Origin of the sequence: Pseudocolwellia sp. AS88 (assembly GCF_030551755.1) — a bacterium.
In the GTDB taxonomy this organism is placed as follows: Bacteria; Pseudomonadota; Gammaproteobacteria; order Enterobacterales; family Alteromonadaceae; genus Pseudocolwellia.
Genome location: NZ_JAUPEC010000016.1, coordinates 1 through 106,757, shown reverse-complemented (window position 1 = coordinate 106,757; position 106,757 = coordinate 1). Strand labels below are relative to the sequence as shown.

The following is a 106,757-nucleotide window of genomic DNA, read 5'->3' as shown; positions in this document are numbered from 1 at the left end:
AAAATATAAAACGCCCAATGAAGTACATCAGGCGTTTTAATTAAATGACTGTCAACCTATATTAGGACGGGTCATTTGTGTCAGTATTTTAGGCTCTATGTTCCAAGGAAGGTAAGTGTGAATCCGAATTTTGAAGAGTATTCTTTAGAAGAATTAGAAGAAGTTAAATCACATATAGATAATGAGATGTACCCTGAAAGGTATAAAAAAGTTTGTATTCTGATAGATAATATTAATTCAGGGAAACACACTCCATTACCTAAAGAGCAAATTCCTAATCCATTCCTCCTTAATGAACCTTTAAGAAAGGTTGACTCTACTGGCATTTATATTCCGAACTCTTTAACAAAATGTGAGATTATTGAGAACCTCATAATAATAATATTATTAATATCTTATGGGGTATATGGTTATTATAGTGGAGAACTACTTATCCCTATAAGTAAACACGAAAGTGCTTTTATTTATGGTAATTCTATATTAATTGCAAATCTCGCGTTTCTTTGTGGTTGTTTTTATACGCTATCTCATATTGTTGACCATTATGATAAGCGAGATAATGAAATTTATTATCATGAGTTTAGGATGTGGGTAAAATATTTGGGGATATTCTTATTAATTTTAGCCTGTATTATATCTTAGCCATTTAGATCTCTGTAAAAAGCGTTTTAAAGGTAATCTATCATATGATTGAATATATAAGTGATATGTGGAACCTTGCTGTTGATGGTGGTAAGCAAGGCGTTCTTTTTTTTGCTGCTTTGTATACATTTTTGGTATGTCTATATTCTTTTATTAGACAAATATTAATCAGACGTTGGCCTGTCACTAAAGGCGTATTAAAGAATGCTTCTTTAAGTAAGCAGGGCGCTCAAAGACTAGTATTATCAGATCAAGAATATAAAGTAGATTCATTATATTCATATAAAGTAGCTGATATTCATTACCATGGAACACGAGTATCACCATGGATAATTATTGCTTCTCACAATGCTAAGTTCTTACTTGAAAAGCAGTTGTCAGGTATCACAAATAATGAAGACGGTACGGTAAATGTGTTGTATAACCCGAATAATCCTCATAAAAGTTATTTGATTCAACCTGGAGTTATTGGTATGGCTGTTACCTTAGCTATTGCAATATTACCTGTGGTTTTATATTTAATTGAGTATTAATTGAAGTAAAACTTAAGCCTTTCATCGTTACTCGTTGCTTAAACCTGATGAATTTAATTAACAACAAAATGCTTATTTTATGAAAAACACCAATCTTGTGATGATACTTTGTTAGGTATTTTCCTTATAAAGGTTTTACAATGGCCATAATATGAGGATATTCATCAAATACTTAAATTATCAACAATAAATATTTAGAGACTTATGAGAACAATCTAAAACTGTTGGTATTTGAATCTTCAGTAACATAATACCTATTTAGCAAAGCATTATAATTTAGAAATTAATAAAGGAAAATACATGAGAGTTTTATCTGTAAAAGCATTTGCGCTTGCCGCTTTTGTGGCTACATCTGGTTGTTCTGTTAATACAAACTTAACGGACCTGCCAATTAAGAAAGAAGAAATTGTTTCATTTAATACCGTGGTAAAAGACGTAAATAACTTGAATGCCAAATATGGAAATTCGAATGTATTAATTGTTGTAGATATTGATAATACATTGCTTACAAATTCAGTCGATATTGGTGGCGATGTTTGGTACCAATGGCAGCGAGGCGCATTAGAAATTAAACCAAGTGAAGAGCAAAAGGTTGCTTGTTTATTTGAAGACTCAATTGGTCTACTTTATGAACTATCGCCAATGAATCTTACAGAAAACACTTTACCAAGTACTATTAAACAATGGCAATCAGACAATAATACAATTTTGGCTCTTACTTCTAGAGCACCTAAATACAGAGCAGCTACAGAAAGAGAGTTAATTAGAAATGGAATAAATTTAGAGGTTTCTGCGTTAACGCCTTTAGGACAAGAAGTTCCAGTTTACAGAGAAATGCTCCAAAGGGAGTTAAGTTACATGAAAGGTGTAATGATGACTTCAGGTATGAATAAAGGAGAAATGTTAAATTTTATTCTTGAGAAAACTGACCGCAAATTTGATGCAATTGTTTTTGTTGATGATTCAGAGAAAAATATAGTTAATGTTTATGAAGAATTTAAAGAACGAAACGACATCGATACTAATATCTATCATTACGTAAACATTGAAAAACAAAGAGAGACTGAATTTGGCTCTGTATTAACAGAATCGCAAGCAGCTAAAATGACTAATGATTGGGTGGAAATTAATAAGACTTTAAATACAATATTCCCACAAAGAGATCTTTCAAAAGGGTGTTTAAGTTCTAACTAATAAACTGAATGGCCAGAAAAATAGCATAAGCTAAGTCTCTAATATTACTTAGCTTATTATATGAAATTAATTCTTTAGCCATTACCTTAACCTATTGTATAATATAGCTATTTTCATTTCATGTTTTAACTCGTTATATCTTCCACACAGGTAAACCCAATGCGTATCAACAAAACAATATCTTCATTAGTTTTTATTATTTTACTTACTTCTTGCAGTGATACAGATATCGAAGAGTTGGTATTTAGAAAAACCTTAGAATACAGTTTAATTGATTCTTGCGAAGATGATGAAGAATGCAAAGAAGCCGTTAAAAGCCAAATTCAAGAGTGTATGGTTTCTAGTAATTGGCTCAAATTTTTGAAAAATCAAGATGATGAAAATGAGTTAGATACTTTTACCGAAAAGTTCTATGCTTGTATTGTTGATGGTGACGGCAATCCCTATTTTTATACCCCCTAAAATACCTATTGTTTGCCATAAAGTATTGCCAAAACTCATATCGACTTAAGTAATCGATAATGTAAAGGTATAAAAGAAATTAAAATGTACTGAGTTCTGGGGAATGAATTAGTTAGCAATGGAATACTATGAATAGTTCAGAAGTAGCAATTTTAGGATTTATTTTACTCTTTCCTGTAGTTGATTTTATTAACGAGAAATATAAATCAAACAATAAAATCTTTGAATATTTGAAGATTGCTTCCTTTATATGGCTTCCTACCATATTTTTAGTCTATCTTTATTCTGATAATAAACTTTCGGTTGTTGATTTTGGTTTTCATATTGAAAATAACTGGCAAAACATTTTATTTATCTCCTTACTTTTTATAGCAATAATTTATTTGTTCCTGTTAATCAGGTCAATTATTTCAAGTGAAGAATTAAGAGCTGCTATAAAGACTAAGACTGAATCTTTTAAAGATCTTTTACCAGAAACTAAAAATGAAATGTTGGTATTTACATTAATAGTTTCTGTAACAGCAGGCATATGTGAAGAACTCATTTTTCGAGCATATCTTTTTACCCTTATAGATAATCATATGGGAATTGTAGCTGCGATAGTATTAAGTAGTATTATTTTTGGTCTTTGGCACATATATTTAGGGTGGCAGGAAGTTATAAGAACCAGTGTTATGGGCGCTATCTTTTGCTGTATTTATATTATTACAGGCAATATTATCATTCCTATACTCATTCATATTTTTGTAGATGTTTACAGCGGTCTTATGTTTTATTTTGCAGTGCGTAAATCAGACAAAATCATTAACTAGAGTCAGACAGAATATTCTATTTATAGTCTGTTCATTACTTTTTTTACTTTTGGAGCGTAAAGGAAAACGTGTACTTTCGAGTTAAACTAAGTAGTTTTTAATAATCATATTCAAGCTTTCAAGTCTGGGAGACTTTAATGTTAATCAAAGATAATACAGGACTTATTGTTATTGATATTCAGGGTAAACTTGCTCACTTGGTTGATGACAGTACAAAGCTAATCTCTAATTGTGTAAAACTCATCAAAGGATCTAACGAACTTGGATTACCTATTATTTTACTGGAACAAAATCCTGAAAAACTAAGCTCAACAGTTGATGAATTAACGACTATTCTTACTGATATTACTCCCATAACCAAATATACTTTTGATGCTTGTGCGTCGCTAGATTTCTTAAACTCTATTAAAAATAATAATGTAGATACTTGGCTTGTTTGTGGCATTGAGGCGCATATTTGTGTTTACCAAACGGCTAGAGGTTTGGCAGAGCAAGGCTACAAGGTTGAACTTGTTAGTGATTGTGTTTCATCTAGAACTTTATTAAATAAACAACTTGCCGTTAATCGTTTACAAGATTGTGGTGTAGAGATTACAGGCTTAGAAATGTGTTTATATGAACTGGTTAGGGATTGTAGAACACCTGAATTTAAACAGATTTTAGATTTAGTGCGATAGGAATCGTTTATTTTATTTTTGTCAGAGACATTCTTACCTAATTTATTAATCTCTCCATATCGTATTTTACTCAGTATTTATAAGCCTAAGCTATAATGATTTCATTAATATTCGAAATTAATACTTTTTTTTTGAAATATTATTTTACAAGTATAGGTCTCTTAAGTTGATAACACAGGGATATTGCATATCCTTAATATAATTGTTTTGAGCATGTTATTAATAACGCCCATAAAACAATAAAGAATTTTTTAATCAGGAGAATAACAAATGAACAAAGCAAATTTAACTAAAGCATTATTAGTTGGCGCGTCGGTAGCAGTATTAAGTGCAGGTGCAACAGCTGGGGCAAATAGCCAATTATCAATTGCTGAAGATGCAGCACCTCAAGTACAAGAAAAGCTTACTAAATGGTTAGCTGGTGATAAAGCTCGTGGTCGTAAAGATAAGTGTTACGGTATTGCTTTAGCTGGTGAGAATGATTGTAAAGCAGGTGCTGGTACAAGTTGTGAAGGTACTTCAACTGTAGATTTTCAAGCAAATGCTTGGACTTATTCTCCTAAAGGCACATGTGAGTCAATTGTAACACCTAACGGAAAAGGTTCTCTTGAAGGTTAATAACTTACATTTTCCCCAGCGCATTCATGCTGGGGAGCATTTAGGTGCAGGTTTAAGTTTAAAACCTGAACACCTTGATGAAATTTTAGCTTTGCCTTTACAACAGCAATCTAAAAATAATTTATGGTTTGAGGTACATACCGAAAACTTCTTCGTTGAAGGCGGACCACGATTAAATTACTTGAGCGCTATTCGTGAAAATTATCATGTGAGCTTTCACGGTGTTGGTGGATCTTTAGGATCTGACCATAAATCTATGACAGCGCATACTAAACAAGTAAAAGCTTTAATAGATAAGTTTCAACCAAGCTTAGTTTCAGAGCACGCAGTATGGTCTAAATCTCAAGGTAAATACTTTGCAGATTTACTGCCATTGCCTCGAACCCAAGATGCACTGCAATCTTTAATTGATGGAATTGATTGTTACCAAACAGGTATTGGTCGATCTATTTTAATTGAAAACCCAAGTAACTATTTAGACTTTATAAGTGATATGGATGAACCTCAATTTTTAGTTGAGGCAGCTAAGCGCAGCGGTTGTGGCTTACTTATCGATATTAATAATATATATATTAGTAGTAAAAATACAGGAATTGACGCCCTGAACTATTTGAAGCAAATACCAAGCGACCTTGTTGGAGAAATTCATATAGCAGGTCATGATGAAGATCCTACTCTTGGTCAGTCTTTATTAATTGATAGTCATGCTGCAGCAGTAGCAACACCCGTATGGAAATTATTGGAACAAGCCTTAGAATTATTTGGTCATGTTCCTGTTCTTGTTGAGCGAGATGCAAATATTCCTTCGTTTGATGAGCTTATGAGTGAACGTAAAACTGCACAAAATTATTTAGATCAATGTGAGATAAAATCTAGCTCCGATTTATCTTTTACAGAAGTGATGCGTTAATGAGTACAGAACAATACATTGATGCTTTTGCTCAGTATTTACGTAACGGTGATTCGACTGGAATAGAAATTTTCTGCGAAAACTCATCACATATTAATCGATTAGCAGTGTATCGCAATGGCTTTTATAAAGGCTGTATTGATGCTCTATCTGCCAATTTCCCTATGTGTGAAAAAAAGTTAGGTGCTGAGCGCTTTCGAGAAATGGCTCGACTATATGTTGACCACTTCCCACCAGAGCAAGGAACTTTAGTTGGATACGGAATTAATTTTCCTCAATTTTTAGAAAACTTGTTTAGTGATATCGAGCTTAACGATAAAGAGAGTGTTGAATTAGCTGAATATCAGCAAATTACATCTGATTCATATACAAACTTAGTGAATATCGCTCAGCTAGATTATGCCTGGTTAAAGAGTTTAATGAGTGCCGACTCGAACGGAACATTAACTATAGAGAATGTGACTGAACTTTTAGAACAAGGAATTGAACTTACAGATTTAAATGTAAGGCTAAATCCTAGTGTGTTTTTAGTGCAAGTCTATGAAAACGCTTTTTCTGAATGGATTTCACTAAAAACTAATAATGACGATGATCTATATGAAACCGCTAATGTTAGTTTTGTTATGTTATGGCGTATACAAGGTGCTGTGCAAGCACGTTTACTGACGCTTGCAGAAGTCGCTTTAATGCAGACATTGCTAGGTAAAAGTAAACCTTTGAGTGAAGCCTTTGAAGCAGCTCTAACAATAGATGAAAACTTTGATGTAAGTGATGCCTTTACCGCATGCTTGCAAAATGAACTATTAGAAATAAAAATTAATTAAAAACATAATAATATTAAGGAACAAACATGGGTATGGTAAAAAAATTACAATTGTTGTACGTACAGATGGGCGAGCAATTATCAAAGTTTTTAGAGCCTTTAGCACTATTATTTATGCGCTTTATGGTAGCGAAAGTTTTCTTAGATTCAGGTTTAAGTAAATGGGATGGTTTTTTACAATTTAATGTAGATAAATACGACCTATTTAAATATGAATTCTTCTGCCCAGACCCAATAAGGGAAGGGGCTTTACTACTATGTGATCCACAAACATTAGATTATGTAGATGGTTCTCTTGTTGTAACAATTATCGAGTCATTAGCTGTGGTAGCTGGTGTTGTAGAAGTATTACTTCCAATATTACTAATAATTGGTTTGTTTTCTCGTTTTGCTGCGTTAGGCCTTATCGGTATGACGATGTTTATTCAGTTAGCTGTTTTCCCAACTTTAGATCACTGGATTAACCCAGCTTCTTGGTGGGCAGCGACGTTATTAGTACTTTTCGCACGTGGACCAGGCTTTTTATCTGTTGACAGATTTATAGGTCTAGATGCCAAACGCTCATCGTCTAATTAATCTTTAAACAGATTTTAATGTAATCAATGTTAATGATAACCGGCCAAGCGCCGGTTATTTTTTATGTGGGGTTCAGTACAATAACGTTAAATAAAACCTATTTATGCGTTCCAGTAACTAACAACTCTAAAAGTTCACAATCAATTATTATAGGGATCACTAATGGAAATAGGATTACTCATTATTCTTTTTTCAGTTATTACTTACGCTATGTTAGCTAAAAGACTGTCTACAACTATTCTAACAGCCCCTATGGTGTTCTTAGGCATGGGTTATCTTATGTCACAATCTGGAATGATTCATATTGGTGATGCACATGAGACAGTTTATCTTATTGCAGAAATATCCCTTGTTGTATTACTGTTTTTAGACGCTTCTCAAATCAATTTACGAAGATTAAAAAAGCAAAGATCTTGGCCTTTAAGAATGTTGTTAATTGGTATTCCATTAAGTATTTTAATTGGTACTGGCTTTGCTTATTTGTTTTTCCCTCATTGGTCTTGGGCAATGTTAGCTTTAATCGCTGCGATATTGGCACCTACAGATGCAGCCCTTGGACAAGCTGTTGTCAGTAATGAAAGTGTACCTATAAACGAGCGTCAAAGTTTATCGGTAGAGAGCGGGTTAAATGATGGTCTTGCGCTTCCTGTTATTTTATTTTTTGCCAGCCTTGTTGCAATGGAAACAGGATCTCAAGTAAGTGATATATCTTGGTTGATGTTTGGTTTTACACAAATATTTGTAGGTATATTAGTGGGTGTTGGAATAGGGTGGATGAGTGGACGGTTATTTCTCTTTTCAGAATCTAAAGAAACATCATCATCTATATATGAAGGTATTGGTGTTTTAGCCCTTACAGGTATTTCCTATATTATGGCTAGTTTACTTGGGGGGAATGGCTTTATTTCAGCGTTTGTTGCAGGTTTAGCTTTTGGTAATATTGTAAAAGGGCATTGCCGATTTATTTATCAATTTACAGAAAGTGAAGGGCAAATATTAATATGGAGCTCGTTTGTTATTATTGGTCTTGGTCTTTTACCTACTGCCATTGAGCACTTATCTTTACCTGTAGTTGGTTATATTATTGTTAGTATCTTTATTGTACGTCCGCTAGCTATTTATTTATCTTTACTTGGTACAAAATCTAAAACTCTTACTCGTTTATTTATGGGATTCTTTGGACCGAGAGGTCTTGCCACTGCACTTTTTGCACTAATTATTTCTAAAGATATTTTAGGTGAATATGGACATTCAATTATAATAGTAGCGATTAATGCTGTATGGATAAGTACCTTAATTCACGGTATTGCAGCGGCACCAATGGCTGAATGGTATGGAACTAAAATTAAGAAGTTGAAAATCAAAGCAAGAGAGTCAGCAAAGCTTAGAAAATAATATATACACTTTTACAAATAGCATAGAAACTTAAACATTATAAAAGAACGAAAGTATTCTATGCTATTGTTAATAATAAATTTGCGGATCAAATATCTGATTCATCTCTATATCCTTCTATAAAAAAACGTTATTCTTCTAGTTCGTTATTTTTATCTGTATTTTGAATCCTATGCCAGACTTTTTACTCTCCCAGTTGCTAGTTAGTTTTACTCTGGCTATTGAATGTTTTGCTATGCAACTTAAGAATAAAAACCGTATTCTTGCGCTTTTATCTTTAAGTTGTTTATTCAACGGATTTCATTATTTATTACTTGATCAACCAACAGCAGGTTACATATTTTTATTCTCAAGTATCAGATTTTTAATTTCTATTAAATGGAAGTTTCAATGGATGGCCGTGGCTTCTCTTTGTGTAAGTTTGTTCATTTGTATTTATACCTACGTTGGTTATTTAAGTATATTAGGTTTTATTGCCACTATTTTTATTACCACAGGTTCATTTAGTAATAATGATAAATTTTTACGTATAATGATGATATTAGGTGGTACGTTATGGCTAATTCATAATGTTATGTTGTGGACTCCAGTAGGTATTTTGGTTGAAGTTGTGTTTGTTGGTAGTAGTGCTGTGGGTTTTTATCGTTATTACATCGCAAAACAAGTTGGTAAAGCAACGCCATAGTAGGTTATAAATAATGACAACAATAGCTGAAAACAGCTCTCATAAATAATATAGTTATTTAAATGATATTTTTTCCATGAGCATTTCTTAGAATTAAGGTTTTAAATTGAAATTACATATTAGACATTTTGAACAATCAGATCTTAAAGACTTAGCTGAGATATATAGTTATCCTTCGGTAACAGAAAACACGTCTCAAGTACCTTTTCTTAGTTCAAGTGACGTAGAAAAATTCTTTCAAAGCCCAACAGATTATATATTGGTTGCAGAATTAGATAATAAAGTGATAGGACATATAAGCCTTATTATGTCGAATAAACCGAGAGAAAAACATTCAGCATCTTTAGCTATAGCAGTGCATCCTGATAGTCATGGCAAAGGAGTAGGACGACAACTACTTACAGAAGCAATTAACCAAGCGGACAAATGGTTAAATATCTTACGTTTAGAGTTAGAAGTTTACCCTGAAAATAAAGCTGCATTATCTCTTTACCAGAAGTTTGGTTTTGAAATTGAAGGTGAGAAAAAGTGTTGCAGTTTTAAGGATGGAAAATTTTCCAACTTACTTCTTTTATCTCGTTTGAATATGTCAGTGTAATAAATGATTTAATATGAAAATTAACCTTGTACCGCTTTCTCGATCTAACGATAACTATTTAGACGTTATTGATCTTTATAAAGAAGCCTTTACTACGGTTAGAAATATTCCTACGTGGTTACTTAAATTTAAACTCAGAAATGGTAAAGATGGATTTAATGTTATTTATGCGGGTGATATTTGGGTAGGCCTTATTTATACCACAGAGTATAAAGATATTGTATTTGTGCATTTTTTTGCTATATCAGAATCTTGTCGATCGAGTGGATATGGCAGTAAAGTGATAGATTTATTAAAAACTATTCATACAAATAAAAAAATTGTACTTAACATTGAAAAGCTTGATGAGCGAGAGAATAACTATAAGCAAAGATCTAAACGTAAAGCTTTCTATCAAAAAAACGGATTCACATCATCTGGTTATATTGTAAAGGAACCAAGAGAAGAACTTGAAATGCTTATTTTTGGTGGCTGTATCCATAAAGAAGAAATTGAAGCGATGTATAAGTATCTTTTTGGTAGTATTATTAGCTGTTTTCTTAAACCTAAAGTTATAAAACTCTTTTAGCTTTAATATTAGATTCAGAGCATGGTAAACCCCTGAAAAAAGATCAAAATATTAAAGTTTACCTACAATTTATTAAAACATTATTAGCTGTAGAACATAAGTAATTTAGGACGTTAGACAATGGAATGTATTATTTTTTTTAAAAAACAAACAGAGTTTTATCATTGGTTAGAACAAAACCCAGAAGCTACTGAACTCTGGGTTGGGTATTATAAAAAAAATGCTGATCGTGAAAGTATAACTTGGTCTGACTCTGTAGATGTAGCTCTTTGTTTTGGTTGGATTGACGGCATTAGAAAATCTATTAACGAAGACAGTTATAAAATACGTTTTACTCCTCGTAAAGTAAATAGTGTGTGGAGTGCGGTAAACGTTAAAAAAGTAGAAACTTTGATCCCTCTTGGAAAAATGAAGCCGGCTGGATTATATGTTTTTAACAAAAGATCGGATAAAAAGGGTTATTCTTCGCAAGACCGAAATGTGCCTCTTGCTACTGAATACGAAGAAATACTACAAGCTAATAACAAAGCATGGAATTTTTTTAACAACTTAGCGCCTTCATATAAAAGAGATTCTATTTGGTGGGTAATGAGTGCTAAAAAAAAAGAAACTCAATTAACAAGATTAAGTATACTGATCACTTCCTTAGAAGAAGGCCAGAAAATCCCTTCATTACGTAAAAAGTAAAATAAATCTATTTATAAGCTTTCAAATTCTTTATAGTTATTAATTATCAAATGGCTAATATTTATTAGCCTTACAAGGAAAGTATATGTTTTATCAAAAGATTTTATTGTTATGTTGTTTATCTTTTTGCTCATTATATTCAGCAGCAAAAGACCCAAGCAAAGTTGGGATCACTTGGGATGTTACCGCTAGTGGTTTCTTTTCTCCTGAAATTACAGAGTTAACCGTTAAAAAGGTAGTCGCTGATTCTCCAGCTGAAAAAGCAGGTTTCAAAATTGGAGATAAAGTAATATCTATTGAAAATTGTGAAATTCCTGGTTGTTCCGCATCTAAAGCCAAATCGTATCTTAAGTCGGAATCTGGAACAAAATTACACTTTGTTATAGAAGGCTCTGAAGGTAAAAATGAAAATATTATTCTTACTGTAGGCTAGTTATAGTAGAGTCAAAAATGTCGTTACTTAATCAAAATAACGACATTCTTTTATATGGTTGCAGCTAAAATTAAGAAGATTTTTATTTAATAAACATATGCTATTTATGGAGATGTACGCACAAACTTTAGAATATGTCCTTTAAATTCTTTAACTAAAAAATCTGTATGTTCTGGTTTCTGTTGCGTTGCAGTAAAGCCTAGAGCCATCATCTTAGCACTCAAACTATTTTTCCTACCACGACCAGGATCTACAATAATAACTTCACATGTAGGATTTGCATGATCCGCCAAAAAGCTCACTAATAGTTCTGTGTGTTCATCTTCATAAAGTAAATCGCTACCAATAATTAAATCGAATAATCCAAGGTCGTCGTCTTTATTGGTCCAATCAACTTGCTCAAATGCAATTGCATCATCACCATTAAGTAATGCGTTTCTTTTTAAAAAGTTATTAACCTCAGGATGGTAATCTGTTGCTGTAATATCAGCTGATTGTTTATTAAGAAGTAAGCTGGATAACGCCATGCCGCAACCAACTTCTAAAATTCTTTTACTGCCCGTTTCATAATCTTTTATGTAGTGAGCGAGAACTAAACCTGAAGGCCAAACAACTCCAAAAATAGGCCATGTTGCAGAAGAAATACCTAATTTTTCAGCAATTTGGTTAGGATCTGAGAATTCTTGATTATCACGAAGTGTACAAAGATGGATATCTATTTTATCAAATTCTATTGTTTGATAACTTAATCGTAGATCTGTCATTGGCTGTCTCTAAGTAGAGCGCTGAGCCAGGTACCGAAGTAAAATGACAAAACGAAGGAACAAACAGAATATAGTAATCGACTGAATTAGCAACAGTTTTTACGGTATTCTTTAGGTTGATTTGGACCTTCATATTACCTTTAATTAAAGACAAATCTGCTAGTTAACTTTACGCTCTTTACCACTTTTAGCGCGTAATTTACTTTCACTATGCACATAAACAGTATCGGTAGTCGCCATACTTGCATGACCCAAGTCTTCAGAAACATCTTTAAGAGGGCGACCACGCTCAATTTCCATACTTGCACCTGTATGTCTTAGCCAATGGGTTGATGCTTCTTTTAGTTTTAGTGCTTTATCTTCACCAACATCTTGTTTCATATTTAAGTAAGCTTTATCGAAAACTGTTTGCACTAAGCGTCTTAAATGTCGTGAAGTCATGCCACCTTGGCCACGAATTTTCTCAACTAATACTGTATTTTCGTTACTTGTTGGCAAACTTGATAATCCTCTTGAAGCTCTATAGCGCTTCAAAAATGGAATGTAGTCTTCTGGTACTGTGGTGTCGCGTAATTTACGACCTTTACCAAAAACTTTTAACCACCAGTTATCATCTTCGTCTTGCCAGAAATGTCCCATAATTGGTGACCAAGCAGGGCGTTCTGATAATTCAGAAATACGTAAAAATAAAGTTTTTAGAGATGCTATTACAAACAAACTTCGCTCAAATGTTTCATCTTCATTAGCCATACTAATGGCTGTTTCCAACACATATTCCCACTGAGGTGTACTCAAGCGTTTTACTTCTTTTACCTGAGCGTCAGTTATAAAATGGCGACAATCTTTTTTAGCTATTTGTGCAGGATTACCTAAACAATGTTCTTCACCCATTAAATAACTATAAAACACAATTAAAGCGGTAAATGTTGATGTTAATGTTTGCTGAGAAGGACGGTATTTTTTCTTATCAATATCTGCAACATCTTGTATATTTTTAAGACTTTTAGGTATTTGAATTTTATATGGCGACCAAAACTCGTTCGCTGTTGAGTAGCCATTCGATAACTTGAAACGTTCTTGGTTTGATGTACCTATCCAGCTAACAGGGGGTAACCAGCAAAAGTCAGCATATTCAAGAATGTCATTTTTACGAAGTTGATCTATCGGCGTTTTCTTTATAATGAATGCCCATAATAAGAAACGTTCTATTTCATTCCTAAAACGGTCGTAAGTATGAATCGATTTGTTTCGACCCGTATATTCAAGAAAAGCTTGTCCCCATTTAAAATGCTCAATCCACCATTTATCTTCAGATTTGAACAAATCATCGAGCTCAGGATAATCCTCAAAATCGAATTCAAGTAGATCAATATAAGCAGGGTATAAAGGTACAGGTTTAGTTAATGACATTTTAAATCTTATCTTTCATGGCTGTTAATAAGCTTAACTCAATGATGATAAGTGTAATTTCTTAATCTTACTATGTCCAATACTAAAAAGGCTAGGGCATTGATATTTTAGAAAAATGATTTTCATTATATTGTTAAAGTTAAACTTTCGGTTGGTATGTAATTGGAACATCATGGTTGTAAGACAAATCAATAAAGCCAGCATGAAACACTGGCTTTGAGGATAAAATATTGCTTAGGTAAGAATAAATAAAATTTTATTTTTTAATACTGAGTGCTTTACCTAGTAACCAAACAGAAGCAGCTAATAAAACTAAATCTTTAACTAAAAACTGACCTGGTACTACATTTAGTGCTGGAAACCCACCTAAAGAAGCTTCCCAAACTGGCGCTGTTAACAGCAGACTTGAGATGATAATCAGATATTGGTGATCGAGTATAAATACCAATGTTTAAATTAATCAGTTTATATATTGATGTATTTATAGAAGCTTGGTGAATCTAGATGTAAGACTTAATAACTTGTAGAGATGTTAATAAGCTTGTTGCACATAATCCAAGTATATGGATTTTAAGAATTCAGAATTCATTTGTTTATCTATATTTAATCATTTGTATATAACAGCTTAGTAAATTTAAATGTTAGGTTAAAAAGCTTAAGTTAAATTAAAATGATTTTGTGTTTTAAAAAATTAAACATTTGTATGTATATAACAGTGATAATTCACAAATAGATAACTCATCAATTTAAAGCTTTTAATTTTTTGCTTTTAAATAAACAAAGCTCAGATTGTTTTATAAATTTAATATATCAGTAATTTTTCCACTAAAAATTAAAAGTCTATACATAGTGTTTGCGTAAACTTAAGACCAAATTCATCAAATTACATTAAACTCAACTCGGTTAACTATTTGAGCTAAAACATAGATAATCTATAAGCTTGAATTAAAACCCATATGATAAACGTTAAAATTCGATATATATCAATGCTTTATATAGCAGATATACAAACAGATATAATGTGAGAATGAAATTTACATAATGTGGGTAAATTCAGGCTAAACATCTATTTAAAGCGCCAAACACACTAAGTCCAATACTGAACAGTATTGGACTTAGTGGGGTTTGATGAGTATAACCGTGTATGCTTGTCTGTGTATCTATGTAATGTTTGTTTTTATTCGTTGTAAAGAAATCAGACTTACTTAATTAACTGCCAATAATAAACACTGTTTAGTTTCTCTGTGTTTGTCTTTTATATAATTACTCTAGATTATTGTTCAGTTATTCAAGTAAGACATTATTGAAATACTTTCATCAATTTAGATTTGTGTTTTTAAAACTGTCTCTCACAAGGAATTCCATCACGGTCACCATCCATTTTAGTATTGGGACAGTGTTGAATAAAATACTCAGCTTCAGCACGCGATCTCATTTGGCTACAATGTTGACGTCCATCACAAGTAAAACTTTGTGTTGGTGTTTTTGTTAATGGCTTTGATATAGACGATTCTTCTATAAGCTGCGTTTGTGGTATTTGATTTGTTTTACCTAAATCTAGGCGTTGAACTATGAATGCTGTAAATCCAACAAAAATAAGTCCGTAAATAAGTTTATTGCTAGATTTTGGTTTGCTATGTTTAGATACTTGTAAAGTGCTTATCGATTTTGCCCCCTCAATACGTGCATTTATCGCTCGTGTTTTACCTTGATGCTGCTCAATATTAAAGTGGATATAGTCGCCCTGTTTAGGTTTTCTACTCATGTGACTAAGTTCAGAAATATGGATAAAGGTATCATTACTTAAATCAGGGGATTTGATAAAGCCAAAACCTTTTGCATTATCCCACTTTGTTAACTGACCTCGGTACATAACATTCCTTGTATATATATTTGTATTATTAACAAGGGATTATACTGCTAATCCAAATAAGATCTAAGGCTTCTTTTAAAAATAGTTATTTAAAATGAATAGTCTCTTTTATTCTTAAGCTACTGAGCAGTCTATCCGCCATCAACTTTTTGGCTACTTGCTGTAACAAGTCGGCTTGCATCTGACGCAACTGCGCCCATAATATATTCAACAACTCCAACATTGCCTAATGGTATTTTTGTTAGGGTTTCTTGTTGGAATTCTTCAGAATTAAAAAAGTTTTCTATCATTGGGAGGTTGATAAATGTTGGGTAGATGCTATCAACTCTTATAGGATTTGGTGCTAATTCTACAGCCATAGCTTTTAAACCTTCGATTGCATGCTTAATAATACAGTAAACAGTTCTATTTGAAGCACCTATATGTCACATCTGTAAAGGCATATTGATGATACTTCCGCCCTGCTTATTTGCCAGCTTTTTAGCCAGAATTTGTTGTGCAAAAAAGAAACACCTTTCTACGTTTCACGAAGATGCGGTTATTTTAATTCTTAGAAAATTCTTGATAACCGCTTTAACTAATTCAATAAAATAAAAAAGATTAATGTAACTTTAAGTTAGGTCTAAGTCGTTTGTTAAGTTTATTAACTAGCATGATTAATAAGGTTTTAGCTTTGCCAAATATCACCATTTGGTGCATTCGATATAAACTAATATATACAATTCTTGCTAGTCGCCCTTCTATAAACATACTTCCTTTGGTCATATTCCCCATTAAACTACCAATAGTTGAATAAGTAGAAAGAGAAACTAGAGAGCCATAATCTACGTATAAATAAGGTTTAAGTTCTTTACCTTGTTCTGCATTTTTAATATTTGTGAAAACATTAGATGCCATTTGATGAGCGGACTGTGCTCTTGGAGGAACCTTTGAGCCATCAGGCATTATGCAATGTGCACAATCACCAATTGCATAAATACTATCATCTAGAGTTGTTATTAAATCCTGGTTCACTACTAACTGATTTATTTTGTTAGTTTCTAGCCCAGCAAGACCTTGAAGGAATTCAGGAGCTTTAATACCTGCGGCCCAAACAGAAATGTTACTTTTAATAAAATTTCCATCCTTAGTATGCAAACCTGTAGCTTCAACTTTAGTAACAAAGGTATTTAGAATAATTTCAACGCCTAGTTTTTCAAGCTCAATCTGTGTGCTATTTGCTATTCTTTCAGGTAAAGCGGGTAATAATCGTGGTCCTGATTCAATTATTCGTACTTTTAAGCGGTAGTTATGAAGATGAGTATAACCATAAGTTTTTAATAACTCGGTGGTTTTATAAAGCTCTGCAGAGAGTTCGACACCTGTAGCCCCTGCTCCAACAATAGAAATTTCTAAAGTATCTTTTGATGTGTCGTCTTGTAACTTTAAAAATTCGTTAAGTAAAAGGGTATGAAAGTTTTGTGCGCTTTTAGGAGAGTCTAAGAAGATACAGTTTTGGGCAGCTCCTTCAGTACCAAAGTCATTTGTAATAGAGCCAAGAGCAAAAATTAGTTTACTGTAATTGAGTTCTCGCTTTTCTAAAACAAGTTGTTGTGCATCATCGATTAATGGCGCTAAATAAGCAGTTTTACTTTCTCTGTTTAGATCTATCATTGTGCCTAATTGAAAAGTAAAACCATTTTTATGAGCAATAGCTAAATAATCGACGCCATCTATTTCTGAATCTAATGCACCGGCAGCGACTTCGTGTAATAAAGGTTTCCAAATATGAGTTCTATTTTGATCAACGAGAACAACACGTTGTTGTCTTTTTTTATAATATCTTCCGAGCTTAGTTGCTAATTCTAAACCGCCTGCACCACCACCAATAATTACAATGGGAGCGTTGATGTGATCATTATTAGTATTGTCTGCCACTATCATTCCTTAGCTGAAACTATTACTTATCATTAACTATTAGACCAAGTTTCTTACTTAAAATTTCATCAGTAGATAACATCAAAATTTTAAATTATAACGCTTATATAATATAAACTTATTTTGTATAAACTACACATTTAGATAGCAATAGTTAGACTAAGTAAGAAACTTAATAGACGATCTTATAATTTTTTAAACTTTCTGGTTCCATGGCATTTTTGCCATTAATATTGCTAAACCACAAGTTCCAGATAAGCCAGCAAACAATAATCCAGCTCCTAAAAATGCGGGTAGTAACATGAACGCTGGATCATGAAAGTACCCTGTTAAACTACTTGCCAAAGCTAAACTGCCAATGGTTATTTGTACTTGTCTATCTAGTGGAAGTACTTTACTTTTACCTTCTTTTACTGCGTTACCAGCTTCTTGCCAAGCTTCAATACCACCAACTAAATTGTATATAACGACTGAGCTATTTTGATCTGTGATTTTTACACAAGCTGAATTGCCTCTCGAACCTTTTTGACAATAGATCACTATTTTTTTGTTGGTTTCAGGTAAATCTTCCGAAGTTATTTTTCCTAAAGGTAATAAGGTTGCACCTTGTATATGCTTGGTTGCAAACTCTGCTGGCTCTCTAACATCAATAAGAATAGCTTCGCCGTTTTCTAACCATTGTTTGGCTTTTGTTGGTGTTACATTTTCAAATTTCATTTTTGTTCCTAATTAATTCGTTATATTAGATAAATCTTATTTGTTGCAGTAAATTAAATACAGTGTAGACAATATGGCGTTCACTTCAATACTCGCTAACTTGTAGTACACCATTTGCCCACGTTTTTGAGCTATTACTACATCAGATTCACGTAATTTGGCCAGGTGTTGTGAGATCGCAGATTGTGATAAGTCGCTCTGTTCCTCAAGTTCACCAGCATTTTTTTCACCTGATGCTAATGAGCATAAAATTTGTAATCTGTACTTATTAGCTAAAAGTTTTAATAGCTTTTCAGCTTTCTCTGCACTTTCAGCCATGTTAGATTTTTGTTTATCATCGAGCATTAAATTAAACCCTGTATATTAGATTTTACTAATATACATCAAGCATCGTATCAATACAATATTTCATAAGACTTGAGGGTTAAAATTAGATACATGGCTTGTAGCCAATTATTAGTAATGAATGAATGGTGATTTTATAAATGGATTATTAGTAATAGGTACAAGGCTATTGTCTTTAAGCTTGATGAAATTTTGTTTTTACATAAGTAACTTCTTATGTGTTTTTGTTTCATTAATCTTAACTAGAGGTATAGTTATTAAGTGTTTGTGAAGTGTAAATATGAGCGTTGACTACAAGATGTGTATTTCATAAAGGTTGTTAGGTTAGAGCTCAAAAGTTCAAGGTTTCTGTTAATGAGCTCAATGTTTGCTTATTAGTTTTTCAACCACTCTGCAGCTTCAGTTAAGTTGGTAAAGTATTTTATTTCGCCTGATATAAACCAAGAACCTATCTTAGCTGTTTTGGCTTGCCAGTCTTTGTTTCCGTAAATAGCAATTTTATTAAATTCGTTATTATGTTTTAGTCCTAGCTTCAAGTCATCCCACGCCGCCCTTAACTCCCAGCCATCAAGTTCAGTTCCATCGATTAATACATCAACTTTAGGCTCTGTAACTTGAGCTAGTGCTGAATCGATCAAAGGTGTAATTATTTCATAATCTGCGTGAGTTAATTTACCTACAGCTTTTAGAGACAGATAAAATTTATTGTCTATTCTTTCTATACCAATTGATAAGCCATGTTTAGTGGTTTTCATTGCCATCTTTCCTTCTCAATAAAGATTAATAATTATAAAGCTGATAATTTGTATGGCTATAAGGAATAAGTTCATACTTAGTTTCTAAATACGTAACTAGATTGATCAGTTCATTAATGGTCATCTCTTCATTAAAGTTTTTCATTTTTGATTTGCCATCAGTGCTATAACTATCTTTTGGATATGATTTTACAATTTTATGTGAGGGATTAATGACGCTGGTAACGAGTTCGGCGTAGGTTTTAACTTTTGTTGATTTTCCACCTAATTGAATATTTAACTCAGGGTTATCTATTACATTTCCTTTATCTTAATCTTTAATTTGATGGCACGATAAACATTGGTATTTAGCTATAACCATCTTACCTTGATTACTATCGCCTTTAGGGAAACTAAAACCTCTAGGAGATTCAGGTCCTAAGTCACAACTTATAAGCCCTAAACTTATTAGCGAAACACTACATACGGCTATTAAATATTTCATATCATCACCTACATTTAATGTTAATGATTAGCTCTTAAGTACTAAGTTAACCTAGCCTTGCTTTAGGTTTAATAAATTTAAAACGATTTGCACCAAATTAAAGTTAAGTTAAGTTAAGAGCATTATTTATCTAAGCTACTTTAACACTAGCCTATTAATGGTTTGGTTTCTTCGCTATTAGGCATTTTTATGAGTGAGATCAACTATTGGTTAAAAATAATACAATACTGGATGTTTTAAAGTGGTTGGGTTTGTAATGTGACTATGTGGGCAGTATTTGCTGGGTAACTATCTGGTAAGTATTAATTTTTTGAATAGAAAAACTCACTTCAGAAGTTATTTACCTGTCTGAAGTGAGAATTTAAGCTAGTTTTTATTAATCTTCTTCAACTAGTGTCATTAATGAGGTGTTACCACCTGATGCGGTAGTATCGATACTGACGGTTTTTTCTGTAACTAAACGCTGTATTAAGTTATCGAAATACTCAGAGGTAATTATCGGTAGTATTGCGCCTTTTCTTTCAGCAAGTTTTTCACTGATATAGTGTTTACGATCACAACTACTATCAACTACTACACCAGCCAATGCCGGGTGTTTTAACATAGGAGATAAGTGACATAATCTTGCTACCTGAAATACATGTTCACCAGCACCAGTGGCAATAAACTTATCTCTAAATACGATAGCTTCATCATAATATAAATCAGAAACTACACTAACTACTGTATTACCTGTAGCTAATGCCGTTACTATTGAAAGTACCCAGAAATGGAAACTCACTGTATGATCGGCAAAACAAATAATATTACCTCTGTTTTCCAAATACAGGATATTAGACTCGCCCGTTGGACCTGGTAAAACTTGAGGCTTTTTAAGATGCTTTTCAATATTGATAAGCTGTTCGCGCGATAATCTTAATGTGTAATTTAAATCATCAGCTAAATCCTCAACAATATGCACATGAGCAATCTTAGCTAATAATTGACGAACACAAGAAATGCGTGTGTTTAAGTCTGTTAATCTCCAAGTTTTTTCAGCTTCTTCGGCTCTATCTAAAAATAGCGATGCTACTTCGTTTGACTCAGTATCACCAATTAACGCTTTAGTTTTTTCAGGTGGTAAATTGAATTTGTCAGCATCTGGTGTGGCTTTTTCAACAACTAAACGCGTTAAGTAATTTGGCCCACCTGCTTTAGGTCCTGTGCCTGATAAACCACGCCCACCAAACGGTTGTACACCAACAATAGCACCAATCATGTTACGGTTAATATAAACGTTACCTGCACGTGATAACTTAGCAAGTTCATAGGCACGATGTTCAATACGCGTATGAATACCCATTGTTAAACCAAATCCTGTACCGTTAATTTTATCTACAACAGACTCAATTTCATTACCTTTAAATCGTACTATGTGTACGCAAGGCCCAAATACTTCTTTTGTTAGTACGTTAATATCTTTGATTTCATATAAACGCGGAGCAAAGAAAAAGTGCCCGTTGTTTGATACTTCATCTGCTATTTCACATTGATATAATAAAGTACCGTTTTGTTCCATGTATTCACTATGAGCATTAAGTGCGTCTAAGGCTTTTTTATCGATAACTGGCCCAATATCGGTACTTAATTGTGAAGGATTGCCTACATGTAACTCTGCTAATGCGCCCTTAAGCATGGTAATAACAGTATCAGCAATATCATCTTGTAAAAACAAAACTCTTAAAGCTGAACAGCGTTGACCTGCAGATTGGAAGCCCGAGGAAATAACATCATCAACTACTTGCTCAGGTAAAGCAGTAGAATCAACTATCATACAGTTTTGACCGCCTGTTTCTGCAATCAATGGTACTTGATCACCACCTCGGTCTGCTAAAGTTTGTGATATTAGAGTGCCGGTCTCAGTTGATCCTGTAAACATAACCGTTTGTACTCGATTATCAGGAACAATAACACTACCAACATCACTACCACCGGCAATAACCGCTTGTACAACACCTTCAGGTAAACCAACAGATTTCATTAATTCAATGGTTCGCAGTGCAATTAAACTTGTTTGCTCTGCTGGCTTTGCTAATACGGTATTACCTGTTGAAATGGCAGCAGCAACTTGTCCTAGGAATATAGCTAACGGGAAGTTCCACGGGCTAATACATAACACAACCCCACGAGCTTCAAGACGTTCATCTTTCTCTAACTCTATGGCTTTATCTGCGTAATAACGACAAAAGTCGACAGCTTCACGTACTTCGTCAATACCATCTTGTGCAATTTTACCGGCTTCTTTTATACATAAACCAATAAGTTCATTCATATGTCGTTCTAAAATATCGGCAATACGACACAGTAAGTCAGCACGCTCTTTAACCGGAGTTTGAGACCAGGATGCGAAAGCCGTTTCGGCGGTTTCGATCATCGCTAACATATCGTCTTTATCATGATAATTATGATAACCAATAATTTCACTATGATTTGCAGGGTTTAGAACAGCACTTGCACCTGTAGGTACTTCATCTTGGTTTATAATTTGTTCTGTAAACCATTTATCTAAAGAAGCTTTTAATAATGTGACTTCATTAATATCTGATAAATCTAAGCCTTTAGAATTGTCACGTCCATCACCAGATTTTCCGTGATATAAGGCAATAGGTTTAAGTATTTGATTGTTGTATTTTTCTTTCAAACGTTGGGTTTTTTCAACAGGATCTTCTAATAAAGATTCAACAGGCTTAGATTCATCAACAATCGCATTAACAAATGATGAGTTAGCCCCGTTTTCTAGTAATCGACGAACTAAATACGCTAACAAGTCTTCATGATGTCCTACTGGTGCATAAATACGACACTGAATAGCTTCGTCACTTACAATTTGATCGTACAATGAATCGCCCATTCCGTGTAAACACTGGAATTCAAAGCCTTCTTTATCGTTTCCTGCAAGCTCAACAATTGTTGCTGCTGTATAGGCATTATGAGTAGCAAATTGCGGGTATATTGTGTCTCTGTAGTCTAATAGCTTGTTAGCACAAGCATGATAAGAAACATCGGTAGATGATTTACGTGTAAACACTGGAAAGTGATCATGACCATCTTTCTGGGTATTTTTAATTTCAGTATCCCAATAAGCACCTTTAACTAAACGTACCATCATTTTACGATTTACGCGTAAAGTCAGCTCACGTAACCATTCAACAACAAAAATAGCGCGTTTTTGGTAAGCTTGTAGTGCAATACCAAAACCATTCCAATCGCCTAAGTCTTCATCGCTGAATACAGCTTCTATAATATCTAATGAGATATCTAAACGTTCTGATTCTTCTGCATCAACAGTTAGGCCGATGTTATAACTTTTAGCTTGTAAGCAAAGCGCTTTAAGTTTTGGCACAATTTCAGCCATCACTCGATCTTTATGAGTAAGTTCATAACGAGGATGGATAGCTGAAAGTTTAACGGAAATACCAGGAACTCTTCTCGGATCATTTTTACCTGATGACTTTGCAACTTTACCAATAGTTTCAATCGCATCTTGGTAAGATTTTAAATAACGGTCTGCATCTTTCATGGTACGAGCGCCTTCGCCTAGCATATCGTAAGAATATACATAGCCTTGCTGCTCTTTTGTTGCTGCACGTTCAGTCGCATCAGCAATAGTTTCACCCATAACGAACTGCTTACCCATGATTTTCATAGCGTAGTTCATTGATTTACGGATAACAGGCTCACCCAAACGACCAATGATTTTCTTCAACAAACCGTAGCTTTCGCGCTTTTGTCTATTGTTATAATTAACCATAGAACCAGTAATTAATAATCCCCAAGAAGAAGCATTAACAAAGATAGAATCACTGTTACCTAAATGAGCACTCCATTTACCTTGCGATATTTTGTCGCGGATAAGTTCGTCTTGGGTATGTTTATCTGGTACACGAAGCAGAGCTTCAGCCAAACACATAAGTACAACGCCTTCTTCACTAGAAAGTGAATATTCGTTTAAAAGTGCATCTATAGCACCCTCACCAGATTGATCTTCACGGATTTTCATTACCATTTTTCGAGCACGATCCCATGCACGACTTCTGGCGCTTACATTAACCTCGGCTAATGGAAGGATATAATCAACAGCTGTATTTTCATCAATACGATAAAACTGACGAATTTGCTGACGTATAGGACAGTCAGTGATAAACGAACTATTAAAAAGCATTTATTTGCCTCAAGTTTATTGAATGTATTAGCCCATAATTAAATGCGCTATTTATAATTTTTTACCGTAATTTATCTATAAATTAGTTAAATAAACTACAGTGATAATGTCGAACATTATTCATTTCTAATCGTTTATTGTATGTGTGCATTCTGTTAACCTTGTATGACTCACAAGGCTTATACAAATTCACAAGTACTATCCCAGCAAACCAAGTAGAATTTAATATTCGCTTAAAAGGCTTTTTTACCAAATAATATTCGAACGCCAAATAGTGATAAAATATATGAGTTCTGTTAACGCCGCTCATTAGCCTGGTAAATTATGCCTAGGAGAAATAGCTTCTAATAATATCCCCTTCACCATTAAATAATGGCACTTGCAAAGTATTGTATTACTTAAAAAGCAACGCAAACATTGTAAGTTTAGCAACCTATTAAATATTTACCCAATTCCTTTGTATACACATATTTCAAACGAACAAAAATGAACTATATTCCGATTTTTCGCCATTAAACAAAATTATCAGTGCTAAATCAATCAAAAACATAGTTAATTAACATCAGTTATATCAACCAACTGATATAACTGATGTTTTTAATTAAACTTGGCTTTATAAATTTAACGGTATGAGGTTGAAAAAGCTTATCCATGATAATTAGCTAAAAGGTTAATAATGCCTTCGAAAAACCCTGAATGCAGGTATTTATTTTATATGGTAGTTAAATCTGCTGTTTTACATAAATAACATCTAAGTTTAAAACCACAGAAAGTAGTAATCTATAATCATATTGAATAAGAATTATTCTTATCTTTATTGTTTTTAATAAAAATTAATTTTATTATACAAATGCAAATGTAAATGACTCGCATTTATATAGAGTGTTTAAATAAATTAACGAAAATTATGATAAATAAACATAAGAGACTTACCAAGGGAAAAACGACAGCTTTAAACGTAGGAATAATGGGGCTGGTTCTATTATTCAGTAAGTCTGTTATTGCACAAGCCGTTGATGAAAGTATAAAAACCGACACTGATATAGAAAAAATAACCGTTGTTAGCCGCATTTTAAGCGGTGAATTTAGAGATGATTTTGCTGATTCGGCAACCAAAACTTATACTTATAACCTAGATATCCCACAACCTGTAGACGTGATTAATCAGGCGTTAATAGAAAGCCAAGGCTCATTAGAGTTGTCTGATGTTTATCGTAACTCTGCTTCAGTGAATGTTTCAGATCCTTTAGGACACACTAACATCCGTGGCTTTCGTTTAAATGAAAATAGCGGCGGAATTTTAAAAAATGGTTTACGTGATGTGAGTCAAGGATTTGCTTTTCAACCTCTTGCCAATATTGAAAAGATCGAAGTGCTTAAAGGTGTTAGCTCAGCTCTATATGGTAGAGGCGAACCCGGTGGGATTGTTAACTTAATTACTAAAAAACCGTTAGCTAAAAACTTTACTGAAATATCGGTAACGGCAGATTCTGACAGTATGTACCAACTGAACTTAGATACTAATGCTAAGTTATCCGATAAACTTTTATTCCGTCTTAATGTCCAATTTGATGAAGGTGATAGTTTTCGTGATGTTGCTAATCGCAATCGATTATTTATTGCACCTGCTTTAAGTTATCAAATTAACGACTCTCAAAAGTTAACAGTTGAAGCTGAGTTTAATGATTTTAAGCAAACACGTGATCAAGGTATTGCCGCTATAGATGGTGATATTTACGCTTTGCCTAAAGAAACATTTTTAGGTGGTAATACCGATGTCGAAACTCAAATTACAACTTTTCAAGCAACACACGCATGGTTTATTAATAACGATTGGGCTTTAAACACTAAATTTCGTATAGGTAAAGACGATACTGAAGACGCATTGTTTAACCCTTTAGAAGAAACTCTTCAAGGTGCATTAAACAGCCCTACTCTATTTTTAGATGATGAAGCGCGTATATATCGCACATTTACTTCTGCAGACGACGTTAAAGATGAAATCAATTTAGATATAAATTTAACTGGCGCAATAAAAGCATTTGGAGCTGAACATCAGCTGTTATTTGGGTTAAATACTAATACTCGTAAAATTGATAGACAGTCACAATTTAATTACAACGCTCAACTATATTCTGTATTAAGTTCAGTAAATCCTGCTTTAGCGCCTTATGGACTAACAAGTTTTGTTGACCCGTATGATCCACAAGATGCTGAAATTATTACATTGCCTACAGCATTAGGCTTTATCGACCCATTCTTTAATCAGCAATTTGAGTTTAGTGATCAAGTAAGTTTCGAATCAGTTAAGTCTGAAATAACAACCACAGGTATTTACTTTCAAGACCAGATAAAGTTTAACGATCATTGGCAGCTTGTTCTTGGTGCTCGCTATGATGAAAATACTTATGAACTTGATAGTACACGTTTAAACCTTGTTCAGTTTTTTGGTGGTCAGATAGCAACAGATCCAACAGTTACTACTGATCAAACTGAAGGTGAGTTAGTCCCCAAGGCAGCATTACTTTATTCACCAAAAGATAATATGTCTCTTTATGCGAGTTATGGTCGTCAATACGACTTAGCTTTAGTGGCAAGTGAAGTAAGACCTACTGAATCAGAAGCTATCGAACTTGGATATAAATGGGATGTAACTGAAGATTTATCGGCTTCTTTCGCTTACTTTAATATAGAAAAAACTAATATTGTAGATACAGGAAATTTACTTGAGCCTGATGTAGTTGATGAAGTGGTGAGTGAAGGTTTTGAAGTAAGTTTATTAGGTCGCATTAATCCTAATTGGGTGATCAGCGCAAACTATTCAGACTTCGATGCTGAAATTACAGAAGATCTTAATAACAGAGATAATGAAGGTAATCGCTCTAGAGGCACACCAACTAACAGTGGTTCGGTTTGGGTTCAATATCAAGCTAATGAAGATTCTGACAGAGGTTTAAGTTTAGCTCTTGGCGTAAATTATGTCGGTGCACGTCCTGTAGATAACGCGAATACTTTTGAATTACCAAGTTATACACTACTGGATTCAACAATCAGTTATCGTATGTCTGAACAATTAAGTGTGCGTGTATTATTAGAAAACTTAACGGATAGAGAATGGTTTAGAGGTTCTTTTAACTCTCAATCTATTTTTACAGGTAATGGACGTAGAGCTCGTTTTACTGTTGATTATTTATTTTAAATATTTAAAAGCCGTCATACATAACAGGTGTGGCGGTTTATTTATTTGTTTGTTTGTTTAATCATTTAATAAGTAAAAGATTTCAGATTTGGTTCTGGTTTAACAAACAGAGTTATACTTTTAATTTAATGTTCTAGTAAATGTTTCTTGTATAATTTGTGCATCATTAGAGGCTCTGTGTCGATCAAGTTTTAACTCTCGGATCACCACATTTTTCATATCATCCCAACGGCGCATTTGTTGTTCTTTGAGGATCATTTCAATTGCAGAAAGGCTAAATGTCATTTCTAACTGAGCCGCTTCAAATAAACGAATCAGCCAAGTAGAATCAACTACCCAACCATCTGAGTATACTATTTTACCCTTTAATAGTTTGTTCAAATGATTAGCAACATCATATGGAGATTTACCGTTGTTTATTAATGAATCGCGCTTAATATGATGTATTTTTTCAGCTTCTTCACTCCAATGAACCCAGTTAGATTCAGGTTTGATCAAAGAACAATACTTCGTTTTATCTTCTAAAATAACGCCAACTTCAATTGGATAACTATGAGAGCCAAAACCTGAAGATTCTATATCAAGAATAATGGGTGAATATATTGTCATATAAATAAAGTCTCTCTGTCCTTGGAAGTATATATAAAAACTATAACTTATATTTTGAATAATACGAGGAAATGAATGAAAATTATAAGGTTTTATCTAAGTGCTTTGTTTGATTTTTGTCATTTAATCAAATATATAAGTTTACTTAAAGCCTACTGATAGACATTTATTGAGTATTGTAAATTAAACTATGGGACAAAACAGAGTGCACTTTTCCCCCATAGTTTAGTCTATAACAATATTTAAACTCTAGTTTAAGGTTTAGCTATTTTTTAGCTTTACCTTTGAGAATAAGAGTTAAAGGTTATTAATTATTTCATTGGTGTTAAGTTCAACACGTAGGCAGGATCTAAACGTACATCAAACCAGTTAATACGCCAATCTAGATGTGGCCCTGTTGCTCTGCCACTAGCGCCAACACTAGCAACTAAATCACCTTGTTTGACAAAGTCACCGGTTTTAACTTTTGAAGCACTTAAGTGTAAAAACGTTGATGTTACGCCATGCCCGTGATCAATAATCATGGTGCCGCCAGAATAGAACATATCTGGTACCCATAATAATATTTCACCGTCTGCTGGCGCTTTTACTGGATCACCTGTTTTACCTGCGTAATCTAAACCAAAATGTGGACGTTTCTTTTCGCCATTAAAAACACGTTGGCTACCGTAAACACCCGTAACAGTGCCATCTATAGGAGCGATAAAGCCATTGGCGAAAGCAGTATTACTGCTTAAGGTTTTTCTAGCTTCTTTAATTTGAGCATTGTCTTGTCTAGAACGTTTAACAGCAACGGGATTTGGCTTCATGATACTTTGTTTAATACCGTTAATACGCTGAATATTATATTCACGTAATTCTGGCGTTAAAACTTTTGTTTCTAAAAGTCCCGATTTATGCGTTACCGTCACTGTATGTGGTTTAACTTCATCTCTACCAAAGCCAAAAGCAAAATCACCACTCGCAGATACCGCTAAAACTTTGTCATTAACTTTAACAATACTATCAGGTTCTGTTTTACCAACAATCAAAGCACCCTGCTTTAAATTATTCGATAGACTGAATGTTTCATCAGCCATAGCATTTGTGCAAGCGAAAGTTAGCGATGTATATAAACATGCTACTGCAATACGATTAATCATAAGCAATGGCTCCTTTTTGTACTCCTTCATAAGCGATAACTTTAATTGCATCATCAGGATTTGTCTTTTTAAGTTGTCGACAAATAAAGTCAGCTAATAGCTCTACTGTTGAATCACAATCAACAACATCTAAAACATCCGCCGGTACGGCTATATCAAATCGCCCTTGAGGAGCAAAATATGAAAAGTATTCATGCTTATCAGTTAACTGGCGCAGTGCTGAGTTTGATAATTGAATATCTGACTTTTCAATGCGATCACCTTCAGATGCGATATAAATATCTTGCCAACGATCACACCATTGTTTTTCTAAAGTAGAATCACGTTGGTCGTTTTTAAATAACTGTATTTTAGAGCGATGACCGTGAGCAATACGTTGACAGTTGCCATCATGCAGTTTTAAACCATGAGTATAATGGTAGTAATCTGTATCGATAACTTCTTCACGTAAGACAATCGTTAAACCGCTAACGTTTTCAGGTAATTCTGCTTTAATGATTTTAAGAAGAAAATCAGTGACTGAAGCTATGTCGATTTTTTTAGTTGGCAGCTTAGCAAAGGCTTGAGTTGGTGATTGTAAAAAGTACGAACCACGTTCACTCACAACATCAACATACTCACTATCTTCTTGAGTGGTCGATTGTTCAACTGAGATCATGCTGCTTTTCATAGGCAAGAGTAATTTATGATCTACTGCCTCATCTATAATGGCTTTGATCTGCTTTTTCACAACGCCAAAATCAAGCACCATGCTCATTTCGTTGAGTTCACCTTCAAGCAGAACATCTACAATCCAGCTTTCACCAACAATTCCGCGTTGTTCACAACAGTAAGAAAAGTCTATAACGGTAAGATCGTTTACAAATAATTGCATTCAGTAATCCTTATTCGCTTACTTGCCAGTTAATGGTTTCATTGGCCTTAACAGGTACAACAACATCATCACCAAAAGCCATAGTTGCTGGAACATTCCATTCTTTTTTAGTTAATGTGATTTTGTCTTCGTTAACAGGCAAGTTGTAAAAAGCTGGACCATTTAAGCTGGCAAAACCTTCTAACTTATCTAAAGCATTTTCTTGTTCAAATACTTCAGCATATAACTCTATAGCAGCATGAGCGGTGTAAGAGCCTGCACAACCACATGAAGATTCTTTAGCATGTTGAGGGTGTGGCGCAGAGTCGGTTCCTAAGAAGAATTTATTGCTTCCACTTGTAGCGGCTTTAATTAAAGCGTTTTGGTGAATATTACGTTTTAAAATAGGTAAACAATAAAAATGCGGTTTTATACCACCAACTAACATATCGTTACGGTTGTACATTAAATGATGAGCTGTAATGGTAGCAGCAACATTTGGCCCTGCTTGTTGCACAAACTCAGCGGCCTGCTTTGTTGTAATATGTTCAAGTACAACATTTAAGTCAGGGTATTTAGCAACAAGTGGTTTTAAAATAGTGTCTATAAACATTTCTTCACGATCAAAAATATCAATATCGTGTGTTGTTACTTCGCCATGAATAAGTAATGGCATTTTATGCTTTTGCATAGCAGCAATTACATCGGCTATGTTATCTACATTTGTAACACCTGAAGACGAATTAGTTGTAGCTCCGGCTGGGTATAATTTTGCCGCATAAACAATACCTGAGTTTTTCGCATCTTCTATATCTTGTGCTGTTGTTTGATCTGTAAGATATAAAACCATTAATGGTTTAAAGGTTGAAGAAGGATTAACAGCCATAATACGTTGATAATAATCATCAGCTAACTTTGCATCAGTTACTGGTGGTACTAAATTTGGCATAACGATTGCGCGACCAAAATAACGACTAATATCTGCTACTGTAGTTTTTAGCGCTGCTCCATCTCTAAGGTGAACATGCCAATCATCTGGTCGAGTTATTGTTAATGTATTCATTTTTAATCCTAAAATTTGGTAATAAAATGAGAGTTTTGAGAGCTCCCATAAAAAATTAGTTTTCTACAATGCAGTAAAGTCTTTTTACTCTATTAAGTTTTTTATTAAACTTTAATAACAACTTAATGGTAACGCGTTATTTTACTTATTCATTCTCATCGTTAAATGGATTGTTCTTTTGAGCTTCATTTTCTAACAAAGCCAATAATTGTGCTTTTAAGTTTGGCGGCACTTTATAAATGGTTAAACTATCGTTAGCTGCATTGTAAACAACATCTTGACCTAAATGACCACGCTCAAAACTTACACTGATTCCGCTGCCATAGCCTGAATATTTTGTAACTTTATTTACAATAGCTTGGTCGTGTGGAAACGTTTCTTCAATTGGATAAGCTTGCTCCTGACAGAAAGAATAAAAATCTTTTCCTTCTTCTTCATTCTTTAATACTTTACCAATTTCTTTGATAGAAACATCTTGGTCGGTGGCTTTTTGTTCTTTACAGTAACTGAGTAATTCTTTTCGTGCTTCTTGTTTTTCTTGTGGGTCTAGTTGGTTAATAGAAACATAGTCTTCTACCGCTTGAACAAGAGTTTGTGTTTGCTCTTTTGAGTTAATACCTTCCTCACAACCTAAAAAGTCTAAAAAGAAGTCAGATACTTTACGACCAGCACGGCCTTTAATAAATGAGATGTAGCGATTACCATCTGCATTTTGCTGATAATCAAACAAATCAATACGTGCAGCTAGTTGTAACTTGTTAGTATCAAGATGTTGATCTGCTGATATATTCAATTCGCCATCTACCGAGTAATGCTCAGAAATTGGAATAATTGCAGCTAATAAATAACGGCCGCCCATGTATTCATAATGGCACACAATTAAATAGCCAGTTTCAGCAAGATCATATTTCTCAATTTCGTTTTTAAGCAAATTAGCCGCTTGTGTACTAAAAGTATAAAAAGATTGAGCTTCACCTAAGTAGCTTTCCATAATATCAACAAAGCGTGCAGCATCACCTTCAGCTGGCATTGACGAGAAATTACCATAGGCCTTACTGCCTTTGCTGTTATAAATTTTATGAAGTGAATCAACAAAATTTTCTATTTTTAAACCAGGTTCAATGTTTTCTGGTCCAAAACGTAGTGTTACTTCACCCGTTTCTTCAATTTTTGATAAAAAATGCAGTGCAATGTTAGAAATTATTAAACTCATAGGTAATGGTCAGTTTTATATTGTTTGGGCATTTGATAAACTAGCGTTAGTTAATCATTTGCAAAATTAAGTATTTAAATGCCTATTGTATCCAAGTATTCAAACGAACGTGTAGAAAAAATCATTCAAAATCTATTTGATGTTCTTATTAATGAAGAAGCAACGCCTGATCTAGCACTTATGTGCATAGGAAACGTTATTACTGAAGTCATTAATAAACAAGTCCCTGAAAGTAAGCGTGAAGCAGTTGTAGCGAACTTTACTAAAGCGCTAAAACAAACTGTTGAACAACAAAATAAACAGTCGAACTAATTTTAACAATAAAATCAGAGAATAAATATAACCAATGGTTTCATTTGAGTCTAAATCTTATAGTAAACGGCTATTACATTTAATTAGTTGGAGCCATTGGTTTACTTTTTTCAACGTTTTAATTGCAATTTTATTATCGTCTTTTTATGTATTTGGTGAGAAAACACCCGATACTCTTATCGGGCATTTCTATTTATATATAACATGGGCCAGTCATATGGGGTTTTTAACCTTCATTGGCTTTTTGTTAATTATATTCCCGATCATATTAATTTATCCTAGAACGCAATTTATTCGGATTACATCTTCTTTAGTATTTACAGCCAGTTTAGTTCTGCTGTTATTAGATGCTTTCGTTTATAAACGTTTGGGATATCACTTGAATGCCTCTTCGAGTGACCAAATAATTTTACTGATCAGTAATCTTATTTCTCATAACACCCTTAAATTCTGGTTAATTACCACATCAACAGCCTTTGTTCTGCTTATTATTGAGCTGACGTTAAGTAATTATGCTTGGAAACATCTAAAAGATTTACAACGTATGCCATATGCAAAATATGTTGTGCGCGTATTAGTTGCATCGTTTTTTGTTAGTCATTTCACTCATATTTGGGCAGATGCTAGATGGAACTATGATGTATTAAAACAAGACACTGTTTTACCTTTATCGTATCCAACTACGGCTAAAACATTGTTAACTAAGTATGAGTTATTTGATGCGAATGACTACACTGAAAACAAAGAAAGTGCGCTTTCTATCAAACACAAAGTCAGCTCATATCCTGTTTTAACAGAACAATGTAACGTTTTAGAACCAGCAGAACAGTCTGTTTATATGGTACTAACTGAAACCGCATTAACAGAAAACAAAATCGAAGCTTTCGCTTTAAAATCAAGTGGTTCGACTATCGATTTGGCACGCCACATTAATAACGCGTTACCAAGTGATTCATGGTTCAACCTACTATATAGCTTACCTTCTATATATAAAGACAAGATAGCTGAACAAAATGTTAAACCACTTTTGCTTCAAGAAATGGAGCTAAGAAATATTGCAGCAAACTTAACAGTGATTACTAAAGATGGTGTTATTCCAGATTCAATTTGGTTCTCACAATGGTTAAATACTTCTTCTGTAACTGAAGTATCCTCACTTATTTTTAGTGAGCGAGAAGCTTTAGAGAAAACTGACTTTACCGATAACTTAAACAAACCTAAAGCTGGTCTACATATTCTATATTTTGATGCTGACAATAGCGCACAAGCAGAATTGTATATAGATGCCCTACTCGTTGCTCAACGCGAGAAAGACACAAAAGATATCATTTGGGTAAGCTCAATGGGTAATAAGAATATTCAAGACAGTTTAGCTATCAAGCCTTCATTACTTATTGTTCCTGGGCAAGCAAGTAACAAGCTAAAACGCTTAACAAGTCACATGGATATTCAACCTACTTTACTGAGCCGATGGCTTAAATGTGACGGTTTAGCGTCAACTATTGTAAATGGAAAAGACATACTAACGGTTAAATCAAATCGTGTAATCGCTAATACAATTGATACAGGCATTATCGTATTCAAGAAAGATAAGTCTGTATTCATTGATAACAACGGTGAGTTCCAAAGTTATTCTAGACAATTAAAAATGCCTATTTCAGTAAATGCGGACTTTCCGTTGATGATTGATGGAGTTAACTTTATTAAGCGATTTAATGAATCTACAGTAACAGAAACCACCAACTAAGAACTCCAAACATGTGGCCAAAGGAGCAGTTATAACTGACTGTTTCCTTTGGTTAAATCAAGCAACACCCTCCAATAGAAATTCTTTGTTCATATAATAATCAGAAAAAATATCTATATTTAATTTACATTGCAATCAGCTTATAAATCATTAATATACTCCTCTCAAACAGTTAGCCCTCTGTGTTTAGATAAGTGTTTGTGGTTGAGTACAGTATTTTACTAAATGCTGGAATATCGGGGTGTAGCGCAGCTTGGTAGCGCGTGCGTCTGGGGGACGTGAGGTCACAAGTTCGAATCTTGTCACTCCGACCATATTAAAGAAAAAGCCCGTTTAATTAATATTAAACGGGCTTTTTTGTGAGAATTTTTTAAAACCAATGTCTTCAGCTTTATATTCCTAAACAATATCTATTAATTTAAACGTATATTTAAGCTTAATCTCTTTAATTTATCTTGTGCTAATACTCATGGCACTAATGATAATAAACATAATAGATAAGGTAATAATTCCCCACAGTTTAAATAACGATTACTTTATAACTAAATATACGGTGTCAGTTAACTTTAACTGCTTCGTAAACTTATTGTCTTCTGCTCGTGAATCTTGAAGGCTTTCCCACGTCATATCACTTACACCAAAATCTTTAGCGTACTGCTCAGCAAATGCTATTAGTTTGTTGGTATGCATAGATTCAAATAAGATTTCTGATTCTGACTCAGTACGAGAATCATTTGTATAAGTTAACTTGTGTAACTTCATTGAGAGTAGCTCCTTGGAAACGTAATAATTTAATATAGCTTGCAGATCAATCTTTTGGGAGCGATGAAACAAACCTATCTTCTTTGATTAAATATAGCTAACTTCATCATGACACTCAATAATTTATAGATCTTAATTGAGAACTATTGTTACTCGTTGTAACAGGTAAAACACATTTCTTTGTGTTTGTTATAAATATAAACATTTCACTAATGATCTTGTAATGGCTAAATGATAATTTTATAAACTTTCATTCTGAATATTTAGAAAAGATTTTCTCAATTAAATAAACAGCAATTCAACTGTAACAACATAATCCTTTTATAAAGAAACAAAGTAAATAGACACAAAACAGCCTCGTAATATCCTGTATTAAATCGATTTAAAATCCACACAGCTTGTCACTTTTTACTAATGAAATTTTAAAATATTTACTACAACTGATTTATTTTAAAATTCAGCCTCACAATAATCACAACTCTAGCAACTCTAAACTAAAGGCTGATCACCATAATATCTAGTGTCACTTATTGTAAGTGAGTATTCACACCAAGCCATACAGAGTTACCAGACACCCATAAAATAAAACACGAAGAGTTATCGGGGTTGTTATTTATATACATACTAGGGTTGTCGGAGTTATAAATATATGTACTTTAAGGGTTGTCGGGGTTATCATTAGTGGGGTTATTGAAAAGGAATAAATATGAAGTATCCGGTCTTAATTCGTAAAGAAAATATAATATCTAATTACTCCCTTAGCGTAGTCGATTTACCTGGTTGTAACGTTGAAGCTGAGAGTGTTGATGAAGGTTTGAATAAACTTAAAAAAGCAGTTGATGAACATTTAGAGATTTTGGCGGAATATGGTGAAGTGATCCCTAGTGCTAAATTAATTGATGATCATATGAAGCAACATGAAAATGTTATTTGGGCAATTCTTGATATAGATATCATTCCCTATTTAGGTAGGAGTCAAAAGATTAATGTAACGCTACCTGAATTGCTTATAAAAAAAATAGATGCGCGTGTGAATAAGTCAGCTGATCATAAAACGCGATCTGGTTTTATCGCTTCAGTTTGTTTAAATGAATTATCTAAAGATTAAGTGGTATTATTTTATAAACCTTAAAAAGTTTATGAAAAACATTTTTTGAAATAATAAGAGTTAAATAAAATGAAAAGGATCAATAAAATTTAAATTAAGATTAAAATTTGAAACTTACAGATTAAATTTTGTTGAATGTAACAGCCCTACTTTTAATTTTAATTTACACAGCGCTAATTCATTTTAAGAAAATAATTAAAACCACAAATTCATTTAACAAAATTTAATTAAAAGAATATGAGGGATATTAAATTATAATAAAACTTAGGGGGATAACTTTGCGGTTTTTATTTTTAATAAGTTAAATTCTGAAGCTAAAAACTTTCTCTTCGTATTTATAATGATTTATTAAAATATTTAGCTTGTAGTTAAATATTGAAATTGAGTTAGAAATAAATCCTAAATTAGATTTAAGGTTCAAAGGTTTTTATCGTATGAATTTTATTTACTAAATAAATAAAAATAGGAGCGCTTAGTTTAAATTTTAATATTAGCCATTGCTGTTCGTACTAAAGTAAAAGACTTAAATTAATTAAGCGCAAATATTATATGTGAGATGAAATAATTAAAACGAGGTTTAGTTTACTTAAGTTTTTCTAATAAACCATCACTAGCATCTTCAACTAAATCGATAACAAATTGAAAACCTTTAGCCCCACCATAATACGGATCAGGAACTTCAGTCTCTTCATGGTTCGCAGCATAATCTAAAAATAATTGAATTTTGTAATGAAGATGTGGAGGAGCGACTTTCTTTAAGCCGTTTACATTGTCGTTGTCCATAGCCAGAACAAGATCGAAGTTATCAAAATCTTTCTCTGTTACTTTACGTGCTTTAATCTTATCAAAAGAATAACCACGTGCCATACCTGCTTTTTGTGCGCGATGATCAGGTTTTTCTCTTGCATGTGCACCAACAGTTCCTGCTGAATCAATGACAAAAGATAAACCTGCTTGTTTCGCTTTATGTCGAAAAACAGCTTCCGCACTTGGGGAGCGGCAAATATTTCCCATACATACAAATAGTATTGAGTTAATATTTTTTAATTCGCTGTTTTCTGACATATTTTCACCTATTTTGTAATGTTTGACTCGCCTAAGATCTTAGGCGATTTATTACATACTATAGTCATTGTTCTTTATTAATTAAACAATAATTTAATACTTTATTAACAAATAAGTGAGTTAAGCTGCTTTAAAACGAGAAAAGTGAACTATGTAATTTCTCTACAACTTTATTAGCTTCATCTTCAGGTACTAAGAAACATAAGTTATGAGCACTTGCTCCCTGACACATCATTCTAATGTTTACACCTTCAGCCGCATGCAATATTTTATTACCGATGCCACTGGTTGAATGCATTTTGTTGCCAATAACAGCCACTAAAGATAATCCATCTTCAACTTTAACGTCACATAGCTTTTCTAATTCTTGAACAACAGCTTTTGTGATAACCGCCTGAGTAGAACCTACAGGGTTATCGAAAGTTAAGGCTACACTAATTTCACTGGTGGTAATTAAATCAACACTTAGTTCGTGTTTCGCTAAAATAGCAAAAACTTTAGCTAAAAAGCCGCTTGCGTGTAACATTTCAGGGCTTTTAACAGTCACTAAGGTTTGTTCACGTCTTAATGCAATTGATCTAAATGTTGGGCAAGATTCAACAACTTTCTGAATTCGTGTACCACCTTGCTCTGGCGCTTTACTGCTTCCAACAAATACTGGAATGTTTTGACGCATTGCTGGAATAAGTGTCGCTGGATGAAGAATTTTGGCACCAAATGTTGCCATTTCAGCAGCTTCGCCAAAACTGATCTCTTTAATAGCACGAGCTTTATCTGTTATGCGAGGGTCTGTTGTAAATATTCCAACTACATCTGTCCAAATTGCTAAGTCGTCCGCATCTAATGCTTCGGCTAAAAGTGCAGCACTATAATCAGAACCGCCTCGGCCTAAAGTTGTTGTTTGACCTGCTTCGTTTTGACCAATAAAACCTTGAGTAACAATAATATTGTCTTCAAGTTCTGGTTTTAATATTGATAAGGCATTTTCTTTAAGTAATTGTAAATCTACAACAGCTTTTCCGAATAAGCTGTTGGTTTTCATAATTTGGCGGATATCAAATGCTTTAGCGTTAACACCAATAGTTTGTAAAACTTCAGCAAAAATAATTGAGCTAAATTGTTCGCCGTAAGAAAGAATTGCATCAGCAGTGCGTAAACTATGGTTTAGTGATTGCTCTTTAGCATATTGTGTTAATTCTGCTAATAACTGCTCTACTGTTTCATTCAATTCAGCTTCTTTACTCAAATGTTGAGTAATATTTAATTGAATGGCTTTAATGCTATTTATAATTTCTACTTGTTCATCTTCGCTAATTTGCGGTTGCCCTAAACGAACCAGATGATTTGTTACACCTGAACTTGCAGATACAACAGCAACTTTATTTGATGGATCGTTTTGAATGATCTTTGCGCATCTAACCATTGCTTCGTAATCGGCAACGCTAGTTCCACCAAATTTGGATATAGTTAAATTTTTGGGTGTAGACATTATAAACTCGCTCTTATTAATTGAGGTAATTGAACGGCATTAGTGTGTGTGATCTTTAACATTATACTTCCCATTTAAATTCGTTTGATAACGATTAATACTAAGGAAGAGCATGACTGATTGGATTAGTGTGCAGATGAAACTTAAAACTAAACATTCAGCCAGAAGCTCTCCACCATCATGGTGACAGCCCTAGGGATTCAACCCTAGCGACCGAATATTATGTGCCAGTAACTATAATATTCTCGGCGGTAGTCCCCCTCAATAATAGTCATCGGAATATTGGCTTCCTCGTATTATCTACCTGGCTATCGCACCTCTTCTGGTATTGAAAATAAGTAAAAACTATAAGCTATTTAAGATGTAATCATCTATTGATTTTCACTTAAAGAAAAATAAACCATTTTCAATGGCGCGTATTAAACACTAGTTAAATTCAAATTGCAATAGACTTTTAGACGGCTATTTACAAAAATGCCAATGAATAATACCTTTGGAATCGTTATACTGGAAAAAGACTCGTATTACTTAATATTAAACTGATAAATCATGCTTTTATTTTCTCTGAAAAAACTCATAGGTATACTAATCACACCAGTAAATATAACTTTATTATTAATACTTACTACTCTTATCCTTTTTAAATATCGCCCTAAGATTGCACAACGTTTTTTAGTGTTTAGTTTTTTAATTTTATTATTCAGCTCTACTCCCATCGTTTCTAATCTATTAGTTCAATCGATTGATGAAGAAATCCCAATGTTCGAACAGCAACAAGATAATATCGATTATATTGTTGTACTCGGTTGTAGCCATACCACCAATAATAAGTTGCCCGTTATTGCTGAGCTAAAAACTTGTTCTTTAGAGAGGTTAATGGAAGCACATCGTGTTTCTTTACTTCACCCTGAAGCATTATTGATAACTTCAGGTTATGCGTTTACAGATGAAGTATCTAACGCCCAAAAAGTTAAAGAAGCGGCAATAAGCATTGGTATTCCCGCGGGTAAGGTAATTATAGAAGATCGCCCTAAAGACACTAAAGAAGAAGCGGCGCTTTTATATCCGTTATTAAAAAACAAACGTTTTGTTTTAGTCACCAATGCTATGCATATGCCAAGAGCTTATCGCTATTTTCAAAAGGAGAATTTATCTCCATTATTAGCGCCTACCAATTTATTATATAAAGGAGAAAGCAGCGAAATACTTTCAAACCTACCTAATGTGTCAACTCTGGAAAAATCAACACGTGCTTTATATGAGTTACTCGGGCGAATTGCACAGAGGCTTACAAGCTAGTTTGTAATGTAGTGTTAAACTGGATTATCGATATCTATAAATATTACTTCCACACCTAATTCAGCTTGTATATGTTCACCTAAAGCCTTTGCTCCATAGCGCTCTGTTGCATGATGACCTGCTGCAAAAAAGTGGATATCCATTTCGTTAACAACATGTGTTGTTTGCTCTGATGCTTCACCTGAAATAAAGGCATCAATTCCTAGCTCTGCAGCTAAATCAATATATCCTTGTCCGCCACCGGTACACCAAGCAATTGTTTTTATAGGTTTGTTTGATGGTGGTTGAAGATGTAAGCATTCTCTATTTAAACGCGTTGATATAATTGATTTTAGTTCATCACCTGTTTTTTCTTGTTCAAATTCACCTTGAATAGAAACACTAAACTCATTACCCAACTCTAATGGACCAGTAACTTTAATATCAAGTAACTTGGCGAGTTGCGCGTTGTTACCTAAAACAGGATGTACATCTAAAGGTAAGTGATAAGCAAATAGATTAATGTCGTTGACTAACAAAGATTTAATTCGTTGGTGTTTCATACCTTTTATTAGATAAGATTCATTTTTCCAAAAGTAGCCATGATGAACTAAAAGTGCATCGGCTTGTAAATTAATGGCTTGATCGATTAACGCTTGAGATGCCGTTACACCCGTAACAATTTTCTTAATGTGCTCAGCACCTTGAACTTGCAGCCCATTAGGACAGAAATCTCTGACTTTAGAAGGCTTTAAAAGTGTTGTTAAGTAATTTTCTAATTCTAAATTGGTTATAGTTTTTAATGTCATAATTTTGATTACGTCTGTCTTAGTGAATTTGTTATAAGATGAAAACTTAAATGTTATTTTCTCATGTCGTTAAGTACATTTCTCTTAGGTGATTTATGGCGAGAACTCATTCCTGTAACTTTAACTGGAGAAAACCTAGGACTTAATTTCCATTTAGGTTTTATTGGCGTTAACGGTAAAACTCGCTTTTTCGCGACTATAACGTAAACAGAACCTAATTGAGGTAAAAATGTTTTAGCAAATTTATTCCAATAAGTCGTTATTTTGCCCTCACCTATTACTCCTGCGAGAGATGAATGTAACAAATGCTCATCTGCCAAAATTTCATACCCCATTAACTGCAGCCAATCTTTAACACGCATCGATGAAAAGAATCGTTCTTGCCAAGGAAAATTTTGCCGTCTATAAGGTATAAAACGATTAAGGCCAGCTAAACTGAAAGGATTAAAACCTGTTATAACAAGATACCCATTAGGGATAAGCACCCTATTTGCTTCTCTAACCACGTGATGTGGATCACCATTAAACTCAAGAACATGACTAAGAACGCAAACATCAATGCTGTGTTCTAAAAACGGTAAGTCGTCTATATCCGCAACAACCGAAACATTATCCACATCTTCTGAAACTGTAATTTGATGATTAATTGGAGAGTCGTCACAATTAACTTCGCCACTTAAGGCTCCAATTTTAAGTAAATGATAACCGAAAAATTTTGAACACCATTTAGCTACAACCTCATTAATTTCTTTGAGAATAATCTCGCCGTTAGGTATTTGTAGCCAACTTTTAGGATGTCGTTGTTTTCTGAAAGCTAAAGCGGGTTTCATATAATTTATTTTCCCTAAGAAAAATCCAGAAACAAAAGGTTTATACCGTATTGTACACAGACAGTTTATAATAACTGTATCACACTAATTATATATTAAATTTATAGATATTATGCATTCAATTCAATCTGATAACCCTCTTGTGGTAAAAGCGATTAAAGCCTTTAACGATAACTATATTTGGTGTATTCATTCAAATACAAGTCAACACGTTGGATTAGTCGACCCTGGTGATGCCGATGTGTGTATCCAGTATTTAGAAGAAAACAACCTGCAACTGTCTACTATTTATATTACCCACAGACATAGTGACCATGTAGGTGGCGTTGAAAAACTGGTTGCATTTTGCAATGAGAAATCTTGGGCCATTACAACCTATGGTCCAACTAAAGAGGCACAAAAGTACAGTAACATTAAAGTCAAAAATGATGATGTAATTAACGATGAATCATTAAACATTACCTGTAAAGTTATTGATATACCAGGTCACACATTAGGTCATGTTGCTTATTTAATGGAAGATAATTTATTTTGTGGCGACACTTTGTTTTCAGCTGGCTGTGGTAGAGTATTTGATGGTACTGCGGAAGATCTTTTTAATTCTTTAAATACTTTAGCCACCTTACCTGAAAAGACACGTGTGTATTGTGCTCACGAATATACTATGGCTAATTTGGCTTTTGCATTAACTGTTGACCCAACAAATGAAGAACTTGTTAACTACTATAATTACGTGAGTAAATTACGAGAGAAAGATCAGAGCAGTATCCCAACTTCTATTTGTACAGAAAAGAAAATAAATCCTTTTTTACGATGTTTTGATAACAATATAAAACAGAGTGTTGAGGTTTTTAGTGATAAAAGTATCACTTCAGATTTAGACACCTTTGTACAATTAAGACTCTGGAAGAATGAATTTTAAACACAATAGCTTTAACTGCAAAAGAGTTTACAGTAAGTTACAGTCTCTTTATTGAATATATATTCTAAATAAGTGACACTGTCGCCACATTTAACGAATAGAAATTTTCATGAAGTATATTTCTTTATCAATAGCGTTATCTATTGCCTTAGCTGGATGTCAAAGCACTGCTTTATATCAGCAAGATGAACAAGAAGATAATCAACAAATTAAGTCCGAAAATACTGCTAAACCATCTGAAATTCATCGTATGTTGGTTCAAGGTATTCAGCAAAAAACCATTGAAACTTCTGCACCGATAGATGTTGCCGAACTAGTTGAGTATTCCAATGTATGGGATCGTATAAAAAATAATTTAGTGTTAGACATTCCAATTAACGAAAATGTTATAAAACACAGGAACAATTATTTAAAACATCCTGATGCATTAAATAACCTTTTAAAACGTTCAGAACCTTTTCTTTTCTATATTATAGAACGACTTGAAGCAAACAATATTCCTATTGAGATTGCCCTATTACCTTTAGTTGAAAGTGCTTTTAACCCTTATGCTAAATCAAGTGTAGATGCATCTGGTTTATGGCAGTTCATACCTGGTACAGGTACACACTTTGGTTTGAAACAAAACTGGTGGTACGACGGTAGACGTGATGTTGTTGCTTCGACAGAAGGTGCTATTCAATATTTAAACTATTTACATAAGTTTTTTGACGGCGATTGGATGTTGGCTCTAGCGGCTTATAATTCTGGCGAAGGTCGTGTTCAACGAGCTATGCGTAAAAATGCTCGTAAAAACAGACCAACACATTATTGGGAATTAGAACTTCCAAAAGAAACCAGAGACTATGTACCTAAGTTACTCGCTATTATAGATATTATAGAACGCTCACATGAATTTGATATTGAACTGTATCCTATTGCCAATAAGAGTGTTGTGGGAACTGTGCCTGTAAATTCACAAATAGATTTGAATGTTGCGGCTTCGTTAGCTGAAATGTCACTTGATGAATTTCAAAACTTAAACCCTGGATTTAATCAATGGGCAACAGATCCAAACAATGCAACAAGCTTTCTTTTACCTCATGAGAATATAACAAGCTTTAACGAAAAGGTTGCTTTGTTATCTGAAAAAGAGCGCATGGTCTGGCAACGTTATCAAATTAAACAAGGTGATAGTTTAGGTAAAATTGCTCAGAAGTTTCATATAGACATCGATTCAATCAAAACTATTAATAAGATCTCAGGTACAAATATACGTGCAGGTAAACATCTTCTTATTCCTGTTGCATCTAAAGATGGTAGTTATGTTTTACCAGAACATTTAGCAGTTGCGTCAAAAACTATATCAAAACCAAGTAAAACTAAGAAAACGCACATTGTTAAATCTGGCGACACTCTATGGGATATAAGTAAAGCTCATAAAGTATCAACCAAGAGCTTAGCCAAGTGGAATAATATTTCTACTAAATCAACGTTAAAGCTGGGTCAAGAGTTGGTTATTTGGAATGAATCTTCATCAAATACAATAACTTACAGTGTTAAGCGTGGTGACTCATTTGCACGTATCGCTAATAAATTTAAAGTTAAAATAAAAGATTTAGAAATGTGGAATAACTTAACTAGGAAAGAATATTTACAGCCGGGACAAAAACTTAAGATAGCTGTTATGTAATTTATATTACTCACTTTTGTAAATTAAAGTCTTACAAAAGTGAGTTTCTTATTTGAATAAATTAAAAGTAAATAAAGATATTAAAGAGTTTTAGCCGCTTGCGTTAACATAGCCTTTAATTGAGATAAAATTAACTTTATCTTTTCTTCATCATAACCTCTAATACTTGGGGTATGAATATGACCAACAGGTAAAACAGGATTGAATAAATCTCGTAATAATAGACTTCTGTAAGCTATTTCATTTGATAAATATCCACCACCTGAACCTTCAACAGAAATTTCATTAATTAACTCACTTAACGCAGTAACTCTTAATGTTTCATTCTTTGTTGTAACTATTCGGTTATCTTTAATTGGGAAAAAACCACTTGCTGTTTTAATTTCTTCAACAGGTAAAGTAAATTCCAAAAATTCAGGTCCTTTTAAAAGACTCTCGCCTAACATAGGAACTAATGGATTATCTTTATTAGCACCCGTAATAATATTTGAATTATCTGGCACTAAAGCACTTCGTCTTAAACCAGAAAAACGTTCTAATTCAAAACTGTTTCTTCCCATGCTCACTGTGATGATCATATCAACAGCATTATTTCTGAAGTATGGCGTTAAGAGCTCTTCTACCATGCCTTGATCGAAGTCTTCAAATCTAACAGGTAAAATAAGCGTTTCTATTTCTGCACTCTTACCTTCAGAGCTAACAACTAAATCATCTAAAACAATTGCGCTAATACCCGATGGATTACTTTGTTTAATGTTTCTATCTAACAAGAAAGGGTCAAAACCTGTTATTAAGATTTTTTTAGAGGTGTCCTTGTCAAATTTAACATCTGTTTGACCGCGTGAATATAATTCAAACTGCCAAAGTAACTTCTTTTGTTGATCTGGCAAAGACTCTTTAAAGGCTTTAGTTTGCTTTAAAGCTTTCGACATTTTAAGTCTTGCCCAATATAGAGGTCGATCATCAAAATTATTGGTATTTTTAAAATACAATTTGGCATCGGTCCATATGCCCTTTCCATGCCTAATCGATAATTGACTAAGCACAGTTAAGTTTCGTGCTTTGTTAATTTGCTCAACAAACAAATTTACACGATCAGATAATGCAGACGAAATTTCTGGCATAATCTTACTAGCTTTATCTATTCGTAGTTCTTCTATGGTTATCGATTGAGCGTTAATACTTAATGTAGAAAATGCTAAGGCGATGCAACACGCCAACTTCTTCGTTATTAACATGAATAAAACGTACCTGTTTTAGTTGTTATCTTAATTAAGGATAGTATACACAAAAGAAAATAAGATCATTAGCCATATTTATATTGATTTTTTCTGTAAAAATGGCAAAGTGACAACCCTGACTACTTGTTCCATGTTTCTTTTCTTTTTTACCTGAAAAATACACCTCAAGACACTGTCAAAAAAATTGTGCAAACAATAAACGATTGTATAATCTAGCAATTATAATTTAACTTTAAAGGAGTAGCGCTTCAATGTGTTCGATCTTTGGTATATTAGATATAAAAAACGGGGCTGATGAATTACGCCCAAAAGCAATAGAACTTTCTCGCCTTTTACGTCATCGCGGACCAGATTGGTCTGGTGTTTACAGCAATGACAAAGCCATTCTAGTTCATGAACGTCTTTCAATTGTAGATACTGAAAATGGCGCTCAACCACTATACAATCAAGATAAAACAAACGTTTTAGCGGTTAATGGTGAAATTTATAACCACAAAGAATTAGCTAAAAACTTAAACGTTGATTACACCTTCAAAACAGGTTCAGACTGTGAAGTTATTCTTCCTTTATACGAAGAGTTTGGTGTTGAGTTTGTTGATAAGCTACAAGGTATGTTTGCATTTTGTTTATATAACGAAACAGACAATTCTTACCTGATTGCGCGTGATCATATTGGTATTATTCCTCTTTACACTGGCTACGATGCAGACGGTAACTTTTATGTTGCTTCAGAAATGAAAGCATTAATGCCGATTTGTAAAACAGTTAGCGAATTTCCTCCAGGACATATTTTAGATAGCCGCGTTGGTGAAGTACAAAAATACTATAACCGTAACTGGCACAAATATGATGCGATTAAAGACAATACAACAAGCACAACTAAGATTCGTGAAGCACTAGAAGAATCTGTTAAAAGTCATCTAATGACTGATGTGCCTTATGGTGTATTACTTTCAGGTGGTTTAGATTCTTCACTAATTTCTGCTATTACGCAAAAATTTGCGGCTCGTCGTATTGAAGAAAACGATCTATCTGAAGCTTGGTGGCCTAAAGTTCACTCGTTTGCGTGTGGTTTAGAAGGTTCTCCTGATTTAGTTGCAGCACAAACTGTTGCTGACAGTATTGGTACTATTCATCACTCAGTTATCTTTACTGAGCAAGAAGGAATCGATGCACTTAAAGAAGTTATCTACCATTTAGAAACTTATGATGTAACGACTATCCGCGCATCTACTCCTATGTATTTAATGGCTCGTAAAATTAAAGCTATGGGAATAAAAATGGTTCTTTCTGGTGAGGGTGCTGATGAAATCTTTGGTGGATACTTATATTTCCATAAAGCACCAAATGCGAAAGAATTTCATGAAGAACTTAACCGTAAGCTAGACCGTTTACATAAGTTTGATTGTCTTCGTGCAAACAAATCTATGTCAGCTTGGGGTATTGAAGCACGTGTACCATTCTTAGATAAAAACTTTATGGATGTTGCAATGCGCATCAATCCAGAAGATAAGCTATGTGGTAACGGTAAAATGGAAAAAGCTATTTTACGTGAATCTTTTGAAGGTTATTTACCAAAAGAAATTTTGTGGCGTCAAAAAGAACAATTTTCTGATGGCGTAGGTTACTCTTGGATCGATAGCTTGAAAGAGTTTATCGAAACGCAAGTAACTGACCATGAACTAGAAAGCGCAGAATACAGATTCCCAGTAAATACACCAGATAGTAAAGAAGCTTATTACTACCGTTGTATTTTTGAAGACAAATACCCATTACCTTCTGCTGCAGATTGTGTAATTGGTGGTAAGTCTGTTGCTTGTAGTACTCAAGAAGCACTTGCTTGGGATGAAAGCTTTACTAATAACGCTGATCCATCTGGCCGTGCTGTTATGAGTGTTCATAACGATAGCTACAAAAACTAATATTTGAAGCCTGCTTCAAACTAAAAAACCAGTCAATAGACTGGTTTTTTTATATCTAACTATAAATACTTTCTAAAGCGCTAAACGAATAACAAAGTTCATAAAGTTAATAGCAATACTTAATCTAGTCAGAGCTATCTTCTTTTGTGTTTTCTTCAACAACAGTTTCTTGTGATCCTGCTTCAACATTGAGATTTTGTTGTGCCGCTTCTTCTAAAGCAATTCTTTCTCGTTCGGCCTTTGAAACATACTTAGGCTTATTACTTTTTTGAAGTTTAGCATTCATCTTTTTAACTTTGCTTTTTAGTACTTGATTGATTTTCTTTTTACGATTCATTGAATAATATCTTATTTATTGGTTCAAAGGATGATCTGCAGGTAACTGCTTAGCAATCCACAACGCTAATTTATGCTTCATATGAGGTTGATCTTCATCACTAACAGCTAATGGTTGAACTAACTTGTCATTAACTAATAAACGGTAAAGTGCTTCTACTTTATCTTTTGCGGCATTTGTTGCTGCAAAGCCTTTGTAACCACGATTTTTAGCATACTTTTCACCTACATCAATGGCTTTTTTTAATAATTCTGCTTCATTCTTAAGTTTTTTCATTTTTACTCTTCCGTGTATTACCACTCAAACTCATTAACAGTTTAGCGATATTCAATAAGTAAAACACGACGAAATTCGTGTGCGGTTACATCAATATTAAGCTCTTGCATTCTTGCTTCTAAACTAGCTAAGTCTTGCTTAACCGTTGAAATGGTGAGTGTATTATTATCAAGCATATAAACTTGTATTAAACTTTTGTAATAAAAATTTAATACAACAAAAGCATTAACGTCTGGTTCATTTTCATAATTATTTGCAGCTGCTTTAATATTTTTTAAGCGTCTATAAATTATATTTTGGATTTGTTTTAGTACCCAAACATAATGAATTTCTTTACAAAAAGGATGATTTTTTAATTGTTGTAAAATACTGATACAGACTAATAGCGCTAAGATAACACCAACAAAGTTGTATCTAAAGTTGCTAAGGGCTTCGCCTGTTTCTGGGTCAACAGCAGGTAACGCGTCACCAAAAAGTTGAATGAGAATAGCGCCAAAGCCAATAGATATAAGGGTTAAACAGGCGACAAATATTGCGATAACTATATTTAATCGTTTACGGTAAATGGATTTATTGATGTCTACTAATTGCATTAAAAAACTACTTAAATTTTCAGGTTGTTATATAAATTTTATGATTTAACTATTTTTATTTTACGCATTTGTCTTATGCGTTGTTATTTGAATAACTCGAATAACGTTTAATTTGGGTCTCTACACCTTGCCTCCATACTCTGGCATTTGAAGCGATACTAATATGATTTTTTGCTCTGGTGATACCAGTATATAACAATTCACGCGATAATAGTCGATTGTCTTTTTGATTGGGCAAAATCATAGCAACATGAGCAAACTCACTTCCTTGAGTTTTATGAATGGTCATGGCGTAAACTGTTTCAAAATGAGGTAATTTACTTGTCATTATCCAACGATAATCGTGTTCATTACTGTTATCTTCGAAAACAGCCATTAAATGCCCTGATTCATTCTTCCAAAGAAAACCTATATCACCATTATATAAACCTTGATGGTAGTTGTTCTCTGAAATAAGAATCGGTCGACCGGCATAAAGGGCTTGGTTAGATCGAATCACTCCTTTTTTGACTAATAAAGAGGTGATCAGTTCATTAATATAATCTACGCCTTGCTCACCCACTCTTGTTGCACACAACACACGAAAGTTAGTAAATAGTTGAAACGCTTCCGCCACACTAGCACATGAAAAAATAGGTAAATAATACTTTTCAATAAGCGGTAAAAGCCAAGAAATAAGATCACCTTTAAGGTGAGTAATTTGTTCAGAATTACCCGTTAATAATGCCCAACTTTGATCGTAATTACCGGCTATAACAGCTTGAGCAATTAATCCTATGCCGCCTTCCCCATCAAAACGTCGGCTTTTAGTTAAGAAAGTCACGCTGTCATGAGTGCTGTTCGTTAATTGTTGAGACTGAGATGATTTATTACTAGGTATTTCAAAACCGGTTAACGCTTTTAAATAAGCAGCATTATCTGAGCTATAACCTAAAAATGGTCTTGGAGCTAAGTCATTCAATACGCTTCCAGCTGAAACAGAAGGAAGTTGATCGGCATCACCTAATAAAATAACTTTGCAGTGTTCAGGTAATGCTCTAAATACACGAGTCATTAACGCGAGGTCTACCATAGACACTTCATCTATCAGTAAGACATCAATATTTAATTTGTTATTCTCATTAAATCTAAAATTTGGCGTATTAGGGATCACTCTGAGTAATCTATGAATAGTATGAGTTTCACTTGGTATTTGATTTAAAATATCATCATCAATAACACCTCTAAAACCATTAACTGCATTAATAATAGATTCAGATAATCGTTGTGCAGCTTTCCCTGTAGGAGCTACAAGTGCCATTTTTAGTTGTGGCTGTATGTTATTAGTATTTTGTTGATGTAAATAGACTAAGGCTGCAAGTAGCTTAGTTACTGTATAGGTTTTACCTGTGCCTGGTCCGCCCGCAATTACACTAAAGTTCTTATTTAATGCATTTGCGATAGCTACTTTCTGCCAATCTATGTCGTTAGTATTAGTTTCATTACTATTTGGATTATCAGGGAAAAGCACCTGTATACACGTTTTATAAAGCGCATGTTGCGTATCAACCGTATGAGAAATATGAACTTTCTGTGTTATGTCGTTAAACAAGTCTTGTTCAAACTTATAATAACGGCGTAAATACAACCTACCGCCATCAAAAACGATAGGATGTCCCGCTTCAACTGAAATATTTATAAAGGTTAATAAATCATTAAGTGTATTTAAATCAGAAAATACAAACCCATGATTTACAACAACACCTGTATCATCACTTAAAAATCCATATTGGGTTTTGGCAATAACATTAATAGGTAAACATGTATGCCCTTCTCGTAAACTTTGGTTAAGCGCCATTAATAGATGGAAGAACTCAACACGCTGGCTCTTATTCAAGTTAAAAACATTAATAAGATCTTGTGCGAAAAAATAATCAATAGGTTCTATGTTAGCTATCTCTTTACGCGCTAACGAAAAGTTGGGATAAACTTTATCTTTTGTAAAATAACCTTGTGAATTAGATACCATTAAATTTTGATCACTCATCACTTTCTCCTGTAAAAATAGCATCAAGTGATTGAAGTTCACTAACGGTTATAGAACGATAATATACACCTGCACCTAAATGATTAGGATCATTAGTTACACCACGTAAATATAAATAGTAAATACCACCAAAATGTTCTTGTGGATCGTAATCAGGTAATGCAAATGACAAATAACGATGCAGAGCTAACGAGTAAATTAAATACTGTAAGTCATAATGATTATGTTCAATATCAGCTCTCATGGCTTCTTGGGTATAAAAACTAAAGTCTTCTCCTAAGAACGTAGATTTATAATCACACACATAAAACTTCCCGTCTTGTTCGAATATCAAATCAATAAAGCCATGCATCATACCTTTCAACTTGTGATAGTGAGGTAATTGTACTTCTTGGATCTGTGCAATGAGATGCGCATTCAATAAACTGTTATCAGATACGATTATTTGTTCTTTACGATGCTGTGCAAGTAGAGATGTTAGATCGCTTGTATTCGTTGCATTCATCGGAAAATAAAATTCACTTTCTACAATACAACGGTCTTTAGATAAATCTTGTAAACAAAACTCACTGGTATTGCTCCCTAATATTTCTGCCCCTTCAACGTGAGTTTGTTGTAGAGATGAAAGCGAAACTAAAGATGCAGTTAATATTTGCTCAAGCCAATGTTGTAAATCAGACTCGCTGTAACCAACGGGTAATTCTCCGTACTTACTTAATGGCCACTCAAAAGCCTCAGCCCAATTAGGTTGATCAAATTCAAGTTTCTCAAAAATGTTATGTAATAAATTACCTGTATGAGCGCCCTTCTCAATAACAAATCGTAACTGACTAGCTTGGTTAAAGTCCGTAGTCAGATTACTTTCATTGTTAACCATATTTGAAAGAACAGATGACAGAAGTAGATTATCTTGTTCGTCTAACTCATTGTCTCTATCGGGTCTTGAAATACCTTTATGTTTAAGATTTTTACTTAGTGCTGTAAAAGAACTTAACCACCAGTCTCGCTCAATCTTACCGGTAAATTTTTCGGCTGATAACGTAGCAGCATCATCAGCGTTAAATGTATGAGTAAAATAACCATCTTCAACAGTTTCATTATCATCTACAGCGACAAAACCAATATCGTTAGGATTGTCTTGCACTAATTGTTGAATGCTTTGTTGAACATCAGTCTCTTTATTCCATAATAAGGTTTGACCTAACGGAGAATTTTCACATTTATCAAACTCTACCGTTAATAAATAACAGCGTTGCTCTGCTCTTGTTACTGCAACATATAAAAGTCGCACAGCTTCTGCGTAAGCTTCATCTGCCATAGCTTGTTTAGCTTTTTCTGTACCGTCTAAACTTAGAGCTAGGTTACCTTGTTCATCATGGTATTCAATAAAAGTGACAGCTGATGCACCAAATTTTAGAGGATCTTTAAAGCGTGTCGCAAAAGGAACAAATACAATAGGATATTCTAAGCCTTTAGCGCCATGCTGAGTAACAATACGGATAAGGTCGTCGTCACTTTCTAAACGTAGTTCAGCCTCAATATCAGGATTGTCTTGTTGAGCTTGTTGCTCAAACCAGTATAGTAACTCTTGAGGTTGTTTATGGCGCTGGCTTGCTGACTGCAACAGTTCAAATAAATGCAGTAAATTCGTTAAAATACGATCTTTATCTTGGCTGAAACCAGTAAAGTGTTCGTGCATTAATTTCAACGCCATACCGATAAAACCTTTCGATTCCCACTCTTGCTTTAACGTTAAGAACGACAGTTTCAAATTCTGCCAGGCTAATTCATCGTGTTGTATTGAATACATTTTATTAGGAGTAAAGCCGAGTAAATCTGATGCTAATGCTGCTGAAAAATAACGATCGTTTTCAACAAACAATATACCTTTTAGCACTTGCACTAGCTGTTTCGTTTGCTCACTTTTCAGTAAATTAGAACGATTACTCATAAATACCGATGCTAAACCCGCATTATCTAGTGCTTCTTTAATGACTTTAGCTTCGCTACCATCACGTACCAGAATTGCAATATTCTGAGGTTGAATAGATAAATCAGAATTAAGTAAACGAATAATCTCGTTAGCACACCATTTTGACATTGTAGGTCTAAAGGATTGAGGAACAACGCCTCTCGATTTTTCAGGACTAAAATGAATAAACTGTAAAGCTTTATAGCTAGCATCATCTAACTGCTTTTCTTTTGCTTTAGGTGAAGCATTAACAGGAGAATATTCAATAGAATATTTAAATACGTCTCGTGGTAGTTCGGATAAGTTATTACCATAAAACAGACGATTATAACCTTGAATCATGGCCTCGCTTGATCGCCAGTTTGTATCCATAACCCATTGATAATCACAACCCGAACGTGCCGCTAAATAAGCAAATACATCACCACCTCTGAAACCATAAATAGCCTGTTTAGGATCACCTATCATGTAAAGTGCTGCGCTAGATTGATGGTAATAAATAGCCTGTAAAATAGTAAATTGCTGTGGATCTGTATCCTGAAATTCGTCTACTAATGCCACAGGGTATTGTTTAAATAACAACTCGGCTAATAGATTGTTTTCACCTAAAACCTGAGTTTGTATCGAGTTACCACTTAAGTCTCCATCTAAATCTCTTGATAAATTTAAACCTTCTAAATCAAAACCTTCACCACAACGCGTTACGCAAAACTGATTAGCTAAACGTGTAATTAAGTCGTCAAAACTTACTAAATCTCTCGTGTGCTTTTTATTATTCACATCGGCTCTAATGGAATAAATACCTTCACGAACAATCGTTAAAGCACGTGCTCTATTAATACTCTTACTCAGTTTTTTAGCTAAAGCTTTTACTTGTTTTACAGGTTCAAAAATCTCAAGTAATTCAGCTTTATGTTGAGAACGTGAATAGCGTTTGCCATCAATAAAAGCATCTGCCATTTTACCATTGGCTAACTCAAGTGCCGAAGGTAAATCTGTTACTAATAGATTTTCTAATAACAATAACCAGTCTATTAATTGTTGCAGTTCTAATTCGCGTAATTCTCTGTCTTTGCCCTTTTTAACATCCACTAAATAAGCCACTAATTCGGCGTTATTATTTTCTAAAGATTTACAGGCTTGTTTAACCAGATCTACAAAATTATTAATAACAGACACTTCATCAATTAAATCTAGCGTGTTATTTCTGCCAATAGCTTTTGCGAACTGATTAACAAAGGCATGAGGCGTTGCCCAAAACTCAGATATAAGTAAAAACTCTGATGGCGATTTTTGCCCTAATACTCGATACCAATCTTGTGTGCTTTCCAAAAGTACATCGTTGCAATCAGATTCCATGGCCAAGTTAAATGCTTGCCCACTGGTAAATGCATGTTGGGTAAGCACTCTTTTACAAAATCCATGTATAGTAAAAATAGATGCTTCATCTAAATACAGTAAAGCTTGTTTTAGGCGTACTTTGGCATCATCAGCAGCAACATGTTTGGCAATTGCAATAAAGTATTCGTCTTCTACCGATAACGTATCCCAATTGTTTAGTGCATCTCGAATAAATGCATCAATACGTCCTCGTAACTCTTCGGTAGCATCCTTAGTAAATGTCATTACCAATATTTGTTCAACTGTTAGGTTTTTCTCTAATAATAAACGTAAATAAATACGTGTAATGTTAAAGGTTTTGCCTGTACCCGCACTGGCTTCTATTAAATGCTTGCCTTGCAAAGGAATAGTATGTGCCACCAGATTGTGTACTGTATTTGGGTTAACCTGGTTTAACTCATCAATGTTTGAGGTGTTAATAGAGTCGATCATTTTATTTGCTCCCTTGCGTTAAACATATCAAGGTACAAATACTCAAGCTCTGGGCGAACCTCTTCAATGAGCGGACAATTAGGCCAAAAATAATGAATATAAGGATCATGACCAATCGACATCAAAGCGTTAGGATCATCCCAAAACAGTTCAAATTGCTCTTGTTCAAACACTTTAGCGCTAAAGGCTTTTTCGGCTAACTCACCATTTACTAACACCGCCTGCTGTGAACCTTTTACAAAATAACGGATAAATTTAACTAATTGAGCTTCAGCATCTATAACTTCGACATACTTATATTGAATGACTTTCTGACTTTTAGTATCAAAATAAAAACCATGAGTTGCACTAATGTTATCCAGCGATATTGCTTCTGCCGATTGCTGTAATTTAGCTATCGCTAAAATACATTGATGAAAGTATAACGTAATAAAATCTTTAAACTTAGGCGTACTACTGCGATAAAAAACCAGTTTGTTATCACTAATAGGTAATTGGGTAGAAAGCTTTATATTAATATTTTCAGTCTTTGTAGGCTCAAAATATGAGCCTAAGCCTAAATCATCAGCAGATATACTCAATGAAACAGTACAATTTGCCTGGGTTTGAACTACTGCACTGTGCTCGTGAATGATTTGGCTAAATTGTTCGGTATCTTGTTTCCAGTTTTCAAAAGTTTTATCACGAATAATGCTTTCAGGAAATTTCCCCGATAAAGCAGCTGATTTTAAGGTGCGTTCTACAAGTTGCTCTCTTTCTTCATTTGATAACGTATTTTCTTCATTGCACAAGTCAGGTAGATAGCTTTTTATCAATTGCTCACGAAATAAATAACTTTGTAGACGATCAAATTCAAAAGGTTCAACGTCTTCTAACTCTAGAGAACGAATATTCAGATCTAAGTTAAGCTGACTTTGTGCGAAACTTCTTGATGGATGCTGAAAAAATGAAATCAGTTGAGCAAGTTCTAAATTTAAAACATAACTGCCATCTGGTTCTTGCTCGAGCATTTCCTTCACTGAAATATTCAAATCGTTTGCGGATATTTCAGTAGATGAACTACCTGAAAGGTTCAGGTTTAGCCAATGGTTATCAAAGCTTTTTAACTGACCTTTATAATTTTTCTCACTAAAAGGCTGCATCGGCAAATGTCTCAATTTACCATGTATATTTGGGCTTGCCTCATCAGCGTTCAGGCTGTCATCTTCATTTAATAGTGACCAGCCATAACCAAGCTGTAAGTATTCCATTAACTCTTTTAAAACCAACGAAGCCTGTTTCGGAGAGTTATTTTTAATGTTTTTCCCTTGGTAGCTTAGGTATAAAGATTTTCGAGCTGAAATTATCGCTTCTAAAAACAAATACCTGTCATCACCACGACGCGATCTATCACCCAACATAGCAGGTGTAACTGACATTAAATCAAAGCTAAGCGGTTGGCGTTGACGAGGGAATAAACCATCATTCAGCCCTAATATGGCTATCACTTTAAAAGGAATACTACGCATAGGTAACATGGAACAAAAAGTTACTTGCCCAACAATAAATTGCCTACCTGGATCGGGTTCACTAAAATGCTGATTTAAGAAATCTCTAACAATCAGTAAATCAATTTTTTCTTCAAACTTTGCATGAGTACAATATTCAATTAACGACTCAATAGCCTGTTCTACAATGATAAAGCCATCATCGTTAGTGGTATCAAACAACTCAGCAATTAACTCATTTAAGAATTTTTTCCATTGCTCGGCAGTACGTGCTTTAGCCAAACTTAATGAGAACAATTGTAACTGTTCTAAAATAAGCATTAGTTGACCAAGCAGTTCTCCATCATTGCCTTCAATGGTTGGAAGCAAAAGCTGTTCTTCATAAATAGTTTCAAAGTCACCATAAGCGAAACCACGTAGTAGACGTGACAAGCCTTGTTGCCATGTAAAACTATTGGTTACCGCTGTTGATTTTAGAGTTTGCTGTTTGTGTTGTTGATCAAGGCCCCAATGGATAGATGCGTGATCTAACCATACCGATATTTTATCAATATCTTCCACACTTAAATCAAACTTGGTTTGCATTGCTGGGATTCTAAGGAAAGATAAAAGCTGAGATACTTGAAAACGGCTATCTGGTAAGGTTAACAGATCAGAAAACGCAGCAACTACGGGTTCAGAATCTTTACTTACACGATCTGCAATAGAACAAGGTAATGGCGGTACTTTATCGTCAAACTCTTGCCAACCTCTTGCAAATACTGCATTTACGTACGGTGCGTATTCTTCTACTTGCGGACACATAACCAAAACGTCTTTAGGTGTTAATTCACTATCATTATTAAATTGATGAAGTAACCAATCGTGTAAACCTTGAACTTCTCTTAAAGCACTATGGCAACTTGTAAAAACAATAGAGTCATCCAACTTCTTTATCGGCTCAATACGAGCATCAGATAAAGTTAAAATATCGTGCTGTACTTGTTGTAAAACGCTGATGTTAGGTACTGAATTTAAAGCGTCAGTATTAGTTGGATTACTTTCATCAAAGCTTGCAAGTTCACTGTCGTGAATATCTTCAAAGGCATCGATATTTATTGTACTGTAACCATGTAGTAATGCCATAAACTCACGGCCTTGCTGGCCTAAATTAGCTAACAACGGATTACCTACAGATGCAGTAATATCATCATATCCGTCAACCCATTTTTGTATCGACTTAATGGCTTGCTTCTCGGTAATAACATCACCCCAATAGGAATAACATGGATTGAGATGGAAAAAATGCACATCAACATACTCACTCAACTCATTAACAAACGATAACCACATGGGCGCCATAATATTAATCCCAAAAAATGAAATACGTTTTGGCAAAGCATTGTTAAGATGTTTTTGATCGAAACGGCCTTCTTTTAATTGAGTTATCGCTTGCTCGATTAAGTTAATTGGATTGTAAGATTGTTCACGTGTAAGCAAGTACCATAACTTGCCTTGCCACTTGGAAATATCTGCAGCGTCTGATTGTTGTGCTTGCACAAAACCCGCAGTAAAGTTGCCGTTTTCCCAATTATCTATCCATGTTGGTCTAAATATTAAATATTGTTCAAATAAATCGGCCATTTGACAAGCTAACTGATAACGTTTTAGCTCTTCTTCGCTAGCAAATTCAGTACTAGCTTTTAGGTATAATGATTGATCAGACTGGCTATTATTTTGAGGAGAATTTTGACCATTCCAATAACGAGTCGCGGTAGTGAAATCGACATCTTTAATCACCTCATTTTTAGCTAATAAGGTAAATATTCGCCATGCGAGCACTTCTCTTGAGAAAGGAGATTGATCGGGAACGTCTTCTTCGCTAGCTATTGTTCTAACAAGCTTCCATAGAAACTGAGAAGGTAACGCGTAATCAATATTCATACTGATACCGCGTTGTTTGGCCAAAGACATGTTAAGCCAATGCTGCATTCCAGCATTCTGCACAATAACAACATCTTTTGAGAAAATAGGAAGAGGTGAAACCTGTTGGATTTTATCTAACAGAACTAATAAGTTTTCCATTTTATTAGCGGGATAAAGGTAGATCACACATAGCCTTTTTTATCGATTTAAATTAGCTAAATTTAAACATAAGCATTTGTATAATACGAGTTAAATAACGTATTTTTATCGATTAAATTAACTGAATAAATTATGCTAAAAAGTGTGTGATTAAATGTTCAAAATATGATTGTATTTCACTCAATAAAAGACGTTACCGTTTATACTCAAACATATAATTTAGAAAGAATGACAAAGACTCAATAATGCAAACACCAAACAATTTAGATTCAGATAACTCTAATCAGTTTGAAGCTTCAAAACAAACTATAGAAAATAAGTTAAAAGCAATTGAAGCTAAACATGGATGTTTTTCTGATGAATAAAGAAAAAACGATGATTTATAGATAATTAGATAACTTTGAACGTTAAGCTTGGTCCTGAATTACCAGTAAATCCAACTCCCATTACCATTATCTAAAACATAGAACAAACATCAATCACTCGTAACTTTTGATTTGTTACATAAGCAACTTTACAACCATCGGGAGATACTTCTGTGTGTCGTACAGTTCCTCTAGTGATTTGAGACGCTGTTCCATCATGAATAAGCCGAAGTCCATCAATACTTCCTTTATTATTGACTGCACCAATAATACCTACTTTTGTTGGTTTCGCATGTTGAAGTGCTGGACTAATATCAATTAACTCAAACTTTCCATTTACATGTAAAACCCTCACTGTTGCTGTAGTTTCTATGGAAGGGAATCTATTTTCTATCACATAAGCCTTTAACCAACTAATCCATTTGAAATCTGGAGTGAATGCACTTGACGAAGTCATCAGTTCAAGGGATTGACCATTAGCTTGATAATATATCCACCTTTTATCTTTTCCATATTTTTTTGGAATTCGTACACATCCATGTTCTGAGTTTAACTTCCATGCGTCATAGGCCTCACCGCTGGTGTTATCAAGAGGGCATTTATCTATAGGAGGTAAGTATTGGAAAGGCTTACTTTTAGCTTGATCATATTCTTCTTGAGTTTCCGAGTCTAGGTTACCATATAACATCTTAGGTTTAGACGTATGTTGGTTGTTTTTAGGGTTGTATCCACCCATAGCTAAACGGATAAGTATTTTTCCATTTTTATACCCTATCAACTGACCTTTTTTATAAAGCACAGTATTTTTAGTTATAATATCCAGAATATTTACTTGTTTTGACGATTCAAGATCAGAATATTCTACACCAGAAAAGCTATTTTTTCTTTTCGTGGAATTAACACCATAAATAACTTTATCAGCAGACAGCCAGCTAACTACAGAGCCACGTCCCATGCTGTCGACATAACCACTCCCTTCAATATATGCATATGGCTCAGATTCCGCAATAGAGAGTCTAAGCGCATCAGCGTATGCACGTTGCTCACTCTCTGGAAGATCTTCTATTCGATTATTTTTATCAGGAGAGCATCCTTGAACTATTAACATAATTATTAGAAAAAAATAATTTAGCCAGTTTTTTAGATGTAGTTGAGCAATGTCATTCATTTGTAATTATCCATTTACTAGTTATCCATTTAGTGATTTCTGATTATGTAGATGTAGCAGCAACAAAATCATTTTTCTATTTAATAATTTGCCAAGTATCAGGTAAACGCAGTTTGTTGCATTATATGTTCAAAATATTATGTAATATTTTAGAACCTATGAACTAAATCTCGAAAAATTTATGTCGCTTGTTCATCTTTGATAAATGAACCTACAGGCGGTAACAACATAAGTTAAATGCTATTACTCTGATTTATAAAGAAACCAACAGCTAACACGCCATCGTAAGTTCACGAACCTTTGCAATACCTTTACCATCAAAAACAAATTCAAAGTGTTGAGTTTGAACCGCTGACTGAACATGTACAGGAGACATGAGTCCCCAACAAACAGCGTCTTTATTTCTGACTGAGCGATATTGAATACCCGCTTCTTCTAATTTTTTTACTTTAGCACCAAAAATTCTAGAGGCGGTGTAATCATTAGGTGTATGAATATCATCAAGTGAAACAGCATCAATAAGTTCTGCTGAGAACATTACTTTAAGGCACCGCATATCAACGGTGTCGTAGTGAAGTCCTTCAACATTTTGAAAATACTTTTCTTGATGGTATCTAGTCTCCGCTATAGCGGTTTCAGTGGTATCTGCAAGGTAAAGCATACCGAAGGAGCCATCACTGAAACGAGAGCCGTCGGGAGTAACATGGGTAAATGGCGCCGTAACATAGTTTACCCCTGTTATACCAAAAGGTATTTCATTGGTTGGAATAAGATTTAGGTCGCCAAGCTCATCAAGATGTCTGGGATTGGTTAAAGCTTGCAGAGCGTATGCAGTCTCAAAGTCTGTTTCGTCTATTACGTCATCGAATAAGGTAATTGGCGGAAACTTTGAATTAACCATGCGATAAGAGGCTTGTTTAGAGAAAGATACGCGCTTCAGCTCTACCATTGTCCGCTTCTCATGCTGTCGATTCGCTTAAATACTTCATATAAAGCGCCAAAGTTTCCCGTGCTAATAATAGATAGCGGACTTTTACCATTAAAGTATGGATTGTTATTAGGCATACCCATAAAGCCATATACGTTATCAGGGTTAGAGTATATTATTCTTAGCGCCTGATGAATATTAGCAAGATAACTCAGGCGTTCAAGCTGGTCGCTGCTTAAAGAGGCAGAGCTAGGATCTTTTTGATAACGGTGAAAAGAGCTTTTCGGGATCCCTAAAATCGCTTGTTTTTGAGCAGCGGTGCATCCCCACTTTTCAAGGATATTGTTGCCCATGGTAAAAGCTGCACTATGGTTGATGCGTGGTGCATATTGAGCTTCTGCGATCGTTGCCATTGCTTTACTCCCTAATTGAACAATGAAAACATTTTAGTCTCAATTGGAGTATATGTCAATAAATAGTCTCATTTAAGACAGTAGGTGATATAGAGGCGATGTATTCAAATGGGTAAATTATAATGTCGAGTCTGGAGCTTACTTTACCTAAACTGGTTTTAAAAAACATGGATGGGGCTGATATTAACCATACAAGAAAATCAACAATCATAACCTAGTTCATCTGCTTTAGTGGACACCTCCCCGACACTGTCGTAGAGGCGTTCCAATAGGTCTAAATACCCAAATATACCCAATTTAAAAAGACATTATTTAGTCCTGTCAATTTCCAAATTAAACCAACATAGTCAAACTTACGATACGATGTTTTATTAAAGGGAGTCAGAGTTAATCTTTTTGTTTACCAAGGAAAAAAGCAATAAGTAAACCACAAGCTAACGAGGCTGGTATTCCAATAAAAAAACCACCAATAGTACCATAAAGGCTAATAAATAAAGCAATAGCTATACAATAAAGTGCCAAAGCAACCCATCTATAGCCTTTGCTTTTAGAACGAAGTCTAAATAGACTTATGCTAATAACGAAAGATAAAAGCGCAGCCAAATGTATAATTAAATTCATGCCATTTGCCCTTCTAATCTTAATGTGTTTTTAGCTTTCAATCTTTTATTGATGCCTTTCGTTCCCCACACGAAACTTGTGATACCTAGCACTAAGAAAGTCAAATCTACCAGAGTTATAAAGTGATTATTTTGCATAAACGCATGACTATTACTCAACATAATATTGAGTGGTAACACAGAAATACAAGCAACTGAAAAAACAAGAACCGTTAGTTGTAGATATCGATGATAATTAATAGGAAATACAGCTAGAACGAACCAAGCCAACCATGTGTAGAAGAACAATGGACCAAAGTAGTTATTATGCAGTGATCCTGCTACCGCATAATTTAATATCAGTTGTGCTGGAAATAAAACAGCGCAAGCTAGAACCAATCCTCCACAACTACCAATAATAACGCGATTCCAGCGTTGATAAGCCACAATGGAAAGACTAGGATTACTTCCGCGAGTACGTTTACTTAGCCACATCATCATGCCTGAAAGTGGCAATAAAGCTGTTGCTAAACCTAAGAATGTCCAAAGTAATTTTACAAATATGCCGCCAAAGTTACCAAAATGTAAAGGAAAAAGCAGGTTAAGTACTTGTATAGAAACACCTGGAATATCACCTAATGTACTCATAGATTTAACAAACTCACCGTCACCTTTAAATTGAATTAGCTGTGTTTGAACGGCTTCACCACCTAATATGCTTAAATAGACTTCTGCGTTAGCGTCATTATGGGCCATAACAGTTATGTTTCTTATCGACGCTTTAGGGTAACGTTGTTCTGTCTCTATTATCATTGAATCTAATTGAGTAGGAAGGTATTTATGGCTGATCTCTGGTGTAGGAATTACAGTAAAGGTTTCAACCAACTTATCTTGGTCTCCACCAAAACTAACAAAAGCAGCGGCAGGTAATAAAATGACATTAGCTAAACCTAAAAATGCTCCTGTAAAACCGATAACGCCATAAAACAAACTCCCCCAAATCCCCATCACTTTATGAGCATCACTTACAAGAACATCAAGACCTTTCTTTCGTCTAAAAGTAAACAACTCCTTGAGGTATTGTCGATGAATAAACAAACCTGTAATTGTAGACACTAATAAAGTGAGCCCTAAAAATCCGGTTAATATAAGCCCTATCGGACGACCAAGATGCAAATCAGCATGAAAATGACCAATAAATGAAGGTGCATCCGTTTTTCTATTGTCATAATACGCTTGTGCTAGACCATAATATTCATTAACTAATTCAAATGTAATTGGATCAAACTCATAGGCATATGCAGTTTCTTCTTCATAGTTTTCGTCACCTTCGTGAGACTCAAACAGTATTGTAAGTAAGTGAGTTTGGTAACCGTTTGGCATATAAATATGAATATTCTTAGCAAAATCTTCAGGGACCTTTTTATGATATTCATTAACCAGTTCTGTAATTTTAACCGCTGGCACACTTTCAAATTGATGTATTTCTGGATTCGCCCAAATCTTTAATTCTGGACGTGAAAGCACAGCTATGGCACCCGTAAATGCAACAATAAAGAGCAAAATAGCGGTTATAACACCTACCCAGCTATGGATCATAAATAACTTTTTAAGATTTATAGGTTTCATGTTGAGCTCCCTGTTAACGCTAAATAACTAAAGAGCGCATGCGTTATAATCACTAACATCATTAACACAAAGGGATGCCATGCTTTTTCAGCCATGTAAGAATAAATGAATAATACTGGCCAAATAATTGGAAATAACATAATAGGTAAAACTATTTGTTCGCTTTCTTGAAAAGGAATATAAGTTGTCATTCCTGGGATCATCACAACAGCTGCTATTAAAGTTAAAACACAGGCATTGAAATGACGCCACCGTGTTGCTGTAAACGTTTTCTTACTGTTCATGGTTGAGGTCTTTTAATTATTATCTATTAAAGGTTAAAGTATTGTTGTTAGGGCTTATTATTAATGGTGAGCTAAGATTCCCAGACTTGTAGTAGATGGAACATCTCTAATATTTCAAAGCATAATGATTTACATAAATACTGTTAAATCGTACAAAACTTTAATACAAGCACACCAATATTAATGATAACTATTCGTATTATAGTTAGTTTGTATGCGTTATATCAATCACTAATGTATTAAATATTTAAATGCATTCTTTAATAGGAGTGAGTCATTTACTCCGAAGACTAAAATCAAAAGTAAAAGTAGTCAAAATCGAGGATTTTAAGTAAGAGGATATTGAAAGGACAACACAAATAAAATGAATGTAATCGAAGAGCCTATATAGATTAACAGGTGTAATAAGGCTATATTTTACAACCTTTAAGATTTTTTAAATAAACTTACACATACCATGACCTAGATAATCACTTGGTCTTAATAAGTAATGATATTTACTATAAAAATCTTCTTTACCTTTGGCTGAGAAAAGACCAATGGTAGAACCTTCATATGCTGCCGATGTTAAATAGCTTTCGATATGTTCCATTATCAGTGAACCTATTCCCTGCTTTTGGTATTGCGGCTCGACGACAACGTCCTGAATATAGAAGTACATTGCACCATCTCCAACAACACGTCCCATGCCAATCAGTTGTGAATTTTCATATACGGTAATATGAAATAAAGAATTAGCTAAACTTTTGCTGGCAAGTTTTGAATCAAGATCACCCCAACCGACTTTGCTTCGTAAGTTTACAAAGTCAGTAGCTGTAGGTTTCTCAAGTTTAACTATATATTTATCTTGCGTCACAGAAGTCTCATTTCTAGAAAATCATAAAATTCAAACTCGCTACAACTTAGCTTGAATACGTTTATAACTTAGTTTAAATGCCTTACTTGTCACTTGTTTTTGCTTATCGTCTAACGCTTGATATTCTAACGAGCTATAAAGCTGGCTAAACTTTGCAAATTCAAAAGCGATTTCAGGTAGTTGTTGTTTGATCACTAAAACAAAATCTTTAGGCGTCATATCTAATGGTTTATGGACGCCCTGCTTGCTAAGTTTTTCTATGATAAGTTGATAAAAGTAATTATTTGAATGAGGTTGCCTTGCTGCATTAATTTGTCTTATAACCCACCATAAAATTAAAGCACTTAATAACAACAGACCACTTTTAATAACGCTAATAAATTCGATGTCTTTTAAAGATTTAAACGCCAATGCGAGTTGCGCTAAAAACTGATTTTGTTTATCCGCTGTATAACCAATAACCCAACGTGTCCAATTATAGTCTAGGGCTTCAAGTTGTAACCTAATCGCGTTAATTAAAGGGTTATTGTTGCTGTAACGTAATAACGAAAAAGCATCATTTGAAGATGCTGCTTGCTCTCGTAATAACTCATCAGAAAAACCGCGTTCAACACGTTCAGGGTTTATCGCCGCTGTTGGATCTACTCTTATCCAACCTTTATCTTTAAGCCAAACTTCACTCCAAGCATGCGCATCACGTTGATAAACACTAAAGTAACTACCTTGCGCATTATATTCACCGCCCATGTAACCTGTTACTAAACGCGAAGGAATACCAGCAGCACGCATCAAAAATGTAAAGCTACTAGCAAAATGTTCACAAAACCCTGCCTTAGTTTCAAAATAGAATTGGTCGAGGCTATTGTTATCTAATCTCGGTGGATTAAGAGTGTATCGATAAACGTCTTGATTGAATGTGGTTAATACTTCTTGGATCAGATCTGCATTACCTTGTTTATCGTTAGTATATTTAGCGCGTAAACCTTGGGCTTTTTCAACTAATCTCGGGTTACTGCTTTCTGGAATGTCTAAATTACGCTGATAAGAATAATCATTTATATCAATAGCTAATGGCATTTCAACGTAACTCGTTACGTAGTAGCTTGTATTTTGTGTAATTGGTTTCTTGCTATAAAGAGAATAGTCTTGACGATGATAGATTTCATTACCTTGAGTTCTATTTGTATCAACTCTTGCTAGGTCTAAAGCGTATAACCAGTTTTGATATGTAGGTGAAGTGATCACTTGATAATCAAACGTCTTACCCGAAGCATTAGCCGGATCAAAAAAGTATTGGTAAACAATATTACGGCCTGATTTATTATCAAGTCGATCTTCTAGTAGACCACCCAAACCTGTTTTCCATGATTGGCCATCAAACCTTTCCATGACAATTGTTCGCCAATACATTTGCGAATATGCAGGTACTTGATTGTCAAACTTAACTCTAAAAGCCAATTCATCAGACAAAGCAAGATTTGCAATATCACCAACTTTAACTGAATCAGATAAGCCAGTTTTAGCGCTTTTTGCTGTTGGAACTGCCCATAAAGGTGCTAGTTTAGGAAATACAAAAAACAAGCAGATAGCTAATGGTGCACTTTGTAGGAATATTTTTGCAGCTATATTTAAGTTAGCAGAATATTTTTTAGATGGAGCAAAATAACCGATAATTAATGTAAAGTTAAAGATGATGATAAGAGAAAGGATAATGGCAAAATACAAAGATTGTTGGAAAATTAACGAGGCAATTAATACAAATAAACCAAGTAGGATCATTTGATAAAAATCACCTCTTTTATTTAACTCAAAACTTTTTAAAACATACGACAAACACAGTAAATGTAACATGGTTGACAGCAAACCTAATGCTTGAGATGTTAAAGCCAGCAGAATACAGCCAGTTACAGACAATATGCCAATTAGCACTTTATTAGGCTTTTGAGTAAGCTTTTTAAAAATAGATAACTGCCAGCCTAAACATATTGCGATAATAGATAACATCCACCACGACAGTTCAAACGATAACGTTAACAAATTCACAAACTGACAAATAATAAGCAACAAAACACTTTGCTGACTTAAGTTAAAGTCTTGTTGATATGCACTTGCACTGTTATTTTTGTTTAAGCGTTTTTTAAATAACATTAGTGTTTCGCCTCAACATTGAAGGAGGAATAAGACTGTCCTTTTCCGTATAAAGCTAAGGCTTGTAGGCAATTTTTTAAATGTAAACTGCCTGTAGATGGTGAAATTTGAAGATTATCGAGTTCTAAACCAAAAGGAATATTACTCTTATGATGATCGAGTATTAAAAAGCACAACATCTCTAATTTAGTTTCAATTGGCGCTGCCGGTAATTGTTGTAATGTTAACCAAATTGTACTTCCAAGTTCTTGTTGCGTTGTTTTAGTTAACCAACCTTGTCCGCGAGCAAGTTGTTTCCAAGCAATTTGAGCATTCGATTCACCCTGCTTGTATTGCCTAAGTTCGCCAAAATCATCACCACCTTCAGAAATAGTATTACCATTTAATTCTTCATGAAGATCTGAAACATCTTGTTTAATATGATTAAACACCTTCTTTTCTGGGTAAGTTAATACTTCACAAGCAAAATCGAGATGTGTCCAACAAACAAATAAACCAAAAGCATATTCACTTGAGATTTTTAATCGACCAGGATTATTAACTCCGCGAGTTAATGCTTGAAAAGGAATGTTAATTTCAGACTCACCCGAGTTAATCATGTCTGCATATGCTTTTTCGTTGTCTTCAAATACAAAGCTGATATTGAAACGTGGTTTTTTACTAATAATTGATAAAGGTATCGTTACAGTTTGAGTCGCATAAGCGGTAACCTTACTATTAAAAATGAACTGCAAACGCGATAAATTGAAAAAGCTGTACATCATTGAAGTTAAAAACACGCTAGCAAATAAATAACTCATTAAGATGATGAGATTATTTTGGTAGTTAGTACCTAAAAGAAAAAGGATCAATACAGAAAAAACATACGCATAGCCAAACTTAGTGGGCACAATAAATATGTTTTTATTACCTAAGCTTTGTTTATGTGATGCAGGTATCCTTTGATTCAGCCACTTATTAAAGCGTTTTCTAAACCATTGTTTAATGTTTGAAGATTCGGGCTTAGCTGTCATAGAGGATTTGTTGGATCGACTTGTTGTAAAATATTTTTGGCTGCGCTCATTTCATTACCCATTGAAATAGAACCTGTAGTATCTAATCTGTGTTCACATACAGCTTCGAATACGGCTTGAATGTCTTGTGGTAACACATGGTCTCTATTGTCCATAAACGCCCAAGCTTTTGCTGATGCTAATAAAGCCTTACCAGCTCTGGGCGATAACGGATTAACGTTACCTATATTTTTACGAGATACCTGACACAGGGCGATCACATATTCCAAAATAGACTCAGAAACATGAACATCTTCAATTAACTTTTGAATATCAAGTAACTGCTCAGCAGTAATACAAGCCTTTAGGTTATTAATATCTTCTCGATTATTACTATTTGCTAATATTTTCTTCTCAGCCTCTAAACTCGGAAAACCTAAAGTAATACGCATAGTAAAACGATCTAATTGCGACTCAGGTAACGGATAAGTGCCAGAATGAAACAGCGGGTTTTGTGTGGCTATAACAAAGAAAGGTTCAGGTAACGCATACGTTTTCCCATCAATACTTACATGGGCACTTTCCATTGCTTCAAGCAAAGCACTTTGTGTTTTGGGGCTAGCTCTATTAATTTCATCAGCTAATACGACTTGATTGAAAATAGGCCCTTTATGTAAAGTAAAAGCATTTTTGTCTGTATCGAAGATAGAAATCCCCACAACATCAGACGGTAGCATATCACTAGTAAATTGAGTACGCTGATAAGATAAACCAAGTGTTTTTGAAAGTACTTGGGCTAATGTTGTTTTACCCATTCCAGGTAAATCTTCAATAAGAATATGACCTTTAGCAAATAAGCACGCTAAAGAAAGTCGAATTTCAGGTTCCTTGCCGATGACGATAGAACCTACTTGCTGAACAACATTAGCGATTAAGTGATGCATAATTCCTACTACAGGCTTATAAGCCAAATATTAACAAACAGCCTAATTGGTTGATCTGTTTGAAATTTGATTATTGAATTACCTTAAACTTACCGTATAAAAGTTTATAGCTCAATTGAAATAAAGATAAACTTGACTGAAATTCACAGAGTTGGGTTAAAACAAACGACAGCAAGTAATTTCAAAACTGTTTAGGATGCAGGCAGATAAACTGATGTTAGGTGATAACTATAGAAAGTGAAGGAGTAACAATACAAATAATGTAATGCAGTAGTTAGATGGTGTAATTTAAAGAGTTAATCAACATAAACAACAGGAATTGCTCGTTCATTTTCACACTCATACGAACCCATTTCAAATTCACGACAAGTCCAAGGTCTATTCTCATAAATAGTACACATAGACGTTTCACGATCTAAAGCTGAACAATAACCATCATCTAAGCGGAGCATCGTTTCACCGCCCCACTCATCATGTGCAATGTGTTCTTCGGGAACACCGGTGTCTGAAATTATCATCACTTCTAATCTGCAACAACAAGCTTGGCAAGTTGCACAGGTAATATCAGGATTCAAATCGTCACTGCTGCTAAGCTCTGAGTGTGTTATTTCAATGATTTTTTCAGACATAGGTTACATAAATCGTGGTTAATGGCGCATGGTAACTTACCTGAATTAGATAACATAATAATATTCGTAATAACGAGTATTAAATCTAATAAGTTAAGTACAAATAAAAAAGGCTGATCAAATTGATCAGCCTTCCATAAAACAATTCGAAAATGATTTATTTCATTTTTCTTCTAGCAGCTACTAAACCAAATACACTCAAGCCAAATAAAGCTAAAGTTCCAGGTTCAGGTACTGCAAAAGCTGCTGGACCATTTGAAACAGCAACAACACTAATATCATCTAAAAAGTTACCGTAGGTATTTCTTTGTTGGCTAATAGAAGTAAATGTTAAAGTAGCAAATTCATCATCAGCAACAAAACTATTAGTGAATATACTCCACTCACCAACAATATGGTCATCTAAAACTGAAGTTAGATTGTCTACACTAACGCTGAAACTTTCGTTACTAGCAGTACCTGAACCTAATCGTGCGCTATAAGCAAAAAATAGTTCGTATGTTTGACCTATTTCAGTAGCAAATGTTTGAGATATAGACCAAGCTCCGTTATTTCTACCGGCAGCTGCAAGTTCAGCATGATAATCACCTTGGTAAGAATCGATTCCTAACGTGCCCCATAATTCGATATTACTTCCGTCCCAGCCATTAACATCATCAGAGCTATAGAAACTCCAACCGTTACCACCGCCTAAAGCAGAACCAGTAGACTCTTCAAAACTTCCATTGACTATCAGGTTAGCATTGACAGTAGCGGCACAAAACACAGACACAATAGAACCTAAAACAATATTTCTTAAAACTTTAATACTCATAAAACTCTCCCTTATAGGATGATACAACAATATGATTTATACATTGGACTCAATAAAGCATTTTTGATGCCAACTTTATTAAGTTATTGGTTTTAAGTTATTAGAATTCCAAAAAGATAAAACCAGAAAATTAAGTGTAAATTTTATCGACGTAAAACGGTTAACAAAAACTCAAACATGGCAGTTAAGAGTAGTATAGATTAAATAAATTGCTCGATTCTTATTCTAAAAATAGTTAAATAGTTCACTTAAAGAAGCAAAAGCTTTAAATTTGATTGATAAATAGAATGAGCCACAAACCTAAAACAAACATTAACCCAGCCCAAAATGACAGCATACGATGAATTATATAGTTATAAGTAAGATGAATATAAGAATGTACCATTCGCGATATAACAAATAACCAAGAAAAAACGACAGCTACATCACTCTCAATACCTAAACTAATATATAAGCAGCACACAACATAAAATAAAACAGGCACTTCAAATTGATTGTTAAAATTACGAGAGGTTTTTGTTACTATTTCAGGAACATTCCCACCATCCATTAGCTTAAAATACTTAGCACTTACCTCTCCACTTTTTACACTAGCAAATCTAACTTTAACGGTAATAAAACCTACAACAAAAGTTAACAACACCATTAAAAACATCGGATATAACAAAGACCTCTCCTTAACAAACAAATCGTGATACATAATATGTAATTCAATTTACAGAAATAAGTTAGAAATAACTATTAACTTATTTAATAAGGAATAGACATGCGAAGATAAAGGTAATCCTTGATTAATATAAGTTCAAAAACTAAATATGGTCTCTGTTATTTTTCATCATTAACTATTTCAACAGGATCATCCCTGTTAGATTATCAGTGGCTGTTTAGTAAAGTATTTAGTTTTTTATTTTTATATCTCAGCAGTAAAGTCATTCGCCTTGTTTAAAATGTATGACTTTTTATCTTTACCTAATCGATGAACAAATAGCTTTGTTGTGTGTCTGTATATATCATTAACTGCCCCATTAATTAACTGAACAGCTTTGGCTGTATTCGGTATTTGAATTTTTTTAAAAGCGATAGAAGTTTCATGGCCTAAAGTGACCTTGCCATCACCTAAACTAATACTTTCCCCCTTAACCTTAATTTGCAAAGTACTACCTATATGTTTAAGTAATTGTTCATTAAACTCCTCAGGCGTAGTGTACGGGGTGTCAGCAAAGTGTATTTTTACTTCTTTTCTAAAAGCATCAAGTGATGAAGTAAGGTGTAAATTCCACGTATTATTTTCTTTTTCTGTTAACACAATCACTGAATAGTCAAAACCGTGAGCATTAACGCCTGACGAAAACCATAATAAAACAAACAGCAAAAAAGCATTTTTCATAAAATTAGTTCCAATAAATTTAAGATAAATAAAAAGCCAGTATTCATAAATACTGGCTCCAGCTATAAATTACTGTGGAGGACCACCGCCACCTGGGCCGCCCTGCTCATCACTATCATCTTCAGCCCAAGCACCGTAAAAACAATCTAAGAACTCGTTACTCTCTAAAGACAACACGTGATAATGATAACCTCGGGTTTCATCTTCATGTCCTCTACACGTATCAAGATCAGTAGCTTCATTACCATCAGCATCTAATTTAGCAAAAAGACCATGTCCATCTAATGCATAACCAATCATGGCTGAATGCCCATCAGTTTGCTCAATGCGATTAACCATTCCAGTATCACCATGGTAGTGATAACCCAAACTGTTATTTACATGTCCTCCAGCATCATCTACCGGTGCAATTTGATATCCAGCTAAAATAATATCGATATCTGCTGGGTGATCAAACCTAACACCATTAAACGCTAAGCCACGAACAGATGGACCATATTCAACACCTTGAACTTCTAACGTAGGTCCATCACTTAATTCAACAGGTTCAGCTTGTTTAACAGGAGTAATAGGGATCAAATATGACACTTCAGTACTCACCCACTCAGGTAAACATTGTGCACACATATTGGTAAATTCATCTTCAATATTTGGATCAGCACCAAGTTCGCATTGTTCAGCAGTTTCCATTCGACGAACACTACCGTCGTCCTCATACATCTTAAAACCAGGATCATCATAAAATACCGCTAAATTTTGGATAAATGGCCCATCTAAATCATGTATTTCGCCTTTATCAAACCAAAGGCCGCCCTTTTCTGCTGTATCGTAAATAGTTTCAGGACACCAAGGTCCCATATCATGTTCAGTAGCTATATGATTTGACGTAATTTGATAACACAAAGTTTCGCTGCCGTCGGTTAATGTACAAGAAACGGTATCAACACTTACGTTATCACTATTTAAAAACAGCGTAGCATCAACATCTAACACAACAGGTGTTGTATCGTTGCCCGTTTCTTCTGTTGTAGTATCTTCGGTAATCGTTTCATCAGCTGCAGTCGCATCATCACTCGTACTAGAACCACAAGCACCTAAAATTAAACTAAACGAAATAGCCGCTATTTTTATGATTGTGTTATTCACACAACTCTCCTCAATCAAATGGGTTATGTATAAATGAACAAACAACAGACTCAATTACACTTTGCTAAAACGACTAGGCATTTGTTAGTTTTATTAACGCCTAGTAACCACAGCAATATACCGTAACGAATTGAAAAGAATGTGCAGGAAATAAGGAAACAATGAGGAAGTTAAAGAGTTCAGAGATATAGGTATGAAGTAATTAAATTTAAATGAATAGAAGTCTTTATAAGTTTGCCCATTGTTGTCTCAAACCAATCAAATGAATAATGCCAAATATCAAACAAATAATTGAACTCCAAACCCAAAATTCAGGTGTGCGTCCCATAGGTGATTTTATTAAAAACAAACCAAGGACTCCACGTGCTAGGTAAATGAAGGTAATTAAAGAAAGTGCTACACGAATGAATGGAAGTTTCGCGATAACACCAGCAGCAGAAAAAGCATAAAGTGACCACAAAGAAAGAACCACAATAATGAAACTCGTGATTATTGTTGGTTGAATGCTACCTTTTTCAGCCAATATAGCCATCCCTTCACCTGCACCAAAAAAACGATACCAATGAGCGCCAAAATATATACAACCTAAGTGCAACACGGCAACAATTGCACTTAATGTACCAGCAATAATTAAATAAATATTCATACAACAACTTTTGAGTGGAATAACAATAAAGGATTACTCTAACTAACCTGAGCTCGGCTTAATATATTATTCTCTAACAGCTACTTTTACTTTCTTCATCGTTAAATTTACTTGCAATAGGCTAGCTATTGACGCGAAATTTGCCTTGAAGAAAGAAAAACTATCAAGTTAGAATATGAGTTGAATTTTATTAGTAATTATTTCAATGGTTTAAAAACATCTTAAACCGAGTTCAGGTTAACTAATTATTATGTAAATCTTATGTGGTTAAACACATTCATTATCATGAAACGTAGTAAACTTTCGTTCTACTTTAGGTGTAACGATAAGATCTATGGGTAATAAAACGGTATCTAATAAGAATGAAAATGGCATATCAAGCACAACAAATGGAAAATTCATCATTGCATAATTCATTGAATTAACGGTACGGCATGGAAAGTTTTTAACTGCATCCTCAGTACCACTATATGGGTGACCAAATGTAATGTGATGAGTTGTTACAGTGGAGCAAGAAAACGTGAATAAACACATTATTATACTAATTGATTTTTGATATTTCATTGGACTCCTGTAAGAATTAAACCCGCCTTTCCAATTGCGTGAGGTATCTTCCTGATAAATTTAATAAATCAAGATTACTCGATTAATTATTAAATTACAAAGCGTTGTTCTAACATTTTTAGAACACTTCCTATCCAACCTCAGCAAAAATCACAAATATAGTAATCCTTTATCTCGCCAGCTACGTATAATTAGGTAACTAAAAAAATATCTAAGTGAGATCTCATGTTTTCTATTTTCAAATCCGATCCGATCAAAAAACTAAACAAAAGTTATGAAGCTAAATTAGAACAAGCGATGCAGTCGCAACGTAATGGTGATATTAAAACCTATTCAGAATTAACATATGAAGCTGAACAGATATTAAATAAAATTAAAGAGATCGAAAGCAAGCAAAGCTAATCTGATATATACCAGAGTAACCTCTATTAAATAGCCTCTTTAACACTAGCTAAAATAAGTAGTGTTTGAACTACCATTCACCGTAGCCTTCGTATCGAATAAGCGTTTAAATTGTTTGAAAAGATAAAGCTCTAGCGATTGCTAGAGCTTTATAGAATTAAGATATAATGTTTAAGCTTTTTCTGCTGGCACTTCTGGGTCTACAATCGAAACTTTGTTGTTCAGCAGTATTGAATTGGGCACTAAGTGGGTAACACCGTCACTTTTTACAGTAATGTACCGTAAGTTCAAATCAACTACTGTACCTTTTGAACCTGTAATTTCAATTTTATTCCCTATTTTTATTGGCTTATAAATAACGATCATAATACCTGACACTAAGTTAGATATTGCGTCCTTTAAAGCTAAACCTAAAGCAAAGCCGGTTAAACCTAATCCTGCAACTAATGCAGCAACATCAAATCCTAGTTTAGAAAGTGCTAAAACAACGCCGATAAAGATCAAAATTGCACGTTGTGAATTCGATATTAAACGGAATGATTCACGTACACTTGCATCAAACTTTGATTCAATTCTTTTTAGTATTTTATCGATGATGATTGACGCAATAAAAAACACAGCAAATATTAATATGGCTTGAACTATATTTTCATTCATTTGTAAAACTCACATAATAAAAAAAACAGCGCCAGCAAGTGGCATAATTAAAGGTAAATTAGCTATTTTGAGGTGATCTTATTTACTCATTTTTAAGCATTAAATACTCTTTATTTTTTTCGCCTTAATTATTCTTAATATCATGAATATAATAACGGCGCGTACATATACGCCAGCTTTAATTAAAAGACAAGAAATAACATGAATACCGTTATAAATAGTCGTCATGTAAATACCCTACTCTCCTTTTTAATGGGCTGTATAAATTGCGCCATCGATCACCACACTTCTAATAATCATCTTTTACTTAAAAATAAGTCGATTAATACAAGGTTCAAATTTCTGTAACAGAAACATCACATTAGCTCTCTAGTCTATGCACCAAATTATGACTAACCCGTTACATTAATATCTCCTGTGATATTAGGTCGGTCTTGGTTTTTCATAAGCACTCAGTGCAAAGAATTATAAATAACAATAATCCAATTATATGAGAGGACACACACTAATGATGACTGAATCAAAATTATCTAAATCAATAAGAGCGGTACTAATCAGCGCACCAATTATATTACTTGCAGCCTGTGGTGATGACGGAAAAGATGGTGTTGATGGCGTTGCGGGAACAGACGGTTTATCTTCTTTAACTAAAGTAGAAACTATTACAGCAACAGATGCTTGTCCCAATGGTGCAACAACGTTACATGCAGGTATAGATACGAACGCTAACGGTGAATTAGACGATTCAGAAATTCAATCTTCTTCTACTGTATGTTCAGCTGAAGATGCAACATCACAAATGATAGCATCAACAGCAAGAATCAAATTTGAAAGTGTTGAAGCTCCTTCTACTAACTACGACAAGCGTCAAATATTAGTAGGTAATGCAAAAGTAGTAGATGGAACAACAGAAACACCACTTAACGTTAGCTACCATACACTGGCTCGTTCTGGCGATATGTTTGACGATGTAGCTTTTGGTCAGTTAATTAACAGCGAAGGTCAGCCGTTATACTCAGAAGATGGTGCTCGTAAAATCTCTAACTCAAACGAATATACCTCATTACTACCTGTTGGCGACCGTTTGTTCTCAGTATCACAAATCGAATCTCGTCCTGGTGCTATGTTCATGATGGAACTAGACCAAAACAAAAGTAACGGTGAGTTAAACGTTAAGAAAATGTGGCAACTTGATATGTCTGGTGTAGACGGTGGTTGGGTACATTGTGCAGGCTCTGTAACACCTTGGAACACACATCTAGCTTCTGAAGAATATGAACCAAATGCTCGCTCTTTAGTTACTGGTGCTGATGCATTAGCAAATAGTGGAACTGCAGCATTCTTAGAATATTTTGATAACGACGAATCAAAATGGAATGCTTACCAATTAGGTTGGCCTATCGAAGTTGCTGTAGATGGCTCTGAAGCAACTCCAGAAGCAACATTAACTAAACATTACTCTGTTGGCCGTATGGCATTCGAACTAGCTTATGTAATGCCAGATCAAAAAACTACATACATGACAGATGACGGTACTAACGTTGGTTTATACATGTACATTGCTGATACAGCTGGTGATTTAAGTGCTGGTACTCTGTATGCAATGAAATGGAATCAAACAAGTGCTGAAGGTCAAGGTGCTGCTGATTTAACATGGATAGATTTAGGCCATGCAACTGACGCTGAAATTAAACCTTATGTTTCAGGCGATAGCCAAGTTGCTTTCACTGATATTTTTGAAACAGCTGACCCAGTTGATGGTGTTTGTCCTGACGGTTTCACTTCAATCAACCAAGGCGGTATTGGTCAAGAATGTTTGAAAGTAAAAACAGGTATGGAAAAAATAGCGTCTCGTCTAGAAACACGTCGCTATGCTGCATTAATGGGTGCAACAACAGAGCTACGTAAAGAAGAAGGCATTACCTTTGATGAAACGCGTAACAAACTCTACTTAGCTATGTCTGAAATTGGTCGTGGTATGGAAGATTTTAAGAGTAGTGGTAACGCAAGTAACTCTTACGACTTAGGTGGCAGTAACGATATAAAACTTTCTGGTTACAATACCTGTGGCGGTGTTTATCAGTTAGATGTAGCGGGTAACACAACTATGGGTTCTGATTACGTAGCTACCAATATCTCAGGCTTAATTCAAGGTATTCCTGCTGTAGATAGTTGGGGCACCGCTACAGATGTAGTTGCTAACGCAGACGTGTTTAACAACGGTATGAACAACTGTAATATCGACGGTATAGCTAACCCTGATAACGTCACTTACATGAGTGGTCACGACCAATTAATTATTGGTGAAGATACTGGTAGTGGACATCAAAACGATGTTATCTGGGCTTTAGACTTAAGTGATAACACTATGGCTCGTATTCAAACTACGCCATACGGTTCAGAAACTACATCACCTTACTGGTACCCGAACATTAATGGTTGGGCATACTTAACAAGTGTTGTGCAACATCCATACGGTGAGTCTGATGGTGATAAGAGCACAGATACTGGTGAAGATCGTGCTTACACTGGTTATGTTGGTCCTTTCCCTGCTCAAAAATCAGAATAAATGACCATTCATTTAAATCAATAAGTTGAAATACCAAGGGGACTATTTGTCCCCTTTATTGCGTTACCGGAGATGTAAATCATGTTTTTTTCTACTCGACACCTTTTAGAGCATAAACGTTCGCTGCTCACTTTATCTTTAATAAGCTTATGTTTCTCTGCTCATGCCGAGCACCTTGATTTGAACAAAGATATGTTCGTAAATAGATTGAGTCACCCTACTCCTTATATTCCAGCACAATGCTATGTAAATCCAGTGGTGAGTAAAGGTGAAAATGGACAAATTAATGAAGTAGCCAATGCTTGTTATGCATGTCATACCAACAGTAAAGGTCCGAATGTACTTAACGATATTGACTCACAAGTTGAATATAACTTCCCTGAAGCTGGCATGCATAATCCTTGGGATAACCTATTTTCTGATAATCGTGAAAAAGTAAAACAGATATCTGATGAAGATATTATGGCGTATGTAAAACAAGATAATTACTTTGATGCCGACGGTAACATTATCCTCAATGAACGCTTAAGAAACCAAGCAAGTACCTTTGACTCGAACGGTAATGATCAATGGGATGGTTACAAAGCCGATATTTACTTTAATTTTGACAACAAAGGCTTTGATCATAAGCCAGATGGCAGCTTTACTGGATGGCGCAGTTACGCTTATTACCCATTAGTTGGAGGTTTTATGCCAACTAACGGAGCAACAGACGATGTTAGTATTCGTTTAGCCGATCCTTTGCGTAAAAATAAACAAGGTGAATTCGACCAAGAAATTTACACCATCAACTTAGCTATTGTTGAAGCGCTAATTTTAGAGAAAGATATTCCTATCAGCCCAGCTGACGAAACGAAGTTGGGTGTAGATTTAAATAAAGATGGTGAATTAACCACGGCAAGCTTAATAAAATATGATTGGGCACCTTTACAGCAACGCTTCATGAGTTATGTAGGTGAGGCTGCTGACCTACTGAAACAAGGTAAATTACACCTTGCTGCAAAAATGTTTCCTGAAGGAACAGAGTTTGTTCACTCTGTTCGTTATCTAGATATAGACGAGAATGACCAAGTGACTATGGCGCCTCGTATGAAAGAACTACGTTATGCTAAAAAACGAGCTTGGAAAACTTACTACGATTTTGAAGTGATCAGCGAAGACGAAATTAAAGAACGTCACGACTTTCCCGATCGTACTAAACAAATAAGAGGCTCAGCTGAAGAAGGTGTTCGTGTACTTCAAGGTTGGACTTACCAAGGTTTCATTGAAGATCAACAAGGCGACTTACGTCCACAAACATATGAAGAGCAAGCATCATGTACAGGCTGTCATAGTGCTACGGGTATATTGATGGACACTAATATTTCATTTTATCGCAAAATGCCAACCAGCAGCTTTCAACAAGGTTGGTACCATTGGGAGCAACGCTCGATGCATGGCACACCTGAACCTAAGCGAGAAAGTGATGGCGAATACGAATACTCTTATTATTTGAAAAACAACCCAACAGGTGATGAATTCAGATCAAACCAAGAAGTTAAGGAACGCTTTTTTGATAAAAAAGGTAAACCAAGAGCTGAAATGTTTGAACGTTTACATAATGATATTTCATTACTCATGTTGCCATCTAAAGAACGTGCTATCGCGTTAAACAAAGCTTATAAAGTCATTGTAGAAGCTCAAAGTTATATTAAAGGTAAAACACCGTTACTTAAGCCATTAACTGATGAAGTGTTTAAAGATATTGAACCAGGGCAAGAAACAGGCATAACTAATCCACTGAGTGCATTTTAGTCGGTAATAGATTGCTAAGTAATATAACAAAGCCACTCGTTTGAGTGGCTTTTTCATTATCCAATTAATCATAATAATTAATGTATAGCAAAATAAGTACTAAACAGTGATACACTTAACTAGTAGGCGACTAAGAAACAATATCAACTAAAGCTGCATCCAGTTTTGGATATTTAAATACATAACCTGTAGCTAAAGCCTTTGCAGGAATTATCTTCTTACCAGCTAATAGCAATTCTTCACCCATATTACCCATTAAAAGCTTTATCACAAAAGCTGGCATTGGCAAAACAGTTGGACGATTCAACGCTTTACCTAAAGATTGAGAAAAGTCAGCATTAGTCTTAGGTTCAGGTGCAGTGCCATTAATAGCACCTTTAACTTCTTCATTAACAATACAATGTAAAATGATACCCACTAAATCATCAAGATGGATCCAAGACATCCACTGTTTACCTGAACCTATTTTCCCTCCTAAACCAAGCTTAAACGGTGGCAACATTTTACTTAACGCCCCACCATTTTTACCTAATACAACTCCCGTACGTAGCAAGCAAGTTCTAATGCCTAATGTTTCAGCTTCTACAGCTAAAGCCTCCCATTGCTGACATAGCTCACTAGAAAAACTGTTATCACCTGAGCCATACTCATCAATACTTTCATTACTTTCTGCTATACCGTAATAACCAATAGCTGAGCCACTAATAAATAACTTAGGTTTGTGTTCTGTCTCATTAAAATATTCAATCAGGCTTGAAGTAGTGTCTAAGCGACTATTTAAAATCTCTTGTTTCCTAACATTACTCCAACGTTTATCTGCAATGGGCTCGCCCGCTAAATTGATAACAGCATCAAACACTTCTTCTTTTTTAATCTTTTGAAGAGAAGATATGAATTTTACACTGCCTTTACTGCTTTCATCACTTACCACATTAACTTTGGCTGCACTTTTAGCTTTTTCAGGATGACGAGTTACCACAACAAGCCGATGGTGTTGTTTATGTAAAACACTACATAGCTTTGTTCCAATAAAACCTGTACCGCCTGTAATTAATATATTCATACATTCCCTTCAATTACTTCGCTAATAATTAGCATTATGGGTTAATTTCTTTGGCTTTTTGTCTGGCAAAGTATTCGTCCTGTAAAATATACATACGCTTAGCGTCTTTATATTCGCCATTAATAAAAAACTCCTTAACAAAGTGCCCTTCTTCAACAAAGCCACAATCTTTATATAAATGAATGGCTTTTTCGTTGTCTATTGCCACAAGCAAATACACTTTAAACAAATTCAATATAGAAAAAGAATAATCTAACGCTTTATAAATTAAACTTCTTGCGTAACCTTTACCTTGATGTTCAGTATTAATAATAATTTGAAACTCCGCTCGACTGTGTATGTAGTCAATTTCAATTAACTCAACTAAACCAATAAGTTCTTTCTTATCATTTTCTACAATAAATCGACGCTCTGCATTGTCATGTATATGTCGATTGTATAACTCTTCTAATTCATCAAATGATTCATAGGGCTCTTCAAACCAGTAAGACATAATTTTACGGTTGTTATTCAGGTTATGAATAAAACGTAAATCACTGCGTTCAAGTGCTCTTAAAAATAATTGATCTTGCATACTTAACTAACCTTATAAAAAGCTTACAAATTGAAAATTATTAACACATTACCATTAAATACTTATGTCCAGCTGATACGTTAAAATTTGTGATTCAGTAGGTTTAAATGGCGCGACAATATAATCCTAAAATATACCTTACGCTACATATTTTAATGTTTAAATATCAATTAATTTTTGGTTATTTGTTAACCTAATCAATTTGCTTTTCATTATCGCTTTATCATTTTGTTCTAGTTAAAGTATAGACATTTATTCGCTTGCTACCCTTAACATTCGATTGTTAATTTAATTAGCATTTTGTCGACTAACTACAATACGAAAACATTAACAATTAAGATCAGTTTATGTTTTTCTGTATTTACGTTTATTTAATGCTCAATTTAAACATTTCTAAAGTAAGTCAGTTGTTTATATTGTATTTAATGAAATAGCATTAGAATAGTTTTTGCATAGAAACCCATTAAAGCGTAATATTTACCTACTTTTTTTCCTGCTATTATTAAACTCTTCTATGCCTGTAAATTTACCTGAAATTAACCCTGCTCTACTCACACCTATTCAAGGCATACGCCTAGGCTGGGCTGAATCGAATATAAAAACACTAAACCGTAAAGATTTATTAGTTTTTGAAATTGCCGAAGGCAGTTCAGTATCTGGTGTTTTTACCCAAAATCGCTTTTGTGCTGCACCCGTTACTCTATGTAAAAAGCATTTAGCCGCAGTAAAAAATAACGATGTATCCCAAATAAAAGCTTTAGTTGTTAATACGGGTAATGCTAATGCTGGTACAGGTGAAAAAGGCATGTTAGATGCTTTAACTACGTGCTCAACCTTAGCTGATATTATGAATATTCCAGCAGAGTCTATATTACCGTTTTCAACGGGTGTAATTTTAGAGCATTTACCTATGGATAAACTGCTAGCAGGTTTACCGCATGCCGTTAATAATTTAACGTCAGACAACTGGGCTGATGCTGCTACCGCAATTATGACAACAGATATAGCGCCAAAAGCTTATTCTACAAAAGTTACTTTAGCTGGTGATGAAGTTGTTATAACAGGCATTTCAAAAGGCGCTGGCATGATCCACCCGAATATGGCGACCATGCTGGGTTATGTTGCGACTGACGCAAATATTTCACAATCATTATTAGATGAAATGACAAAAGAAATTGCTGATTTGTCTTTCAACTGTATTTCTGTAGATGGCGACACATCAACAAACGACTCTTTTATCATTATCGCTACAGGTAAAAGTTCTGCTCCGGCTATAACAAGTAGAAATGATGCAGGCTTTAAAGAAGTGTTTACTGCCCTGCTTGAAACTTCTCAATATTTAGCTAAAGCCATCATTCGTGATGGTGAAGGTGCAACAAAATTTATTACAGTAAATGTTAATGGCGCTTTAAGCCTTGATGAAGCTAAAACTATAGGTTTTTCTATTGGTAAAAGCCCGTTAGTTAAAACCGCAATGTTCGCTTCAGATCCTAACTTAGGTCGCGTACTTGCCGCCATTGGTTATGCATCCAGAGAATGTAAATCATTAGAAGATTTAGACACAACTAAATTGGAATTATATTTTGGTGATGTTTTAGTGGCTGAAAAAGGCGGACGAGCTGAAAGTTATCAAGAAGAACAAGGCCAAGCAATCATGAATGAAGCTGAGATAGAAATCACAGTGCAACTTCATCGCGGTGAAGCGGATGCTACCATTTGGACCTGTGACTTTAGTTACGACTACGTAAAAATTAACGCTGAATATAGAACCTAGCTTTAAAGAAACACTTTGCTAGTTCAACTTAATTTTTAATAGAAATGGTATTTAATAGTAAATACCATTTCTATGTTTTACTCACTTTAAATTAAAAGATCTTTAAAAGAAAACACTTTAGTTTTTATTAAAAGCTTGTAACCACTGTATAAACGAATCAGACACTTTCTCAACGCTAAACGCTGAGCGATCAAAAAACCAAACAGCAGTATCATCTTGTTCCACTAAACAATCAGCAAGCTTAAAACAAAACATATTACCGCTGGCATCAGAAGCAAATAAAATATGGCCTTTTTCCATACCACTCATTTCATAAAGAGGAGATAGGGAAGCAACATCTTCCAAACTCAAAAAATCATGTACCTGACCTAGCTTAGTATCTAAATCAATAACTTTGCTCATTACATTTGGCGAACGGACGAGTCCATAAGTGCTCAATAAATACTTATAAGCATTAGGAAATACACAACCCATTTGTGACTCAAGTTCAGTAATATCAACTGAACTTTGTGGCGACATAGCATTCTTGCCAGCCCAAGCTTCTATAAAAGCATCTATGTTCTTCACGGGTAAATTCCTAAGTTATAAAAAAGTAAGGGGTAATAAGGTAAAACAAAAAAATCTTATTTTATCTGATCAGCACGGGTATAAAATCGAAGTGTCGCTAATAAGCATAATGCACAAACTGCGGTAATAGCTGAAACAATTGGAAAACCAAAAGCTTGAGCCAAAGCACCCACCGCAATAGCACTAACCGCTGGAACGCCCATCGCCATCATTGACCAAAAACTTAACACTCGTCCTCTGTATGCATCATCTACCATTAACTGAGCTAACGCTTGCGCGCCAGTACCTGCAACAGTGGTCATCAGGCTTAATACAAAGATCAGAACACAAAATTGATACAAACCACTAAGAAATTGAATAGAAATTAGCGATACAGCGGCAAACATCAAACAATAATTCACCAATTTAATAAGTCGTTTAGGTGCACCACTTTGTCGGCTAACTAATAAACCACCTGCAATGGATCCTGCGCCAGCAATAGCACTCAGTGTAGCTAATGTTTCTGCATTTCCTTGCAGTAATTGCCCCGAAAATGCAGGCAATAATTCCATAATAGTTCGACCTAACAAACCATTGATAAAAGTGAAACAAAGGATCAAACGAATAATAGGATGTGCTGCTGCGTAAACAAAGCCCTCTATTAACTCATTAAAAAAACTCGACGACCGTTCACGCTTTAATGGTTCAACACCTTTAATACTGATCAATGAAGGTATTGATGCTAAACAAAAACAACTGGCTACATAAAATGCCACAGATTCAGAATATGAAGCAACTAACCAAGCCCCAATAGCTGGGCCAATGATTCGTGACGTATTAAATAACATGGCGCCATAACCTATTGCACTTGGTAAAGCATCACGTGGAATTAATCGAGGAACTAAAGCTAAACGGATCGGTTGATGTGCTGACGTAACAACGCCAAGCAAAACAGCTATCACCATCAATAAAGGTAAATTAAGAATGTCTAAGCCATGAGATATACCAGCAAAAGATGCGATTACGCCTTGCGAAAGTACAGTTACAATTAATCCGTTACGAGGATTAATGCGATCAGATATTATTCCAAATACTGGTGAAAACAAAAACGTGGGTAACAACATGGCTGCGGCAACAACACCTACCCAAAATGCTGAGTGAGTTAATTGCCAAGCGGTCCACCCTACCAAAAACCTTACGATCCATACCGCTAAAGTTGCAAAACAACTCGCTGGAAAATATCGACGATACATAGGTTCTGAAAAAGCAGAACGATGCTGACTTGCGTTATTATGTGTATTGTCTTTAATTTGATTGGATGGCAATGCCTAAACCTTAAATTTGAATGGGTTATGTAAAATTGTATTAATGATTGCTGAAAATAATTTTATTTATGTACTTATTAGAGAAATAGAAACACATTCAAATTTAACACTCTTTACAATAAAGGGTTATGACGAAAATCAAGTGAAATAAATCATGTTAAATAAGTAACCTCAGCTTGGAATAAGCAAAGTTACTCAATAAGCTATTTTTAAGCCTAACATCGTTGTATTCGTTACCAATAGCCAGCTATTGGGTACACAAATCCGTCTTGCTAGGCATAAAACTATCAATATTGAGTCATCATATTACATGTAAAGTACTCTGATGGTTCTTTAATCTATTGATAAATAATTATTTTTATTGAATGTTATGACATTCATTATCCCGAGTTGAGGTTAAGTACATTATTAATATTGGTTAATACATAACACTCATATTAATGGAGGCGGATTATACATTGAATTTGTGACAAAAGTTTAGTTCAAATACTCTGTAAAGTTATATTTAAGGCAATAATAAGTGACTACAGCATTAAGTAAAATAAAGTCGCTTGAATAAGGTAAGCTCAGGCAATCACCTTTCTACTTGGAGGGTCACGTCAGCGATTCCTTGAGTATCTAAAATACTGACCAACTTATTTATACCGTCTTCCTCATAAGTGAACATAATGCTGTCTCTGATGTTGATTCTATTGTGTTCACTTGGAATTTTACTTTGATAATATTGAACCATAGCATTACTTGTTAGAGGTGAAATGTAATTCAGTGTAATAACACCAAGGGACGCGGTATCTGTAATTTCTTTTTTTAAAGCAGTTGGATGAATTGGCATACTGTAAAAATCGTCAACATTCACGTTAGTATTAATACCGGCATTAGTAGCGACATTACTACTTGCGCTCTTACTAACATTAACTCCATCGATAATAGCATCACCGGGTTTTACTGTTTGGCTATTCTTGCTTTGAGATGATGTTGGGATATTCACATCTTGAATTTTTAACGTGATATCTTGGCAAGGGAAATCTTGAATTTCTAGTCGACCTTCTGATGTCTTGCAATGATATATCTTAGTAGCCGATGCTTTAGGCGGCAAGAGTAAGACTAAAGATATTATTAACGAAGATAACGTTAAGAAAAGTCCATTTTTATACATTTAAGTACCTATAAATTACAGTGTTGAGAAGCTAAAGATCTACAATGTACAATCACTTCCTGTTAATAGCCGTAAATTAACCTAAAGAGTTGAACTTTCAAAGGTATAAATACATAAAGTGTCTTATTTTTTAAAAGGCATAGCTAACAAGCCCAAAATTGAGGCATTTTGTTTCTCTTGTGGATATTGTACTAAACCAATATCAAGTTCAGTATCACTTTTAATCGCTTCACTTCTATAACTGCCAAAGAGCTTATCCCACCAAATAACACTAAAACCATAGTTAGAGTTCGTTTCTTTAACCACTTGGCTATGATGGATACGATGTAAAATCTGGGTCATTAATAATAAACGTAATGGCTTCTCTATAGCTTGAGGTAAGCGTATGTTTGCATGATTAAACAAAGCTAAACCGTTTAAAGCTATCTCAAAAATCAATACGGCAATGGCAGGAACACCCAACGCCGTAACAACAAGCAATTTGATCAGAATACTTAATACAATTTCAATGGGATGAAAACGTAAACCAGTGCTTGTGTCTACGTGTGCATCGGCGTGATGAACTCGGTGTAAACGCCATAACACAGGAACTACATGGAACATTCTATGTTGCCAATAAATCACAATGTCTAATATTAATAAGCTTAGTACTATGGTTAACCAACCGGGTATGTTTGTATCTATATAAAATGCTTGGTTAAACAAGCCAATAGTGTTTTCTGTGTTATACAGGGCTACCGCTGTTAAACCAACAGGTATAGTTAATCGCGCAAGTACAGACGAAGCGAATACTAATCCGAAATTAGCCGTCCAACGTTTAGCTTTTATAATGGGAGATGTTCGAGCTGGCTTTTGCCATTCAAGTAACATCATAATAATGAGCACGCTAAAAAAACAGCCTAATCGCCACCATACTTCGTTAGTCATTTTTAACCTCATTATCTGCAACAGGGTTCATATCTGAATTTGAATGACTTTCTAGTAAACTTTGACTTTCTTTTAACGACGCTTCTTGTGCTTTTAGTGTGTTATAGCCACCATGTATACGGGTAAAAATAGTGATCATACACGCTAGCGAAAATATTAACGCTAACCAATGAAACGATTGCGGCCAGATACAAAACGCAATAAATAAAGCTATAGTTTCAGTACCCTCAGTTAAGCCATTTAAATAATAAAAACTTTTATATTTAAACTGTGGTTTATCAATTTTGAATCTCTCAGCAGCAATCGCAAAAGCTAAAAAGCTTGAACCTGTACCAATAAAAGTCGCAAGTAAAATAGCTCCGGCAATGCCATTTAATTCAGGATCTGCAAAAATAAAACCCAACGGAATCGCAGCATAAAAGAGAAAGTCTAAGGTAATATCTAAAAACCCACCGGCACTTGAACTTTGGTTCGCATAACGAGCAAGAGCACCATCTAAACCATCTAATATACGATTAATTACAATAGCCGCTAGTGCCCAGTACCATAACTGAAAGGCTAACAAGGGTACGGCTAACATGCCGACTAAAAAACCATAAAAAGTGAGTTGATCAGCAGTAATATTGCGTTTGTGCAATAAGCTAACAACAGGTGTTAACAAAGGCTTTATAACGGGAGTGATATATTTATCTAACATACAACTTACTCTGGCTTGGTTTAAATTGGTTTAATTTAGCTTAATTGGGTTTAATTTGTCTTATTAACTTAATGGTGAAAATACAGCTTAAGCCAATTTACTTAAAGTGATAATTTTGCCAACGGCAGCTTCCGCATCACTGTGATCATGAGTCACCATAATTGCAGGAAGTTTATGATATCTGATTTGTTCAAACACTAGTTGACGTGTATCTTCACGTAATTGTGAATCTAATTTACTAAAAGGTTCATCAAGCAAAATGGCTTTAGGTTCGCTCAATAATACTCTTAATAAGGCTACACGAGCTTGTTGACCACCAGAAAGATTATCAGGATGACGATCAGCTAAACCTTTCAAACCAACTTGTTCGAGAGCCGCATCAATTTTTTCAAGACGTTGCTTTTTATTACCTGGTGGCATCGCAAAAGCTATATTGCCCGCTACAGATAAATGAGAAAACAGTAAAGCGTCTTGATACAAAACCCCAACATGACGCTGATGTGCTGGTGTAAAGGTAATGTTTGAGTCATTTAGCCACACTTCCCCATCGGCATGAAACCCCGAAGGAAGAGATCCCGTAAGCCAGTTCAGTAAACTCGATTTACCACTGCCTGACGGTCCCATTAATGTGAGGATTTCACCACCATTAACTTGCTCGTTCAAACTGAGTAACAACTCGTTATGACGAAACAGTTGTAAATTTTTTATATGTAAAGATGACTGCATTTAAAAACCTTTAACGGTGTGCTGTTTTATAAATAAACTTAGGTAATACCCATGCTAGTATAAAACCAATAAGGGGTAATAACATTTGCATAAGTGCATAAACAGCACTCGTTCGTCGACTAGCGCCATTAGCTAACGTAATAGCTTCGGTAGTAATAGTTGTTATACGACCACCTCCAGCTAACAAGGTTGGTAGATATTGACCAAAACTTATTGCTAAACCTAACGCCGCTGCAATTAAAATAGGAGCAAATAACTGTGGAAGCTTTACTTTTAAGAACACTTTACATGGTTTAGTGCCTAAGCTAGCAGCTACAATTGCGAAGCGAGAGTCTAATTGCCTGTAACTACTCGCTAATGATAAAAACACATAAGGTAAAACAAACAACAAATGAGCAATAATCACGTTAATATAACTGATAAAGCTCACTTGAACAGCTAACAACTGCTGAATCCATACAAGCCCGAATAAAAAGGCAATACTAGGCACAAGCAAAGGAATGTAAATAATTAAGCTCGTAAAGCGTGATAATAACTTACCTTTAATTTGTTCAGACTCTAAACACAGCAAGGTTAACGAAATAGCAATTAATGTTGTGATAATACCGATAAAAAGCGTATTAAATAAAGGCTCTCCTACTTGCATTGCAGCACTTTGCCAATGTAGCAAGGTAAACGAATCAGGTAACGCTGTAGGGAAACGCCAAAAGCCTGCTATTGACCAAAACACCAAACCAAGTAATGCCAAACCAATAAACACAATAACCGACACAGTAACTACACCAGTAATAGTTTGCCAGTAAGCACCGCCGTATTCACGTCTGCCATTGGTTAACGATTCACAAAATAAACATTTAACCAGTTTCTCACCTAAAAGCCATAAAGCTAATAAACCACCTGTTAAGGCTAATTGGAGTAAAGCCCCTGCTGATGCTTTAATTCGTAGGTTCAAATCAACATCGTTGAACCATTGCATAATAGCCACAGCAAGTGTTGGTGGAGTATTTGGTCCTAATATAAGCGGCATTTCTACACTTGAACTCGCATAAGCTAATACAGCTAACAGCGGTAAACGTAATAAGGGATATAAACTAGGCAAAATAACTTTAAAAAAGGCAGTCATAGGACAATAACCTAAGTTTAGCGCCACTTTATGTTGTGAACGTAATTTCTTACCTAATTCAGGTTGAGCTAATGCGCCTAAAGCCATTAATAATAAAAATGGTAGTTCTTTAAGGGTTAAGCCTAAAATAATACTGATGCCATAAGGATCGTGTGGAAAAATCCCATTAGGCGCCAATTCCCAACCACTTAGCCAAGGAGAAAACAAACGAGAAATCATACCCGATGGCGCAATTAAAAAGCCAACAGCAATGGCTGCCGCAGCATGAGGAATAACCAAAATAGGACTTAATATTTGTTGAATACGATCTAACCAAACACTATTAAAAAATGCAGCCAAAATCATTAAGGTAACCACAAAAGCAAGTAACGTACTCACTAAACCTGTAGCGATACTTAGGCCGATCATTTGACCGAAACCCGAAGTTTGCCAAAGTGCATTAAAACCCTGAAAGCCAAAATCATATTGGCTGAGTGCTGGCGCCCAACCAAAAGCAGGAAGTAAAACACCAATTAATCCGCCAAATACAGGCACAATTAATAAAAGCAGTAAAAATTTAGGACTGAATTTCACCATACGAGTAAACCAATCGGTTGAATGGTTTAACTGACTTCCGCTTTGGCTATTGTTTTTACCTTTGCTTTTAGGGATAACTGCCTTATCTATACTGTTCTTATTTTGTATATTTGTCATGGAGCAACTCCATAACGTTGTTGCCAACCTAAAGTAATGTCTTCAACCCAGCTTGGATGAGGTTCACTGAGTGTTCGAGTAATACTATTAAACGACAACGCACTTGGGTGTGATGTTTGAGTTTTGAATAAGTTTTTTTGGGGTGCAGTTAACCTAGAGGCAATAAGTACAGTTTTATCACCCCACACTTCTGCTTGTTGTTTATAAGCTTGAGCTTCTGGGCTTAGTAAAAAATTTGCGACTAATTGAGCACTTTCAGCATGACTAGCGTTATAAGGAATACCAACAAAATGTGTATTACTTAAACTACCGTCAGCCATAGCGTAACTTCTAATACTTTGAGGTAAGTCGAAACGTTTAACAGCAGCAGGAATTTCAGGACCTGAAAATGTGAAGGCTAAACTTAACTCGGTATCATCCACTAAACGACGCATTTCCAAGCCTGTTTGCATAAAGTGTTTACCCTTACGCCATAAATTAGGATGCAACTCATCTAGAAAAATCCATAAAGGTTGTAAAACTTCCGTTATATTTTCCGGTGTTGCTGGCGCATAAAGAGCATCTTGATAGCTGTGAACATGTTGATCTTTTGATTGCAGACCATTTGAAGCAATTAGACTCTCTTGATGTAATACCACCAGAGCATACTTTAAAAAACTTAAACCTAAAAAGTCAGGTGGTTTAGGGTAACTAAATCGCCCTGGGTTTTGTTGTGTCCACGTAACTAACTCATTCAAGTTTTGTGGTGGTGTTAATGTAGCCATTCTATCGTAATAAAATGTCATTGATGCCTGTCCCCACGGAGACTCCATACCTAAAGTTGGAACACCAAAATCTAACGTAACGGCGGGATTATTATCTGGATCTGTAAATTTAAAATTAGGTAATTGATCAGCCCAACCTTTTAATAACAAAGAATGTTGAGCCATAGTAGAAAAATTAGCACCGTTGATCCAAACTAAATCAACATTGCCTTGAGAATGATTGTTCGCTGATTTTTCAGCTAATACACGACTTACCGCTTCGCTGGTATCGCTAAGTTTTACGTGTTGTAAATTGATTTGATATTTTGCTTTAACTTGCTGAGCGACCCATTGAATATAAGCATTGATTTGAGCGTCGCCACCCCAAGCATGAAAGTAAACTGGTTGCTTAACGCCGTGAGTTTCAATGTTTTTCCATTGTACTGATTGTTCATTGTCGTGAACATCAGCAGCAACAGCACTGTTCATTATTAATACATAAAGTAAGCTTATTAAAACGCAAAACGCGACACAATAAAAATTGCGTCGCGTATTGTGTTGCAAAGATTTAATGCTGTGCATTCAAATCCCAATCGTAATCTAAAAATTCTATATCCATTTTACCATTAGTTAGCGCTTTTTGCTGATCGGGTGTCAAATTCAGTTCAGCAGAATACTGCAGCATAAACTGCTCTAAAGTGTCTGTATTCTTGTAACCCTTTTCAAAATCAACTCTATACCATTTAAAAATAGACGAAACACTTAACGTATCACCTTTGGCAAAATTACGCGTACTATCCGCTAGAAAACGAACTGTTTGCTCTTCAAGCTGTTGCTCTAATTTATCAGCAGTATAAGCTTCCTCACGTAATGCAGGGCAACCAATACTTGCGCAATTTACAGCAAAATGAATACGGTGATCTGGATATACCGCTTTACCTTCGCTATCTACAGCACCACGAATTAAATCATGCTCTAGGTTATCTAAACTACGTTTTTCACCTAATAATGAAACAAACTTTTTACTCCATGGCGAGCTAAAAAAGCTACCTAAGTCTTTAATTGAATCTATACCAGGGTAATTAGTAACAATAAGATCTACAGTCCACGCATTATAAGCGTTAATTAAAAAAGCTAATTGCTTAGACTTTTCCCATGAATCAAATTCACTTTGCGTTACAACACTTAAAGTATCTAAATATACTTTAAGTTCGCTGTATTGTTTTTTCATTGACGCATAATCAACTGCGGTACTGTGACCATTATTTATCGCTACAACATTTTGATTAAGTAAAGTGTTCCAAGACTCATGCATATTGCTAGCTTCAGTCGCTGCTTGCGCAGTAACGATAGATGATGCAAGTAATGCAGTAGTTAACATTAAAGCATTAAGTCCTGACTTTAAACGTGTCGATGAAAACATATTTATCATATTAACCTCTGCGCCATGTGTGATATTTTTCAAGCCAATTTAATACAGTTTCAGGTGCATGTGCTCTTTTCCACTCACCAGCTGCATACTTATTACCTTCAGCCCAAGTTGGGTAACTATGGATAGTGCCTAAAATTTTGTTAAGACCTAAACCATGTTTCATTGCTAAAACAAACTCAGCAATTAAGTCGCCCGCATGTTCAGAAACAACCGTTACACCTAAAATTTTGTCTTTACCCTTAGGGGTAATAACTTTAATAAAACCTTTAGTTGCACTGTCTGTTATTGCACGATCAAGCTCTTCAAATTCAAAACGTGTGATTTCGTAATCAATACCTTTGTCTTTAGCTTCTTGTTCGTTAATACCAACACGTGCTACTTCAGGGTCAATAAATGTTGTCCATGGAATTACACGATAATCCACTTTGAACTTTTTAAGATGACCAAATAAACCGTTAACTGCTGCGTACCAACCTTGATGCGCTGCAACATGGGTAAACTGGTATGGACCAACAATGTCGCCTGCTGCAAAAATGTTAGGGTATAAAGTTTCTAAATATTCGTTTGTTACAACGGTACGATTAGTTTCAATACCTAATTCTTCAAGTCCGTAACCTTTAAGACGTGCGCTACGCCCTACAGCACATAATAACTCGTCGTATTCAATTTCTAATTCTTTATCATTATGTTTAACAATAATGAATTTCTTACCATCGCGAGCTTCACAACGTAATGCCTGATGCGAAGTTAAAATGTTAACACCACTTTCAGTTAATGCTTCATGAGCGAATGTAGAAACCTCAAGATCTTCTTTGATCATGATGCGCTCTGCCATTTCGATTTGTGTAACATTCGAACCCAAACGAGCAAAACTTTGTGCTAACTCACTACCAATTGGACCGCCACCAAGAACAACAAGCTTTTTAGGTGCTTCGTCCATTTCTGCAAACTTGCTCCATAATGTATCACTGGTTACATAACCTGTTTCTTCGATACCTGGTAAAGGCGGAACAAATGGACGTGCGCCTGTAGCAATAACAATAGTACGAGCTGTTAATGTTTGTGTGCCACCATCATTCAATTTAATTTCAACAGTCCACGGGTCAATTAACTTACCGTAACCCTTAACAACTTCTACACCTAAATCTGTGTAACGTTCAACACTATCGTGTGGTGCAACGTCTGCAATAACTTTATGAACACGCGCCATTACTTTTTTGAATGAAAACTGTGGTGTTGCGTTTTCAAGACCGTAATGTTCACCATGACGAATTTGTTCTGCTATTTTTGCACTTTTAATAATGGCTTTACTTGGAACACAACCGTAATTTAAACAGTCACCGCCCATTTCTCCAGCTTCAATAAGCGTAACTTTGGCTTTTACTGCAGCAGCAATATAACTTGTTACTAAGCCACCAGCACCAGCACCAATAACAATCATGTTACGGTCGAATTTTTTAGGTTTTGAATGATTTTTGTATACGCGACGTTTTTTAAACACGTTGATGATTCCTTTTGCAATGAGAGGGAAAATACCTAATAAAGCGAATGATAAGATTAAGTTGAAAGATAAAATGCCAGACAAACTTTCGATTTGAGCAAGCTGTGTACCTGCATTAACAAATACAAATGTACCTGCCAACATACCAATTTGACTTACCCAATAGAAAGTCCAAGACTTGATTGCAGTTACACCCATTAATAAATTAATTAAAAAGAATGGGAACACAGGTACCAAGCGTAAAGTGAACAAGTAAAAACCACCTTCTTTCTCTACACCTGCATCAATAGCGGCTAAGCGCTCTGGAAACTTTTGTTTGATTGAATCACGAAGTAAGTAACGCGATACCAAAAACGCTAATGTAGCACCTATCGTTGAAGCAAAAGAAGCCACTAATAAGCCTTCAACTAAGCCAAATAACGCACCAGCAGCTAAAGTTAAAATGGCTGCGCCAGGTAACGATAAAGCAGTAACAATTACATACAGTAAGAAGAAGCCACCAATCACTAATAATGGTGATTGTTCACGCCATTGACCAAATTGATCCATTGACCCTTTTAACCCTTCAAGGGTTAATAATTGGTTTAAGTCGTAGTAAAAGAACAGTCCAATTACGGCTGCTGCAATTACAAGTAAAGCTAGTTTTTTAATCATTTTATGTCTCTTTATTCTTTTTAATTAAACGTCTTATTTCATTTAAAAATTACGGGTAACTGTTAATTTCGCGTTGATTGGTAATTCAGGAAATACCAATGTTGCGCCAAAGTAACCGCCTTCAAAAACAGGGCGCCAATTTTTTTCATTCGTTACATTGTTTACATCAAATCGTAATTTAGTATTTGGTGTAAATGCGTAGCTCGTGTTCATGTTTAATGTGTATTGATCACGAATCTTCACTGTCGCTAAAAAGTCTAATGGGTAACTCTTGGTATATAGACCGGAGAAACCAATTTGCCATTCAGGATTTATTGAATAATTTCCATTAAAGCTAAAAGATTGTTCAGGAATTCCCTGTACTTGGCGATTTGACGGAGCAAAAGAAGTAAAACTTGGCGCACCTACGCTAGTTCCTTCAATAATATCTGGACGTGAATTATCAAAAGCATCAGCTATTTGAGCTGAATCTTGACTACTAGCAGAATTGTCGTAGCTCGCATCAATATAGCTATAACCTACACTTACCCAGTAAGGATATGCATCGTAAAACACCTGACTTTCAAGGCCTTGCGTACGAATGCCGGTATTACTTCCATCTCTGTTACGTAAACTACGACGTTGACTAAATACCGCACCATCAGCGTACCAATCACTGTCTGTAGGTGAATATTTCAAACCAAATTCAACTAAAGTGTTTTCTGTAGCAAAATTTTGTTCGCTAATCGTATTATCACTACTTAATGCTGTACCACCTGCCATGCTATTTGAAGTAGCTTCGTTATAACTAGCTGTACCATAAACTGTAAAATCACTGTTCAGGGTATAGTTGAAACTTGCATGAGCTGAGTGTAAAACTTCATTAATTGTATCGCTTGCTGCAATTTGGCCATCTGGTGCAATTGGGTCACTCGCTTTAACGTCATAAAAATCTGCGCGGTAACCAATCGTTGTATGGAGATCACGAGTCCAATCTGAATCATGTTGAACGGCTAAACCCGTTTGAACTGAGCGTGAATCCGTTGTATCAGATAAGTTGAAATCACCCGTACCATCATTATTTATGTCGTATTGAGCGCCTGGCGAAACAAAAACACCTGGACGAAGTTCAACTAAACGCGCTTGTTGTTCTGCAGTTAACGGAATACGGCGATTTGATAATGGGCCAGTTAAATCAATAGGTGAATCAGCTTCAGTAGTAAATTGGCTGTATCCTAGTACTTTGTTGTAACGTACATCTAAAGCAAAAATAGTTTGTTGGTCGCTATTCCAAAGGTAAGTTAACTCAGTTCTATTTTGCGCAGTATCTGCACCGTCAATAATTTCAACAAAACTGTTTTGTGCAATTTCTTCACGTTGTAAATGTTGAAAATAAGTTGTGTTTTTAAGAGATAAGCTAGGAGAAAGCTCACGCTTATAAATACTGTGAAATAAATAAGTTGTTGCTTCGTTTAAGTTATCAGGATCCGTTAATACTGTACTGCGAGAAAGCTGTACTTGTCCTGTTGGGGAAACAATTGAGCCTGCAGCAGGCACTGTACTGCCATTACTTTGCACACCTTGACCTGTGATATACAAACCGTGGTCAATTAAAGCCTGAGTAGGACGGTTAATACCTGCGTTATCAGTAAACTCAACTTGGTATAATTCAAAGTTTATATCCCAGCTACTTTTATCATCAGGTAAAATACGTAATGCCGCATATAGGCTATCACTTTCCATACCCGCATAATCATAATAGCTGCCATTATCAATATGTTCTGCACTTATTCTAAAGCCTACTTTGTCTTGATAAACAGCACCTGTGAAATCAAGTTGAGCACGATATTGATCCCAACGCCCTGCCGATAAGTTAATTTTACCTTTACTTTCATCAGTTGAAGCCGTTTTAGAATGTAAATTTACAAAACCACCATTACGTTGGCTTGAACCAAATAAAACAGGTGGAGCGCCTTTTACTACATCAATTTGTTCTACTGAGTTAAAAGATAATGGAACACCAAAGCCATTATTACCAGCTTGGCGACGAGTACCATCTTGAAATAGCTCCCCTAACTGACCGCGTATAGTGGGTAAACTAGGTGCACCAAAACCGCTGGCTGAGTATGTGTTTGGGCTAACGGCTAAAACATCTTGTAATGTTGTTATATTAAGTTGCTCGATTAACTCACTTGAAATAGGCGTAACAGAACGCGCTATATCCTTTAAAGCTAAATTATCACCAAATGGGCCATCTACAGAAGAATCTTTAACTGACAAACCTTGTGAATTACTAGCTTGACCAATAACTTCGATAACTTCAGTTTTCTCCCCATCTACAAAAGGGACTGCATTAACAACAGGGATATTTAATATAGTGGCGATTGATATGGCTAAATATGCGTGTTTCAAGTGAATACTCTCTTTATTTATATTAGTTATATTAATGGTGTTTCTTATGCTTATTGATTAAGACCTAACCCAAGTTAATTTTCTTTCAAAACTTTTATTATTCACTTAATTTCAAAATAATGAATTTTATTTGAAAGAATAATAACGGGATACGGTCTTAGTAAATTCACAGTTTTTTATTAATCACGTTTTTAGGAAGTTAAAGTTTTATGAGTCATACAATTAGCTCAGATACACAAAATCGCATTGAATGGTCGTTATTCTCGCTACGTTTAGGTACTTTTATTGTAATGATAATGTGGACCTTAGATAAATTTTTTAATCCTGGCCATAGTGCAAAAATCTTTGAGCACTTTTACGGCATAAGTGGGTCAACTGATACTGTTGCCTACATAATTGGTACTCTGCAATTAATACTAATGCTCGCTTTTTTAGTGGGAATTAAAAAACGTTTAACTTACGGTATTATTTTCGTAATGCATGGTTTAACGACACTGTCTTCATATAATCAGTACATTGACGGCTTTAATAACTTATTGTTTTTTGCTGCTTGGCCAATGTGGGCTGCATGTTTTGCCCTTTATTTATTACGTGATTTAGATGTTAAATATACAATTAAATGAATAATTTAAGTTAAACATAGTTGAGTTTATCTGATAATTGAAATTCAACATGTAAAAAAGAAGTTTATTGTTTATCAATAAGCTTCTTTTTGTATATAAAAGCCAAATAGAGTAATAACCGTTCAAAATACAACTCAGTAATCCTCACTTTTTACATATTGATACAATATGCCCTTCTATATCACATAAAGCCTGTGTCATGTGATCATAAACTATTGATAGAATAATGATTTAAATTTAATGAATTATTTGAAATAAAAAAATGAATACACGGTCTGTGTAATTCTATTGTTTTAAAAATTTAAAGTAGGAAGTTTTAATTTTATGAGTAATACAATCAGTTCTGATATGCAAAACCGCATACAATGGTCACTATTTTCATTACGTTTAGGTGTTTTTATTGTAATGATAATGTGGACCTTAGATAAGTTTGTGAACCCAACACATGGCTCACGTATTTTTGACAAGTTTTATGGAATTAGTGGTTCTAGCGATACAATTTTATACCTATTAGGGGCTTTGCAACTAGTTCTTATGCTTGCATTTTTAGCAGGAATTAAGAAACGCATTACTTACGGCATTGTGTTTATTCTTCACGGAATGTCTACGTTATCTTCATTCAACCAATATTTTGATGCATTCAATCACTTATTGTTTTTTGCCGCATGGCCAATGTGGGCTGCATGTTTTGCACTTTACTTATTACGCGATTTAGATACTAAGTACACTGTTAAGTAACTTTGCTAATTCCTAGCTGAGGTCATTTAACTTCTAGTTTTCTAACTAAATAACAAAAAGCAGTTTATTGAATTTCAATAAACTGCTTTTTTATTAATGCTTTAAAACAAACTTAGGTTTATAAGAAATGAGTTGCACAAAGTTTGTTGCCAGCAGGATCACGCAGATAAGCTAAATACAATCTAGTGCCACCAAAATCTCGCTCACCCGGAGGATCTTCACAAGTGATCCCACCATTTTCAATACCAGCCTGATGCCATTTATGAACCAATTCAGGACTTGAAACAGCAAGACCAATCGTCATGCCATTGCCATGACATGCAGGCTCACCGTTAATTGGTTTTGTTAAACCTAATGCTCCTGTTGGGGTTGCATACATGCACATACCTTTGTCATTGAAAACACCTTCTGGATAACCTAAAGTCCCTAAAATAGCATCATAAAATTTCTTTGATGCTTCTATATCATTAGTACCTAACGTAACGTGACTGTACATATTATTTCCTCTAACTTTGATTTAGATGAAAAACCTTGTTAAATAAAAAATTATCAAGATTTTGGTAAAAACTATTTTACTGTCCAAGAATGTTCAACAAGCAGTTTATCGCCGCTAAAAACTTTACCTAACAGCACATCTTTAGCATTAATAACACCTACACCTTTTGGTGTGCCTGTCATGATAATATCGCCATCTTCAACCGACAAAAAAGTATTAATCTCTTCCAACAAAGCTTCTGGCTTATTCATCATTAAATGATAATCGCCTTGTTGTATAATTTCATTATTAATATGAAGTTCCATTCTAAGCTCTGAAACAGGTTCCGATATAGCAACAAAATCACTAAATAATGCAGAATGGTTAAAAGCTTTAGAACGCTCCCAAGGTAAGCCTTTTTTCTTTAAAACACTTTGCATATCTCGTTTAGTTAAATCTAAACCAAAACCTACACCTGATAATTTTCCCGACTCTATTAGAAAACAAATTTCACCTTCATAATGTATGTTGTCAGTTTCATGTAAGTACAAATTTTCAGAGATTGCTGAATTTGGCTTTAAAAAAATAACTGGCTCGGTAGGTACTTCATTATCTAACTCTTTAATATGCTCTACATAGTTTCTGCCAATACAGATAACTTTTGAAGGTGTGTAGTTTTTATTGTGAAAATTAATATGGTTCAAAATGAAAATTCCGTTGTATAAGGATGGTGAAAATAAAATGCTTTTATAGCGTTAAGAGTTAATAACTATCTATTTTAATCAGATATTACTACTAGTTACCTATTGAGATAAACTGTTTAATGCTTGTTATTCTTAAATTTTGCATTATAAACAGAATAAGTTAAAGCCAGCAGTAAACAAGCACCTGCAGGTATATATAAAGCATTAAATTTAAGGTGAATAAAAAAATATGCCCCCAAAGTAGCGCCTAAAATAAAACCACTAATAATTAATACAAATAACAACCCCTTGCGTTTATCAAAAGTTTCTCCGCGTAACTTAGCTCCTATCATTATTCCTAAATCGGTAAATATACCTGTTACATGTGTTGTTCTTACAACGGCACCACTAAAAGTTGTTACTAAAGCATTTTGTAACCCACAAGCCATAGAAGCTAAATAATGACCATAGATAAAATCTTTTGTTAAAAAATAAAGAGAGCCAAGTAAGAAAAAAGCTTCTAATGAAAGTAAGCTAGAATAATTCCTTCCAAGTTTTAAAGCTCCGCCACGTATATAAAACCCTGATATAGCTGCTCCTAATAAGAAACTAAGAAGAATAACCACTAAGTGAAAAACATCACCAAGTTCAGAATTAATAATACCAGTGCCAACTAGTGTGGCTATGCCGGAAAGATGAGATATAGATTGATGTTTGAAACCTAACAAACCAATAGAATTAACAAGCCCAGCGATAAGTGCAAGAATGAAAGAGCCATATTCTACCCATCTAGGCAATTTAGTTATCACGATAATCCTTAAAGTATTTATTCAAGCAATTACTATAACGTTAACTGTAAATAATTAAACAATAAAAACATTATTATGAATACTGAATATTTTTAAACCCTTAAAATTAGAAATGACGAATAATATAAAGAGGCATTTTTACACAAACATTAATGAGCACGCCTGAGACATTAAGCAAAAAACCAACGTAAAATTTATATTATATAAGGCTTTAATCTTTAAATAAATGTGTTGTCATTTTGCTATTATAATAAATGAGTGCCATTATTAATGTCTGAAGATTGTTTAAAGTATTTGCTGATTTCTTTACCTTTCAGCATTAAATAATTGCATAAAGGACTCAAATGATAAACAGAAGTAAACATGGATTTGTAACCCTCTTCCAATACGTTAAGTATTCTATTCTCCTATCTTTTTTATTATTTAATACACTATCAAATGCTGATCCTTTTACACCCGATTTAACTCTTAATGCGATGGATTATAAAACGACTCAATCTCTCATTAGTGATATTCGAGCGAACAAATTAGACTATTTAAAAAATGCCACGCAACTCAAATTAGCTTTCGAAACCAGTAAAATTCAAAATTGGAACACATTACATTATCAAGCAGCCGCTTTGTATGCAGAATTATTATTTAGAGAAGAAAAGTACGATGAACTTCACACACACCTCAATAACTACCTAGAAATAGAAATATTAAAACAACAAACCGATGTGTACTTGTCATTACTAGAAGCTAAATTAAAATATTTGTCGAGACAAGAAGATGGTATACCCGCACAAAACTTATCAAAGCAACTAGAAGAACGTCTTTCTAATAGTACGAATAACGAGAAGATTATTATTCTTCGCGCCCTTGCCTACTATTACACATCTATTGACGCGTTAAAAAGAACACTTAATGTTTCACATATCGGGCTTGATCTCGCAATCAAAGGGAATGACTTCTCTTCACAAGGTTTTTTTTATAGAAAAATTGGCGATGCTTATTCGGTATCAGGAGATATAGATAAAGGATTAGAGTTTGCTTATAAAGCCGTTTCAGCTTCTGAAAAAACTCAAGATGGGCACTTTACTTCTAAAGCTTATTGGAGCTTAGGTAATGCATTACTAGGGCGTGATAAAGATCAAGAAGCTCTTGAATATATAACCAAAGCATTAGCATACTTTACCTCGGTTAACATGCATGCAGGTATGGCCTATGCTCAATATTCGATAGCCACTATTCTTTTTTCACAAAAAAAATACGACGAAGCAATTATAAGCGCAAAAAATAATATTTCACTGGCTAAATCTGCTGGAGTGTTTGATATGCAACTGGCTTCTATGATCCTCGTAAGTGATATATTTGTAGAGAAAAATCAACTGCAACAAGCGAATAATATGAGTGATGAAGTATTTGCAATTTTAGACAAATTTAGCCGTAGCCTTTATAAAGCCGAATTCCTTACCAAACATTACCAACTAAAAAAACGCCTTGGTTATACCGACGAAGCGTTTGATGCTATAGAACAAGAATTATTTCATTATAAAAAGCACTTTGAAGCAACCAGCGCCAACAACATAAAAACGTTACAAGTAAAATTTGAAGTAAAAGAAAAAGAAGATGAAATAATAAAGCTAGCCCACGAAAATAAAATTAGTGAATTAAAAACCAAAGAAGAACATCAGCAAAAAATAATTTGGCGTTTAACCACTGCTCTTGCTCTTATACTTGTTATTCTGTCTTTATTTTTATGCTATAGACAATTACAGCAGCGAAAAAAATATCATGTTATGGCCTCAACAGATTACCTAACCCATTCTCCAAATAGACGTGGGATTATGTTAATGGCTCAAACACGACTCAATGAGCAAGATGTTACTATCGCCATTGTAGATTTAGATCATTTTAAAAAGATAAACGACACATATGGTCATGATATTGGAGACCTATTTTTAATTGCGTTCGCAAAAGCAGCCAAGAAGATACTAAGAGAAGATGATAAATTTGGTCGATATGGCGGAGAAGAATGGTTATTTATTTTAAATACAACAAGTAAATCAACCATAAAAGACATTTATAAACGCTTAGCTGAGTGCTTCTTAAATTACTGCATAGATGTAAGAGCAGAAAACCCACAAGTTGAATGGTCAGTCACCTTCAGCATGGGAGCAGCAATAAGTCATTCAGGCAGTAACGATTTAGATAACTTAATCAAACAAGCAGATGACTTACTTTATCGTGCTAAAAATAATGGCCGAAACCAGCTAATTATTGAGTAAAACAAACAAAATTCATTAATATTTTGAGACTAAACATAATCTCACGCAAATACATAAAAACTCTATACTGACTTATTATGATTTGCTCTATATTTAAACACCAAAACAATAATAATAATCTGCAATATTGACGTTAGCAACAAACCTATAATTGATTGCAATTGCGAATATTTTTCAGTGTAAATGTATAAAGAGACATTACCTATAGCAAAAGCCCCCCAGGTAAATGGCGAAACACCTTCTGAGGTTTTAGACTTAATTAAATGGATAAGCTGAATAATAGTAGCAGTAGGAAAAACAATCGCAGGTATATAGCCAAAAACTTCAATAAAACTCAAGTATTACTCCAAATCATCAAAAGCCAATTTCATTGGCACATTATAAAAAGAAGTAAATAAAAGCATTAAATTTCACCACTTCAACACTTGCTACAGACCACTATCTGAAACAAAGCAGGTGAATATACAGTAAATATTGAAAAGTGAAATACTAAAGGTAAAAAAGATTAAATAAAATGAAGCGATACAAAAAAATCGCCTCATTTTTATTGAGTAAATAACTAGATTTTACTTATTAAACGGTGCCTGATTCACACTGTTCTCTTCGTAAAGAGTAATCTACTAGAAGAGGCTTTTTTAACTCGGGTGTTAAAATTTCAGAAACAACCAAGCCAGTATCAACTTCTTGTATCCAAATAGCTATTTTGTCATCTGTAATCTTTCTGTTTAACATATAACTTTTATCAGATTCTAGATTCACTTTAAAGTTTACAATAGCTTCCTTGGTACTATCATCAAAACTACGATTTGATACATCAGCTCTAACCCATAAATTATGTTCACCAGCTTCATATTGTTTAGGCTCAGTCCAGGATACGGGTCTTTTGTGATAGCACATAAGATGTACATATTCTAAATCTAAACCCTTATCTCTTTTAAAATTCTCAAATCTAAAATGATTTTCTTCTACTTGAGCTTTAATTGGTAAAACACTACACCCCAGCGCGACCATACTCAAAGCTGAAACTAATACCAAATTTAAATTTTTCATATTCATTCCTTTCAATAATTAAAATTTTGCAAGGTAATACGTAGTCCCTCACCTTCTTCATTAATTAACTTAGTAAAAATAGTATTAAATTGCAAGGGTTTATAGCGCCATATAGAAAAACTAGGTTAGAATATTTGTAAGCAGATAAGACTCAAAACATTTGCTAAATACTTTTATATCTACCTTTTAGATACTTCAGCTTTGCAACTTATACAAACCCAATTATTTGAACCTTTTTTAAATTTCATAGCATCACCACAATTCGAGCATTTGATGTCTCTGCGCTTATATCCTTGAAGAATTAAAGCGACAAATAGAATTAGGTTAACCAGCAAAAACAATTCAAGATTAGTAAAGTTCATAATTTATACACTTAATAAAATGACATAAATAACACTCCTCCAAGAGAGAAATATTAGTGATTGAATAGAAAACAGGAATAAATTTTAGCTGTTTTAAGGTATTTAGAATACCTGTAGATCTAATTATATCTGAATGTACTCAAAAAAGGATACTTACGCTATATACCGTTGTCACTTTTTTAGTAAATCATTCTACAGCTTCAAACGTTCATTTTCTTTTTCCAGCTTTTTGATTTTATTGAGTTCTTTTGTATTAGGAATTTTAGCCATAAGTTCACTATTGCTGTTACAGCGCAGTTTGATTGAAAACTTACCTTATCGGTATTCTTTACGCTAACGCGATAGCATTAACTGATGTATATCGAGCGCCTGAGCTATATCCTTTGATAAGACATCGTCTCTTAAGCTTAACTCGACGGCTTTAATTTTGAAATCTATTGGATAAAACCATGTCTTTTTAGGTTGGGTATATTTGGGCATTTTAGCCTCCTCAATGTGATGAGGAGGTGTCCACTAAAACGGGGGAGGATCATGCTTATGCTCGAGCCGTACGCCGTATTACTCACTATTTTGACCAAGTACCTGACACCTTAACCACCGCTCACTTAAAACAGTATTTTAATAGCCTCATCAAAACGCATTCTTGGAGTACCATCAAACTTGACCGTAACGGCTTGCAATTCTTTTACCGTTATACCCTTGATAAGCAATGGGAATGGCTCAGTATTGTCAAACCTCCACAAGTTAAACGCATACCCGATATGTTAACACCCGCTCAAGTCTCTCAGGTGATAAATCAAACCAAGCAGTTACGGTATCAAGTGTTTTTTATGACGCTTTACTCGACGGGGTTACGCTTGAGTGAGGCTCTCAATTTAACCATTCACGATATTGATAAATCGACTATGTTAGTCCATGTACGCGATGGTAAAGGAGGAAAAGACCGCATGGTGCCTTTGCCTGAGCTTACATTGTTAGCCTTGAGGTGTTATTGGAAAACCCATCGTCATGCGCGCCTACTCTTTCCGGGAACCCATACAAAAACAGCTACCCCGATGGATAAAGGCAGTGTACAAAAAGCCTTAAAGCGTGTGCTGGTAGACGTTAAGATTAAAAAAAATATCAGCCCACATTCCCTTCGTCATTGTTATGCAACACATTTACTTGAACAAGGGCTTGATTTGCGTTCTTTACAGCAATTATTAGGACACGCCAGTCTCAACACCACTGCTCGCTACACGCAGCTCACCAAAGTGAAACAACATGATATGTCACGTGCGGTCAATCAATTAACCGATAAACTCAACATCACATGGTCTGTCACATGAGTACCTTTATCGATTTACTACGTCAACATCATCAAGCCCTTGACACTCAGTATAACCATCAATTGACTTCTGATATGCGCAAAGCCATTTATGCCATGCTGATGTGTAAAACACCACAACAACGACAGTCGCTTTGGGTGTGTAACACGTGCGAACATCATGACCGTACACCACTTTCTTGTGGGCATCGTCATTGCCCACAATGCCAACAAAGCACCACATCGCAATGGCTTGAAAGACAAAAAGCAAAACGCTTACCTGTTGAATATTATATGGTGACCTTTACGCTACCTTTTGAACTGCGCGCCTTAGCAATGAGACGACCTAAAGAGATTTATCAACTGATGTTCTCAGTCACATCATCAATCTTAAAAGACTTTGCAACGCGTCAAGGCTTAGGTGATATAGGCTTTACCTCGGTATTGCACACGCACAGCCGAAAACGTGACCTACATCCCCATTTACATATTATGGTGGCCAATGGCGGTTATGATGCACAACGTAAACAATGGAAGAAAGGAAAAAAAGCGTATTTGTTTAATGGGTTTTCTTTGGCTAAGGTGTGGCGAGCACGACTCCTTGATGCTATTAACAAACAGCCTGATTTATCATTAGACAACATCCATAAAATACCAGATAAATGGGTGGTCGATTGCAAGAAAATTGGACACGGTTTACCGGCGTTAAAGTATCTGTCTCGGTATTTATATCGTGGGGTATTGCCTGATAAAGATATCATTCATTATGACCAACACAACGTCACCTTTCGCTATAAAGACAGTACAACAAAAAAACAGCCACTCGTACCTTACCCACACTCAAGTTCTTAATGCTGATATTGCAACATGTTTTGCCTAAAGGTTTACAGCGAGTACGTGATTATGGGCTGTTATCTTCAGGGGCTAAAAAACTGCGCTTAATCATTCAGCTGCTTTTATTACCGGTACATGATTGGCTAAAAAACAACAAAGAAGAAATTACTCAGGTAAAAGCGACACGAATATGCCCGTGTTGCCAACATGAAATGCATTGTATTGGCATTGCTCGAATGCCTTAGCCGAAAGGCGAATAATATAAGGATAATGGTATAAACCAAAGACGATGAGGAAATAAAAAACCTATGAATTAAACGCTAAATTGAATGAACAGAGGCAAAACACACCTATTTTGCTCTTTGGCTCAGTGCGCCTTGGCTTTACAGCCAAGGCTAACCCACCTTAAAAATTAATCACGCTATTTACTATATAAAGCAGACTTCGGGCTTGTCCAACACCCGAATAAGGTGTCGGCTGCGCGACACCTATTCTTATTTGTTAGATTTTCTTTATGCTAGTCGAAAACTTTGCTTTTTCTTTTTTTACCAAATCCAATCTCCACTGCTCGTATGGCTCAGTTTGGATTAGTATAGCGAACGCCTCTATTGATAAGTCATAATTCTTTTCAGCTAACTTATTTTCATTTATAAGCTCATACCTTTTAGCTTGATTGAAATAGACTATACCTTTAGTTCGAAGGTAGTATTTGTGGCTAGGTGATTTTTCATTTAACAATAGTGCTTGCTTAGACAACTCTAGTGACTTTTTGTGTTCACCTAACTCAGAGTGCACTAATGCAATGTTATCAAGATCAATTGCAATTAGTGTCGGCTCTAAATTTTCTTCTTTGCTTATGTCGAGAGCTTGATTTAGATGAATTAAAGCAGTGTCATATTGTTCTCGCTTTAAATAAAAGTTTCCCAGCGTATTATGTGCGTTACGAATATGGGTGCTTCTATTCAGTGTGACTATTTGAGAAGTTTCTAACGCTTTTTTTAAGAAGATCTCAGCTTTTTCATAGCGTTTGTCGTTTTCTGCCATTATACCGAGCGCCAGGTATCCTCTAGTCACTCTTTGGTCAATTGGAGCAGATTTCTCTAGTTCTGGAACGCTTTTTAATAACGGTGGGATTGCATGGTTATATAACCCCATATCATAATGATTTAACCCATAATTTACATTACCCTCAGTGCTTGCACAGCCTGATAATAAAAGCAATACCGCAAATATACGAACGTGATATTTTTGCACCATTCTCTCCCTGAAAATTTAACGCCCCCATAAGCCGTGAGCAGTGCTGGCACAATTTGTTGCGCCTTTGTTCTTAGCAACCAATGTGACGGCGTTGCGAATCAGCTTCATGGGCTTGGTACGCCCAGCATGGGCATGAACTAATGAGGTGAAAGTCCTCTGTAGGAAGATCACCGTTTACTTAACTTTAT

General features: G+C 34.7%; 97 protein-coding genes, 1 tRNA gene, 2 pseudogenes and 1 riboswitch. Of the genes and pseudogenes, 34 read left to right on the top strand and 66 right to left on the bottom strand.

Annotated elements, in window-relative coordinates:
* Positions 1–117: 117 nt before the first annotated feature.
* The 16 genes from Q5N69_RS12450 (at position 118) to Q5N69_RS12375 (ending at position 11,613) form a co-directional block, all read left to right on the top strand.
* Positions 118–642 carry a hypothetical protein gene (locus Q5N69_RS12450; protein ID WP_304369265.1) on the top strand — a complete coding sequence of 175 codons (525 nt, stop codon included), beginning with the start codon at positions 118–120 and terminating at the stop codon, positions 640–642.
* 44 nt (positions 643–686) lie between these two features.
* Complete coding sequence (locus Q5N69_RS12445) at positions 687–1,175, top strand: DUF3592 domain-containing protein (protein WP_304369264.1); 489 nt, start codon at positions 687–689, stop codon at positions 1,173–1,175.
* A gap of 300 nt (positions 1,176–1,475) precedes the next feature.
* Positions 1,476–2,369: a DUF2608 domain-containing protein gene (locus Q5N69_RS12440; protein WP_304369263.1), complete on the top strand. Its 894-nt coding sequence runs from the start codon at positions 1,476–1,478 to the stop codon at positions 2,367–2,369.
* 159 nt (positions 2,370–2,528) lie between these two features.
* Positions 2,529–2,831, top strand: a complete 303-nt coding sequence (locus Q5N69_RS12435) for a hypothetical protein (RefSeq protein ID WP_304369262.1) — start codon at positions 2,529–2,531, stop codon at positions 2,829–2,831.
* A 128-nt stretch (positions 2,832–2,959) separates the two neighbouring features.
* Positions 2,960–3,643, top strand: coding sequence for a CPBP family intramembrane glutamic endopeptidase (locus Q5N69_RS12430; protein WP_304369261.1), 684 nt, complete (start codon positions 2,960–2,962; stop codon positions 3,641–3,643).
* A gap of 137 nt (positions 3,644–3,780) precedes the next feature.
* A complete protein-coding gene (locus Q5N69_RS12425; protein ID WP_304369260.1) occupies positions 3,781–4,320 on the top strand; it encodes a hydrolase in 540 nt (179 codons plus the stop codon).
* Between the two features lie 270 nt (positions 4,321–4,590).
* On the top strand, positions 4,591–4,938 hold the full coding sequence (locus tag Q5N69_RS12420) for a DUF2282 domain-containing protein (protein ID WP_304369259.1): 348 nt from the start codon (positions 4,591–4,593) through the stop codon (positions 4,936–4,938).
* The gene (locus tag Q5N69_RS12415; protein ID WP_304369258.1) at positions 4,928–5,848 is read left to right on the top strand and encodes a DUF692 domain-containing protein; all 921 of its coding nucleotides are present in this window, start codon (positions 4,928–4,930) and stop codon (positions 5,846–5,848) included. Before Q5N69_RS12420 ends, Q5N69_RS12415 begins: the two co-directional genes overlap by 11 nt.
* Positions 5,848–6,672 carry a DNA-binding domain-containing protein gene (locus Q5N69_RS12410; protein WP_304369257.1) on the top strand — a complete coding sequence of 275 codons (825 nt, stop codon included), beginning with the start codon at positions 5,848–5,850 and terminating at the stop codon, positions 6,670–6,672. Before Q5N69_RS12415 ends, Q5N69_RS12410 begins: the two co-directional genes overlap by 1 nt.
* Before the next feature lie 26 nt (positions 6,673–6,698).
* Positions 6,699–7,247, top strand: a complete 549-nt coding sequence (locus Q5N69_RS12405; RefSeq protein WP_304369256.1) for a DoxX family protein — start codon at positions 6,699–6,701, stop codon at positions 7,245–7,247.
* Positions 7,248–7,409: 162 nt separating this feature from the next.
* The gene (locus Q5N69_RS12400; RefSeq protein WP_304369255.1) at positions 7,410–8,642 is read left to right on the top strand and encodes a sodium:proton antiporter; all 1,233 of its coding nucleotides are present in this window, start codon (positions 7,410–7,412) and stop codon (positions 8,640–8,642) included.
* A gap of 172 nt (positions 8,643–8,814) precedes the next feature.
* Positions 8,815–9,327 (top strand): YgjV family protein, encoded by a 513-nt coding sequence (locus Q5N69_RS12395; RefSeq protein WP_304369254.1) that lies wholly within the window; start codon positions 8,815–8,817, stop codon positions 9,325–9,327.
* A 106-nt stretch (positions 9,328–9,433) separates the two neighbouring features.
* On the top strand, positions 9,434–9,925 hold the full coding sequence (locus tag Q5N69_RS12390) for a GNAT family N-acetyltransferase (RefSeq protein ID WP_304369253.1): 492 nt from the start codon (positions 9,434–9,436) through the stop codon (positions 9,923–9,925).
* A gap of 13 nt (positions 9,926–9,938) precedes the next feature.
* Entirely contained in the window at positions 9,939–10,493 is a 555-nt protein-coding gene (locus tag Q5N69_RS12385; protein ID WP_304369252.1) for a GNAT family N-acetyltransferase, read from the top strand.
* A gap of 120 nt (positions 10,494–10,613) precedes the next feature.
* Positions 10,614–11,180 (top strand): YdeI family protein, encoded by a 567-nt coding sequence (locus Q5N69_RS12380; RefSeq protein WP_304369251.1) that lies wholly within the window; start codon positions 10,614–10,616, stop codon positions 11,178–11,180.
* 85 nt (positions 11,181–11,265) lie between these two features.
* The gene (locus Q5N69_RS12375; protein WP_304369250.1) at positions 11,266–11,613 is read left to right on the top strand and encodes a PDZ domain-containing protein; all 348 of its coding nucleotides are present in this window, start codon (positions 11,266–11,268) and stop codon (positions 11,611–11,613) included.
* A 104-nt stretch (positions 11,614–11,717) separates the two neighbouring features.
* Here Q5N69_RS12375 and Q5N69_RS12370 read toward each other — a convergent pair whose 3' ends face one another.
* The 11 genes from Q5N69_RS12370 to putA all read right to left on the bottom strand — a co-directional run bounded on the left by Q5N69_RS12370 (position 11,718) and on the right by putA (position 24,079).
* Complete coding sequence (locus Q5N69_RS12370; RefSeq protein ID WP_304369249.1) at positions 11,718–12,377, bottom strand: methyltransferase; 660 nt, start codon at positions 12,375–12,377, stop codon at positions 11,718–11,720.
* A gap of 159 nt (positions 12,378–12,536) precedes the next feature.
* A complete protein-coding gene (locus Q5N69_RS12365) occupies positions 12,537–13,787 on the bottom strand; it encodes a tyrosine-type recombinase/integrase (RefSeq protein ID WP_304369248.1) in 1,251 nt (416 codons plus the stop codon).
* 256 nt (positions 13,788–14,043) lie between these two features.
* A complete protein-coding gene (locus tag Q5N69_RS12360; RefSeq protein ID WP_304369247.1) occupies positions 14,044–14,235 on the bottom strand; it encodes a DUF417 family protein in 192 nt (63 codons plus the stop codon).
* Positions 14,236–15,123: 888 nt separating this feature from the next.
* Complete coding sequence (locus Q5N69_RS12355; protein WP_304369246.1) at positions 15,124–15,660, bottom strand: cold shock domain-containing protein; 537 nt, start codon at positions 15,658–15,660, stop codon at positions 15,124–15,126.
* A 131-nt stretch (positions 15,661–15,791) separates the two neighbouring features.
* On the bottom strand, positions 15,792–16,082 hold the full coding sequence (locus Q5N69_RS12350) for an SDR family oxidoreductase (RefSeq protein ID WP_304369269.1): 291 nt from the start codon (positions 16,080–16,082) through the stop codon (positions 15,792–15,794).
* A gap of 178 nt (positions 16,083–16,260) precedes the next feature.
* On the bottom strand, positions 16,261–17,577 hold the full coding sequence (locus tag Q5N69_RS12345; protein ID WP_304369245.1) for an NAD(P)/FAD-dependent oxidoreductase: 1,317 nt from the start codon (positions 17,575–17,577) through the stop codon (positions 16,261–16,263).
* Between the two features lie 195 nt (positions 17,578–17,772).
* The gene (locus Q5N69_RS12340; protein ID WP_304369244.1) at positions 17,773–18,294 is read right to left on the bottom strand and encodes a rhodanese-like domain-containing protein; all 522 of its coding nucleotides are present in this window, start codon (positions 18,292–18,294) and stop codon (positions 17,773–17,775) included.
* A gap of 36 nt (positions 18,295–18,330) precedes the next feature.
* Positions 18,331–18,639, bottom strand: coding sequence for a helix-turn-helix transcriptional regulator (locus Q5N69_RS12335; RefSeq protein ID WP_304369243.1), 309 nt, complete (start codon positions 18,637–18,639; stop codon positions 18,331–18,333).
* A gap of 374 nt (positions 18,640–19,013) precedes the next feature.
* The gene (locus Q5N69_RS12330; RefSeq protein ID WP_304369242.1) at positions 19,014–19,394 is read right to left on the bottom strand and encodes an STAS/SEC14 domain-containing protein; all 381 of its coding nucleotides are present in this window, start codon (positions 19,392–19,394) and stop codon (positions 19,014–19,016) included.
* Between the two features lie 310 nt (positions 19,395–19,704).
* Positions 19,705–19,878, bottom strand: coding sequence for a hypothetical protein (locus Q5N69_RS18385; protein WP_342866481.1), 174 nt, complete (start codon positions 19,876–19,878; stop codon positions 19,705–19,707).
* A gap of 376 nt (positions 19,879–20,254) precedes the next feature.
* Positions 20,255–24,079, bottom strand: a complete 3,825-nt coding sequence (gene putA, locus Q5N69_RS12320; RefSeq protein WP_304369241.1) for a bifunctional proline dehydrogenase/L-glutamate gamma-semialdehyde dehydrogenase PutA — start codon at positions 24,077–24,079, stop codon at positions 20,255–20,257.
* Positions 24,080–25,046: 967 nt separating this feature from the next.
* On the opposite strand from putA, the gene Q5N69_RS12315 reads away from it, so the two are divergent.
* Positions 25,047–27,278, top strand: coding sequence for a TonB-dependent siderophore receptor (locus tag Q5N69_RS12315; protein WP_304369240.1), 2,232 nt, complete (start codon positions 25,047–25,049; stop codon positions 27,276–27,278).
* 120 nt (positions 27,279–27,398) lie between these two features.
* On the opposite strand, the gene Q5N69_RS12310 is transcribed toward Q5N69_RS12315, so the two are convergent.
* From Q5N69_RS12310 to yejK, 5 genes are all read right to left on the bottom strand, one after another.
* Positions 27,399–27,887, bottom strand: a complete 489-nt coding sequence (locus Q5N69_RS12310; protein ID WP_342866482.1) for a hypothetical protein — start codon at positions 27,885–27,887, stop codon at positions 27,399–27,401.
* 311 nt (positions 27,888–28,198) lie between these two features.
* Positions 28,199–29,029, bottom strand: coding sequence for a M23 family metallopeptidase (locus Q5N69_RS12305; RefSeq protein WP_304369239.1), 831 nt, complete (start codon positions 29,027–29,029; stop codon positions 28,199–28,201).
* Positions 29,022–29,903 carry a 6-carboxytetrahydropterin synthase gene (locus Q5N69_RS12300; RefSeq protein ID WP_304369238.1) on the bottom strand — a complete coding sequence of 294 codons (882 nt, stop codon included), beginning with the start codon at positions 29,901–29,903 and terminating at the stop codon, positions 29,022–29,024. Before Q5N69_RS12300 ends, Q5N69_RS12305 begins: the two co-directional genes overlap by 8 nt.
* Positions 29,904–29,913: 10 nt before the next feature.
* The gene (gene pyrC, locus Q5N69_RS12295) at positions 29,914–30,945 is read right to left on the bottom strand and encodes a dihydroorotase (protein WP_304369237.1); all 1,032 of its coding nucleotides are present in this window, start codon (positions 30,943–30,945) and stop codon (positions 29,914–29,916) included.
* A 145-nt stretch (positions 30,946–31,090) separates the two neighbouring features.
* Complete coding sequence (yejK, locus tag Q5N69_RS12290) at positions 31,091–32,158, bottom strand: nucleoid-associated protein YejK (protein ID WP_304369236.1); 1,068 nt, start codon at positions 32,156–32,158, stop codon at positions 31,091–31,093.
* 78 nt (positions 32,159–32,236) lie between these two features.
* Between yejK and Q5N69_RS12285 the strand changes: the two genes are divergently transcribed.
* The 3 genes from Q5N69_RS12285 to Q5N69_RS12275 all read left to right on the top strand — a co-directional run bounded on the left by Q5N69_RS12285 (position 32,237) and on the right by Q5N69_RS12275 (position 34,531).
* Complete coding sequence (locus Q5N69_RS12285; protein WP_304369235.1) at positions 32,237–32,470, top strand: DUF1414 domain-containing protein; 234 nt, start codon at positions 32,237–32,239, stop codon at positions 32,468–32,470.
* Positions 32,471–32,504: 34 nt separating this feature from the next.
* On the top strand, positions 32,505–34,217 hold the full coding sequence (locus tag Q5N69_RS12280; RefSeq protein WP_304369234.1) for a DUF3413 domain-containing protein: 1,713 nt from the start codon (positions 32,505–32,507) through the stop codon (positions 34,215–34,217).
* Between the two features lie 237 nt (positions 34,218–34,454).
* Positions 34,455–34,531 (top strand) — tRNA-Pro (locus Q5N69_RS12275).
* Between the two features lie 217 nt (positions 34,532–34,748).
* Here the strand turns inward: Q5N69_RS12275 and Q5N69_RS12270 are convergent.
* Positions 34,749–34,979: a hypothetical protein gene (locus Q5N69_RS12270; RefSeq protein ID WP_304369233.1), complete on the bottom strand. Its 231-nt coding sequence runs from the start codon at positions 34,977–34,979 to the stop codon at positions 34,749–34,751.
* Between the two features lie 706 nt (positions 34,980–35,685).
* Here Q5N69_RS12270 and Q5N69_RS12265 point away from each other — a divergent pair.
* On the top strand, positions 35,686–36,087 hold the full coding sequence (locus tag Q5N69_RS12265) for a type II toxin-antitoxin system HicB family antitoxin (RefSeq protein ID WP_304369232.1): 402 nt from the start codon (positions 35,686–35,688) through the stop codon (positions 36,085–36,087).
* Between the two features lie 582 nt (positions 36,088–36,669).
* Here Q5N69_RS12265 and Q5N69_RS12260 read toward each other — a convergent pair.
* Positions 36,670–37,152: a low molecular weight protein-tyrosine-phosphatase gene (locus tag Q5N69_RS12260; protein WP_304369231.1), complete on the bottom strand. Its 483-nt coding sequence runs from the start codon at positions 37,150–37,152 to the stop codon at positions 36,670–36,672.
* 130 nt (positions 37,153–37,282) lie between these two features.
* Positions 37,283–38,641 (bottom strand): lysine-sensitive aspartokinase 3, encoded by a 1,359-nt coding sequence (lysC, locus tag Q5N69_RS12255; RefSeq protein ID WP_304369230.1) that lies wholly within the window; start codon positions 38,639–38,641, stop codon positions 37,283–37,285.
* A 157-nt stretch (positions 38,642–38,798) separates the two neighbouring features.
* Positions 38,799–38,971, bottom strand: a riboswitch (Lysine riboswitch).
* 345 nt (positions 38,972–39,316) lie between these two features.
* Here lysC and Q5N69_RS12250 point away from each other — a divergent pair.
* Positions 39,317–39,940 carry an ElyC/SanA/YdcF family protein gene (locus Q5N69_RS12250; RefSeq protein WP_304369229.1) on the top strand — a complete coding sequence of 208 codons (624 nt, stop codon included), beginning with the start codon at positions 39,317–39,319 and terminating at the stop codon, positions 39,938–39,940.
* Positions 39,941–39,954: 14 nt separating this feature from the next.
* Here Q5N69_RS12250 and Q5N69_RS12245 read toward each other — a convergent pair whose 3' ends face one another.
* Both Q5N69_RS12245 and Q5N69_RS12240 read right to left on the bottom strand, forming a co-directional pair.
* Positions 39,955–40,728, bottom strand: coding sequence for a Nif3-like dinuclear metal center hexameric protein (locus Q5N69_RS12245; protein WP_304369228.1), 774 nt, complete (start codon positions 40,726–40,728; stop codon positions 39,955–39,957).
* A 53-nt stretch (positions 40,729–40,781) separates the two neighbouring features.
* Complete coding sequence (locus Q5N69_RS12240; protein WP_304369227.1) at positions 40,782–41,558, bottom strand: class I SAM-dependent methyltransferase; 777 nt, start codon at positions 41,556–41,558, stop codon at positions 40,782–40,784.
* A 112-nt stretch (positions 41,559–41,670) separates the two neighbouring features.
* On the opposite strand from Q5N69_RS12240, the gene gloB reads away from it, so the two are divergent.
* Both gloB and Q5N69_RS12230 read left to right on the top strand, forming a co-directional pair.
* Positions 41,671–42,480, top strand: coding sequence for a hydroxyacylglutathione hydrolase (gene gloB, locus Q5N69_RS12235; protein ID WP_304369226.1), 810 nt, complete (start codon positions 41,671–41,673; stop codon positions 42,478–42,480).
* A gap of 109 nt (positions 42,481–42,589) precedes the next feature.
* Positions 42,590–44,152 (top strand): LysM peptidoglycan-binding domain-containing protein, encoded by a 1,563-nt coding sequence (locus Q5N69_RS12230; RefSeq protein WP_304369225.1) that lies wholly within the window; start codon positions 42,590–42,592, stop codon positions 44,150–44,152.
* 80 nt (positions 44,153–44,232) lie between these two features.
* Here the strand turns inward: Q5N69_RS12230 and Q5N69_RS12225 are convergent, their stop codons facing one another.
* Complete coding sequence (locus Q5N69_RS12225) at positions 44,233–45,390, bottom strand: hypothetical protein (RefSeq protein ID WP_304369224.1); 1,158 nt, start codon at positions 45,388–45,390, stop codon at positions 44,233–44,235.
* A 254-nt stretch (positions 45,391–45,644) separates the two neighbouring features.
* Between Q5N69_RS12225 and asnB the strand changes: the two genes are divergently transcribed.
* The gene (gene asnB, locus Q5N69_RS12220) at positions 45,645–47,315 is read left to right on the top strand and encodes an asparagine synthase B (protein ID WP_304369223.1); all 1,671 of its coding nucleotides are present in this window, start codon (positions 45,645–45,647) and stop codon (positions 47,313–47,315) included.
* A gap of 124 nt (positions 47,316–47,439) precedes the next feature.
* Here asnB and Q5N69_RS12215 read toward each other — a convergent pair whose 3' ends face one another.
* The 23 genes from Q5N69_RS12215 to Q5N69_RS12105 all read right to left on the bottom strand — a co-directional run bounded on the left by Q5N69_RS12215 (position 47,440) and on the right by Q5N69_RS12105 (position 73,415).
* On the bottom strand, positions 47,440–47,652 hold the full coding sequence (locus tag Q5N69_RS12215) for a DUF2986 domain-containing protein (RefSeq protein ID WP_304369222.1): 213 nt from the start codon (positions 47,650–47,652) through the stop codon (positions 47,440–47,442).
* Between the two features lie 15 nt (positions 47,653–47,667).
* Entirely contained in the window at positions 47,668–47,928 is a 261-nt protein-coding gene (locus Q5N69_RS12210; RefSeq protein ID WP_304369221.1) for a DUF5062 family protein, read from the bottom strand.
* Positions 47,929–47,969: 41 nt separating this feature from the next.
* Positions 47,970–48,521, bottom strand: a complete 552-nt coding sequence (locus Q5N69_RS12205; protein ID WP_304369220.1) for a DUF3087 family protein — start codon at positions 48,519–48,521, stop codon at positions 47,970–47,972.
* A 73-nt stretch (positions 48,522–48,594) separates the two neighbouring features.
* Positions 48,595–50,547: an exodeoxyribonuclease V subunit alpha gene (gene recD, locus Q5N69_RS12200; protein ID WP_304369219.1), complete on the bottom strand. Its 1,953-nt coding sequence runs from the start codon at positions 50,545–50,547 to the stop codon at positions 48,595–48,597.
* Positions 50,540–54,352 carry a UvrD-helicase domain-containing protein gene (locus Q5N69_RS12195; protein WP_304369218.1) on the bottom strand — a complete coding sequence of 1,271 codons (3,813 nt, stop codon included), beginning with the start codon at positions 54,350–54,352 and terminating at the stop codon, positions 50,540–50,542. The genes recD and Q5N69_RS12195 overlap by 8 nt, the downstream gene beginning before the upstream one ends.
* Entirely contained in the window at positions 54,349–57,930 is a 3,582-nt protein-coding gene (gene recC, locus Q5N69_RS12190; RefSeq protein ID WP_304369217.1) for an exodeoxyribonuclease V subunit gamma, read from the bottom strand. Before recC ends, Q5N69_RS12195 begins: the two co-directional genes overlap by 4 nt.
* Positions 57,931–58,359: 429 nt before the next feature.
* Positions 58,360–59,376 (bottom strand): hypothetical protein, encoded by a 1,017-nt coding sequence (locus Q5N69_RS12185; protein WP_304369216.1) that lies wholly within the window; start codon positions 59,374–59,376, stop codon positions 58,360–58,362.
* Between the two features lie 331 nt (positions 59,377–59,707).
* Positions 59,708–60,385, bottom strand: coding sequence for an RES family NAD+ phosphorylase (locus Q5N69_RS12180; RefSeq protein ID WP_304369215.1), 678 nt, complete (start codon positions 60,383–60,385; stop codon positions 59,708–59,710).
* Positions 60,379–60,777 (bottom strand): MbcA/ParS/Xre antitoxin family protein, encoded by a 399-nt coding sequence (locus tag Q5N69_RS12175; RefSeq protein ID WP_304369214.1) that lies wholly within the window; start codon positions 60,775–60,777, stop codon positions 60,379–60,381. Before Q5N69_RS12175 ends, Q5N69_RS12180 begins: the two co-directional genes overlap by 7 nt.
* Positions 60,778–61,164: 387 nt before the next feature.
* Positions 61,165–61,398: a hypothetical protein gene (locus tag Q5N69_RS12170; protein ID WP_304369213.1), complete on the bottom strand. Its 234-nt coding sequence runs from the start codon at positions 61,396–61,398 to the stop codon at positions 61,165–61,167.
* Positions 61,395–63,005, bottom strand: coding sequence for a PepSY domain-containing protein (locus Q5N69_RS12165; RefSeq protein ID WP_304369212.1), 1,611 nt, complete (start codon positions 63,003–63,005; stop codon positions 61,395–61,397). Before Q5N69_RS12165 ends, Q5N69_RS12170 begins: the two co-directional genes overlap by 4 nt.
* Complete coding sequence (locus tag Q5N69_RS12160) at positions 63,002–63,289, bottom strand: hypothetical protein (protein WP_304369211.1); 288 nt, start codon at positions 63,287–63,289, stop codon at positions 63,002–63,004. Before Q5N69_RS12160 ends, Q5N69_RS12165 begins: the two co-directional genes overlap by 4 nt.
* Positions 63,290–63,725: 436 nt before the next feature.
* The gene (locus Q5N69_RS12155; protein ID WP_304369210.1) at positions 63,726–64,145 is read right to left on the bottom strand and encodes a GNAT family N-acetyltransferase; all 420 of its coding nucleotides are present in this window, start codon (positions 64,143–64,145) and stop codon (positions 63,726–63,728) included.
* Positions 64,146–64,184: 39 nt separating this feature from the next.
* Entirely contained in the window at positions 64,185–66,293 is a 2,109-nt protein-coding gene (locus Q5N69_RS12150) for a DUF3488 and transglutaminase-like domain-containing protein (RefSeq protein ID WP_304369209.1), read from the bottom strand.
* Positions 66,293–67,306, bottom strand: a complete 1,014-nt coding sequence (locus Q5N69_RS12145) for a DUF58 domain-containing protein (protein ID WP_304369208.1) — start codon at positions 67,304–67,306, stop codon at positions 66,293–66,295. The genes Q5N69_RS12150 and Q5N69_RS12145 overlap by 1 nt, the downstream gene beginning before the upstream one ends.
* Entirely contained in the window at positions 67,303–68,229 is a 927-nt protein-coding gene (locus Q5N69_RS12140) for a MoxR family ATPase (RefSeq protein WP_304369207.1), read from the bottom strand. Before Q5N69_RS12140 ends, Q5N69_RS12145 begins: the two co-directional genes overlap by 4 nt.
* A gap of 296 nt (positions 68,230–68,525) precedes the next feature.
* Positions 68,526–68,858, bottom strand: a complete 333-nt coding sequence (locus tag Q5N69_RS12135) for a YkgJ family cysteine cluster protein (protein ID WP_304369206.1) — start codon at positions 68,856–68,858, stop codon at positions 68,526–68,528.
* A gap of 157 nt (positions 68,859–69,015) precedes the next feature.
* Positions 69,016–69,672, bottom strand: coding sequence for a PEP-CTERM sorting domain-containing protein (locus tag Q5N69_RS12130; protein WP_304369205.1), 657 nt, complete (start codon positions 69,670–69,672; stop codon positions 69,016–69,018).
* A gap of 265 nt (positions 69,673–69,937) precedes the next feature.
* Complete coding sequence (locus tag Q5N69_RS12125) at positions 69,938–70,339, bottom strand: MAPEG family protein (RefSeq protein WP_304369204.1); 402 nt, start codon at positions 70,337–70,339, stop codon at positions 69,938–69,940.
* Between the two features lie 243 nt (positions 70,340–70,582).
* Entirely contained in the window at positions 70,583–71,059 is a 477-nt protein-coding gene (locus Q5N69_RS12120) for a hypothetical protein (RefSeq protein ID WP_304369203.1), read from the bottom strand.
* A 69-nt stretch (positions 71,060–71,128) separates the two neighbouring features.
* Complete coding sequence (locus Q5N69_RS12115) at positions 71,129–72,205, bottom strand: YHYH protein (RefSeq protein WP_304369202.1); 1,077 nt, start codon at positions 72,203–72,205, stop codon at positions 71,129–71,131.
* Positions 72,206–72,431: 226 nt separating this feature from the next.
* Entirely contained in the window at positions 72,432–72,851 is a 420-nt protein-coding gene (locus Q5N69_RS12110; RefSeq protein WP_304369201.1) for a hypothetical protein, read from the bottom strand.
* 267 nt (positions 72,852–73,118) lie between these two features.
* Complete coding sequence (locus tag Q5N69_RS12105; protein WP_304369200.1) at positions 73,119–73,415, bottom strand: YceK/YidQ family lipoprotein; 297 nt, start codon at positions 73,413–73,415, stop codon at positions 73,119–73,121.
* 225 nt (positions 73,416–73,640) lie between these two features.
* Here Q5N69_RS12105 and Q5N69_RS12100 point away from each other — a divergent pair, with 225 nt between their 5' ends.
* Positions 73,641–73,817 (top strand): DUF6435 family protein, encoded by a 177-nt coding sequence (locus Q5N69_RS12100; protein ID WP_304369199.1) that lies wholly within the window; start codon positions 73,641–73,643, stop codon positions 73,815–73,817.
* A 171-nt stretch (positions 73,818–73,988) separates the two neighbouring features.
* Here Q5N69_RS12100 and Q5N69_RS12095 read toward each other — a convergent pair whose 3' ends face one another.
* The gene (locus tag Q5N69_RS12095) at positions 73,989–74,474 is read right to left on the bottom strand and encodes a mechanosensitive ion channel family protein (protein ID WP_304369198.1); all 486 of its coding nucleotides are present in this window, start codon (positions 74,472–74,474) and stop codon (positions 73,989–73,991) included.
* A 508-nt stretch (positions 74,475–74,982) separates the two neighbouring features.
* Here Q5N69_RS12095 and Q5N69_RS12090 point away from each other — a divergent pair.
* Both Q5N69_RS12090 and Q5N69_RS12085 read left to right on the top strand, forming a co-directional pair.
* Positions 74,983–77,043: an alkaline phosphatase PhoX gene (locus Q5N69_RS12090; protein WP_304369197.1), complete on the top strand. Its 2,061-nt coding sequence runs from the start codon at positions 74,983–74,985 to the stop codon at positions 77,041–77,043.
* Positions 77,044–77,124: 81 nt separating this feature from the next.
* Positions 77,125–78,837, top strand: coding sequence for a hypothetical protein (locus tag Q5N69_RS12085; RefSeq protein WP_304369196.1), 1,713 nt, complete (start codon positions 77,125–77,127; stop codon positions 78,835–78,837).
* A gap of 130 nt (positions 78,838–78,967) precedes the next feature.
* Here Q5N69_RS12085 and Q5N69_RS12080 read toward each other — a convergent pair whose 3' ends face one another.
* Positions 78,968–79,900 carry a TIGR01777 family oxidoreductase gene (locus tag Q5N69_RS12080; RefSeq protein WP_304369195.1) on the bottom strand — a complete coding sequence of 311 codons (933 nt, stop codon included), beginning with the start codon at positions 79,898–79,900 and terminating at the stop codon, positions 78,968–78,970.
* Positions 79,901–79,934: 34 nt separating this feature from the next.
* Positions 79,935–80,474 (bottom strand): spermidine N1-acetyltransferase, encoded by a 540-nt coding sequence (gene speG / locus Q5N69_RS12075; protein ID WP_304369194.1) that lies wholly within the window; start codon positions 80,472–80,474, stop codon positions 79,935–79,937.
* 514 nt (positions 80,475–80,988) lie between these two features.
* Between speG and argJ the strand changes: the two genes are divergently transcribed.
* Complete coding sequence (gene argJ / locus Q5N69_RS12070) at positions 80,989–82,248, top strand: bifunctional glutamate N-acetyltransferase/amino-acid acetyltransferase ArgJ (RefSeq protein ID WP_304369193.1); 1,260 nt, start codon at positions 80,989–80,991, stop codon at positions 82,246–82,248.
* Positions 82,249–82,365: 117 nt separating this feature from the next.
* Here argJ and Q5N69_RS12065 read toward each other — a convergent pair whose 3' ends face one another.
* The 11 genes from Q5N69_RS12065 to Q5N69_RS12015 form a co-directional block, all read right to left on the bottom strand.
* On the bottom strand, positions 82,366–82,815 hold the full coding sequence (locus Q5N69_RS12065; protein WP_304369192.1) for an SMI1/KNR4 family protein: 450 nt from the start codon (positions 82,813–82,815) through the stop codon (positions 82,366–82,368).
* Between the two features lie 56 nt (positions 82,816–82,871).
* Entirely contained in the window at positions 82,872–84,119 is a 1,248-nt protein-coding gene (locus tag Q5N69_RS12060; RefSeq protein WP_304369191.1) for an MFS transporter, read from the bottom strand.
* Positions 84,120–84,693: 574 nt separating this feature from the next.
* A complete protein-coding gene (locus tag Q5N69_RS12055; protein ID WP_304369190.1) occupies positions 84,694–85,275 on the bottom strand; it encodes a hypothetical protein in 582 nt (193 codons plus the stop codon).
* A 123-nt stretch (positions 85,276–85,398) separates the two neighbouring features.
* Positions 85,399–86,202, bottom strand: a complete 804-nt coding sequence (locus Q5N69_RS12050) for a sterol desaturase family protein (RefSeq protein ID WP_304369189.1) — start codon at positions 86,200–86,202, stop codon at positions 85,399–85,401.
* The gene (locus tag Q5N69_RS12045) at positions 86,195–86,899 is read right to left on the bottom strand and encodes a CDP-alcohol phosphatidyltransferase family protein (protein WP_304369188.1); all 705 of its coding nucleotides are present in this window, start codon (positions 86,897–86,899) and stop codon (positions 86,195–86,197) included. Before Q5N69_RS12045 ends, Q5N69_RS12050 begins: the two co-directional genes overlap by 8 nt.
* An 87-nt stretch (positions 86,900–86,986) precedes the next feature.
* On the bottom strand, positions 86,987–87,625 hold the full coding sequence (locus tag Q5N69_RS12040; protein WP_304369187.1) for an ATP-binding cassette domain-containing protein: 639 nt from the start codon (positions 87,623–87,625) through the stop codon (positions 86,987–86,989).
* Positions 87,626–87,635: 10 nt separating this feature from the next.
* Positions 87,636–89,324 carry an ABC transporter permease gene (locus Q5N69_RS12035; protein WP_304369267.1) on the bottom strand — a complete coding sequence of 563 codons (1,689 nt, stop codon included), beginning with the start codon at positions 89,322–89,324 and terminating at the stop codon, positions 87,636–87,638.
* 113 nt (positions 89,325–89,437) lie between these two features.
* A complete protein-coding gene (locus Q5N69_RS12030) occupies positions 89,438–90,766 on the bottom strand; it encodes an ABC transporter substrate-binding protein (RefSeq protein ID WP_304369186.1) in 1,329 nt (442 codons plus the stop codon).
* Positions 90,753–91,607: a DUF547 domain-containing protein gene (locus Q5N69_RS12025; RefSeq protein ID WP_304369266.1), complete on the bottom strand. Its 855-nt coding sequence runs from the start codon at positions 91,605–91,607 to the stop codon at positions 90,753–90,755. The genes Q5N69_RS12030 and Q5N69_RS12025 overlap by 14 nt, the downstream gene beginning before the upstream one ends.
* 10 nt (positions 91,608–91,617) lie before the next feature.
* Positions 91,618–93,771 carry an FAD-dependent oxidoreductase gene (locus tag Q5N69_RS12020; RefSeq protein ID WP_304369185.1) on the bottom strand — a complete coding sequence of 718 codons (2,154 nt, stop codon included), beginning with the start codon at positions 93,769–93,771 and terminating at the stop codon, positions 91,618–91,620.
* Positions 93,772–93,813: 42 nt separating this feature from the next.
* Positions 93,814–96,162 (bottom strand): TonB-dependent siderophore receptor, encoded by a 2,349-nt coding sequence (locus Q5N69_RS12015; protein ID WP_304369184.1) that lies wholly within the window; start codon positions 96,160–96,162, stop codon positions 93,814–93,816.
* A 209-nt stretch (positions 96,163–96,371) separates the two neighbouring features.
* Here Q5N69_RS12015 and Q5N69_RS12010 point away from each other — a divergent pair, with 209 nt between their 5' ends.
* Both Q5N69_RS12010 and Q5N69_RS12005 read left to right on the top strand, forming a co-directional pair.
* Positions 96,372–96,785, top strand: a complete 414-nt coding sequence (locus Q5N69_RS12010) for a hypothetical protein (RefSeq protein ID WP_304369183.1) — start codon at positions 96,372–96,374, stop codon at positions 96,783–96,785.
* A 324-nt stretch (positions 96,786–97,109) separates the two neighbouring features.
* Positions 97,110–97,523, top strand: coding sequence for a hypothetical protein (locus Q5N69_RS12005; RefSeq protein ID WP_304369182.1), 414 nt, complete (start codon positions 97,110–97,112; stop codon positions 97,521–97,523).
* Between the two features lie 118 nt (positions 97,524–97,641).
* Here the strand turns inward: Q5N69_RS12005 and Q5N69_RS12000 are convergent, their stop codons facing one another.
* The 3 genes from Q5N69_RS12000 to Q5N69_RS11990 all read right to left on the bottom strand — a co-directional run bounded on the left by Q5N69_RS12000 (position 97,642) and on the right by Q5N69_RS11990 (position 99,490).
* Positions 97,642–98,019: a VOC family protein gene (locus Q5N69_RS12000; protein ID WP_304369181.1), complete on the bottom strand. Its 378-nt coding sequence runs from the start codon at positions 98,017–98,019 to the stop codon at positions 97,642–97,644.
* A gap of 71 nt (positions 98,020–98,090) precedes the next feature.
* Entirely contained in the window at positions 98,091–98,702 is a 612-nt protein-coding gene (locus tag Q5N69_RS11995; protein WP_304369180.1) for a fumarylacetoacetate hydrolase family protein, read from the bottom strand.
* Between the two features lie 116 nt (positions 98,703–98,818).
* On the bottom strand, positions 98,819–99,490 hold the full coding sequence (locus Q5N69_RS11990; RefSeq protein ID WP_304369179.1) for a YoaK family protein: 672 nt from the start codon (positions 99,488–99,490) through the stop codon (positions 98,819–98,821).
* A gap of 344 nt (positions 99,491–99,834) precedes the next feature.
* On the opposite strand from Q5N69_RS11990, the gene Q5N69_RS11985 reads away from it, so the two are divergent.
* Complete coding sequence (locus tag Q5N69_RS11985) at positions 99,835–101,760, top strand: tetratricopeptide repeat-containing diguanylate cyclase (protein WP_304369178.1); 1,926 nt, start codon at positions 99,835–99,837, stop codon at positions 101,758–101,760.
* A 62-nt stretch (positions 101,761–101,822) separates the two neighbouring features.
* Here Q5N69_RS11985 and Q5N69_RS11980 read toward each other — a convergent pair whose 3' ends face one another.
* From Q5N69_RS11980 to Q5N69_RS11970, 3 genes and pseudogenes are all read right to left on the bottom strand, one after another.
* The gene (locus tag Q5N69_RS11980; protein WP_304369177.1) at positions 101,823–102,098 is read right to left on the bottom strand and encodes a hypothetical protein; all 276 of its coding nucleotides are present in this window, start codon (positions 102,096–102,098) and stop codon (positions 101,823–101,825) included.
* Positions 102,099–102,333: 235 nt separating this feature from the next.
* On the bottom strand, positions 102,334–102,810 hold the full coding sequence (locus tag Q5N69_RS11975; protein ID WP_304369176.1) for a hypothetical protein: 477 nt from the start codon (positions 102,808–102,810) through the stop codon (positions 102,334–102,336).
* Between the two features lie 557 nt (positions 102,811–103,367).
* Positions 103,368–103,652: pseudogene (locus Q5N69_RS11970) on the bottom strand (transposase); the annotation flags it as partial.
* 26 nt (positions 103,653–103,678) lie between these two features.
* Between Q5N69_RS11970 and Q5N69_RS11965 the strand changes: the two are divergent.
* Complete coding sequence (locus tag Q5N69_RS11965) at positions 103,679–104,500, top strand: site-specific integrase (RefSeq protein WP_304369175.1); 822 nt, start codon at positions 103,679–103,681, stop codon at positions 104,498–104,500.
* Positions 104,485–105,557: pseudogene (locus Q5N69_RS11960) on the top strand (IS91 family transposase). Before Q5N69_RS11965 ends, Q5N69_RS11960 begins: the two are co-directional and overlap by 16 nt.
* A 256-nt stretch (positions 105,558–105,813) precedes the next feature.
* Here Q5N69_RS11960 and Q5N69_RS11950 read toward each other — a convergent pair.
* Entirely contained in the window at positions 105,814–106,566 is a 753-nt protein-coding gene (locus Q5N69_RS11950; protein WP_304369172.1) for a tetratricopeptide repeat protein, read from the bottom strand.
* Positions 106,567–106,757: the final 191 nt, after the last annotated feature.

Bases quoted from the DNA above. Each gene is read 5' to 3' on its own strand.
- recD (WP_304369219.1), bottom strand. From the start codon at position 50,547: ATGAGTGATCAAAATTTAATGGTATCTAATTCACAAGGTTATTTTACA.
- Q5N69_RS12080 (WP_304369195.1), bottom strand. From the start codon at position 79,900: ATGAATATATTAATTACAGGCGGTACAGGTTTTATTGGAACAAAGCTA.
- Q5N69_RS12145 (WP_304369208.1), bottom strand. From the start codon at position 67,306: ATGACAGCTAAGCCCGAATCTTCAAACATTAAACAATGGTTTAGAAAA.
- Q5N69_RS12055 (WP_304369190.1), bottom strand. From the start codon at position 85,275: ATGTATAAAAATGGACTTTTCTTAACGTTATCTTCGTTAATAATATCT.
- Q5N69_RS11985 (WP_304369178.1), top strand. From the start codon at position 99,835: ATGATAAACAGAAGTAAACATGGATTTGTAACCCTCTTCCAATACGTT.
- Q5N69_RS12230 (WP_304369225.1), top strand. From the start codon at position 42,590: ATGAAGTATATTTCTTTATCAATAGCGTTATCTATTGCCTTAGCTGGA.
- Q5N69_RS12150 (WP_304369209.1), bottom strand. From the start codon at position 66,293: ATGTTATTTAAAAAACGCTTAAACAAAAATAACAGTGCAAGTGCATAT.
- Q5N69_RS12120 (WP_304369203.1), bottom strand. From the start codon at position 71,059: ATGAAAAATGCTTTTTTGCTGTTTGTTTTATTATGGTTTTCGTCAGGC.
- Q5N69_RS12365 (WP_304369248.1), bottom strand. From the start codon at position 13,787: ATGTCATTAACTAAACCTGTACCTTTATACCCTGCTTATATTGATCTA.
- Q5N69_RS12135 (WP_304369206.1), bottom strand. From the start codon at position 68,858: ATGTCTGAAAAAATCATTGAAATAACACACTCAGAGCTTAGCAGCAGT.
- Q5N69_RS12100 (WP_304369199.1), top strand. From the start codon at position 73,641: ATGTTTTCTATTTTCAAATCCGATCCGATCAAAAAACTAAACAAAAGT.
- Q5N69_RS12310 (WP_342866482.1), bottom strand. From the start codon at position 27,887: ATGACAATATATTCACCCATTATTCTTGATATAGAATCTTCAGGTTTT.
- Q5N69_RS12180 (WP_304369215.1), bottom strand. From the start codon at position 60,385: ATGGTAGAGCTGAAGCGCGTATCTTTCTCTAAACAAGCCTCTTATCGC.
- Q5N69_RS12095 (WP_304369198.1), bottom strand. From the start codon at position 74,474: ATGAATGAAAATATAGTTCAAGCCATATTAATATTTGCTGTGTTTTTT.
- Q5N69_RS18385 (WP_342866481.1), bottom strand. From the start codon at position 19,878: ATGAAATATTTAATAGCCGTATGTAGTGTTTCGCTAATAAGTTTAGGG.
- Q5N69_RS12020 (WP_304369185.1), bottom strand. From the start codon at position 93,771: ATGATTAAAAAACTAGCTTTACTTGTAATTGCAGCAGCCGTAATTGGA.
- argJ (WP_304369193.1), top strand. From the start codon at position 80,989: ATGCCTGTAAATTTACCTGAAATTAACCCTGCTCTACTCACACCTATT.
- Q5N69_RS12445 (WP_304369264.1), top strand. From the start codon at position 687: ATGATTGAATATATAAGTGATATGTGGAACCTTGCTGTTGATGGTGGT.
- Q5N69_RS12265 (WP_304369232.1), top strand. From the start codon at position 35,686: ATGAAGTATCCGGTCTTAATTCGTAAAGAAAATATAATATCTAATTAC.
- asnB (WP_304369223.1), top strand. From the start codon at position 45,645: ATGTGTTCGATCTTTGGTATATTAGATATAAAAAACGGGGCTGATGAA.
- Q5N69_RS12130 (WP_304369205.1), bottom strand. From the start codon at position 69,672: ATGAGTATTAAAGTTTTAAGAAATATTGTTTTAGGTTCTATTGTGTCT.
- Q5N69_RS12430 (WP_304369261.1), top strand. From the start codon at position 2,960: ATGAATAGTTCAGAAGTAGCAATTTTAGGATTTATTTTACTCTTTCCT.
- Q5N69_RS12395 (WP_304369254.1), top strand. From the start codon at position 8,815: ATGCCAGACTTTTTACTCTCCCAGTTGCTAGTTAGTTTTACTCTGGCT.
- Q5N69_RS12410 (WP_304369257.1), top strand. From the start codon at position 5,848: ATGAGTACAGAACAATACATTGATGCTTTTGCTCAGTATTTACGTAAC.
- Q5N69_RS12225 (WP_304369224.1), bottom strand. From the start codon at position 45,390: ATGTTAATAACGAAGAAGTTGGCGTGTTGCATCGCCTTAGCATTTTCT.
- pyrC (WP_304369237.1), bottom strand. From the start codon at position 30,945: ATGAATACATTAACAATAACTCGACCAGATGATTGGCATGTTCACCTT.
- Q5N69_RS12000 (WP_304369181.1), bottom strand. From the start codon at position 98,019: ATGTACAGTCACGTTACGTTAGGTACTAATGATATAGAAGCATCAAAG.
- Q5N69_RS12355 (WP_304369246.1), bottom strand. From the start codon at position 15,660: ATGTACCGAGGTCAGTTAACAAAGTGGGATAATGCAAAAGGTTTTGGC.
- Q5N69_RS12420 (WP_304369259.1), top strand. From the start codon at position 4,591: ATGAACAAAGCAAATTTAACTAAAGCATTATTAGTTGGCGCGTCGGTA.
- yejK (WP_304369236.1), bottom strand. From the start codon at position 32,158: ATGAGTTTAATAATTTCTAACATTGCACTGCATTTTTTATCAAAAATT.
- Q5N69_RS12175 (WP_304369214.1), bottom strand. From the start codon at position 60,777: ATGGCAACGATCGCAGAAGCTCAATATGCACCACGCATCAACCATAGT.
- putA (WP_304369241.1), bottom strand. From the start codon at position 24,079: ATGCTTTTTAATAGTTCGTTTATCACTGACTGTCCTATACGTCAGCAA.
- Q5N69_RS12045 (WP_304369188.1), bottom strand. From the start codon at position 86,899: ATGTTAGATAAATATATCACTCCCGTTATAAAGCCTTTGTTAACACCT.
- Q5N69_RS12170 (WP_304369213.1), bottom strand. From the start codon at position 61,398: ATGAATTTAATTATACATTTGGCTGCGCTTTTATCTTTCGTTATTAGC.
- Q5N69_RS12160 (WP_304369211.1), bottom strand. From the start codon at position 63,289: ATGAACAGTAAGAAAACGTTTACAGCAACACGGTGGCGTCATTTCAAT.
- Q5N69_RS12280 (WP_304369234.1), top strand. From the start codon at position 32,505: ATGGTTTCATTTGAGTCTAAATCTTATAGTAAACGGCTATTACATTTA.
- Q5N69_RS12105 (WP_304369200.1), bottom strand. From the start codon at position 73,415: ATGAAATATCAAAAATCAATTAGTATAATAATGTGTTTATTCACGTTT.
- Q5N69_RS12435 (WP_304369262.1), top strand. From the start codon at position 2,529: ATGCGTATCAACAAAACAATATCTTCATTAGTTTTTATTATTTTACTT.
- Q5N69_RS12380 (WP_304369251.1), top strand. From the start codon at position 10,614: ATGGAATGTATTATTTTTTTTAAAAAACAAACAGAGTTTTATCATTGG.
- Q5N69_RS12385 (WP_304369252.1), top strand. From the start codon at position 9,939: ATGAAAATTAACCTTGTACCGCTTTCTCGATCTAACGATAACTATTTA.
- Q5N69_RS12090 (WP_304369197.1), top strand. From the start codon at position 74,983: ATGATGACTGAATCAAAATTATCTAAATCAATAAGAGCGGTACTAATC.
- Q5N69_RS11975 (WP_304369176.1), bottom strand. From the start codon at position 102,810: ATGAAAAATTTAAATTTGGTATTAGTTTCAGCTTTGAGTATGGTCGCG.
- Q5N69_RS12315 (WP_304369240.1), top strand. From the start codon at position 25,047: ATGGGGCTGGTTCTATTATTCAGTAAGTCTGTTATTGCACAAGCCGTT.
- Q5N69_RS12405 (WP_304369256.1), top strand. From the start codon at position 6,699: ATGGGTATGGTAAAAAAATTACAATTGTTGTACGTACAGATGGGCGAG.
- Q5N69_RS12085 (WP_304369196.1), top strand. From the start codon at position 77,125: ATGTTTTTTTCTACTCGACACCTTTTAGAGCATAAACGTTCGCTGCTC.
- Q5N69_RS12340 (WP_304369244.1), bottom strand. From the start codon at position 18,294: ATGAAATTTGAAAATGTAACACCAACAAAAGCCAAACAATGGTTAGAA.
- Q5N69_RS12110 (WP_304369201.1), bottom strand. From the start codon at position 72,851: ATGAATATTTATTTAATTATTGCTGGTACATTAAGTGCAATTGTTGCC.
- Q5N69_RS12205 (WP_304369220.1), bottom strand. From the start codon at position 48,521: ATGCAATTAGTAGACATCAATAAATCCATTTACCGTAAACGATTAAAT.
- Q5N69_RS12425 (WP_304369260.1), top strand. From the start codon at position 3,781: ATGTTAATCAAAGATAATACAGGACTTATTGTTATTGATATTCAGGGT.
- Q5N69_RS12215 (WP_304369222.1), bottom strand. From the start codon at position 47,652: ATGAATCGTAAAAAGAAAATCAATCAAGTACTAAAAAGCAAAGTTAAA.
- Q5N69_RS12305 (WP_304369239.1), bottom strand. From the start codon at position 29,029: ATGATTAATCGTATTGCAGTAGCATGTTTATATACATCGCTAACTTTC.
- speG (WP_304369194.1), bottom strand. From the start codon at position 80,474: ATGCAAGATCAATTATTTTTAAGAGCACTTGAACGCAGTGATTTACGT.
- Q5N69_RS12240 (WP_304369227.1), bottom strand. From the start codon at position 41,558: ATGAAACCCGCTTTAGCTTTCAGAAAACAACGACATCCTAAAAGTTGG.
- Q5N69_RS12260 (WP_304369231.1), bottom strand. From the start codon at position 37,152: ATGTCAGAAAACAGCGAATTAAAAAATATTAACTCAATACTATTTGTA.
- Q5N69_RS12165 (WP_304369212.1), bottom strand. From the start codon at position 63,005: ATGAAACCTATAAATCTTAAAAAGTTATTTATGATCCATAGCTGGGTA.
- Q5N69_RS12400 (WP_304369255.1), top strand. From the start codon at position 7,410: ATGGAAATAGGATTACTCATTATTCTTTTTTCAGTTATTACTTACGCT.
- Q5N69_RS12245 (WP_304369228.1), bottom strand. From the start codon at position 40,728: ATGACATTAAAAACTATAACCAATTTAGAATTAGAAAATTACTTAACA.
- Q5N69_RS12010 (WP_304369183.1), top strand. From the start codon at position 96,372: ATGAGTCATACAATTAGCTCAGATACACAAAATCGCATTGAATGGTCG.
- Q5N69_RS12370 (WP_304369249.1), bottom strand. From the start codon at position 12,377: ATGACAGATCTACGATTAAGTTATCAAACAATAGAATTTGATAAAATA.
- Q5N69_RS12300 (WP_304369238.1), bottom strand. From the start codon at position 29,903: ATGCAATTATTTGTAAACGATCTTACCGTTATAGACTTTTCTTACTGT.
- Q5N69_RS12330 (WP_304369242.1), bottom strand. From the start codon at position 19,394: ATGAAAACCACTAAACATGGCTTATCAATTGGTATAGAAAGAATAGAC.
- Q5N69_RS12140 (WP_304369207.1), bottom strand. From the start codon at position 68,229: ATGCATCACTTAATCGCTAATGTTGTTCAGCAAGTAGGTTCTATCGTC.
- Q5N69_RS12005 (WP_304369182.1), top strand. From the start codon at position 97,110: ATGAGTAATACAATCAGTTCTGATATGCAAAACCGCATACAATGGTCA.
- Q5N69_RS12195 (WP_304369218.1), bottom strand. From the start codon at position 54,352: ATGATCGACTCTATTAACACCTCAAACATTGATGAGTTAAACCAGGTT.
- Q5N69_RS12210 (WP_304369221.1), bottom strand. From the start codon at position 47,928: ATGAAAAAACTTAAGAATGAAGCAGAATTATTAAAAAAAGCCATTGAT.
- Q5N69_RS12440 (WP_304369263.1), top strand. From the start codon at position 1,476: ATGAGAGTTTTATCTGTAAAAGCATTTGCGCTTGCCGCTTTTGTGGCT.
- Q5N69_RS12050 (WP_304369189.1), bottom strand. From the start codon at position 86,202: ATGACTAACGAAGTATGGTGGCGATTAGGCTGTTTTTTTAGCGTGCTC.
- gloB (WP_304369226.1), top strand. From the start codon at position 41,671: ATGCATTCAATTCAATCTGATAACCCTCTTGTGGTAAAAGCGATTAAA.
- Q5N69_RS12285 (WP_304369235.1), top strand. From the start codon at position 32,237: ATGCCTATTGTATCCAAGTATTCAAACGAACGTGTAGAAAAAATCATT.
- Q5N69_RS12335 (WP_304369243.1), bottom strand. From the start codon at position 18,639: ATGCTCGATGATAAACAAAAATCTAACATGGCTGAAAGTGCAGAGAAA.
- Q5N69_RS12025 (WP_304369266.1), bottom strand. From the start codon at position 91,607: ATGTTTTCATCGACACGTTTAAAGTCAGGACTTAATGCTTTAATGTTA.
- Q5N69_RS12270 (WP_304369233.1), bottom strand. From the start codon at position 34,979: ATGAAGTTACACAAGTTAACTTATACAAATGATTCTCGTACTGAGTCA.
- Q5N69_RS12040 (WP_304369187.1), bottom strand. From the start codon at position 87,625: ATGCAGTCATCTTTACATATAAAAAATTTACAACTGTTTCGTCATAAC.
- Q5N69_RS12375 (WP_304369250.1), top strand. From the start codon at position 11,266: ATGTTTTATCAAAAGATTTTATTGTTATGTTGTTTATCTTTTTGCTCA.
- Q5N69_RS12185 (WP_304369216.1), bottom strand. From the start codon at position 59,376: ATGTTAATAGTTCAAGGATGCTCTCCTGATAAAAATAATCGAATAGAA.
- lysC (WP_304369230.1), bottom strand. From the start codon at position 38,641: ATGTCTACACCCAAAAATTTAACTATATCCAAATTTGGTGGAACTAGC.
- Q5N69_RS12030 (WP_304369186.1), bottom strand. From the start codon at position 90,766: ATGCACAGCATTAAATCTTTGCAACACAATACGCGACGCAATTTTTAT.
- Q5N69_RS12035 (WP_304369267.1), bottom strand. From the start codon at position 89,324: ATGGTGAAATTCAGTCCTAAATTTTTACTGCTTTTATTAATTGTGCCT.